Origin of the sequence: Streptomyces tibetensis (genome assembly GCF_007655005.1) — a bacterium.
Lineage (GTDB): Bacteria > Actinomycetota > Actinomycetes > Streptomycetales > Streptomycetaceae > Streptomyces > Streptomyces tibetensis.
In genome coordinates this window covers 168,618-283,960 of sequence record NZ_SZVW01000007.1, presented here as the reverse complement: position 1 = coordinate 283,960, position 115,343 = coordinate 168,618, and the positions used below count along the sequence as shown (strand labels likewise).

Here is a 115,343-nt window from a genome sequence, read left to right as displayed (position 1 = left end):
GACGCCGCCGCCGTGGTGGAGGGACACCCAGGACGCCCCGGAGGCGACGTTCACCATGGCGTTCAGCAGCGGCCAGTCGGCGATCGCGTCGGACCCGTCGAGCATGGCCTCGGTCTCGCGGTAGGGGGACGCCACCGAACCGCAGTCGAGGTGGTCGCGGCCGATGACGACCGGCGCGGCCAGCTCCCCGCTCGCGACCATGTCGTTGAACCGCTCTCCGGCCTTGTCCCGCTCGCCGTAGCCGAGCCAGCAGATGCGCGCGGGCAGGCCCTGGAAGTGGACGCGTTCGCCGGCCATCTTGATCCAGCGGGCGAGGGACTCGTTCTCCGGGAAGAGGTCGAGGACCGCCTTGTCGGTCTTGGCGATGTCGGAGGCCTCGCCGGACAGGGCGGCCCAGCGGAAGGGGCCCTTGCCCTCGCAGAACAGCGGGCGGATGTAGGCGGGGACGAAGCCGGGGAAGGCGAAGGCCCGGTCGTATCCGGCGAGCTGGGCCTCGCCGCGGATGGAGTTGCCGTAGTCGAAGACCTCGGCGCCGGCGTCCATGAAGCCGACCATGGCCTCGACGTGCCGGGCCATGGACTCGCGGGCCCGGGTGGTGAAGCCGGCCGGGTCCTTCGCGGCGGCGTCGGCCATGTCCTCGAAGGCGATGCCGACCGGCAGGTAGGCCAGGGGGTCGTGGGCCGAGGTCTGGTCGGTGACGATGTCGATCGGGGCGCCCTCGGCGAGCATCCGCGGGAGCAGCTCGGCGGCGTTGCCCAGGAGGCCGATGGACAGCGGCTTGCGCTGGTCGCGGGCCTCGGTCGCCAGCTGGAGCGCGTGGGCGAGGCTGTCGGCCTTGACGTCCAGGTACCGGTGCTCGATGCGCCGCTCGATGGCGCGCGGGTCGCAGTCGACGCAGATCGCCACGCCGTCGTTCATCGTGACGGCGAGCGGCTGGGCGCCGCCCATGCCGCCGAGACCGGCGGTGAGGGTGATGGTGCCCGCCAGCGTCCCGCCGAACTTCTTCGCGGCGACGGCGGCGAAGGTCTCGTAGGTGCCCTGGAGGATGCCCTGGGTGCCGATGTAGATCCAGGAGCCGGCGGTCATCTGGCCGTACATGGTCAGGCCGAGCTGTTCGAGGCGGCGGAACTCCTCCCAGTTGGCCCAGTCGCCGACGAGGTTGGAGTTGGCGATGAGGACGCGCGGGGCCCACTCGTGGGTCTGCATGACGCCGACGGGCCTGCCGGACTGGACCAGCATGGTCTCGTCCTGCTTCAGCCCCTGCAGCGTGCGCACCATCGCGTCGAAGGAGCGCCAGTCACGCGCGGCCTTGCCGGTGCCGCCGTAGACGACGAGCTTGTCGGGGTGCTCGGCGACCTCGGGGTCGAGGTTGTTCTGCAGCATCCGCAGGGCGGCTTCCTGCTGCCATCCCAGGGCGCTCGGTACCGTGCCGCGCGGCGCTCGGACGGGGCGGGGTCCTGACATGGTCTGCCTCCTGGTGGGTGCGTGGTGCTCCCGGCGGTTTGTTGCACTGGCTATTCACATCCTGGACGCCTGAATAGGGCTAGTCAATACGTGGGGGTGTCGGCGCGGCGGTGCCCTGGATGTTTGGCTGGATGCATGGGCGCACACATCGAGGCGGAAGAGGCGGGCGGCATCGGGGCCCGGCGGGCGGCGCGGCGGGACGAGGCGGTGCGGGCCGCCGTGGAGCAAGGGCTGCTCGGGCCCGACAGCCCCATCGTGGGGCTGCTGGATGTCGTCGGCATCCGGGAGTCGGCGGCGGAGCTGCGGGCGGCGTTCGAGGCGGTGCTGACGCCCGGCACGCCCGTGCTGCACGCCTTCGCGGTGAAGGCGACCCCGCTGGTGCCGGTGCTGCGGCTGCTGCGCGAGGAGGGCGTCGGGGCGGAGGTCGCGAGCCCGGGTGAGCTGGCCCTGGCGCGGGCTGCGGGCATGCCGTCGCGGATGACGGTGCTCGACTCGCCCGCGAAGACGCCGGCCGAGCTGCGCGAGGCACTGGACCTGGGTGTCGCGCTCAACGCGGACAACCCGCAGGAACTGGACCGCATCGACTCCCTGATGCGGTCGTCCACGAGCCGCTCCCCTCTTGGAATCCGGGTGAATCCGCAGGTGGGCGGTGGCTCCATCGAGGCGTTGTCCACGGCGACGGCCACCTCGAAGTTCGGGGTGGCGCTGCGCGACGAAGGCGCCCGGGAGTGGGTCGTCCGGGCGTATCTGGACCGGCCGTGGCTGACCCGGCTGCACGCGCACACCGGGTCCCAGGGCGTCCCCCTGGCCCTGATGGCACAGGGCGTGGCGCAGACGTACGCGCTGGCGGAGGAGATCAACCGGCGGGCCGGGCGGCGGCAGGTCGACACGCTCGACATCGGCGGCGGTCTGCCGGTGAACTTCGCGTCGGAGGAGACGACCCCGACGTACGCGCAGTACGCGCGACTGCTGGCCGAAGAGGTACCGGGGCTGTTCGACGGACGGTACGGGCTGGTCACCGAGTTCGGGCGGTCACTGCTGGCCAAGCACGGGACGGTGGTGGCACGGGTCGAGTACGCGAAGGCCTCCGGCGGCCGGGCGGTGGCGGTGACGCATGCCGGGGTGCAGGTGGCCGCGCGGACCGTGTACGCGCCGGAAAGCTGGCCGCTGCGGATCCGCGCGTATGACGCGAAGGGGCGGCCGAAGGAGGGGCCGGTGGTGGTGCAGGACGTCGCGGGGCCGGCCTGTTTCGCTGGGGACCTGCTGGCCGAGGGGCGGTCCATGCCGTTGCTGGAGCAGGGGGACTACGCGGCGGCGCTGGACACCGGCGCGTACTACTTCGCGCATCACTACGGCTACAACTCGCTGGTGCGGCCCGGGGTGTACGGGTTCGGGCCGGGCGGGCGCTTCGCGGTGGTGCGGCGGGCGCAGACCGTGGAGGAGATCGTTGCGGAGTCGGGTGGGGCGCAGGTGGATGCGTTGACGCGAGCGGCCTGGGAGGTTCCGTAGGGTTTCGCCTCGGGTGCAGCGACGTGGGAGGTTCCGAGGGTTTCCGGCCTCGGGGGCGTCGCGGCTTGTCGCGCCCACGCGGCGGAGCCGCACATCGATACAGCCCCGCGCCCCGAGGTTGGTGCGCCGCTGCCGGGTGTCGCCGTCGTCGTCGAAGGTTGTGAAGGAGTCGGCCGCCGGTGCGTCGTGGCTTGTCGCGCCCACGCGGCGGAGCCGCACATCGATACAGCCCCGCGCCCCGAGGTTGGTGCGCCGCTGCCGGGTGTCGCCGTCGTCGTCGAAGGTTGTGAAGGAGTCGGCCGCCGGTGCGTCGTGGCTTGTCGCGCCCACGCGGCGGAGCCGCACATCGATACAGCCCCGCGCCCCGAGGTTGGTGCGCCGCTGCCGGGTGTCGCCGTCGTCGTCGAAGGTTGTGAAGGAGTCGGCCGCCGGTGCGTCGTGGCTTGTCGCGCCCACGCGGCGGAGCCGCACATCGATACAGCCCCGCGCCCCAGGGTGGGTCCAGCACTGCCCGATCACACCAGCGCCGGCGATTTCCTTCGCGCTCCTCCGGGAGCCGCGTCTCCCGCCGCGATGCCCGTGGTGCGGTATGCCCTCACCCGCTTGCCGGCCGGGTGGGCCGCTCCCCCGCGCAGCCAGTCGACGCGGACCCACAGCAGCGCCTCGTCGGCCCGCTCCCGGCGGCCCAGCCAGGCCGACTTCAGCCACAGGCCCGCGCCGCAGCCGGCCAGGAGCATGCCCCCGGCCGCCGGGACCGCGAAGGCGCTGCCCAGGGCGGCGAGGAAGGCGAGGAGGAGCCACCAGCGGTGTCCCCGGCGCCAGTTGCGTACCGTGACCGCGCGGTCCTGGAGCACGTCGTGCTTTCCGGCCCGGGACGCCGAGGCGGCCAGGGCCGCGTAGCGCTTGCGGCGGCCGTAGGTCACGGCGGCCGTCGCCAGGACGAAGAGGGCCGCTCCGGCCAGGACGCCGATGCGGCGTCCGGTCAGGCCCGGTGCGAGCAGGCCGATGCCCGCCGCGAGAACACCCAGCCACCACAGCGGGGCCGCCCCCGCCCGTACCACGACGGCCACCCGGGCCAGCCCCTGTCCTCCGCGTGTCACGTCCAGCCTCCGTCCGGTCTCCGAAGCCTTGGGGGGACGTACGGTAGCGCCGCAACGTGAGACGAGTCTGAGAAGACGCCGGGCACGCGTCAGTCGACGAACAGCCCCCGCGCCGCCGCCTTCGTGTCGAACTCCTCCAGGCGGGACTGCGCCTGGGGCAGGTCGTCGCACATGGCCTCCAGCAGGACCCGGCCGAGCAGCATCGGCGCGCAGGCCGTGTCGAAGGCGAGGCCGGTGCCGACGGCGGCGGGCAGCAGCAGGTCGGACACCTTGGCGACGGGGGCGAAGGCGGAGTCGGCGACCGTGACGACGGTCAGCCCGGCCTCCTTGGCGTAGGCGAGGGTGTCGACGACCTCGCGGGGGTGCCGGGGCAGCGCGAAACAGAGCAGTGCGCTCGCGCCGGCCCGGACGGCGGCGTCGATGCGGTCCTGCAGCATCGTGCCGCCCTCACCGAGCAGCCGTACGTCGGGATGGACCTTGGCGGCGAAGTAGGCGAAGCCGTGTGCCTGGGCGGCGGCCGCCCGCAGACCGAGGACGAGGAGGGGGCGGGAGGCCGCCAGGAGGCGTCCCGCGCGCTGCACGGGCGCGGGGTCGGCCAGCGCCTCCGCCAGGTGCCGCAGGTTCTCGATCTCGGCCTCGACGGCCTGCTGGTACTCGTTGAGGGCCCCGGCCTCCTCGGCGGGTTCGGCGGGGGCGACCTCGCGCAGATGGCGGCGCAGGGCGGGATAGCCGTCGAAGCCCAGGGCGACGGCGAAGCGGGTCACCGACGGCTGGCTGACCCCGGCCAGCTCGGCGAGCTCCACGCTCGACAGGAACGGCACGTCGGCGGCGCGCCGCACCATGCTGTGCGCGATGCGCCGCTGGGTCGGCGTCAGCCGGTGGCCCTCGAAGAGCGCCTGCAGCCGCGCGGCAGGGCTGTCGGTCACGCTCATGACGTGCTCCCCCTCGCCTATTCAGTAGCTGAGGATTCTGCATGAGCATATGCAGAGCGGCAAGCCGGACCGGAAGCCGGCGACGGTACGACGACCGGTATCCCCCTGCGGGAACAGGGGGGCTAACCCCAGTGCGGCCGACGGCGGCGCTTTCTACGGTGGACCGCATGACGGGAATGGACGCGCGGGACACCGACCTGAAGAGGGAACTCGACGCCACCCTGCACGCCCGCAGGGATCTGGGCGAGGACTACGAGTCGGTGCTGGTCGACTCCTTCCTGGAGAAGGTCGACCAGCGGATCGACGGCGCGGTGGAGCGCAGGGTGCGGCGGCAGCTCGCCGAGCAGCAGATGCAGACGGCCCGGGACTCCCGGTCGCCGAGGGCCACGGACTCCTGGGGCGAGCGGTTCGGCTTCGGGATCGTCTCCCTGGTCCTCGCGGTGCCGCTGTCCGCGATCGGCGGGGCCCTGGCCCAGTGGCCCGGCATGCTGGTCGCCTGGGCGGGCATCGTCGGCGTCAACGTCGCCCAGGCGGCCCGTACCAACCCGAACCTCTTCGGCCGCCGCCCGAGGTCCTCCCGGGACAGTGACTGGGAGGAGTGAGCGCCCGGCCCCGGCCGGGCTTCAGACCTGCCGCGTCGGCAGCGCGACGATCTGCCGCAGATTGACCCGGCGAGGCCGGCTCGTCACGTAGGCCACCAGGTCGGCCAGCTCCTCCGCGGACAGCGCGCCCACCACATCGAGCATGCCCTCGACCTGCCGGGACAGTTCCGCGTCGGAGATGTGGGTGCGCAGCTCGCTCTCGACGAATCCGGGCTCGATGTTGGTGACCCGGACGTCCCGCGGCCCGAACTCCCCGCGCAGGGCTTCCGACAGGTAGGTGAGGGCCGCCTTGGACGCGCCGTAGACCGCGTAGTTCGGGAAGCTGACGTGCGCGGCGATGGACGAGATGTTCACGATGTCGGCCGTACGGCCGTCCGCTGCGGCGCTCACCAGGTCGCCGGTGAAGGCGCCGATCATCCGCAGCACCCCGGCGACGTTGGTGTCGAGCATCGTCTGCCACTCGTCGGTGCGCCGGGCGTCGAAGGGGTGCGGCAGCATCACCCCGGCGCAGTTCACGACCAGGTCGACGGTCCCGTACTCGGCGTGGACGCGGTCGGCGGCGTCCGCCACGGACGTCTCGTCGGTGACGTCGGCGGCGACGGCCAGGGCCTGCCCGCCGTCGGCCCGGATCTTCCCGGCGATCGCCGTCAGCCGTTCCGCACGCCGGGCCACCAGGGCCACCCGGGCGCCCCGGGCGGCCAGCAGCACGGCGACGGCCTCGCCGATCCCGCTCGCGGCTCCGGTGACGACGGCGGTACGGCCGGCCAGGCTGTCGTACGACATGGGGTTCCTCCTCGGTCCCGGCCGGGGCGTCTCCCCGGCCTCGGACACCACCCTCGGCGGCCGCGCCCGCCTTACCCAGGGCTGCGCTCTTCCTGGGTTTGCCGGTACCAGGTTCGCCGGGCCCGCACGGCCTAGGCTCGGGCCCATGGACGGAGAACTGGGAGACTTCCTGCGCTCGCGCCGGGCCCGGATCCAGCCGGAGGAGGTGGGGCTGCCGTCGTACGGCCGTCGCCGCGTCCCGGGGCTGCGCCGCGAGGAGGTGGCGCAACTGGCCGGGGTGAGCGTCGACTACTACGTCCGCCTCGAGCAGGGCAGGGGGCCCGGGGACCCCTCGCGGACCCGGTCCGGGGGCGTGTCGGACGCGGTGTTGGACGCGATCGCGCGGGTGCTGCGGCTGGACGAGTCGGAGCACGCGTACCTGCGGGCGGTCGCCCGGCCCCGCCGGCAGGACGGGCGCGTGGGCCCGGGCACGCCGGCCGCGTCCCGGGTGCGCCCGGGTGTCCAGCTGCTCCTGGACGGCATGGACCGCAGCCCGGCCTACGTCCTGGACCACCGCATGGAGGTGCTCGCCTGGAACGCCCTCGCCGACGCGGTGCTCGGCTTCGGCGGCCCGGGCGACGACCTCAGCGTGCCGCGGCGTCTCTTCCTCGACCCCGCCTCGCGCGAGCTCTACCCGGACTGGGCCGACGTCACCGCACAGACGGTCGCGCACCTGCGTCTGCAGGCGGGCCACCACCCCGGCGACCCGGTCACGGGGGAACTAGTCGCCGAGCTCACCCGGGCCAGCGAGCGGTTCCGCCACCTGTGGGCCGACCACCTGGTCAAGCCCTGCGACCACGGCGTGAAGCTCCTGCGGCACCCGGTCGCGGGCCTGCTGACCCTCCCCTACGAGACCCTCACGATCCCGGCGGCCCCGGACCAGACGATCGTGGCGTACTCGCCCGAACCGGGCTCGGAGACGGCGGAACGCCTGGCACTGCTGGGGAGCTGGGCGACGAGCCACACGGGCTGACACCGCGCGGGTGAGATGCGCGCAAGATGCGCGCAGACGTCTGGCGGGATGTGCGCGCATGAGACGCCGGGGAATGTGCGCGCATGAGACGCCCGCGCATGAGACGCCGGGGGATGTGCGCGCATGAGACGCCCGCGCATGAGACGCCGGGGGATGTGCGCGGGGACCGCCGCACCCCCGTGAACGGGGGGCGGGACGACGGCGGTCCCCGCGAAGGACGCGGGCCCGACCAGGGCCGGGCTTGCGCGTCCGAGGCGTCCGTGGAGGTCCGGGAGCCGCTCCGGAGGTCCTGTGACGCCGTTCGGCGCCGGCCCGGGCGGGGAGCCGCTCCCGCCCTGCCGACACCCACCAATGTGCAGGACCCGTGTTAAGCGAGTGCTGCGCGAACGTGACACCCGCGTACCGGTTCCACGAAGTCGGCGAAGATCACGGACGCCGCAAATTCACCTGGTTCACGGGCAGTTCACCGGAGGTTGGCCGTCACTTCCCCGTGCGGGCGAGGAAGGACAGCAGGTCCTGCCGGCTGACCACACCGGTCGGCTTGCCCTCGACGAGGACGATCGCCGCGTCCGCCTTGCCCAGCACGGCCATCAGGTCCGCGACCGGCTCGCCGGAGCCGACCTGGGGCAGCGGGCCGGACATGTGCTTCTCCAGCGGGTCCTCCAGGGAGGCACTCTTGCTGAACAGCGCGTCCAGCAGCTCGCGTTCCACGACCGAGCCGACGACCTCGGCCGCCATCACGTCGGGGTGGCCGGCGCCCGGCTTGACGACCGGCATCTGCGAGACGCCGTACTCGCGCAGCACCTCGATGGCCTGACCGACCGTCTCCTCCGGGTGCATGTGGACGAGGGAGGGCATGCGGTCGCCCTCCTTGTCGTTCAGGACGTCGCCGACCCGGGCGCTCGAGCCGGTGTCCTCCAGGAAACCGTAGTCGGCCATCCACTCGTCGTTGAAGATCTTGCTGAGGTAACCGCGGCCGCTGTCCGGCAGCAGCACCACCACGACGTCGTCCGGCCCGAGCCGCTCGGCGACCTCCAGCGCGGCGACGACCGCCATGCCGCAGGAGCCACCGACCAGCAGGCCCTCCTCCTTGGCCAGGCGGCGGGTCATCTGGAAGGAGTCCTTGTCGGAGACGGCGACGATCTCGTCCGCGACGGTCCGGTCGTAGGCGGTCGGCCAGAAGTCCTCACCGACGCCCTCGACGAGGTAGGGCCGGCCGGAGCCGCCGGAGTAGACGGAGCCCTCGGGGTCCGCGCCGACGACCTTCACCGAGCCGTCGCTGATCTCCTTGAGGTAGCGGCCGGTACCGGAGATGGTGCCGCCGGTGCCCACGCCCGCCACGAAGTGGGTGATCTTCCCCTCGGTCTGCTCCCACAGCTCGGGGCCGGTCGAGTGGTAGTGGGAGAGCGGGTTGTTGGGGTTGGAGTACTGGTCCGGCTTCCAGGCCCCGGGCGTCTCACGGACCAGCCGGTCCGAGACGTTGTAGTACGAGTCCGGGTGCTCCGGGTCGACGGCCGTCGGGCAGACGACGACCTCGGCACCGTAGGCGCGCAGCACGTTGATCTTGTCGGTGCTCACCTTGTCGGGGCACACGAAGATGCACTTGTACCCCTTCTGCTGGGCGACGATGGCGAGCCCGACGCCGGTGTTGCCGCTGGTCGGCTCGACGATCGTGCCGCCGGGCTTGAGGGCGCCGCTCTCCTCCGCCGCCTCGATCATGCGCAGGGCGATGCGGTCCTTCACCGAACCGCCGGGGTTGAAGTACTCCACCTTGGCCAGGACGGTCGCCCTGATGCCCTTGGTCACGCTGTTGAGCTTCACCAGCGGGGTGTTGCCGACGAGGCTGATCATCGAGTCGTGGAACTGCACCGTTGTCTCCGGATGCCGCAGAAGTGGTCTGAGTGGTGCCGCCAGCCTATGACCTTGTCGTGGTCCGTGACGGTCGTTCACTCCCCGTTGAGATTGGGCGACGGGCTGTACGGGGCAAGCACTGGGTGACGGGTTCGAGGAGGTGGCAGCGACGCATGACGAGCATGTCGAGGGCGAGGGTGGCCCGGCGGATCGCGGCCGGCGCGGCGTACGGCGGCGGCGGGGTCGGTCTGGCCGGGGCGGCCGCACTGGGGCTGGTGCTGGCGGAGGTGCAGCTGGCGCGGCGCCGGGTGGGCAACGGCACGTCTGCTCATGTGCCGCACTCGGACGGGCTGTACGGCCGTACGTACGCCGGTCCGGCCGGGGTACCGCTGAGGCTGACGATGCTGGGTGACTCCACGGCCGCGGGCCAGGGCGTGCACCGGGGCGGGCAGACACCGGGGGCGCTGCTGGCGTCGGGGCTGGCCGCGCTGGCGGAGCGCCCGGTGGAGCTGCGCACGGTGGCGACGCCGGGGGCCTGCTCGGACGACCTGGACCGCCAGGTGTCCCTGGTGCTGGCCGATCCCGCTCCGGTGCCCGACATCTGCGTGATCATGGTCGGGGCGAACGACGTCACCCACCGCATGCCGGCGACCCGCTCGGTGCGCTGTCTGGCCTCGGCGGTGCGGCGGCTGCGCACGGCCGGTGCGGAGGTCGTGGTCGGCACCTGCCCGGACCTCGGCACGATCGAGCCGGTCCGCCAGCCCCTGCGCTGGCTGGCCCGGCGGGCCTCACGCCAGCTGGCGGCCGCCCAGACGATCGGAGTCGTCGAACAGGGCGGCCGCACCGTGTCGCTGGGCGACCTGCTGGGCCCCGAGTTCGCCGAGAACCCCCGCGAGCTGTTCGGCCCGGACAGCTACCACCCCTCGGCCGAGGGCTACGCGACGGCTGCGATGGCGGTGCTGCCGAGCGTCTGCGCGTCGCTCGGCCTGTGGCCCGCCGAGGAGGAGCGCCCGGACGCCTCCCGTCGCGAGGGCTTCCTGCCGGTGGCACGGGCGGCGGCGGAGGCCGCTTCGGAGGCGGGCACGGAGGTCGCGGCGGCGATGCCGAGCGGCCCGCGCGGCCCGTGGGCCCTGCTGAAGCGCCGGCGGCGCCGGCGGGTACCCGAGCAGGAGCCGGCCCCCGCGACCCCTTCGAGCTGAGGAGGACCGCCTCGAACCGAGAAACACCTCCGCGCCGAGGCGACAGGAAAAGCAAGCGCTTGGAAACTGCGGTCAGGGTCACACCGAGACACCCGTGACCCAGACCATACGTACGGGTAACTTCCCAGTCAGCCCTGCCAGACCACCCGGTACGCCAATGGAGCCGTGATGCCCGAAGCCGTGATCGTCTCAGCCGCCCGCTCCCCCATCGGCCGCGCCTTCAAGGGCTCCCTGAAGGACGTGCGACCGGACGACCTGACCGCCACCATCATCCAGGCCGCCCTGGCCAAGGTCCCCGAGCTGGACCCGAGGGACATCGACGACCTGATGCTCGGCTGCGGCCTGCCCGGCGGCGAGCAGGGCCACAACCTCGGCCGCGTCGTCGCCGTACAGATGGGCATGGACCACCTGCCGGGCTGCACCATCACCCGGTACTGCTCGTCGTCCCTGCAGACCTCCCGGATGGCCCTGCACGCCATCAAGGCCGGTGAGGGCGACGTCTTCATCTCGGCCGGCGTCGAGACGGTCTCCCGTTACGCCAAGGGCAACTCCGACAGCCTCCCGGACACGCACAACCCGCTGTTCGCCGACGCCGAGGCCCGTACCGCCGCGGTCGCCGAGTCCGAGGGCTCGACCTGGCACGACCCGCGCGAGGACGGCCTGCTGCCCGACCCGTACATCGCGATGGGCCAGACCGCCGAGAACCTGGCCCGCACCAAGGGCGTCACCCGCCAGGACATGGACGAGTTCGGCGTCCGCTCGCAGAACCTCGCCGAGGAAGCCATCAAGAACGGCTTCTGGGAGCGCGAGATCACCCCGGTCACCCTCCCCGACGGCACGGTCGTCTCCAAGGACGACGGCCCCCGTGCCGGCGTCACCCTGGAGGGCGTGCAGGGCCTCAAGCCGGTCTTCCGCCCCGACGGCATGGTCACGGCCGCCAACTGCTGTCCGCTGAACGACGGCGCCGCGGCCCTCGTGATCATGTCCGACACCAAGGCCCGCGAGCTCGGCCTCACCCCGCTCGCCCGCATCGTCTCGACCGGCGTCTCCGGCCTCTCCCCCGAGATCATGGGCCTCGGCCCGGTCGAGGCGAGCAACCAGGCACTGAAGCGCGCCGGGCTGGGCATCGGCGACATCGACCTGGTCGAGATCAACGAGGCGTTCGCCGCCCAGGTGATCCCCTCCTATCGCGACCTGGGCATCCCGCTGGAGAAGCTGAACGTCAACGGCGGCGCGATCGCCGTCGGCCACCCCTTCGGCATGACCGGCGCCCGCATCACGACCACGCTGATCAACTCCCTCCAGTTCCACGACAAGCAGTTCGGCCTGGAGACCATGTGCGTCGGCGGCGGCCAGGGCATGGCCATGGTCATCGAGCGCCTCAGCTGAGCGGCAGACCGTAGCCGCCATAGCACTCGCTGTGAGCCCCCGGCCCAGAACCCTGGAAACACCAGGGTTCTGGGCTGTTTTGTGATCCAATCTCCCCCAGGATGTGACCTATCTCCCTCCGTCAGGGGAGAAGCGCAGGTCACAGTAGCCACACCCCCTCCCCCGACACCGAAGCCCTGTCCGTTTCGTGACGTTACGCACTGACAGCTGGTTAGTCCGCCCTTCAAGCTGATGTAGGAAGTCGGGGGTCGACTTTGAACCGGGAGTACGTCAGTGAGCGCCATGCCGATCGCGTTGCTGGTCACCACGGCCGCCACGGGCGCCGTGGGCGTCGCCGTCCTGCGCACCGTCCTGCAGCTGCGCCGACAGGTCGCGGCCCTGCACACGGCGCTGGCCGAGAGCCGCGCCGCCACCACCCGTGCGCTGCTGCCCGCCGCTCGTACCGCCGCCGACACCGATGAGATACGGGCCGCCGTGACGGCGGCACTCGCCGAGGAGAGGGAGCGGGAGCTCGCCGAGGCGCGGGCGTTCTGGGCCGCTCAGGAGGCCCGCGACGCCTCCGACGCACCCCCGCTGCTGGGCCTGCCCGAGCACGATCTGTTCCTGCCCCGCCAGGCCGATTTCGCGGGTCTGGAGCCGGTGTCCGAGCCCGGCGCGGACATCGAGGAGCCGCTCGGCGAGTCCCCGGAGCTGGCCGCGGCCCGCCGTCGCCACCCTTCCCACCCGGACTTCGTGCCGGCCCAGTCGCCGGTGGTGAACGACCACGAGCGCACCGTCGCCACCCTGGAGGAGCTGGCCTCCTCCCGCGTCGAGCTGACGGACGTGCGCCCCGGCCCGCTGGGCACGCTGGACGTCTACGTCTTCGCCGACGGCACGACCCTGTGCATGACCCCGGGCCACCGGGAGACGGCGGAGCAACTCGCCGCGGCCCTCCGCGCAGGCGCCACCCCGGTCCTCCTGGGCGGCTCCGGCATCTCGGGCGCCTACACCCTGACGTTCGAGTGCGGCGAGGAAAACGTCTACATCCTGGCGGACAGGGTCATCGCGTCCCTGTAGGAAAGCGCCCCTTCAGGGGCGCGTTCAGGGGCGCGGGGAACTGCGCGGACGACCACACTCGGCCCGCACCCGCGAACGAAGCTCAGACACCCGCCCGCTTCTGCGCTTCTTCCACCAACCGCACCGCCTCCTCGACGTCGGCGTCCGCGGGAATCACCACGGCCAGGTCATGCCCGGCCACGGTGATCTGATCTGCTGCCGCAAACATCCCGGCGTCCGGCATCTCCCGAGGCTCCACGCCCGGCTCCTCAAGAGCCTGCGCCCTCCGGGCCAACTCCCGGGCCAGCTCCAGAGCCTCGGCGGCAGCACCCCGCTGCAACCTGCTCTGGGGCGCGGCCCTCAATCGATCGGCGAAGTGCTCCACCGCACGGGTCAAAGGCGTCGTATCAACCACGCCGCGAGCGTACGCGCCGCACCGGGACTGTTGCCAACGGGCGAACACTCAGGCACGGTGACCTGAAGGACCGGCTTACATCCCAGCGTCCGGAGGCGCCGATGTCCCAAGTCTTCTCCGAAGAGACCCACCGCAACATGCTCGCCCGCATCCCGCACTGCACCGGTCGTCAGATCTCCGACTGGTTGCGCACCGTCGACGAAGGCCCGGCGCTCTTCCGCTTCGAGGAAAAGGTCAGCTGGCTCCGGCACGAACACAACCTCGCGTACGGCCACGCCAAGGCGATCATCCACGAGTACGACCTGAGGAGGGCCGCGCGCAAACTGCTCTAGGCGCGCACACCGCACCGTCCTCCCGACGACGAAGGGCCCCGGCCGAAGCCGGGGCCCTTCGCGCTACGACTGCCTGAACTAGTCGCTGCTGTTGAGGATCGAGATGAGCCTCAGGAACTCCATGTAGATCCACACCAGCGTCAGCGTGAGGCCGAAGGCCGCGAGCCAGGCCTCCTCGCGCGGGGCGCCGTAGGCGATGCCGTCCTCGACCTGCTTGAAGTCCAGGGCGAGGAAGCAGGCACCGAGGATGATGCCGATGACGCCGAAGACGATGCCGAGGGGACCGCTGCGGAAGCCGAGGCCGTCACCGCCGCCGAACACCGCGAACAGCAGGTTCACGGTCATCAGCAGGATGAAGCCGAGCGCGGCCGCCATCACGAAGCCGTAGAAGCGGCGGTTGACGCGGATCCAGCCGGCCTTGTACGCGATCAGCACACCGGCGAAGACCGCCATGGTGCCGATCACGGCCTGCATGGCCGCACCGTCGGCGATGCGGTTGTCGACGATGTTGGACACGACGCCGAGGAAGACACCCTCGAACGCGGCGTACGTCAGGATCAGCGCGGGTGAGGCCTTGCGCTTGAAGGACTGCACGAACGCCAGGACCATGCCGATCAGCGCGGCGCCGATACCGATGCCGTAGCTACGGCTGATGTTGGCGTCGTCGATCGGCAGCAGGGCCCAGGAGAGCGCCGCGGTGAGGATGAGCACGCCGAGCGTGCTCGCCGTGCGCAGGACGACGTCGTCGATGGTCATCCGGCCGGTGGTGGCCGGGGCCTGCGGCGGCGCGCCGTACTGCAGGTCCTGCTGCTGGGCGTAAGGGTTCTGCGCGTAAGGGTTCTGCGCGTACGGGTTGCCCGTCGGCTGGGCGTACGGGTTGCCCTGCGTGGCGACAGCGGGACCCCCGGCCTGCGGCGCGGTGTTGAAGCCCGCGTAGCCGTTGTCGCGGCTGAACCCCCGTCGCGAGAAGACCGGGTTTCTGCTCCTCATTTCACTCCTCCATGGCCACCAGGCGTGGCCTTGGCTCAAGAGTAATAGGTAGGCAAAGGAATGACCCTACTGCTTGGGGAGGATCTTTCCCTCGTCTTGCTGCGCAACACGCTACGTGGCGTGGTGATTCCCCTCACCGGAGGGGGTGGCCGGCGGACTCACCCGAAGGGGAACCCCGTGTACGCCTCCGCCAGGTCCGTCTCGGCGGCGCGGGAGGAGGCGATCCGCTCCAGCCGGGCGAGCTGGAGCCGGTCCTCGAAGGGCGTCGCGCCGGGCGCGCGGTGCAGCAGGGTCGTCATGTCGTACGAGAACCGCTCCGCCTGCCAGACCCGGCGCAGGCAGGTCGCGGAGTAGGCGTCGAGCAGTTCCGCCGATCCGGTCTCCTGCCGGTGGATCAGGGCCCGGGCGAAGGTCACGACGTCGCCGACGGCGAGGTTCAGGCCCTTGGCCCCGGTCGGAGGGACGATGTGCGCCGCGTCACCGGCGAGGAAGAGGCGGCCGTGGCGCATGGGCTCGTGGACGTAGGAGCGCATGGGCGTGACCGACTTCTGGGTGATCGGGCCGCGCTCCAGGCGCCAGTCGTCGGCGGTCTCGAACCGGCGCTCCAGTTCGTCCCAGATCTCCTCGTCGCCCCACTCTCCGGCGTCGGTGCCGTGGGGCACCTGGAGGTAGAGGCGGGAGACGAAGGATTCAAGGGACGGCGAAGCGACTTCGCCGGAAGGGTGGTGGCTGCTGACGGGCGGGCGCATCGAGAGGAGGGCGAATCCGCGGTCGTGGCGGGCGTAGACGAGCTCGTCGTGCGAGGGCGGCACGTCGGCGAGGATGCCGAGCCACCCGAAGGGGTACGTCCGCTCGAAGACCTGGGACAGTCCGGCGGGGATCGCCTTGCGGGCCACACCCCAGAAGCCGTCGCAGCCGACGACGTAGGCGCACTCCAGGACGTCCTCGCGGCCCTCGTGCCGGAAGCGGATCCGCGGGGCGTCGGTGCCGGCGTCCTCCACGGCCAGCGCCTCCGCCTCGAAGAGCAGGGGGCCGCCTTCCCGGAGCTGCAGGGCGATGAGGTCCTTGCAGACCTCGGTCTGGGCGTAGACCATCACCGACCGGCCGCCGGTGAGGGAGGGGAAGTCGACGCGGTGGCGGCTGCGGTCGAAGCGGAGCTCGATGCCGTCGTGGCGCAGTCCCTCCCGGTCCATGCGCTCCCCGGCGCCGGCCGCGCGCAGGACGTCCGCCGTGCTCTGTTCCAGGATCCCGGCGCGCTGGCGCCGTTCGACGTAGGAGCGGTCGCGGCTCTCCAGGACGACCGCGTCGATGCCGGCGTTGTGGAGCAGCCGGGCCAGGAGGAGGCCGGCGGGACCCGCTCCGATGATGCCGACGGTGGTGCGCATCGGGCGACCTCTTCTCGCGCGTTCGTCAGGTGAAATTCTTTTCACCATGTGACTGCGAGTCTCCGACGACATGTGGCCGCTGTCAACGGGCACGCCGCGACCCCCTCGAATGGCCCTCGGCTCGATCCGCGTCCTCGGCCCGGCCGTCCGCCGCGCGGACAGGCAGCAGAGCCGAGCGACCGCACCAGGACACCCGCCCCCAGAGGCGGGCCGGCGGTTGGTGCCCGGGGTGGGAATCGAACCCACACTCGACCGCGTTTAAGGCGGTTGCGTCTGCCAGTTGCGCGACCCGGGCCGGAACTCACACGGAGACCTGCGGCACAGGCCCCGGGTAACACCGCGTTGTGGAGACGCCCGCGGCCGAGACTACCGAGAGGAGGTGACGGACACTCACATAGGCCTCGGTAAAGCCGGATTGGTCACCACGGTCATGCCTCCCCCACGACATGCGTTCTTCGCTCCCCCGAGCCGCCAGGCCCGACGGTAAGCGCCTCCCCGCCCGTCGAACCGCTGCTCTGATCCAGGAGCGGCTCGCGCTCGTGCTGTCGCGCGATACGGACGGGTGAGCGGAAACCCGGCCTTCTCGCCTGAACCGACGCGATGCGTGCGAAAGTGCCCGGAGCCGGACTTGAACCGGCACGCCCGCGAAGGGGCAGCGAGGTTTAAGCTCGCCGTGTCTGCATTCCACCATCCGGGCAGGCCGTGGGCTCCGCATCGAGGTTTCGAGACTATCCGGGCGGGTCCCCCGAACAGCGGAAGCCTGGATCGATGTTGTCTTATTTTATTGACGTCTGAGGATGCATCAGCACCCGGAACACGCCATCCGCACTTGCCAACAGCCTTGCGTGCGGCGACCGGCCGCGTATGCGGAATGACGGAATTTCACCGCCTGAACGAGGGCACTCCACCTGTTCTCGACACCCGGAAGCACCGGTTACCGACACCGGGGCCCTCAGGGGCGTCCGTCATCCCCAGGTATGACACGGCCCCGCGCGGTCAGACCGCAGGCGGTCCTCGGAACCGGAACAACGGGGGACTACACGGCGGCGGGGGACCCGGACGATGGAACACGTCCTTCCCCATGCACAGCCGCCCGACAGGAGTGCCATCCCGTGACCACCGCTTCCCTCACCGACCGGGCCACCGCAGCGGCCGCGCGCGCCACGGATCTGTCGAAGATCTACGGGCAGGGTGAGACCCAGGTGGTCGCCCTGGACCGCGTCTCCGTCGACTTCCGGCAGGCGGAGTTCACCGCGATCATGGGCCCGTCCGGCTCCGGCAAGTCCACCCTGATGCACTGCGTGGCCGGCCTCGACTCCTTCTCCTCCGGATCGGTGCGCATCGGCGACACCGAGCTCGGCTCACTGAAGGACAAGCAGCTGACCAAGCTGCGCCGGGACAAGATCGGTTTCATCTTCCAGGCGTTCAACCTGCTGCCGACCCTCACGGCCCTGGAGAACATCACCCTTCCGATGGACATCGCGGGGCGCAAGCCGGACAAGGAATGGCTGGACTCCGTGATCCGCATGGTCGGTCTGGCGGACCGGCTCGGCCACCGGCCGTCCCAACTGTCCGGCGGTCAGCAGCAGCGCGTCGCGGTGGCCCGGGCGCTGGCCTCCCGGCCCGAGATCATCTTCGGGGACGAGCCCACCGGAAACCTCGACTCACGCTCGGGCGCCGAGGTGCTGGGCTTCCTGCGCAACTCCGTGCGGGAGCTGGGCCAGACGGTGGTGATGGTGACGCACGACCCGGTGGCCGCCGCCTACGCGGACCGGGTGGTCTTCCTCGCGGACGGCCGGATCGTCGACGAGATGCACGGACCGACGGCCGACTCCGTGCTCGACCGCATGAAGGCGTTCGACACCAAGGGCCGCACCAGCTGATCCCCCGTCAGGACCGACAGGACTGAGAAGAAGAACCCATGTTCCGTACCGCCTTGCGCAATGTGCTCGCGCACAAGGCCCGGCTCCTGATGACCGTGCTCGCCGTGATGCTCGGCGTGGCCTTCGTGTCGGGGACCCTGGTCTTCACCAACACCGTCTCCGACGCCTACCAGAAGAGCTCCGCCAAGGGCTTCGACCATGTCGACGTCTCCATGACCGCGGACTACGAGGACGCCGAGGGCGACCGGGTCGCCAAGCTGCACGAGCTGACCCGGGCCACCCTCGACAAGAGCGAGCGGGTGCCCGGGGCCGCGTCCGCGATCGGGGTCGTGCAGAACTTCACCGCCCTCGCCGACAAGGACGGCAAGCTCATCGGCCAGGGCTTCCAGTCGCAGGGCGGCAACTACTGGGGCGCCAAGGACCCGCGGTACCCGCTCGTCAGCGGACACGCGCCCAAGGGCCCGGGCGAGATCCTCATCGACTCCCAGACGGCCAAGCGCGCGGGCTACAAGGTCGGCGACACCGTGCGGATGTCCGTCGACGGCCCGGTCCTGACCCCGAAGATCACCGGCATCTTCACCACCGACGACGGCAACGTCGCGGCCGGCGGCAGCCTCACCCTGTTCGACACGGCGACCGCCCAGAAGCTGCTCGGCAAGCCGGGCGTGTACGACGAGATCGACGTCAAGGCGAAGCCGGGCGTCACGCAGGCCGCGCTGAAGGCGGAGCTGGACAAGGCGCTGCCCGAGGGCACCGTCTCGACCACCACCGGCAAGCAACTCGCCGATGACCAGGCCGAGATGATCTCCCGGTCGATGAGCGGCATGCAGACGGCCCTGCTGGTCTTCGCCGGCATCGCCCTGTTCGTCGGCACGTTCATCATCGCCAACACCTTCACCATGCTGGTCGCCCAGCGCACCAAGGAGCTGGCGCTGATGCGGGCGGTCGGCGCCTCCCGCCGCCAGGTGACGCGCTCGGTGCTCATCGAGGCGTTCGTGGTCGGCCTGGTCGCCGCCGTGACCGGTCTGGTCGCGGGCATCGGCATCGGGGCCGGACTGCGCTCCCTGATGGGCACGTTCGACGCGACCGTGCCCGACGGTCCGCTGGTCATCACGCCCGGCACGATCGGCGCCGCGCTCGCGGTCGGCGTTCTGGTCACCATGCTGGCGGCGTGGCTGCCCGGTCGCCGGGCCGCGAAGATCCCGCCGGTCGCGGCCATGAGCAGCGTGCACGCCAAGGCCACGACCAAGTCGCTGGTGCTGCGCAACACGCTGGGCGCCCTGGTCTCGGCCGCGGGCATCGCGGTGGTCCTGGTGGCCACGACCATGGACGGCTCGGACGGCCAGATGCCGATGGGCTTCGGGGCGGTGCTGCTGATCATCGGCGTGTTCATCCTGACCCCGCTGCTGTCCCGCCCGCTGATCGCCGCCGCGGCGCCGCTGCTGCGCGCCTTCGGCATCTCGGGCAAGCTGGCCCGGCAGAACTCGGTCCGCAACCCGCGCCGTACGGCGGCCACCGCCTCCGCGCTGATGATCGGCCTGACCCTGATCACCGGCATGACGGTGATGGCGGGCAGTCTGCAGCAGGCCATCGAGAAGATGGCGTCGGCGTCGATCAAGGCCGACTACGTGGTGTCCATGGCGAACGGCAACCCGCTGTCGCCGGACGTCGAGAAGAAGCTGAAGCAGGCCGGCGACGTCACCGCAACCAGCCCGATGCTCAACGCCGAAACCCGCATCGACGGCCAGAGCGAGTACGTGACCGGCGTGAACGGCGCGGCGATCCGCGACCTGGTCGGCCCGGAGGTCGACGAGGGCACCTTCAAGGTCGGCGGTGGCGACGTGGTCGTGGACAGCGAGACCGCCAAGTCCTACCGCTGGAAGGCCGGTTCCGCCTTCACCGTCGCCTACGCGGACGGCAAGAAGCAGAAGCTCACGGTCGCCGGGACCTACGAGAGCAACGACTTCCTGCAGGGCATCCTGCTCGACGAGAAGACTCTCGCCCCGCACGAGTCGGACCCGTACAACATGGAGGTCATGGTGAAGACCTCCGACGGCACGTCCGGCGCGGTGCAGGACAAGCTGGAGAAGGCCCTCGGCACCAACCCGGCGATCAAGGTCCAGTCCAAGGACGACATCTCCAACGAGATCGCGCAGATGTTCACGCTGATGCTGAACATGGTCTACGGCCTGCTCGCGATGGCGGTGATCGTGGCGGTCCTCGGCGTCATCAACACCCTGGCCATGTCGGTGTTCGAGCGCTCGCAGGAGATCGGCATGCTCCGCGCGATCGGCCTGGACCGCAAGGGCATCAAGCGGATGGTCCGCATCGAGTCCCTGGTGATCTCCCTGTTCGGCGCGGTGCTGGGCATCGGCCTGGGCGTGTTCTTCGGCTGGGCGGCCGGTGAGCTGCTGGCCTCGAAGATGGCGACGTACGAGCTGGTCCTGCCGTGGGCGCGGATGGGTGTCTTCCTGCTGCTGGCCGCGACGGTGGGCGTCCTCGCGGCGCTGTGGCCGGCCCGGCGCGCGGCCAAGCTGAACATGCTGGAGGCCATCAAGGCGGAGTAGCCCCCACGCGAAGGGCCTCTCTCCCACGGGTGGGAGAGGGGCCCTTCGGCGTTCTCAGTTCCAGGTGCGGGCGCGCAGCGGCAGGTCCGACGCCCCGGACTCGAGGGCGCGGACGGCCAGGACCTGGTTGACTCCGATGCGGTTGCGTTCGAAGGCCAGGGCGCAGGCGGCCATGTACAGGCGCCAGACGCGGGCCCGGCCGGCACCGGCCAGCTGGACGGACCGCTGCCAGTCGGCCTCCAGGCGGGCGACCCACTGGCGCAGGGTCAGGGCGTAGTGCTCGCGGAGCGCCTCCACGTCGCGCACCTCGAACCCGGCGCCCTCCAGCTGGGTCACGGTGGCGCCGATCGGCTGGAGTTCACCGTCGGGGAAGACGTAGGAGTCGATGAACGCGTCGATGCTGTACGTCGTCTCGTCCCGCTGCGGGCGGCGGGCGATCTGGTGGTTCAGCAGCCGCCCGCCGGGCTTGAGCAGGTCGTACAGGTCGGCGGCGTACTCCAGGTACCGCTCGGCGCCGACGTGTTCGGCCATGCCGATGGAGGAGATGGCGTCGTAGGGACCGTCGCGGACGTCGCGGTAGTCCTGGACGCGGATCTCGACCATGTCGGTGAGGCCCTCGTCGGCGACGCGCTTGCGGGCGTAGGCGGCCTGCTCCTGGGAGAGCGTGACGCCGACGACGCGCACACCGTGCTCGCGGGCGGCGTGGACGGCCATGGAGCCCCAGCCGCAGCCGACGTCCAGCAGCCGCAGACCGGGTCTCAGGCCGAGCTTGCGGCAGACGAGTTCGAGCTTGTCGTGCTGGGCCTGTTCGAGGGTGGCGTCCGGGGTGGGCCAGTAGGCGCAGGAGTACACCATGGACGGGCCGAGGACGATCTCGTAGAAGTCGTTGCCGACGTCGTAGTGGTGGCTGATGGCGCGTCGGTCGGTGTGCTTGGTGTGCAGATGGCGGCGGGGGCTGCGGGCCTCCTCGCGGGGCGGGGCGGGCGGCAGCGGGAGTCCGGCGAGCTTGACCAGTCCGCGGACGGCGGCGCGGACCTCGGGGTCGCGCAGGGCCTGGGCGAGGGTGCGGGCGTCCTCGCCGCGCTCCCAGATGAGACCGGCCAGCAGATCGAGGGTCGTGTAGAGGTCGCCCTCGATGTCGAGGTCCCCCGCCACCCAGGCGCGGGCCAGACCCAGTTCGCCCGGCTTCCACAGCAGGCGGCGCAGGGCGCGGCGGTTGCGTACGACCAGGGTCGGCGCGCCCGGCGGACCGGCCTGCGAACCGTCCCATGCGCGGATGCGCACCGGGAGCGGTGCTCCCAGCAACTGTGTGAAAAGGCCCTGCAGCCGCGGCGCGGCGTCTGCCATGGTGTACACCTCCGATAGGGGTATCCCCTGCTCGAGCGAAGTCGAGAGCTTGGGGAGGGGAATACCGGAATGTCGGACACCACGTAAACACCTGCGGGGCTTCGACGCAGTCCCCGGCACGCGTCATGTCTGGGCAAAACCGCTCAGCCCGCCCGGACGCGGCGCCATGACGGGCCGGCGGACCTGGATGCGCCGGGGGCCCGAACGCGCCGGAGGGCCCGAACGCGCCAAAGGGCCCGGACACGCCGAAGGGCCTCCCGCACCACGGATGGCGGGAGGCCCTTCGTCAGACGGATGACCGACCGGAGGTCAGGAGGCCTTGGCCTTCTCCTCGGTCTTCTCCTTCGGCGCGGCGGCGACCGGGGCCGGCTTGGCGGCCTCGTAGAACTCCTCGCGCGGCGTCTCGATGGCGCCGAGCGAGACGACCTCGCGCTTGAGGAACATGCCGAGGGTCCAGTCGGCGAAGACGCGGATCTTGCGGTTCCAGGTCGGCATGGCCAGGCCGTGGTAGCCACGGTGCATGTACCAGGCGAGACGGCCCTTGAGCTTGATCTTCATCTTGCCCATGACGATCATCGCGACGCCCTTGTGGAGGCCGAGACCGGCCACCGCGCCCTTGTTGGCGTGGCTGTAGTCCTTCTGCGGGAAGCCCCGCATGCCGGACACCACGTTGTCGCCGAGGACCCGGGCCTGGCGCAGCGCGTGCTGGGCGTTCGGCGGGCACCAGGCGTTCTCGTTGCCCGCCTTGCGGCCGACGAGGTCCGGGACCTGGGCGTTGTCGCCGGCGGCCCAGATGTAGTCGGTGCCCTTGACCTGGAGGGTCGGCTCGCAGTCGACGTGACCGCGGGGGCCCAGCGGCAGGCCGTAGCGGGCCAGGGCCGGGTTGGGCTTGACGCCGGCGGTCCAGACGATGGTGTTGGAGTCGACCTCGAGGCCGTTCTTCAGCACCACGTGGCCGTCGACGCAGGAGTCCATGGAGGTGGACAGGTAGACCTCGACGCCGCGGCCCTCGAGGTGCTCCTTGCCGTACTTGCCGAGCTTCGGGCCGACCTCGGGGAGGATCTTGTCGGCGGCGTCGACCAGGATGAAGCGCATGTCCTCACGGGACACGTTCTTGTAGTACTTCGAGGCGTCCCGGGCCATGTCCTCGACCTCGCCGATGGTCTCCGCACCGGCGAAACCGCCGCCCACGAAGACGAAGGTGAGCGCCTTGCGGCGGATCTCCTCGTCGGTGGTGGAGTCGGCCTTGTCGAGCTGCTCGAGGACGTGGTTGCGCAGGCCGATGGCCTCCTCGACGCCCTTCATGCCGATGCCCTGCTCTGCGAGGCCGGGGATCGGGAAGGTGCGGGAGACCGCGCCGAGCGCGATCACCAGGTAGTCGAAGGGCAGCTCGTAGGCCTCGCCGACCAGCGGGGAGACCGTGGCGACCTTGCGGTCCTGGTCGATGGTGGTGACCCGGCCGGTGAGAACCTCCGCCTTGGGCAGCACGCGTCGCAGCGGGACGACGACGTGGCGCGGGGAGATGTTGCCGGCGGCGGCTTCGGGGAGGAAGGGCTGGTAGGTCATGTACGACCGGGGGTCGACGACCGTGACGGTCGCCTCGCCGTAGCGCATCTTCTTCTGGATGCGCCGAGCTGCGTACAGGCCTACGTACCCACCGCCTACTACGAGGATCCTGGGACGCTCCGTGGTGCTCATGCCATCGAGTATCCACCCGTCTCAGGGGGGTGGCTCGTGCGCCCCTTCACAAGCTCTTCCGGGGTGTGTGCTATCCTCCGCGGCCCGCGTGATCCACGTCATGGTGACAATCGGGCTCCTTTATGCACCTCGGAGCGTTGTCAATGCCGCGTGAGCTGCCTCTCTGTGCCCGAGAGGCCTCCGTGAGGCCCTTCCCGAGTGCCGCTCCGGGCGCCTTCCCGGACCTCTCCATACCATGCTTCTGAACATGTTCAAAGGCCTGTTCAGCCCCCGGACGGGTCAACGGGACCCTTCTCATCGCCCGGGAGGGCCGAATTCCTTGTGAAGAACTTCACGAACTTTTCCGGCGGGCGGTCTCCGGGGGCTTCATCCCAGCCCCCGAAGACGCTCATTCGTGATCCATGCCTGCTCAGAAGCGGGCTAGGCGACCGACCACGCGATGCCGTCGAGGATGTCGTGCTCGCTCACCACGACCTCCTGCGCGCCGATCCGCTCCATGATCGACAGGAGGACGAGGGCGCCCGCCCCGATCACGTCGACCCGGCCCGGATGCATGGAGGGCACGGCCGCGCGCTCGGCGTGGGTGGAGCGCAGCAGCCACTCGGTGATCTCACGGACCCGGTCGTAGGAGACGCGGGAATGGTGGATGGCCTCCGAGTCGTACACGGGCAGCTCCTGCGCGATGGCCGACACGGTCGTCACGGAGCCGGCCAGGCCGACCAGCGTGCGCGCCTCACGCAGCGGAACGCTCTGCTCGGCGAGGTCGAGGGCGGCCTCGATGTCGGCCCGCATCGCCGCGATCCGCTCCTCGGAGGGCGGGTCGCTCACCACCCCGTCCCGCACCAGGTGCCGCTCGGTCATGCGGACACAGCCGATGTCCACCGAGCGGGCCGCACGGACATGGTCGTCGCCCACGACGAACTCGGTCGAGCCGCCGCCGATGTCCACGACCAGGTAGGGCTTGGGCAGGTGGTCGCTCCCGGCGAGCTCCTTGGTGGCGCCGGTGAAGGAGAACTCGGCCTCCTGGTCACCGGTGATCACCTCGGGCTCGACGCCCAGGATGTCCAGCACACCGCGCACGAACTCGTCCCGGTTCTCGGCGTCCCGGGAGGCGGACGTCGCCACGAACCGCAGCCGCTCAGCCCCGTGCTCCTTGATGATCGCGGCGTACTCGCGGCACGCCGCGAAGGTCCGCTGGAGCGCCTCGGGGGCGAGCCGGCCGGTGCGGTCGACGCCCTGCCCGAGTCGCACGATCGTCATCCGGCGGTCCAGGTCGACCAACTCACCGGTGCTCGGGTCGGCGTCGGCGACCAGGAGCCGGATGGAGTTCGTACCGCAGTCCACGGCGGCGACACGGGTCATTTCCCGTCCTCCTGCACCGGCTTGGCGGCGAAGTAGCCCGAGTCCGTGCCCTCCACCTGCCATCCGTCACCGCTCGGCGGTCCGGCGGTCGTCACACACGCCCCCTTGCGCCACCACTCCGGCAGCATCGCCAGCGCCTCGTCGCCCAGCGGGTTCACGCCCGGCCCCGCGGCCAGCGAGTGGGCCACCAGGACGTGCAGGCACTTCACCCGGTCCGGCATGCCGCCCGCGCTCGGGAAGTTCTTCAGCTCCTCGATCTCGTCGCGCCGCCGGATGTAGTCCTCGTGCGCCGCCCGGTAGGCCGCCGCCAGCTCCGGGTCCGAGGCCAGCCGCTCGGTCATCTCCTTCATCACGCCGCCTGCCTCCAGCGTGCCGATCGCGGAGTTGGCCTTCGGGCACGTCAGGTAGTACAGCGTGGGGAACGGCGTGCCGTCCGGCAGCCGGGGGGCCGTCTCGACGACGTCGGGCTGACCGCACGGGCAGCGGTGCGCGATCGCGCGCAGGCCGCGCGGGGGCCGGCCGAGCTGCTGCTCGAAGGCCTCGACATCGGCGTCGGTCGGCTCGGTGCGCGGGGTGGTCGGCGGGGGCGTTTCCATGACTGTCTTCAGGCTGTCTTTCTCTGGGGTCAGGTCACTGGCTGGGCTCGGATCACTGGTCGGAGGCGTCGGCCTTGTCGACCCCGTCCCAGACGTTCGAGTACCAGGGGCGGTCGGCCGCCCCCAGGTCGGTGCGCGACTGCTTCGCCGCGTGCGGGTCGACGACGATGAAACCCGTCTCCCCCGGCATCACGTAGTGCAACCGCTGCCGGATCTGCTGCTCGGCGTACGCGTCGTCCTGCCAGCGCGCCTTCAGGTCGCGCAGCCGTTCGACGCGCTCGCGGGCCTGCTGCTGCTCGCGCCGGAGGTCGTCGATCTCCGCGCGCTGCGAGACGTACTCCCGCATCGGGTAGGCCAGGGCCACGATCAGCGAGCACATCACCAGGGCGAGCAGCGCGGCCCGGCCGGTCAGCCGCGAGCGGCGGGCCTGGCGCCTGGTCTGGGAGCGGTAGACCCGGGCCGCGGTCTGCTCGCCGAGCAACCGGATCCTGGTCGCGGTGGAGAACCGGTCCCGGTCCTTCACGGCCATCTGTCCGCCTCCCGCTCCACCGTCATACGCGCGTACGTCCCCGGACACGGTACGGGACCGAGTACGGGGACGTACGTACGACGCTGCTACTTGGGGGCGGGTCAGCCCTTGAAGCGCGGGAACGCGCTGCGGCCGGCGTAGACCGCGGCGTCGTCGAGGATCTCCTCGATGCGCAGCAGCTGGTTGTACTTGGCGACGCGCTCGGAGCGGGCCGGGGCGCCGGTCTTGATCTGGCCGCAGTTGGTGGCGACGGCCAGGTCGGCGATGGTGACGTCCTCGGTCTCGCCGGAGCGGTGGGACATCATGCACTTGAAGCCGTTGCGCTGGGCCAGCTCGACGGCGTCCAGGGTCTCGGTGAGCGAACCGATCTGGTTGACCTTGACCAGGAGCGCGTTGGCCGCGCCCTCCTCGATGCCGCGGGCGAGGCGCTCGGGGTTGGTGACGAACAGGTCGTCGCCGACGAGCTGGACCTTGTCACCGAGCCTGTCGGTGATGGTCTTCCAGCCCTCCCAGTCGTCCTCGAACAGCGGGTCCTCGATGGAGACCAGCGGGTACGCGTCGACGAGCTCCGCGTAGTACTCGGTCATCTCGGCGGCCGAGCGGTCCTTGCCCTCGAAGGTGTAGACGCCGTCCTTGTAGAACTCGGAGGCGGCGACGTCGAGCGCCAGGGCGATCTGCTCGCCGGGGGTGTAACCGGCCTCCTTGATCGCCTCCAGGATGAGGTCGAGGGCCTCGCGGTTGGAGCCGAGGTTCGGGGCGAAGCCGCCCTCGTCACCGAGGCCGGTGGCCAGGCCCTTGCTCTTCAGGACCTTCTTCAGGGTGTGGTAGACCTCGGCGCCCCAGCGCAGGGCCTCGGAGAAGGACTCCGCGCCGATCGGGGCGATCATGAACTCCTGGATGTCCACGTTGGAGTCGGCGTGCGACCCACCGTTCAGGATGTTCATCATCGGCACCGGCAGCAGGTGCGCGTTGGGGCCGCCCAGGTAGCGGAAGAGGGGGAGGTCGCTGGCCTCGGAGGCGGCGTGGGCCACGGCGAGGGAGACGCCGAGGATGGCGTTGGCGCCGAGCGAGCCCTTGTTGTCGGTGGCGTCCAGGTCGAACATGGCCTGGTCGATCAGGCGCTGCTCGGTGGCGTCGTAGCCGACCAGCTCCGGGCCGATCTGCTCGATGACCGCGAGCACGGCCTTCTCCACACCCTTGCCGAGGTAGCGGTTCGAGTCGCCGTCGCGGAGCTCGATGGCCTCGAAGGCGCCCGTGGAGGCGCCGGACGGGACGGCGGCACGACCGGTGCTGCCGTCGTCGAGGCCGACCTCGACCTCGACCGTGGGGTTGCCTCGGGAGTCCAGGATTTCCCGGGCTACGACGACGTCGATGGACGGCACGAGCATCTCCTTCTTCATGTGACGCGGTGACGCGGGTCGCGCGGACCCGGCGAGGTGCGGGCCCGGTGGCTCGCGACATGAGCCTAACCGGCCCGGGGCGATCGGCCACCGGGTCGCCCACCCCATGGACAGAACCGAGCGTAAATTGTTTCCGAACGGAACAAAGCCTGTTGTTGAAAAAACCCCGCCCCGGCGCGTACGGGGGATGACGCACCGGGGCGGGGAGTCCGTGACCCTGGGCGGGTCCGGGTGGGCCGCTGCTTACTTCAGGTGCAGCTGCTGGCCCGGGTAGATGAGGTCGGCGTCCTCGACGATGTCCTTGTTCAGCTCGAAGAGCTTCTCCCAGCCGCCCTTGACCTTCTTGTCCGCGGCGATCGAGCCGAGGGTGTCACCCTTGACGACCTTGTACTCGCCGTCGCCCTTCTTGACCTTCTTGCCGGTCGGGGTGGTGACGGTCTTCTTGGCCGCGGGGCGCTCGTCGGAGCGGGAGGCCGGCTGCTGCTCGGTCTGACGGGTCTCGGTGCTCTGCTGGCTCTGCGAGGAGCTGCCGGAGTCGCTCGAGGAGCCGCCGCCGGTGGAGGCGCCCGACAGGCCCTTGCCGCAGACCGGCCAGGCACCCTTGCCCTGGCTCGCCAGGACCTTCTCGGCGACCTGGATCTGCTGGTCCTTGCTGGCCTGGTCGGCGGTGGAGGCGTACTGGGTGCCGCCGTACGCGGCCCAGGTGGAGGCGGAGAACTGCAGACCGCCGTAGTAGCCGTTGCCGGTGTTGATGGACCAGTTGCCGCCGGACTCGCACTGGGCGACGGTGTCCCACTCGGAGGTGGAGGCGGCGGAGGCGTTGCCGGCCGCCATCAGCGGGGCGGCGACGGCGGCACCGGTGACACCGGCGATGGCGATGGCGCGGCTGGCCTTGGACGGACGACGGTGCGTGCCCTTGCCGGAAAACAGCATGGAGAGATCCCCTCACCGACGCCTGCGAGGTGAGCTGTCGGGTTCGGGCCGGTTGAGTTGCCCGGCCGCGCCCCTCACGGGACACGGCTTCACCCCAAGCCCTTCCGGCACAACCGGCCGGTCGGGCACCTACCTTGGGTCCCCCGCTCCTGCCTACGGCGCTTGACGCGACGACTGTTCCCGTACGGCCGCTGGCAGGATTCGGCGTTGCGGCAGCCGGGGCTCGTGGTGACGAGCGGTCACGACCGTAGACACGTGATCCGGAGAATTTCAAAGACGATCAGGGCTTCTGAGATCTATCTCTCACGGGCCCCAAACGGGACATTAGGCGCGAAACATGACGCGAACTCGCACGGTTTCGGGGCGACTTCGGCCGTCGTTTCCGCACTGCCCGAACAGCTACTTCTCGTCCGCTTCGCCCTCGACCGTGAGCGTCTGACCGGGGAGGATGAGGTTCGGGTCGGTGCCGACCTCCGCCTCGTTGCCCTCGTAGAGCGCGTGCCATCCACCGCTGACCCGAAGGGCGTCGGCGATGGACCAGAGACTGTCGCCGACACCCACGATGTAGGCGCCTTCGGACGACGCGTCGCCGGAACTCTCTTCACTGGGTGCAGAGTGACGCCCCGTGGACTTCTCCGCACGGTCACCGTCGGGCGCGCCGGCTTCGTCGGCGCTGGGGCCGCGATGACGGCCGGAGCCGGTGTCGGCCGGCCGCTGGGAGCCGTCGCCCTGCTGGGCGCTGTCGGCCTTGTCGCTCTTGGAGGTGTCCGACGAGGAGCTGTCGGACTGCCGCTTCTGCGACGAGCCGGTGGATTCGGTCGACTTATCCGTCTTGCCGGTTTCATCCTTCGAGGCCGACGACGCGTCAGGCGACGAAGGAGAGGGGGAAGGGCTGTCCGAGGGGGAAGAGCCGAGCGAGTCGAGCAGGCCGGGCGAGTCGACCTCGCCGGACGAGTCGGACGAATCGGATGACCCGGACGAGTCCGACCCCTTGCCCTGTTCGAGGCCGGAGAGCAGTCCACAGGTGCGCCAGGCGCCGACTCCCTGGTCGGCGAGGATTCTCTCGGCCACGGCTATCTGCTGGGAGCGGCTGGCCAGGTCGGGGCTCGCGGCGTAGTCCAGACCGCCGTGGCTCTCCCAGTCCTCCTGGGACAGCTGCAGGCCGCCGTAATAGCCGTTGCCGCTGTTCTCGCTCCATGCGCCGCCTGTCTCGCAGTCGGCGACCCGATCCCAGGTCGTGCCGTCGGCCGCACTGGCACCGGAGGCCCCGAGGAGCGGGATCGCGATGGCGGAGCCGGTCACTCCGGCCGCGACGAGGAGAGCCGGAGCCTGGCGGGGGCGACGGTGCCGACCGTTCCCGGAGAGCATACGGAGACCTTTCACGCGACAGCAGTGACCGACGCGGCGTGAATCCCTCCGCGTTGATGGGTGAACGTATCGGCAGACGATCACTTGTCACAAGTTCATGCCGCGTAGATCACGTGAAGATCACAGGTCTGATGTTTCGTCACGTTCGGCCGGTACTGCCGGGGACGGTGCTGGCGGTGCTGCCGGGGACGGTGCTGGCGGTGCTGCCGGTGCTGCCGGGGACGGTGCTGCCGGTGCTGCCGGTGCGAACTCCACCGGCAGCGTGCGCAGCCCACGCATGATGAGGCCGCCGCGCCACCGCAGCTCGGCCGGATCCGCGGCGAGCCGGAGGTCCGGGAGGCGGGTGAGCAGGGTGGCGAGGGCCGTCTGGCCCTCCAGGCGGGCGAGCGGGGCGCCGAGGCAGTAGTGGATGCCGTGGCCGTAACCGAGGTGCTGGTTGTCGCGGCGGGAGAGGTCCAGTACGTCCGGGTCGGCGAACCGCTCCGGGTCCCGGTCCGCGGCGGCCAGCACGACGAGGACGGGGTCGCCCGCCTCGATGTGCTGCCCGCCGAGGGTGAGCGACTGCGTGGCGAAACGCCAGGTGGCGAGTTCGACGGGGCCGTCGTAGCGGAGGAGTTCCTCGACGCCGGTCTCCAGGAGGCCTCTCTCCCCCGCGGCGAGGGACGCCTGGAGCCGGGCACGCTGCCCGGGGTGGGTGAGCAGCGCGTAGGTGCCGTTCCCGATCAGGTTGACGGTTGTCTCGAAACCGGCGAACAGCAGGATGAAGGCCATGGCCGCCGCCTCGTTCTCGGTGAGATGCTCGCCGTGGTCGGAGGCGCGGATCAGACCGGAGATGAGGTCCTCGCCGGGGGCGGGTTCGGCGGGCAGCGCCTCGCGCTTGCGGTGGATGAGGTCGGCGAGGTAACCGCGCATCTTCTTCACCGACCGCGCCACACCGCCCCTGGGGCCGCCCTGGTGACGGATCATCATGCCCGCCCAGTCGCGGAAGTCGTCCTGGTCCTCGCGCGGGACGCCGAGCAGGTCGCAGATGGCGTAGATGGGGAGCGGGAAGGCGAACTCGTGGATGAGGTCGGCGGATCCCTTCGCCGCGAAACCGTCGATCAGAGTGTCGGTGAGCTCCTGCACCCGCGGCGCGAACTCGGCGACCCGGCGGGGTGTGAACGCCTTGGACACCAGCCGCCGCAGCCGGGTGTGGTCCGGCGGGTCGATGTTCAGCAGATGCGTCATCAACTCAGCCTTGCGCTCGCCGGGGATGCCCGTCTTTCCCTTGGCGTGCGCCGGTTCGTCGTGATGCGCCGGGTTCTTGGAGAGCCGGTTGTCGGCGAGCGTCTGCTTGGCGTCGGCGTACCGCGTGACCAGCCAGGCCTCCACTCCGCTGGGGAGCCGTGTCTTGTGGACGGGGCTGTGCTCGCGGAGCCAGGCGTAGGCGGGGTAGGGGTCGCTCGCGAACTCCCAGGTGAAGAGGTCGGGAGCGGGCGCGGGTGTGCTGGGCTGGGGCTGGTCGGTCACACCTCGACCGTATCCGGCTTCCGGCAGCGGCCCTCCACCGTCACGGCTCGGCCGGGCGGCTGCCGCAGCCTCCCCCGCCATGTCGGCTGGCTGTGGCCGATGGTGCCCTTTCCTTGGCCGGCACGAACAGCATCAGGCCGGAGGCGAAGATGCCTTGCCGCCCCCGGCCGCTCAGCCCTCGGCCCGCCGGATCGCATCGCGGTACGCGCGGGCCGCCGCTCTGAGGGCCGCCTCCGGGTCCACGCCCTCCGACTCGGCTCGGACGGCCAGGGCCAGCAGCTCGTAGCCGATGCCCTCGACGGGAGGGAGCGGTATCTCCAGGTGTGCTGTGCGGACGCGGGAGGCCAGCTTGGCGGCGAGGGCCAGGCCGGGCTGGCCGAGGGGGATGCCCTCGGTGATCGAGGTGCGCTGCTTCTCGACCGCCTTGGTGCGCAGCCAGTGCTCCTTGACCTCCTCGGGGGTGGTGGCCGTCGCGTCGCCGAAGACATGCGGATGGCGGTGGATCAGCTTGGCGACGATGCCGCCGGCCACGTCGTCGATGGAGAAGGGTTCCGCCCCGTCCTCCGGCCGCCCCTCCTCGGCGATGCGGGCGTGGAAGACGACTTGGAGGAGGACGTCGCCGAGCTCTTCGCGCAGTTCGTCACGGTCGCCCTCCTCGATCGCCTCGACGAGCTCGTACGCCTCCTCGATGCCGTACTTCGCCAGGCCCTCGTGGGTCTGCCGGGAGGACCAGGGGCATTCGACACGGATGCGGTCCATGACCTGGACGAGGTCGAGGAGGCGGGCGCCGGGGAGGTCGTAGGAGGCGGGCAGCAGCTCCAGCTCGGGCATGGCGACACGGCCGGTCCCGGCGAGGCGGGCCAGGCCGTCCGTGAGGGCCGGTTCGCCCTCGCCGGTCGCCACCACGACCACCGTGTGTCCACCGGCGCAGGCGTCGAGCAGCTCCTGCGCTGTCGGGGACGCCTCGGCGACGGTGATCCCCGCCTCGCGCAGATACGGCAACTGCGGATGCGTGCCGTCCGCGCACAGCACCTCGTCGGCCTCGTGCAGGGCCTGCCAGGCCGGCCAGGAGAGCAGGCCGGGGGCGACGCGGTGGCTGGTGGTGAGCAGGACGATGCGGCCGGGGGCGACGGCCGCGTCGGGAGCGGTCCGCTCGGGGCCCGGGGTGGATTCGGGGCTGTTGGCGTTCACGGTTCGAAGCTATCCCACGCCGCCGACCGTGCCCGAAGTCGTCCACAGGCCCGGAGGCGGGTGCCCGCTGGGGGGATATCCACAGGGCCGGAGGCGAATGCCCGCCGGGGGTACCCACAGGGCCGGAGGCGGGTGCCAGCCGAGCGGGGTCCACAGGCCCGGAGGGCGGTGCCCCGGGGCGGGCCGCGCCTGCCTCCCCCCGGGGCCGGCCGTGGCTGCTCTACATCCCCTGCTGCGTCTGCGCCGCCGTGACGTCCCGTACCCACGGCGTCTTGGCGTCGGCAGGCCTGCTCTTCTGGACGTCCCAGGCGCCGTAGCGCGGGTTGAGGTCGACGTTCAGGTCCTTGGAGGCGTCGGAGAGGGCCTTCCAGAACTCGGGACGGTCGGTGTTCGTGCCCAGCTTCTCGGCGAGTTTCTGGGCCTCCAGCTGGAGGCGGAGGTTGTCGTCGAGGCGCTGCGGCGGGATGCCGTACTGCTGGAGCCAGGTCGTCTCCAGCCCCTTGGCGCCGCCGGCCTGCTGCTCCAGACCGGCCCGCATCGCCTGGACCTCCTTGCGGGAGACGGTCACTCCGGCGTCCTCGGCGGCGCGGTGCAGCACCCGGTCCAGGACCATGGTGTGCAGGGTGTCGCGGGTGAGGGTGCCGGTCCTGGCGATGGCCTGCTGGTACTGGGCCTCGTCCTGGACGGCCGCCCGCTGGGCCGCGCGTACCTCGCCGACCCGCTCTTCCAGCTGGGAGACGGTGATCCGCTGGCCGCCCACCACGGCTGCCGCGCCGGGATGCGCGTCGTTCCCGCAGGCGGTGAGCAGGGGCGCCGCGGCGGCGATCGCGGCGGTGAGGAGGAGCGCGGTGCGACGGCGGCGGTGCAAGGAGACCTCCTGAGGAGATTGTGCGACGGTGCACAAGGTCTTGCGGTGATCGATGGTAGGCAGTGACCAGGCTCTGGCCAACCCATTCGACCAACGATTCACCAGGACTTCCGGCACCGCCGCGCCTCACCCCGCGGCGGTCGTCAGCCCCGGACCTGCCCCAGCCACTGCAGCGTCCTGCGGATCTCCGCCCCGAGCGGGTGCCCGGGGCCGTGGGTGCGCTCCACGTCGTGCAGCAGCCGGGCCAGGGTGTCGTGGGCGGCGCCGCGGTCGCCGAGGGCGAGCTGGAGGTGCCCGATCCGGCGGCGGACGTCGTGCGCGAGCTCGGGTCCGCCGGCGGCGACGTACTGGTTCTCGTAGTACGGCAGCACCGCCCGGTACTCGGCGAGCGCCGCGCCCGGGTCGCCCAGCTGTTCGAGACATTGGGCGGCCTCGTAGCGAAAGCGCAGGGCCTGCGGGTCGGCCTGGCCCGCCTCGGCGGCGCGTTCGTCGGCGAGCCGGCGCAGCTCGGGCAGCGCGCGCCGGTACTGGCCGTCGTCCAGGAGCGTCGCGGCGTACTGCTTGCGCAGGGTGCGGACGACCGGGGAGTGCGTGCCGTGCTGTTCGGCTGCGGCGGGCAGGATTCCCCCCAGGATGTCGACGGCCTGGGTGACACGCCCCTCGCCGAGGAGCCGTTTGACCTCGTCGACGGCGCGGGCGATGTCCGTCTGCCCCGGAGCCTCGGTGACCGGTGCGGCGGGCGTCGGCTGGGGCGCCGGGGTGCGCGCACGATCCGGCCAGGGGGCGTGCGGGCGCAGGAAGGGGCGGGTGGGATCCAGGGCCGCTCCGGTGGGTGTGCCGCGCGCCGGCAGGAGCAGCTCCAGGTGCTCGTAGACCTCCTGCGCGGAGGCGGGCCGGTGCTGCGGGTCCTTGGCGAGCAGGCGCAGCACGAGGGCCTCCAGGGCCTCGGGCACTTCGGGGCGGATGCGGCGCACGGGCAGCGGGGGCTCGTACAGGTGCCGGTGCAGGACGCCCAGGACCGTGGAGCCGGAGAACGGCACGTCCCCACTGAGCAGTTCGTGCAGGACCACGCCGAGCGCGTAGAGGTCGGTGTACGGGCCGACCGCGCCGCCCATCGCCTGCTCCGGTGCCATGTACGCCGGCGAGCCGATCGGGGTGCCGGTGTGGGTGAGGCGGGTGGTGTCCGCGTCCATGACGGAGGCGACGCCGAGGTCGAGGACGGTGACGGTGCCGTCCTGCTTCACCATCACGTTGCGCGGCTTGAGGTCGCGGTGGACGATCGGCACGGCGTGCACGGCGCTCAGCACGGCGCACAGCTGCGCGGCGACCGCGACCGCCCACTGCCAGGGGTACGGCGAATGCCCGGCGAGGTGGCCGGCGAGGTCGGCGCCGTCGATGTACTGCATGACGAGGAACAGTTCCTCGCCCTCACTGCCCGCGTCGTGCACGGTGACCAGGCCGGGGTGGTCGACCTGCGCGGTCACCCGGCACTCGCGCACGAAACGGCGGCGCAGTTCCTCCGCCTCCTGGCCGGCGACCTTGTCGGGGCGCAGCAGCTTCACCGCCACACGCCGGTCGAGCCGCTGGTCGTACGCCGTCCAGACCTGGCCCATGCCGCCCTGCCCGAGGACGGTGGCCAGTTCGTACCGGCCGGCGACGACACGTCCTGCCGCCGCCGTCACCTTCCGTCCTCGTGATGGCCGTCCCTGTGGCCCTCGCCCCCGTGCCGGCGCAGGTAGTCGCTGAGCTCGTCGAGTTCGGCGCGGACCTGGTCGATGCGGGCGGGGGCGGGGCGCTGGGGGGACGGGGGCGGCTGCGTCGGGACCGGGGGCGTGTCGTGCGGGGCGGGTGTGTGAGGTGCGGGGGGCTGCGGGACGGGGGTGGACGTCGGGGCGTAGGGCGGCGCGGGATGCGGGTAGCCGTACGGGGTGTGCGCGGCGGTCGGGACGGTCGGGGTGTGGGGCGACGCGTAACCGGCGAACGTCCGCTGCCCGCTGTGGTGGCCGATGTCCACGACCAGGAAGTAGACGGCGGCACCCGCCCCGAGCAGCAGCATCATGGCCAGCGCGATGTCGGTGCGGGCGTCGTCCTCCGGCAGCGAGCCGATCACGGCGAAGCAGGCGATGGACAGCGGCAGGCTCACCCAGGCCAGCACCCAGTCGAGGGCCCGGCCGCGCAGGACGGCCACCCGGAACAGCGGGACGCAGGCCAGCACGCCGCATGTGAGGAAACCGGCTGCGGCGAACAGCACACGCAGGGAGATGACCGTTGCCGCGCTGCGGGGAGGCGGCGCCGCGCCGTGGCCGTACATGACTGCTCCTGGACCGGGGTGGCCGATGGGGACGGACGTGCGAGTGACAGAGACCCTGTTGGGGATTCCGAGCGTATAGCCCGACACGGACAACCGGTCACGGGTTGTACCGAACCGTTGTCATGCTGATCACTTCGTGTGAACAGTCCGCCCCCGAACCGGTCGTGGGCCGTGCGGAAGTACGGCCGTACTGTGCGTCGCGCCCTTCGGCGGATGCCGCCTACAGGGGATGCCGCATCCAGACGTTGGGTTCGACGTACACCGCGTATCCGCGCTCGGTCTCGCAGCGCACCGGTACCAGAGCGCCCGGCACTTCGATGTCGCCGTCGGTGTCGAAGGGCAGGCCCGTCCAGCGGCGCCAGTCCGCGAGCGGGGCGGCCACCGTCATGGATGCCGGTGCCACCGAGTCGATGGTGGCTCCGGCCCGGGCGTGGACGCGCAGCCACGGGTCCTGGGGCAGGCCGTCGGGGCGCACGCGGCGGGCGTACTCCTCCATCGGCGTGTGCGGTTCCAGGTGTTTGGCGTTGGGGCGGACCGGGGCGACGACCTCGCGGAAGCCGCGGGCCCGGGCGTTGTCGCGCATGGCCGAGAGCATCACCGCGGACAGGCCGCGGCCCTGTGCCTGCGGGGCGATGGAGACCGAGATCGCGCTGACGGTGTCCGGCCGGACGGCGCGCCGGAGGTCGGAGAACGCCCACACCAGCACCGCGTCCCAGCCGTTGGCCGGCAGCCGGCCACCGCGGTGCTCGGTGCCGAGGGCGAAGGGCACACTGTAGGCGTTCGCCACGATCTCGCCCTGCTCGTCCTCGGCGAACAGGACGTACTCCGGGAGTTCGGCGGCGATCCGCGGGAAGTGGGCGGCGCCCACCAGGTCCTGGATCACGAACTCCGGCCAGCTGTCCGCCATCCCGACGACCCGCTCCAGCATGTCCGGGCGGTCGGCGAGGCTCGATATCTTCGGTTGCATGTGATCACGGTAGGCAGGGGTGGCGAACACCCGGAACCGAATTACCGGGCGGACAGCGGATCCGCCGCCTGGGAGGACCTGGCTCGCCGAGCGGCCACCACCATCACGGCCACGGACATCAGAACGAGCCCGGCGCCCACGTAGAGCGGCGCGGTGTAACCGAGACCCGCGGAGATGGCCAGGCCACCGAGCCAAGCGCCCAGCGCGTTGCCGACGTTGGACGCGGACACGTTGGCACTCGCCGCCAGTGCGGCCCCGTGGGCGAAGTCGGTGACGCGAGTGATCATGCCGGGCACACTGGCGAATCCGGTCACCCCCATGAGGAAGACCAGGACCACCGAGGCGGTGGCGCTCTCCGCCAGCAACCCGAACAAGGCCAGGGTGAGGCCGAGTCCGAGCAGGGCGAGGACCAGGGCCCGGTCACGGTCGCGGTCCGCCGCGCGCCCTCCCACCAGGTTCCCGGCGACCAGGCCGACCCCGTAGACCATCAGCAGCCAGGCGACATCGGCCGGGGCGAAGCCGCTGACCTCGGTGAACGTGTACGCGATGTAGCTGAACGCGCCGAACATCCCGCCGTAGCCCAGGGCGGTGGCCACCAGCGTCAGCCAGACCTGCCAGGACCGGAAGGCCCGCAGTTGCTGCGCCAGGCCGCTGGGCGGTGTTCGACCCGCCTTCGTCTCGGGCGCCCCCGCCGCAGGCGTCCCTGCCCCGGGCGTCCTCACCTCGGCCTTCCCCACTGCGGTCGGCTCCGCCCCTGCCGCCGGCCGCACCTGGCCCGCCCGGGCGGGGACCAACGCCGCGATGCCCCCCAGCGCCAGCAGACCGATCGCCGTGACCGCCCAGAAGGCCGCTCGCCAGCCCCACCGCTCACCGACCAGTGCGCCGAAGGGCACGCCCAGCACGTTCGCGACCGTGAGTCCGGCGAACATCACCGCCACGGCCTGGGACTTCTTCTCCGGCGCGGCCAGACTGCGCGCGACCAGGGACCCGATCCCGAAGAACGAGCCGTGGCACAACGCCGCCACGATCCGCCCGAACAGCATCACCTGATAGTTCGGCGCGACCGCGGACAGCAGGTTGCCGATGACGAACAGCGCCACCAGGCCGACCAGTATGCGCTTGTGGGGCAGCCGTGCCGTCGCCGCGGTCAGGGCGATCGCGCCGACCGCGACGCTCAGCGCGTACCCCGAGATCAGCCAGCCGGCGGCCGCCTCGGACACCGTGAAACTCGATGCCACCTGCGGCAGCAGCCCGGCGATCAGGAACTCGGTCAGACCGATACCGAAACCGCCGAGCGCCAGCGCGATGAGTCCGCCCGGCATCCGTCATCCTCCGATCGACACCAAAGGGCCGCAGGGCAGGGGCTCACCCCGCGGCCTCCCCCGGCCGACCGGCCACCTGCCGGGGGTCCTACCCTCCGCACTGCTCCAGCATCATCTCCTTGTCGGGCGCCGTCACAGGGAGTTCGTACTTCAGCGACACCTGGGCGAAGCGCACCGAGTAGGAGCAGCGGATCTGCTTGTTCGGGGGCAGCCAGGACGCCGGGCCGGAGTCGCCCTTCGAGCCGTTGGTCGGCCCGTCCACCGGGACGAGGTTGAGCGGGTCGTTGGCGATGGACTCCCGCTTGTCCTCGGTCCAGCGCGAGGCGCCCATCTGCCAGTCGTACGACAGCGGCATGACGTGGTCTATCTGGACTTTGATCGCATGGGACTTGGTCCACTCGATGACCTTCCCGGTGTAGGGGTCGTGCAGCGTCAGTGAGGTGACGACGCAGTCCGATCCCGCCCGGAAGCGCAAATCCTCTCCGTCTCGCTTCAGAAGGTCGTTCCGCGAGTCGCAGCCGTTGTGGGAGAAGGGGACGTCGCGCGGTGCCGAGTCCATCCAGGCGTAGCCGAACTTGTCCCGTTCATAGCCCGTCCTGGGGCCGCGCCCCTTCGTCACCACCTTCTCGATCAGTGCACGCGCCCTTTCCTTGTCCGCGCCGGAAGTGATGGCCGCCAGTCCCGGCTTGGTGCCGTCCGGGTTGTCCAGCGGGTTCACGGCCCGACCGTCTCCGGCGGCTTGGGCCCCGGACCCGGAGGGTCCACCGCCGTCCGTGGTCGGGGCCAAGCCCTCGCAGCCGGCCAGTGCCGAGCCGGTGAACACCATCGCGACAGCCAGTGCCGCCCCGCCCCTCAGACGCCTCACCCTGCGCCCCTCCTCTGTCTGCCTGTTCCGCTCCGGCACGGGCGGCCCGTGCCGGGTCCCACGGTAGCGAGGAAGAGGTTCAGACCACATCGGGCCTCAGTGCGCATTCTTTGCATCTCGGGCGTATCGTCGGTTCTGACTCACCTCCGGAGGGAGCTTTGCATGGGCATCTTCGACAAGTTCAAGAGTCAGGCGCGGCACAAGGGCAAGCAGGGCTCTGACACCGCGGAGCAGCGGATCAACAAGAGGACCGGCGGAAAGTACGAGGACCAGGTCGACTCCGGCCAGCAGCGCGTCGAGGGCTCGCTGGGAATGGACCGCGACCGCGACCGCGATCGGCCCGAACAGCAGTAAGGCCTCCCCTCCGAGGCCGTCCGCGGAGATCCGGACGTATCTCCCGCGGGCGGCTTCTTCTGTCCGAGCACGGCCCGCGTGTGGCTGCCCTTCGACGGTGACACTTGACCTTGACACTGACGTCAGGGTCGGACGATCCCCGCATGACTTCCCCGCATCCGAACCAGCGGCACGACGCCCGGACGGCCGCGCGAACCGTGCTCGTCACCGGCGCCGGTACCGGCATAGGCCGCGCCACCGCGCGAGCCTTCGCCGACGAGGGCGCCCACGTCGTGGCGGTGGGCCGCCGCGAGGCGCCCCTCGTCGAGACCGCCGGCCATGCGCCGGCCCGCATCAGCCCGCTCGTCGCCGACATCACCGCCGCCGACGGCCCCGAAACCGTCGTCCGTACGGCACTCGAACGGCACGGCCGTATCGACGTGCTGGTGAACAACGCCGGGATCATCGACGCCCGGTCACTGCGCACCTACACGCGCGCCACCGCCGAAGCTCTTCTCGCCACGAACCTCCTCGCCCCCGTCCTGCTCACCCAGGCCGCACTCCCGGCACTGGAGGCCGGCCGCGGTGTCATCGTGAACGTGACGACATCGGTCGGACAGCGCGGCTGGCCCGGCAACTCCCTGTACGCCGCCGGGAAGGCGGCCCTGGAGGTGCTCACCCGCAGCTGGGCGGTGGAGCTCGCGCCCCTCGGGATCCGGGTCGCCGCCGTGGCCCCGGGCGCGATCGACACACCCATCGGTGACCACGCCGGGCACACGCCCGAGCAACAGGCCGCGATCCGGGCGTGGCAGCTCGATCACACGCCGCTCGGCCGGGTCGGCCGCCCCGAGGAGGTGGCGTGGGCGATCGCCCGGCTGGCCTCGCCGCAGGCCTCGTTCATCACCGGCGTGATCCTTCCGGTGGACGGCGGCGCGGTCGTCACATGAGACTGACGCTCATGGCAGAACCTCGTACGCGCACGGCGGCGCCTCGTATGCGGATCGGTGAACTCGCCGAGGCGACCGGCACGACACCTCGCGCCCTGCGCCACTACGAGCAGGCGGGTCTCATCGCCTCCGAACGCGCCGCGAACGGCTATCGCCTGTACGACGCCGGTGCGGCCGTGCGCGTGCGCAACATCCGGCAGCTGCTCGACGTGGGGCTGACGCTCGACGACGCACGAGTGTTCCTGCCGTGCCTGGACGGCGACGTCACGGCCGGTCCCGCCTCCGGGAAGGGGGTACGGGTGGCCGCCGACCGTCTCGCGGTGCTGGAGGCCCGCATCGCAGCGCAGATCGCGGTCCGCGACCGGCTTGCGGAGGCCTTGCGCAGGGCGGGTGGCGGCACACCCGTACGACCGGTGGCCTGACGGCGGATCAACGGAGCAGGAGGCGTCGACAACGCTCCCGATCCACCGCGGTCACCGAGGCGGCCCGTGGCCTGACGGCGGATCAGCGAAGCAGGGGGCGTCGGCAACGTTCCCGACCCACCGCGGTCACCGAGGCGGCCCGTGGCCTGACGGCGGATCAGCGGAGCAGGAGGCGTCGGCAACGCTCCTGATCCGCCGCCCGGTCACCGCGGTGTCAGCGCCGCCCCGTCACCACGTGCGCGGCGCTGTCCGCTCCGGCGTCAGGACCCCAGCACCGAGGTGAGGAACTCCCCGACCCACGCCAGCAGTTCCCGCCCGACCAGCGGCTTGCCGCCCACCTTCGCGGTCTTCGGGCGTGGGATCAGCACCTGGTGGACCGTCGGCTTGATGACCGCCCCGGGGTAGAGCCGCTTGAGCCGCAGCTCCTGCGACTCGCGCAACTCCACCGGCGCGAACCGGATGTTGTTGCCCTGGAGCACGATCTCGCCGACCCCGCACGCACGCGCGAACATGCGCAGCCCGGCGACGAGCAGCAGGTTCTCCACGGGCTCGGGCAGCTTGCCGTAGCGGTCGACGAGTTCCTCGCGGACCGCCTTGATGTCCTCCTCCGAGTTGGCGGAGGCGATGGCGCGGTACGCCTGGAGGCGGAGCCGCTCGCCGGGCGCGTAGTCGTGCGGGACGTGCGCGTCGACGGGCAGCTCGATCTTGACCTCGAGCGGCGGCTCCTCCTCGATCTCACCGGTCTCCAGCTGCCGCCGGTAGTCCGCGACGGCCTCGCCGACCATCCGCACGTACAGGTCGAAGCCGACGCCCGCGATGTGACCGGACTGCTCGCCGCCGAGGAGGTTGCCCGCGCCGCGGATCTCCAGGTCCTTCATCGCCACGTACATGCCCGCGCCCATCTCCGTGTGCTGGGCGATGGTCGCGAGCCGCTCGTGCGCGGTCTCGGTCAGCGGCTTCTCGGGCGGGTAGAGGAAGTAGGCGTAGCCGCGCTCACGGCCACGGCCCACCCGGCCACGCAGCTGATGGAGCTGGCTGAGCCCGAAGTTGTCGCCACGCTCCACGATCAGGGTGTTGGCGTTGGAGATGTCGATGCCGGACTCCACGATCGTCGTGGACACCAGCACGTCGAACTTCTTCTCCCAGAAGTCGACGACGACCTGCTCCAGCGCCTGTTCCGACATCTGGCCGTGGGCGGTGGCGATGCGCGCCTCGGGGACGATCTCGCGCAGCCGGGCCGCCGCGCGGTCGATCGACTCGACGCGGTTGTGGATGTAGAAGACCTGGCCCTCGCGCAGCAGCTCACGGCGGATCGCGGCGCCGATCTGCTTCTCCTCGTAGGGCCCGACGAAGGTGAGCACCGGGTGGCGCTCCTCCGGCGGGGTGGTGATCGTCGACATCTCGCGGATGCCGGTGACCGCCATCTCCAGGGTCCGGGGGATGGGCGTCGCGGACATCGTCAGCACGTCGACGTTCGCGCGGAGCTTCTTCAGCTGCTCCTTGTGCTCGACGCCGAAGCGCTGCTCCTCGTCGACGATGACCAGGCCCAGGTCCTTGAACTTCGTCTCGGACGAGAACAGGCGGTGGGTGCCGATGACGATGTCGACCGAGCCCTCGCGCAGGCCCTCCAGGGTCGCCTTGGCCTCGGTGTCGGTCTGGAAGCGGGACAGGGCCTTCACGCTCACCGGGAACTGCGCGTACCGCTCGCTGAACGTCCCGAAGTGCTGCTGCACCAGCAGGGTCGTGGGCACCAGGACGGCCACCTGCTTGCCGTCCTGGACGGCCTTGAAGGCGGCACGGACCGCGATCTCGGTCTTGCCGTAGCCGACGTCGCCGCAGATCAGGCGGTCCATCGGGATCGTCTTCTCCATGTCCTCCTTGACCTCGGCGATGGTGGTGAGCTGGTCGGGCGTCTCCGCGTAGGGGAAGGCGTCCTCCAGTTCGCGCTGCCAGGGGGTGTCCGCGCCGAAGGCGTGCCCGGGGGCGGCCATGCGCGCGCTGTAGAGCTTGATGAGGTCGGCCGCGATCTCCTTGACGGCCTTCTTCGCGCGGGCCTTGGTCTTCGTCCAGTCGGCGCCGCCGAGGCGGTGCAGGGTGGGAGCCTCACCGCCGACGTACTTGGTGATCTGCTCCAGCTGGTCGGTGGGGATGTACAGGCGGTCGCCCGGCTGGCCGCGCTTGGCGGGGGCGTACTCGACGACCAGGTACTCGCGGGTGGCGCCCTGCACGGTGCGCTGCACCATCTCGATGTAGCGGCCCACGCCGTGCTGCTCGTGGACGATGTAGTCGCCCGGCTCCAGGGTGAGCGGGTCGATGGTCTTGCGGCGGCGGGCCGGCATGCGGGCGCCCTCGCGGCCGGACGCCTTCTGACCCGTCAGGTCGGTCTCGGTCAGGACGGCGAGTCCCAGGGCCGCGTCGACGAAGCCGTGGTCGATCGAGCCGCACGCCACGTGCACGACGGACGGGGAGATCTCGGCGAGGTCGGAGTCGAGGCGGGCGGCGATGCCCTCGCCGCCCAGCACCTCGACCGTTCGGGCCGCCGGGCCGTGTCCCTCGGTGACGAACACCGTCCGCCAGCCGTCGGCGAGCCAGCCCTTGGTGTCGGCGAGGGCCTTGGCGGTGTCGCCGCGGTAGGTCTCCGGGGCGTGCATGCCCAGCTTGAGGGTGTCCCCCGCCGTGTCGGCGCCGTAGGTCTCCGTGAGCTCCTCGTCGGCGGCGAACGGCGACACCGACCACCACATCATGTCCAGCTCGCGGGCCCGGTCCCGGACGTCCGCGATGGACCGCAGGGAGGCCGCGCCGACATCGATGGGGGCCTCGCCGCCACCGGCGGTGGCCGCCCAGGAGGCCTGGAGGAACTCCTGCGAGGTGGCCACGAGGTCCGAGGCACGCGTGCGCACCCGCTCCGGGTCGCACACCACGGCCATGGCGCCCTTGGGCAGCACGTCGAGCAGCAGCTCCATGTCGTCGACGAGGACGGGTGCGAGGGACTCCATGCCCTCGACGGCGATGCCCTCGGCGATCTTGCCGAGCAGTTCACCGAGCTCGGGGTGCTGTTCGGCGAGGGCAGCCGCGCGGGTGCGGACGTCCTCGGTGAGCAGCAGCTCGCGGCACGGCGGCGCCCACAGGCCGTGCTCGGCGACTTCGAGGGAGCGCTGGTCGGCGACCTTGAAGTAGCGGATCTCCTCGACGTCGTCGCCCCAGAACTCGACGCGCAGGGGGTGTTCCTCGGTGGGCGGGAACACGTCGAGGATGCCGCCGCGCACGGCGAACTCGCCGCGCTTCTCGACGAGCTCCACGCGCGCGTAGGCGGCGGCCGCGAGGGCTTCGACGATCTCGCCGAGGTCCGCGCTCTGCCCGGTTCGCAGAGAGACCGGCTCCAGGTCGCCGAGGCCCTTGACCTGCGGCTGGAGCACGGACCGGACGGGCGCGACGACGACCGAGACGGGACCGGTCTCGGGGTCGTCGGGGCGGGGGTGGGCCAGTCGGCGCAGCACGGCCAGGCGGCGGCCCACGGTGTCGCTGCGGGGGCTGAGCCGCTCGTGCGGGAGCGTCTCCCAGGACGGGTACTCCACGACCCCCTCGGCCGGGAGGAGGGAGCGCAGGGCCGCGGCCAGGTCCTCCGCCTCACGGCCCGTCGCCGTGACCGCCAGCACCGGGCGGGCCGTCTCGCGGGCCAGGGCGGCGACCGCGAAGGGGCGGGCGGCAGGGGGGCCGACCAGGTCGACGTGCATGCGGTTGCCGTCTGCGGCCGCCCTGATCGCTTCCGCGAGGGCGGCGTCCTTGACTACGGCGTCGAGCAGACCGTGCAGGCTCATTCGGGGCTTTCCGTCCAGGGGGGTGGGCAACACCACGGGCCCGACACGCGCCGCGGGCCGGGGGGTCTCCAGCGTACGACGATGCGCGCCCGCGCGGCGGGCCTGTGGACAACCCCTCCGGTGTGAGGTACTCGGCGTCGGTGTCCTGGCCCCGGGGCCCGCCCCCGAGCCCCGGACCTGTGCCCGCCCCACCGCTCGGAGCAGCCGGGCAGGAGGCCAAGGCCTTGCTGCGCGGCCGGTGTGAGGTACTCGGCGTCGGTGTCCTGGCCCCGGGGCCCGCCCCCGAGCCCCGGACCTGTGCCCGCCCCACCGCTCGGAGCAGCCGGGCAGGAGGCCAAGGCCTTGCTGCGCGGCCGGTGTGAGGTACTCGGCGTCGGTGTCCTGGCCCCGGGGCCCGCCCCCGAGCCCCGGACCTGTGCCCGCCCCACCGCTCGGAGCAGCCGGGCAGGAGGCCAAGGCCTTGCTGCGCGGCCGGTGTGAGGTACTCGGCGTCGGTGTCCTGGCCCCGGGGCCCGCCCCCGAGCCCCGGACCTGTGCCCGCCCCGCCGCTCGGAGCAGCCGGGCTGGAGGCCGAGCCCTTGCTGCGCGCAGCACCCGGCGCCGGGAAGTCCTGGACTTCCCGGCGCCGGGTTCACCGCAACCCCCGTATGCGGTGGTGTGGGTGGGATCGGCGTGCGGCCGCTACTCCGTCGCGATCGCGTTCAGGACGTTCATCCGGCCCGCCCGGAACGCCGGGATCAGTGCCGCGAACAGGCCCACGAACGCCGAGCTGATGAAGACGCCGATGATCGTCGGCCAGGGGATGTCGAGGACCCCCATGCCCTCCAGGGCGAGCAGCTGCTGTGCCGTGGCGCCCCAGCCCATGCCCAGTCCGAGACCCAGCAGGGCACCGAAGAGGGCGATGACCACCGACTCCATACGGATCATGCGGCGCAGCTGGCGGCGCGAGAGACCGATCGCCCGCATCAGGCCGATCTCCCTGGTGCGCTCCACGACCGACAGGGCCAGCGTGTTCACCACACCCAGGATGGCGACGATGATCGCCAGGGCCAGCAGGCCGTAGATCATGTTGAGCAGCTGGCCGATCTGGTCCTTCAGGGCGTCCTTGTAGTCGGTCTGGTCGCGCACGATGTACTGCGGGTAGTCGTGCAGCGCCGACTTCAGGGACGTGTAGGCGGCGTCCTGCCGTCCGTCCTCGGCGCTGGCGAAGACCAGCGAGTCCAGCGGCATCTTGTCGGCCGGGACGTACTTGGCCAGCGTCGCGATGGACGTGTACATCGAGCCCGCGTCGATCACGACGTCGCTGCTGGTGATCGCCCGGACGGTGAGGTCGGCCGCGGAGCCGTCCTTGAAGGCCACCTTGATCTTGGAGCCGAGGCGGATGCCGTGGTCCTTGGCGAACTTCTCGTGGACCGACATCGAGTCGGCCTTGTAGGCGTCGGGGAGCTTGCCGGCGACCGTCTCGGTGCTCAGGTCGGTCGCGTACGTCGGGTCGGCGGCCGTGATCGCCGTGTCCTTGAGCGTCTTGCCGTCAGGGGTGGTGAAGTCGGCCTGGGTCGACTTGTACTCGGTGACGTGCGCCAGGTCCGGCGACGACTTCACGGCCTGGACCGCCTGCGGGGTGATCAGCTGGCTCCGGTCGGACTGGATGATGAAGTCCGTGCCGACGGTCTTGTCGAGCTGGTCGGTGGCGGACGCCACCATGGAGGAGCCGACCACGGACAGGCACGCCACCAGGGCGAGGCCGATCATCAGCGCGGCTCCGGTCGCGCCGGTGCGGCGCGGGTTGCGCAGGGCGTTGCGCTCGGCCATGCGGCCGACGGGGCCGAACATGCGCAGCAGGACGGCGCCGAGGACGCGGACCACGGCGCCGGCCAGCAGCGGGCCGATGACGACGAAGCCGATCAGCGACAGCACGATGCCGAGGCCGAGCCACAGGGAGCCCTCCTTGGCCTTGTCGGCCTCCGACGCGAGGTAGAGGGCGAAGCCGCCCGTCCCGGTGAGGACCGTGCCGATCGCGGCCCGGATCCAGCCGGCCTTGGCGTCGGCGGGGGCTCCCGCGTCGCGCAGGGCGGCCATCGGTGAGATCTTGCCGGCGCGCCGGGCGGGCAGGTAGGCGGCCAGCACGGTGACGATCACGCCGAGGACGAGGCCGACCACCGGGGTCGTCCAGGCCACCGTGAGGTCGTCGGTGGACAGTTCCATGCCCATCTGGCCCATGAGCTTCATCAGGCCGATGGCGAGGCCGACGCCCGCGCCGACGCCGAGCACCGAACCGACGACGCCGAGCAGCAGCGCCTCGACCAGCACGGAACGGTTGACCTGCTTGCGGGAGGAGCCGATGGCCCGCATCAGGCCGATCTCCCGGGTGCGCTGGGCGACCAGCATGGAGAAGGTGTTGATGATCAGGAAGATGCCGACGAGGAAGGCGATCCCGGCGAAGCCGAGCATCGCGTACTTCATGACGTTCATGAAGCCCGCGACGTCCTTCTGGTTGGCGTCGGCGGTCTCCTTCGCCGTCTTCACCTGGAAGGCGCCGCCGAGTTCGGCCGTGACGTTCTTCTTCAGCTGCGCGTCGCTGACGCCGGCGGCCGCGGTGACGTTGACGTTGGTGTAGACGTCGCTCTCGCCGACCAGGGCCTGCTGGGCGGTCTTGGTGTCGAGGTAGAAGATCGCGGCGCCGGGGTTGGTGACGGTGAAGTCGGCGATGCCGGAGATCTTCGCGGTGTGGGTGCCGACCGCGCTGATCACACCGATCTCGTCGCCGAGCTTCAGGTCGTGCTTGTCGGCGGTGTCGGCGTCGACCATGATCTGGTCGGCGTCCTTGGGGGCCGCACCGGAGGTGATCTTCATGGTGCGGGCCTCGTTGGCGTTCCAGCCGCCGACGATGGTCGGGGCGCCGCTGGAGGGCGACAGGTTGTCCTTGCCGGCGTCGACGACGGTCACCGAGGTGGAGAACACCGCGCCCTCGGCGGACTTCACGCCCTGTGCCTTGCGGACCTCGCCCAGCACGGAGGCCGGCATGACCGGCGGCTTGCCGTTGTCCGCGGTCGTCTCACCGCTGTCGGAGGCGCCCTTGGCGCTCACCGTCACGTCGGAGGAGGTGGCCGCGAAGAGCTTGTCGAACGTGGTGGACATGGTGTCCGTGAAGACGAGCGTGCCGCAGACGAAGGCGACCGACAGCAGGACGGCGATCGCGGAGAGCGCCATCCTCCCCTTGTGCGCGAAGAAGTTGCGCATCGAGGTCTTCATGACGGTCATGACGTGCGCCCCCGGGCGTCGAAGTCCTTCATGCGGTCGAGGACGGCCTCCGCGGTCGGCTTGTACATCTCGTCGACGATGCGGCCGTCGGCGAGGTACAGCACCCGGTCCGCGTAACTGGCGGCCACCGGGTCGTGGGTGACCATCACGATGGTCTGGCCCAGCTCGTCGACGGACCGGCGCAGGAAGCCGAGGACCTCGGCGCCGGCGCGGGAGTCGAGGTTGCCGGTCGGCTCGTCCCCGAAGATGATCTCGGGCCGGGCGGCGAGCGCCCGCGCCACGGCGACGCGCTGCTGCTGGCCGCCGGACAGCTGGGTGGGCCGGTGCTTGAGGCGGTCGGCGAGCCCGACGGTCTCCACGACGCGCGTCAGCCACTGCTTGTCCGGCTTGCGGCCCGCGATGTCCATGGGCAGCGTGATGTTCTCGATCGCGTTGAGCGTCGGCAGCAGGTTGAACGCCTGGAAGATGAACCCGATCCGGTCCCGGCGCAGCCGTGTGAGCTTCTTGTCCTTCAGCCCGGTGATCTCGGTCTCGTCGAGATAGATCTGGCCGCCCGTCACGGTGTCGAGGCCGGCGAGGCAGTGCATGAGGGTGGACTTGCCGGACCCCGAGGGGCCCATGATCGCGGTGAACTGGCCGCGTGCGATGTCCACGTCGACGTGGTCGAGGGCGACGACCCGGGTCTCTCCCGATCCGTACGCCTTCACGACCTGTCGCGCCCGTGCGGCAACGGCCGTACGCCCTCCAGTACCCCCGTGCCTGGGAATGGTCACAGCCGAAGTCACGGTATGTCTCCTATATCGGTCAGCAGATGGTGAAGGCGGTCGCCTGGTCGGCAGCCGCTGTGCGCGGTGCCGGATCAGGAATCCGTCCGACGCGTTTCAGTCTCGCGGCGGGGAGGGGTACCGCGCCCTGGTGTTCAGCGCAGTCTTTTGCTGTGGAAAACCCCACCCCCGCCGGTGTCCCGGACCGCCCCCCGGCGGCGTAAAGCCAGGTTAAGGAAGGCCCCCCGGCCCTCTCGTCCTCCGTCGGTACGAACCCTCCCCAGGTCGTAGTACGGAGGTACCCCTAGGGGCACTCCACCGGAGGGTGGAGGCCGTCTCAGGGTTCGCTCCACCCCCCGGCCCACTCAGGCTCCACCCTCCCGCTGCGTCAGGGTCAAGTGGGAAGCTGTCCGCGGCAGGTAGCTGCAAGGGGCAGGCATACGACGGGACCCGTGGCGCGGGCGCGGCCGGGGCGAGGGGGAGGCACCGGGGTGGGCAACACCAGTTCCGCGGCACGAGAGGCCGCACGTCCCGCCGCGACCGGCAGGCGCGGAGCCGTCGTCGCGGCGTTGATGCTCTCGATGGCGCTTCCGGCGCTCGACGCGACCATCGTCTCGACGGCCGTCCCGCAGATCGTCGGGGACCTCGGCGGCTTCTCCGTCTTCTCCTGGCTGTTCTCCGGCTATCTGCTGGCCGTGACCGTCACCCTGCCCGTGTACGGCAAGCTCTCCGACACCTTCGGCCGCAAACCGGTCCTCATAGCCGGCTCGGTGGTCTTCCTGCTCGGGTCCCTGCTGTGCGCGCTGGCCTGGAACATGGGGGCGCTCATCGCCTTCCGCGTCGTGCAGGGCCTGGGCGGCGGCGCGCTGCAGGGCACGGTGCAGACGCTCGCCGCCGACCTGTACCCGCTGAAGGACCGCCCCAGGATCCAGTCGAAGCTCTCCACCGTGTGGGCGGTGTCCGCGGTCGCCGGCCCGGGCCTGGGCGGGGTGCTCGCCGCGTACGCGGACTGGCGGTGGATCTTCCTGATCAACCTGCCCATCGGCGCGGTCGCGTTGTGGCTGATCGTCCGTCACCTCCACGAGCCGGAGCGGGAAACCACCGCGCACGCGCGCGTCGACTGGGCGGGCGCGCTGGCGGTGTTCGCCTGCGGCGGCGTCCTGCTCACGGCACTGGTGCAGGGCGGGGTGGCGTGGCCGTGGCTGTCGGCGCCCTCCCTGGCACTGTTCGGCACGGGACTCGCCCTGGTCGCGGTCGTGGTGCTGGTGGAGCGCCGGGCGGCGGAGCCGATCATCCCGGGCTGGGTGTGGCGGCGCCGCACGATCGCCGCGGTCAATCTGGCCCTGGGCGCGCTGGGTCTGCTGATGGTCGCGCCGTCGGTCTTCCTGCCCACCTACGCCCAGTCGGTGCTGGGCCTGGCACCCGTGGCCGCCGGATTCGTGCTGTCCGTATGGACGTTGAGCTGGCCGGTGTCGGCGGCCCTGAGCCAGCACGTGTACCGCAGGATCGGCTTCCGCAACACGGCGATGCTGGGCATCGGCACGGCCGCGCTGATCCTGTTCGCGTTCCCCTTCCTGCCCTACCCCGGGCAGGCGTGGCAGCCGACGCTGCTGATGCTGCTGCTCGGCGCCGCACTGGGCCTGTTCCAGCTGCCGCTCATCGTCGGGGTGCAGTCGACGGTGGGATGGGCGGAGCGCGGCACGACGACCGCGTCCGTGCTGTTCTGCCGGCAGACCGGCCAGACGATCGGCGCGGCGGTGTTCGGCGCGGTCGCCAACGGGGTGCTGGCCGCGCGGCTCGGCGGCGCGGGCGACCTGGACTCGGTGACGCGGGCGCTCGACTCGGGCAGCGCGCCGGAGGCGACCCGGCGGGCGATCGCCGAGGCGGTGCACGCGGTCTACCTGGGGGCGGCGTGCGCGGCGGCCCTGGCGTTCCTGGTACTGCTGTTCCTCGCGCCCCGGAAATTCCCGGTACTGACGGACTGAGCCTCCGTATCCTCGGCGCCCATGGTGACTTTGGAGCCCCTGCGGGCGGATCACGCGGACGCCCTGCTGGCCTTCGAGCGGGAGAACCGGGCGTACTTCGCCCGCACGGTGCCGGACCGCGGGGACGCCTTCTTCACGGCGGCGGGGTTCGCCGCACGCCTCCGGGCGCTCCTCGACGAGCAGCACGCGCGCGTGTGCCGCTTCCATGTGGTCCTCGGGGAGGAGGGCGAACTGATCGGCCGGGTGAACCTGATGGACCTGGTGGACGGCAGCGCCGAACTCGGTTACCGCATCGGCGAACGGGCCGCCGGCCGGGGCGTGGCGACGGCAGCGGTCGCGCAGGTGTGCCGGCTGGCCGCGACCGACTACGGCCTGACGTCCCTCACCGCGCGCACGACCCTCGACAACCCCGCTTCCATGAGGGTCCTGGCCCGCAGCGGTTTCGTCCGGGTGGAGAACACGACGGTGGGTGGACGGCCGGGGGTCCGTTACGAGCTCCGGCTCCTCGACGCCACCCCCGACGGCCCTGGGGCCGCGACCCCGGCCCCCTTCCGGGGCGGTATCTGAGGTTACGGACGACTCGGAACGCCACTGTCGCCGCAGGTGACGCCAGCGCGATGGTCGGCCTGCCCGCGCTCCACGACTGCGAGAAGACCGGGTTGGCGCGGGTTACACCCGAGGTCGGAAAGGTAAGCGCATACCGACCGATCAGTTTGCCGAAACCCTCGCGCAGGACCCCTACCCCGAAGTAGCGTGCGTGGCTCCCGCCCCCCACCTCCCTGCGGCCCGCCGCACCGGATCCCACCTCGCAAGGAGCACCGGGATGTCCTACGACCCGTCCCCGTCCCACCATTACCGACCACCCGATCCACCCCCGCCCTACGACCCGTACACGTACGACACCTACCCCTGGGCCCCGCAGGAGGCGCCCGAACCGGCCGGACGGCGTCCCCAGCGCCACGCCGCGCTCGGACACCACAGCGACCTGCGGGTCCTGCGCAGCGCCTACCGCTGGCAGCGGCGCGTGGCCACGCTCACGGCGCTCGGCTACTTCACCCTCTTCCTGATCCTGTCGGCGTTCGCGCCGTCGTTCATGACGAGCACCGTCACCGACGGCCTGCCCACCGGACTGCTGCTCGCGCTCATCCAGGTCCCCGTGACGTGGCTGGCGATCGCCCTGTACGAGCAGACGGCCCGCCGCCGCGTCGACCCGATCGCGGACCGGATACGCAAGCTGTCCGAGCTGGACGCGAAGCGGGAGGGGGCCCGATGACCACCGATTTCAGCGGTAACGCCCAGACGATGTCCCTGGTCGGCTTCTCCGCCGTCGCCACCATCACGCTGCTGCTGTGCGTGATGACCGGCCCGGACCGGGACGACCTGGACGAGTTCTACACCGGCTACAGCTCCCTGTCGCCCATGCGCAACGGCCTGGCGATCGCCGGCGACTACATCTCCGCAGCGACCGTCCTCGGCACCGGCGGCGTCATCGCACTGTTCGGCTACGACGGGGTGGTGCTGGCGCTGAGTACGGCCCTGTCGCTGATGCTGCTGATGTTCCTGCTGGCCGAACCGCTGCGCAACGCGGGCCGGTTCACCATGGGCGACGCGCTGACCCGGCGCATGCCCGGACGCGGCGTCCGCATCGCGGCCTGCGCGGTGACCCTGGCGGCGCTGCTGCCGCTCATGCTCGTGCAGTTGGCGGGGACCGGACAGCTGATGGCGTTCATCCTCGGCTTCTCCGGCGAGTCACTGCAGACGGGCTGCATCATCGGCGTGGGTGCGCTGATGATCAGCTACGCGGCGATCGGCGGGATGAAGGGCACCGCCCTCATCCAGATCCTGAAGATCGTGATGCTGCTCGGCTCCGGCCTGGTGGTCGCGGTGCTGATCCTGAACCGGTTCGACTGGGACCCGGGAGCCCTGTTCGCCGCGGCCGCCCAGAACAGCGGCGTGGGCTCGGCGTTCCTCTCCTCGGGCCTGCAGTTCTCCGGCGGCCCCAGCCCCGACCTGGACATGATCACCGCGCAGTTGACGGTCGTCCTCGGCGGTGGCGTCCTGCCGCACGTCACCATGCGCATGTACACGGCCTCCAGTGCCCGGCAGGTGCGGCGCTCGATGTCCTGGGCGGTGTCGGGCGTGGCCCTGTTCGTGCTCGTCATCACGGTCGTCGGCTTCGGCGCGACCGCGCTGGTGGGACGGGAGCTGATCGCGCAGGTCGACCCGCAGGGCAACACGGCGTATCTGCTGGGATCGCAGGCGGCGTTCGGAGCGGATGTGTCGGCGGCGGAGACGTTCCTGTTCACGACCGTCACCACGGCGGTCTTCCTCACGCTGCTCGCCTCCGTCGCCGGCATGATCCTGGCCTGCGCCAACTCCCTCGCGCACGACGTGTTCGCGGCCCGGGTCCAGGAGATGTCGCCGCGGCGCGAGATGACCGTGGCGCGGCTGTCGGCCCTGGCCGTGGGCGTCTCCGCGATCCTCCTGGCCACCCAGGTCCAGCACCGCAGCCTGCAATGGCTGGTGACGCTGTCCTTCTGCCTGGGCGCCTCGGCCATCGCGCCCGCGCTGGTCTACAGCCTGTTCTGGCGCCGCTACACACGAACGGGCCTGCTCAGCACCCTCATCGGCGGCTCCCTGGCCGTCCTGCTGCTGATGCCGGGCACCAACCTGGTCTCCGGCTCACCCGTCTCGGCCTTCCCCGAGGCCGACTTCAACTGGTTCCCGTTCACCACCACCGGCCTGCTCTCCATACCCCTGGGCTTCGCCTGCGGCTGGCTGGGCACGATGGCCTCCGGCCGCCGGCAGTCGGAGGAACAGCGCCACCAGTACGAGGCGGTGGAGGGCTGGATCCTGGCGGGCGCGGCCCGCAGGGACCACTGACACGAACGGCACGGCAGCCGGCGCGGCGTCCGTACGGCGGCGCCGCCTGGACGGGCAGCGGGCGGCGGACACGGCCTGCGGGCCGAGCTGCGGACGCGAGACCGGCGCCGGCTGGTGCCGTCGGCCGTGGGCGTTCGTACGACCGGTGGGAGGGGCGGCGCCGCCGCCCCTCCCACCGGTCGTCGGCATCACTCCGCCACCTGTCCCGCCCAGTGCGTCAGGCTGGCGTGGATGTGGTCGATGTGGGCCCGGGCGTCGTCTCGTTGTCCGGCGTGTTCGTGGAGGAGCCGGTCCGTTTCCTCCTCCACGGTCTCCACGTGCTCGCGAGCCCGGGCCACCAACTCCGCCGCACGGTCCTGGGCTTCGTCGTCCAGGTCCTGGGCGGACGCTTCCGCGTCGGCGTAGGCCTGCTCCGCCTCGCACAACGCGTCGTGAGCGGCCCTCATCTCCTGCTCGTATTCGGTGTCGAGCGCGGTCCCCCTGGCGGCCTCCGCCCGTTCCGTCTCGGCCCACCGCTCGGCGTGCTCCTTGTCCAGCTCGGCCAGCATCCCGGAGGTGCGCTGCTCCATCTCCCGCAACGCGGCCAGCGCCTCGCCCCGCTCCTCCTGCGCCTCACGCCGGGCCGCGCCCCGGATCTCGTCGGCCTCGGCATGCGCGGCGAGCAGCCGCTGCCGGACGCGTTCGTCGGCATCGGCGCGCACGGCGTCGGCGTGCGTCTGGGCGGACTCGTGCACGTCGGCCGCCGAGGCCCGCGCCCCGTCCAGGAGGTGCAGCGCCTCGACGCGCGCCCCCTCCCGCACGGACGCGGCCTCCTGTCCGGCGAGTTCGAAGAGCCGCCGGGCCCCCTCGCCGAGCGTGTCGTAGTGCTGCGGGGGCAGTCGGTCCACGGCCTCGCGCAGTCGCCCCAGTTCCTCGTCCATCTGCCGGGCGAGCACCGTCAGCCGGGCTGCCCTCTCCCAGGCCGCGTCCCGGTCCGCGGAGAGGGCCCCGGCGTACTGGTCGACCTGCTCGGGACGGTAGCCGCGCCCCCGCACGGCCCTGAAGCCGTGCGGTGACCCCGTCGTGCCGCTCATCCGGACCCCTCTCCACCACACCGATGTGACGTCGCGCTAGAAATCGGATGATTTCGCGCACATCTTGGTGGATCAGACGGAAGCGCTCATAACGCGACACTCCGCATGGAGGTCACGGAACCACGACCGGGCCGTAGGCCGCTCAGCCCCAGCTGGTGCCCGCGGGCTCCTGGATGGTCGTGTTGATGCGGTTGAACATGTTGGTGACCGCGACGGTGAGGATCAGCGCGGAGAGTTCCTTCTCGTCGAAGTGGTCGGCCACCTCGTCCCACAGCGCGTCCGGGACCGACTCCCCCGAAAGGTCGGAAAGCCTCGTCATCGCCTCCGTCAGCTTCAGCGCGGCCCGCTCGGCGTCCGAGAAGAAGGGCGCGTGCCGCCAGGCGGCGACGGCCGCGATGCGCTCCTCACTCGCCCCGGCCTTGCGGAGGTTGGCCACGTGACCGTGCACGCAGGCCCCGCAGCCGTTGATCTGACTGGCGCGCAACCCGGCGATCTCCGCCACGTCCTGCGCCAGACCGCCCTCACCGATCGCCTGGAAGAGGGTGCCGATGCCCTTCATCGCACCGGAAAGGACATACGCCGGGTTCGTCATCCGTGCCTGCATGATCTCTGCCTCCTGTGTCGGCGGTGCATCGCTGTCACTGCACTGACGGAACGGCGGAGGGAGGTGTGACAGCCCGGCGCGAGAATTCTTCACCGCGGGCACGAAAGAGCCGGGCCCGGTCGTGCGAGCGACCGAACCCGGCTCCATACGGCACGTCAGCGGCGACGCGTCACAGCAGTCCGTCCCACATCTCCTCCAGCAGGACCGACCACCAGCTCTCCGGCGACCCCAGCGCCGCCGGGTCGAGCGCGGCGAGCTGGGCCTGGAAGTCGACGGTCCAACGGCCCGCCTGCTCCTGGTTCAGCCCGAACCGCAGCCGCCACATCCGCCCCAGCAGCGCAAGGCAGCGCGCGAACTCCGGCAGCCCGGTGTTCACGAACTGCGGCGGCACCGGCGCCCCACCCGGCCCGGCCTCCACCGGCACGGCGACGATGTTCGCCGTGCCGTACTGCACGCAGATCGCCTTGCCGAAGTCGCTGCCCATCACCAGATAGGAACCCGCGTCCGAGGCCGGCTGCACACCGCGCTCGGCCGCCAGCTCCGCCAGCGTCGGAACGGGCCTGCCCGGCTGAGCCTGCGCCCAGAAGAACGGGCCCATGTCCATCGGCAGTCCGGCCGCCACCAGCGTGTGCGCCACGATCGGCGGCACCCCCTGCCGCGACACGGCGGCCTGCTCGAACCGGAACACCCCCGGCCCGAACGCGGCCGCGAGCTCCTGCCCGATGGCCTCCGGCGGAATCGGCGGAGCCGCCTGCACCGGCGGCAGCGGAGCACGCACCGGAGCCGGACGCGCCGGGCCGTCCGCCACTTGGTGCAACTCGCCCTGGTGGGCCAGCAGCTGCTGCATGCCCTGCTGCCGGCTCGCGTGGTCGGTCCCGTACGGCGCGATGCTCGTGATCCGCGCCTGCGGCCACTGCTCCCGGATCATCCGCGCGCAGTACGCCCCCGGCAGCTCGCACGACTCCAGCTCGGTGTGCAGCTCCAGCACCTGGTCCGGGGGCACGTTCATGGCCCGCAGCTCGTGGAAGATCTGCCACTCCGGGTGCGGCGTGCCCGGCGCCGAACGCCGGATCAGCTGCTGCTCGGAACCGTCCTGCGCGCGATAGCGCAGCACGGCCTGGTAGCCGGGGCCGACGGTCGGCTGCCCGGTGGGCTGCTGCGGATAGCCGTACGCCGGCGGCTGCCCGGGCCCGGGCACGCCGGGCGGCGGCATCGCGCCCGGAGGCATGGCACCGGGCGGCATGCCGGGCGGCACCGCACCCGGCATTCCCGGCGGCACCGGCTGCGCACCAGGCGTGCCAGGGGCGCCCGGGGCAGCACCCGGGGCGGCCGGTGGTGCGCCGGGGGCCTGCGGCGGCGGAGGCACACCGGGCCCGCCCGCCGGGGGCGCGGCCAGCATGGTCTCCGCGTGGTGCACGGGCCCCGGCCCGCCGGGCGGTGTGGCACCCGGGGCACCCGGAGGCCGCGGAACGCCGGGCGCACCAGGCGGGTGGGGAGCACCCGGAGGCTGGGGCGCGCCGGGCGCTCCCGGCGGCTGCGGCGCGCCCGGGCCCATCCGGCCGGGGTCGGCGAGCATCGTGGCGGCGTGGTGGACACCGCCGGGCGGCGTACCGCCCGGGGCGCCCGGAGGCTGCGGCGCACCCGGAGGCCCGGGCGGGTTCGGCGTGCCCGGAGGCCCGGGCGGGTTCGGCGTGCCCAAAGGCCCGGGCTGATTCGGCGCGCCGGGAGCGCCGGGAGCACCCGGGCCCGCCTGCGGAACGCCGGGCGCACTCGGGGCGCCAGGGGCCCCGGGCGGCGGCATCGGCACGCCCGTACCCGAAGAGTCCCCGGGCCCACCCGGGCCGTCGGGCCCGAGCGCCGACACCATCTGCGTGGGGACGTACCCGCCCGCGGGAGTGCCGGGCGCCCCGGGCCCGGACGGCACAGGCGTATGGCCCCGCTGAGCACCGGGCGTCCCCGGGGCGCCCGGAGGGGGCGGGGTGGACGGACCCGCACCGCGGCGCCCGGGCGGCGGAGCCGCCTTGCTGGTCGCGGCGTCGGCGATGTCCCCGGCGTTCGCAGCGGCCCCCGGCCCGGCCGGCGGATGCGGCACACCGCCGGGACCAGGACCGACGGGACCAGGAGCAGAACCGGCAGGACCAGGACCAGCGGGACCAGGGCCGCCGGACCCAGCAGGACCGGACCCGGCGGGCCCGGCCGCCCCCGCGGCACCGACGCCGCCCTGCGGGTACCCGTAGGGCGCCCCACCCGGCACGGCGGCCGGCGGTGGCGTACTCCCCTGCGGCGGCGTACTCCCCTGCGGCGGGGTGCTCACCGGCTGCTGCGGATACCCGTACGGCTGTGCACCGGGCGCCGGCGGCGGCGTGCTGCCCTGCGGCACACCACCGGGCGGCGTCCCCGGCGCTCCCGGAGCACCTCCCGGCGCTGCCGGATAGCCGTACCCCGGGCCACCAGGCGCGGACGCCGCCCCCGGGCCCTGGGCGTTCGGGTCGTCGACCGCAGGCGACAGCGCCGTCGGCGGAAGCTGACTGCCACCCGACATCAGAGTCGTCTTGGCCTCGGGCATCGTCGGAGGCGGCGGAACGTCGCCGTCGGCCTCGCCCAGCGGCGGCGCGAAGACCGTCGCCGGCAGCGGCACGGAACGGTCGTCACCCCCGTCCGCCGTGGTGTCCGTACCGGCCCAGGGCGTCGCCCCCTCCGGCACAGACGGCACATCCGACGCACCCGGCGTCGCCGGAGCCCCGTAAGCACCCGCGTCGGCCCCGGGATCCTCGCCCCCGGCCACCGGCCACGACGCACCACTGGCCGGCGCGGCGGGCGCACCCTGCGCAGGAGTCACAGCACCCCCGTCGAACCCCCCGCCGCCGACCGCCGAACCGGAACCGGAACCAGGACCAGGACCGGCAGCAGGACCAGGACCGGCAGCAGAGCCGGAACCCGACTCCCCGGCAGCAGAAGCCGCCTGAGCCCCGGCCCCAGCCCCCGCACCCCGCCGATCCGGAATGCCCAGCTTGTCAGCCGCGTCCTGCAACCACTCCGGCGGAGTCAGCAGGAACGACGTCTGGTTCAGATCCACCCTTGCCGCAGGCGCGGCCGAGGCCGGCTCGTCCACCGCGTCCGGACGGCCGTACTCCTCCTCGTACCGGCGGACCACCTCACCCACCGGCAACCCGGGCCACAACGTCGCCTCGCCACTGTCCCGCGCGATCACCAGCCGCTGCGCACCGCCGTCCGAGCGCGGCCCGTCCGCCCGGTCCTCGGCCCACACCACGAACCCGAGGTCGAACTCCCGCACCCGCACCTCACGATGCTGGTACGACGGCACATCCCCGTTGATCCACTCTTCGGCGCGCTCCTGCGCCTGCGCGAAGGTCACCATCGCCGACCTCACTCCCCCACAGCCGAGGACGACACCGCGCCCACCGGCACCACACGCGCGAACCCGCCGTCCACCATCAGGTTCGCCACCGTCTCCAACTCCGGCGGATTGCCCGCCAGCCGCGACAGGAAGACGTCGAAGTCGTCCCCGCACGGCAGCAACAACCGCTCCACCCGCTCCGCCGGCGGCACCGAGGGATCCACGTCCCGCACGTCGTCGTACGCGCAGAACCACACCGAACCGATCCGCTCGCCCTTCACCTTCACGGCCAGCAGCCCGCCCTGGACGAACGCGATCCCCAGGAAGTCCTTGGTCAGATGGTCACGCAGACACTTGTTGACGTACACGAGGTCATTGACCGCCGCCTCGTCGCGCACCGTGAAGAACGGCTGGTCCACCAGCAGCCCCAGCTCCGCGTCCAGCGCGGCACCCGCCGGCGCGCAGCCACCCGCCGCCTTCAGGAACGACCGGTACGCACCCGGCAACCGGTAGCCGAGGTCCTCCTCGACGCCCTGCACCTGCGACTCCGTCACCGCCACACCCGACTTCGGCAGCCCGAAGTGCGCCGGACGCGTCTCCTGCAACGGCCGCGTGCCCCGCTTGGCATGGTCGACACCCGACGTCGCCACACCCCCGTGATGCCGCAGCAGCGCCTTCACCTCGACCGGGACCAGCTCCAGCCGCCGCGTGCCCACCACGTGGTGCCACGTCCAGCCGTGCGGCGTCGCCACCGCCGGCACCGTGTCCCACAGCTCGTGCCCCGACGCCGACAACGCCGTGTTCGCCGACACGTAGTCCGTCAGCCGCAACTCGTCGACGCCGAAACCCTCCGGCGGCTCCGCGATCTCCGCGGCCGCCCGCGCGTAAGCCGAGAAGTCGGGGTAACCGTGCTCGTCGACCCGTACCCCTCTCGGGTGACGGGCCGCCCGGACCGGATCCGGGAAGTGCACGACCTGCCCGGCGTAGGCCGCGTTCGGCGGCGCGGCTTGCTGCCCGAGCCGACCTGTCGTCATGGCGGTTGCCCCCTGCGGCACTCTGTACGACCCGTATTGACCACCCTCGGTGCACTACGACCCGTATCGACTGTCACGTCTGCTGTTTCGACTTCTCTGCACTTCACCGCACGCGCCGACCTCACGGATCACCCTCCGGATCACTGCATCGAGCCCCGAACGGATCACCGCATCGCCCACGGTGCCGACAGCCTATGCGGTACGACGACACCGGTCACCGGCACCGGTCGGCACCCCCTTCCGCTTCCGTGACCAGCCGTCACCCCACCGTGACGGCACAACCCGCTACGGGCGTGTCGCCGCGCCCCAGCTTCCGCACCAGCCACGGCATTTGGCAGTCTGTGACCCCCGGGGGATGCACGGAGGGGAAGACGATCATGAACGCGACGCAGACGGGACCACACACCGGCAGGTCCGCCGACCCACGAAACGGCGACCCCCGAGGCGGCAGCCGCGACACCGGCCCCCTGGCCGGCGACCCGCGAAACGCCGACCCACGACACGGCGACCCGAGAAACGGCGACCCCCGGAACGGCGACCCGAGAGGAGGCGACCCCCGCATCGGCTGGAGCACCACCGAAACCGCCCACGCCCCCGCCCTCCGGCACCGCCGCGACGGCATCCTCCCCACCGTCGCCGCCGCACTCTCCGTCCGCGGCGCCACCCTCACCGGCACCGCCGCCCGCGCCGACACACCCCCCGCCCTGCACCCCCTCGTCCAGGACTTCCTCGACACCCTCCCCAGCGCCCAACGCGACCGCTACACCGGCCGCTGCGCCGAAACCATCCTCATCTCCCGCCACATCGCCGCCGCCGACGCCGCCCGCAGCAAACGCGCCGCACGCAAACCCATGACCAACGGCGAGGCACGCAAAGCCCTCAAGCAGGCCAAACTCACCGCCCGACGCATCCGCGAGGACGGCGACCCCCTCCACGGCAGCTTCGCCACCCCCTGCCGCGCCTGCACCGCGCTCAGCGCCCACTTCGGCGTCCGCATAGTCGACCCGGCGTCCCAGAACAACTGACGCCCCCCACCCCCACACCGCACAGCCACCACACTCGGCGCGCGCCCGCGCACACCCGCCGCCACCCCATGACCTCGACGAGACGAAGGGCAGATGCACACCGACCGCACCTCCACCACCCGCTTCGCCGTACCCGTCGACGCCGCCCTGCGCGCCGCCGGCTGGCAACCCGGGCGCTGGGACATCAAACAAGCCGAGATCTGGGCCGACGCCCTGCGCGACCACGCCTCCCCCGCGGGCCACCGCCACACCGTCTTCCCCGCCGCCGTCGAAGCCTGGGCCGAATTCGGCGGACTCCACATCACCCCCACCGGCCCCGGCCGCCAGGTCGCCCCCGCCCACCTCCACCTCGACCCACTCCACGGCCTCCACATGGCCCGCACCCTCGGCGACCTCGGCCGCGCCCTCGGCACCGACGTCTGCCCCCTCGGCGCCGAAACCGACAGCCAAGCCCTCCTCGCCATCGACACCGACGGCCGCGTCTACACCCTCGACCACACCGGCGACTGGTACCTCGGCCCCGACATCGACCAGGCCCTCGCCGCCCTCATCGCCGGCACCGCACCCCCACGCCTCACCACAGGCTGACCACGAGCCCCGGCGGGCCACGCACCGCAACACGCCACGCACATCAGCGGGCCAATGCCGCAACACGCCACGCACCGCAGCAGGCCACAGACCGCAGCACGCCACGCACCGCAGCAGGCCACAGACCGCAGCACGCCACGCACCGCAGCGGGCTACGACGCCGGAATAACCGCCGACACCCGAAAACCCCCCGCATCCGTCGGCCCGGACACGAACACCCCGCCCAGCGCCGAGACCCGCTCCCTCATCCCCACCAGCCCGTTCCCCCCGGACGGCAACCCGGCCGACGACGCCGCCTCCTCAGCAGGCTCGTTCTCCACCTGCATCGCGATCTCCGACACCCGATGGGCCAACCGCACATACGTCTTCGCCCCGGCCGCGTGCTTGTGGACGTTCGTCAACGCCTCCTGCACCACCCGATACGCCGTCTGCTCCACCAGCGGCGCATACGACCGCACATCCCCCTCCACCGACAACGCCACCACCATCCCCGCGGCAGCCGACTGCCCCACCAAGTCCTCGATCTCCGCCAGAGACGGACCGTCGTCGTCCGCCGCCCGCGAAGCCGCAGCAGCCGCGGCCACCCCCACCGCCGCCAACGGCACCGCCGCCGCCGTCGGCGACGATGTCGATGCCGATGCCGGTGCCGACAGGCCACGCGGTGGCCCGTCCCCACCACTGCGCAGCACCCCGAGCATCTCCCGCAGCTCCGTCAGCGCCTGCCGCCCCATGTCCCCCACCAACGCGGCGTTCCTGACGGCCTTCTCCGGATCCTTCCGGGCCACCGCCTGGAGCGCCGCGGCATGCACCACCATCAGGCTCACCCGATGCGCGACCACATCGTGCATCTCCCGCGCGATCCGCGTCCGCTCCTCGTTCCGGGCCCACTCGGCCCGCTCCTCAGCCCGCTCCGCCAGCAACTGAAGCTCCCGCTCCAGACTGTCCGCCCGCTCCCGCAGGCTCTCCATCAGCCGCCGCCGCGCCCCCACATACAGGCCCAGCAGCACCGGCGGCGCCGTGAAGCCCAGCGACATCGTGATCGCCGCGAAGGGAACGAACCAGTCCCCTATGTCCAGGTCCCCCCGCGACATGTCCTGCCGCGTCTTCACGAACGTCACGATCAGCGTCCCCACCAGCGACATCCCCGCCAGCGAGCCGATGATCCGCCGGGGCAGCTCCGCCGCGGCCAGCGTGTAGAGGCCGACGACCCCCATCAGGAAGCCCATCTCGGCCGGCGTGATGGCGATGGACACCAGCACCACGGCGACCGGCCACCGCCGCCGCACGAGCAGCACGGAACCGGCCAACAGCCCGAAGACGACCCCCGCCGCCACCGGGATCCCCGCGTCCCGCGCGAACGGGATCCCCTCCAACGCGCACTCCAGCGCGGACACCACGGCCAGGCTCGCATCGAACACGGCGCTACGCCGCCTGGCCCACCACCACGGCCCTCCCCGGGCCGTCACATGGTCTTCCCCCGTCGCGGTCATGCCTCCCAGCCTACGGGCGGCCCCCGCCGGTTTTCCGTCCCATTTCCCGGACTGGCCTACACCACACTCCGTGACCGTTCGGCCGCGATACCACCCGATATCCCTCGAACTGCTGAATCGCACACCGTTCGACCCCGGAGGCCTCCATTCCGCCCGGACGGTATGCGTATGACACATGCACCCGGCAAATACGCCGACTTCGAGGGGTTGCGGGAGAAGGCGGTGGCACTCCGCCGCCAGGGACTCAGCCTTCGCCAGATCCGAGACGAGCTGAAGATCTACAACAACGACATCCTCAACCAACTGGTAAAGGGAGAACCGCCCCCGGCCTGGACGAAGCGCCCGAACGCAAAGGACGACATGAGGGAGAAGGCGAGGGAGCTCCGCCTCCAGGGCTGGACGTACGACCAGATCGAGGCGGAGCTGGGGTGCTCGAGGAGTTCGGTGTCCCTATGGGTGCGGGATCTGCCGAAGCCTGAACCCCGGTACACGCCGGAGGAGCAGTTGGCCCTCATGCAAGCGGGCCTCGCCCGTCTCCGCGCCACTCAGGACGAAGAGCGCGAGCGCGTCAAGGAGGCCGCCTCGCAGGAAGCCGGGCAACTCACGGATCGAGAGCTGTTCCTCACAGGCGTCGCCCTGTACTGGGCCGAAGGCGCCAAGAGCAAGCCGTACGACCGGCGCGAGCGGGCCGTGTTCGTCAACAGTGACCCTGGAGTGATCCAGGTCTACCTCGCCTGGCTCGACCTGCTCGGGGTGGACCGGGAGCGCCTGCGGTTCCGGGTACTCATCCATGAATCAGCGGATGTGGACGCTGCTCACCGATTCTGGGCGAAGGTTGCCGACGTCGACACCTCGGTCTTCGCCAAGCCGACGCTCAAGAAGCACAACCCCAAGACCGTCCGGAAGAACACCGGCGATGATTACCACGGCTGCCTGGCCGTCACCGTGACCCGAAGTGCCGAGTTGTACAACCGCATCGAGGGCTGGTGGGGCGGCATCGTGACCCATGCCGAAGCACGTCTCCGGTAAGGTCTGAGGCGCTGTCCCCCGTGGTGTAACTGGCAGCACACTGGTTTTTGGTACCAGCAGGACAAGGTTCGAATCCTTGCGGGGGAGCCACCGGCGCCGAAGGCCTCAGTTCGGGTCCTGCCCCACAATCTCTGGGTCGGGACCCGCACCCATGCCCCCCACAAAACCCCCCGGTATCCTGCGGATGTCACCCCACCCCATCCACAGCCGAAGGGCATCCCGTGAGCGCCAACCGCCCGGCAGCCGTCGTCGTTCTCGCAGCGGGTGAGGGCACCCGTATGAAGTCGGCCACACCCAAGGTCCTGCACGAGCTCTGCGGTCGCAGTCTCGTGGGTCATGTCCTCGCCTCCGCCGGCGAGCTGCAGCCCGAGCATCTGGTCGTCGTGGTCGGCCACGCCCGTGAGAAGGTCACCGCGCATCTCGGTGAGATCGCCCCTGACGTGCGTACCGCCGTGCAGGCCGAGCAGAACGGCACCGGGCACGCCGTGCGGATGGGTCTGGAGGAGCTGGGCGGGTCCGTCGGCGGGACGGTCGTCGTCGTGTGCGGGGACACTCCCCTGCTGACCGGCGCCACCCTGCGGGCCCTCGCCGAGACGCACTCCGCCGACGGCAACGCGGTCACCGTGCTGACCGCCGAGGTGCCGGACGCGACGGGGTACGGGCGGATCGTGCGGGACGACGCCACCGGGGCCGTGACGGCCATCGTCGAGCACAAGGACGCCTCCGACGCGCAGCGGTCGATCCGTGAGATCAATTCGGGGGTGTTCGCGTTCGACGGGCAGCTGCTGGCGGACGCGCTGAAGAAGGTGCGGACGGACAACAGCCAGGGCGAGGAGTACCTGACCGATGTGCTCGGGATCCTGCGAGAGGCGGGGCACCGGGTGGGGGCGTCGGTGGCCGGTGACCATCGTGAGATCGCGGGGATCAACAACCGTGTGCAGCTGTCGGAGGCGCGGCGGATCCTGAACGACCGTTTGCTGACCGAGGCGATGCTGGCCGGTGTGACCGTGATCGATCCGGCGACGACCTTCATCGACGTGACGGTCACGTTCGAGCAGGACGCCGTCGTGCACCCGGGTACGCAGCTGCACGGCGCGACGCATCTGGCCGCGGGCGCGGAGGTCGGGCCCAACTCGCGGCTGACCGACACCCGGGTGGGTGCGGGTGCGCGGGTGGACAACACCGTGGCGTCGGGTGCCGAGGTCGGCGCGGAGGCGACGGTGGGGCCGTACGCGTATCTGCGTCCGGGGACGCGGCTGGGCGCGAAGGGCAAGATCGGGACGTACGTGGAGACGAAGAACGCGTCGATCGGGGACGGGACGAAGGTGCCGCACCTGTCGTACGTGGGGGACGCGACGATCGGTGAGCAGACCAACATCGGTGCCGCGAGCGTGTTCGTGAACTACGACGGTCAGGAGAAGCACCACACGACCATCGGTTCGCATTGCCGGACGGGCTCGGACAACATGTTTGTGGCGCCTGTCACGGTGGGGGACGGTGCGTACACCGCTGCGGGGTCCGTGATCACGAAGGATGTGCCGGCGGGTTCGTTGGCCGTGGCCCGTGGTCAGCAGCGGAATATCGAGGGTTGGGTGGCTCGTAAGCGTCCGGGGAGCGCGGCCGCGAAGGCGGCGGAGGCGGCTTCCCGGGAGTCGGCCGGTGAGGGCTGACCGGAAACCTATGCCTGAAACACGGCGTACGGTGATAAGTGCACACCCGCACCCCCACCAGCTGAGACGGCCTCCGGCAAGCCGGCTGCGAGGTTTCTCGACCCCTAGCTGCGACACCTCTGAGGAGACAGTGCTGTGACCGGGATCAAGACGACCGGCGAGAAGAAGTTGATGTTCTTCTCCGGCCGCGCCCACCCCGAGCTTGCGGAGGAGGTCGCCCAACAGCTGGGTGTCGGGGTTGTCCCGACGAAGGCCTTCGACTTCGCCAATGGTGAGATTTATGTGCGTTATCAGGAGTCGGCGCGTGGTGCCGACTGCTTCCTGATCCAGAGCCACACGGCTCCGATCAACAAGTGGATCATGGAGCAGTTGATCATGATCGACGCGCTGAAGCGTGCGTCGGCCCGATCCATCACGGTCATCGTGCCGTTCTACGGTTACGCGCGGCAGGACAAGAAGCACCGTGGACGTGAACCGATTTCGGCGCGTCTGATCGCGGACATGATGAAGACCGCGGGTGCGGACCGGATCCTGACGGTGGATCTGCACACGGACCAGATCCAGGGCTTCTTCGACGGTCCGGTGGACCACCTGTTCGCGCTGCCGCTGCTGGCGGACTACGTGGGCCGGAAGGTGGACCGGGAGAAGCTGACGGTCGTGTCGCCGGACGCGGGCCGGGTGCGGGTCGCGGACCGCTGGTGCGACCGGCTGGGTGCGCCGCTGGCGATCGTGCACAAGCGGCGTGACAAGGACGTCGCGAACCAGGTCACCGTCCACGAGGTCGTGGGTGAGGTGAAGGGTCGCGTGTGTGTGCTGGTGGACGACATGATCGACACCGGTGGGACGATCTGTGCCGCGGCGGACGCGCTGTTCGCGCACGGTGCGGAGGACGTGATCGTGACGGCGACGCACGGTGTGCTGTCGGGCCCCGCGAGCGACCGCCTGAAGAATTCGCGGGTGAGTGAGTTCGTGTTCACGAACACGCTGCCGACGCCGGGTGAGCTGAGCAGTGACATGGACAAGATCTCGGTGCTGTCGATCGCGCCGACGATCGCGAGGGCCGTGCGTGAGGTGTTCGAGGACGGTTCGGTGACGAGCCTGTTCGACGAGCAGTAGGCCCCTGCGGGAGCGTTTGTAGATCGTTTTGGGTGCGGCCTCCCTTGCCGAGTAGACTGCTGCAGTTGCTCGGCGAGGGAGGCCGTTCCCGTTGTTTCTACGGGATGCGGTTGTCCGTTATCGACGCGCTCTTCGTAGCAGGCCGTTCGTGGCCGGGTGACCACGTCCGTTTCTGACTTCGAGGAGTGACTATGTCCGAGGTGAAGATCTCCGCCGCGACGCGCACCGAGTTCGGCAAGGGTGCCGCGCGCCGTATCCGTCGTGAAGACAAGGTTCCGGGTGTCCTGTACGGGCACGGTTCGGACCCGGTGCACCTGACCCTGCCGGGGCACGACCTGCTGATGGCGCTGCGTACGCCGAACGTGCTGATCGCGCTGGACATCGACGGCAAGACGAACGAGCTGGCGATTCCGAAGTCGGTGCAGCGTGACCCGCTGAAGGGTTTCCTGGAGCACGTGGACCTGCAGCTGGTCAAGCGCGGCGAGCAGGTCAACGTCGAGATCTACGTCCACACCGAGGGTGAGCTGGCCCCGGGCGGCAACCTGCTGGAGCACGTGCTGAACGCGCTGCCGGTCGAGGCCGAGGCCACGCACATCCCGGAGTCCGTGACCGTCTCCGTCGAGGGTCTGACGGCCGGTGACTCCATCCTCGCCAAGGACATCCCGCTGCCGAAGGGCACGACGCTGGCCGTCGAGGAGGACACCGTCGTCCTGCAGGTCCTGGCCGCGCAGGCCGAGGAGGCCGCCGAGGGCGAAGAGACCGAGGGTGACGAGGCCGCGGAGGCCTGATCCTCTGCGTCGTCGTTTCGTCGGCCGCTGTTCCCGTGCGGGGCAGCGGCCGACGCGTATGAAGGAGACATGGACGTGACGACCGATGCCGCCGCTCCCTGGCTGATCGTGGGGCTGGGCAACCCGGGGCCGGAGTACGCCGGGAACCGGCACAACGTGGGTTTCATGGTGGCCGATCTGCTGGCGGATCGGATCGGGGGAAGGTTCAAGCGAGCCGGCAAGGCTCAGGCACAGGTGATCGAGGGCCGGATCGGGCCGCCGGGGCCGTTGAACCGGCGGGTGGTTCTGGCGAAGCCGATGTCCTACATGAACCTGTCGGGTGGGCCGGTGAACGCGCTGCGGGATTTCTACAAGGTGCCGGTGGATCATGTGGTGGCGGTGCATGACGAGTTGGACATCGACTACGGGGTGCTGCGGCTGAAGCTCGGTGGCGGGGACAACGGCCACAACGGGCTGAAGTCGATGACGAAGGCCTTCGGTGCGGAGTATCACCGGGTGCGGTTCGGGATCGGGCGGCCGCCGGGGCGGATGCAGGTGGCGGATTTCGTGCTGAAGGATTTCTCGTCGACGGAGCGCAAGGAGCTGGACTACTTCGTGGACCGGGCGGCGGATGCGGTGGAGGCTCTGGTGATCGAGGGGCTGGAGCGGGCGCAAAGCACGTACAACTCCTGACTTGTCACCCACCGAGGTTGACGGGCCGTTCAGGCATGGCCAATGATCCCGGCCATGCCTGCCACTGCCCCCTCTCCGTCCCGGGCTTCGGCCGTCGTGCTGCGGTTCGGGCGGTTCGCGGCGATGGGCACGGTCGCGGTGCTGATCCTGATCGCGGGGGTGTGGGCGTCGTGGGGCACCGCGCAGCACGTGATGCTGACGAAGGGCCGGGAGCAGGGCACGGTCGAGGTGGCGCGGTGCGGGCCGGACACGTGCTGGGGCCGGTTCACGCCGTTGTCGGAGGGTTCGCAGCCGCGGGCGCGGGTGGTGCTGGAGAAGTCGGTCGCGGTGGAGCGGGGCCGGACCTACACGGTGGTGGTGAAGCCCGGTGGTGATGACGCGGTGCGTTCGGGTCCGGCGGGGGTTGTGTACGCGTGGGTTCCGCTCGGTGGGGCGTTGTTGCTGGCGTCGGTCGTGGTGGCGGGTGGTCTGCTGCGGACGCGGCTCGCGTGGGTGATGGCGTTGTCGGGGGTGGCGTTGCTGACGGCGGCGTTCGTTGCCGTGTGAGGGGTGGGGGTGTTGTCTCCCGTGTGGCGGGGAGAGTGTTGTGTGTTCGTGATTGACGTGCTGCCGGGCGAGGCTGGAAGCTGAGCCGCCCCCTCCACATCTTCTCGGTCACTTCTCGAAGATGGACTCCCCGTTATGCGAACCCTCTCGCGCCTCGGCGCTGTCTGCGCTGCCGCTTGCGCGGTCCTCCTGCTCGCTCCGGCCGCCCACGCCACTCCGCCCGGCGACAACGGCACGGTGAAGATCCACGATGCCTCGACGGGTGAGGAGCTGCCCCGTAACGAGCCGCATGTGTGCGCCTTCTACCTGGACGCCTTCGGTTTCGACGGTGGTCAGAAGGTGGACTGGCGCATCGACGCGATCCCTCCGAGTGAGAACAAGGGGGAGACGGTGGAGTCCGGTGTGCTGACGCTGGACGCCGAGGGTGGGGGCCGGACCGAGGATCTGTCGCTGGCCGACGGGCATTACAAGTTGTTCTGGAAGTTCGAGGGTGAGAAGGGGTCGGCCAAGCACAAGGTGTTCTGGTCGGACTGCGGGGACGAGCAGGGGCCGGGTGGTTCGACGCCGTCGGCTTCGGCGTCCGCGTCGCCTTCGTCGGGGGCGTCCGGGACGCCGTCGGGTGAGCCGGGTGTGTCGGCGTCGCCGAGCGCGTCGGCCGGTGGGGGTGTGCCGGCGTCGCCGTCGCCGTCCTCGTCGCCTTCGTCGTCGGCGTCGCCGCAGGGTGGTGGCGACGGTGGTCTCGCCGAGACGGGCAACGGGGCGCCGGTGGGTGTGCTGTCCGGTGTGGCGGCGGCGCTGGTGGCGGCTGGTGGGTTCCTGGTGCTGCGGCGCCGGAAGGCCGGCCGCGGCTGATCCGGAAGGCACTGTGCCCCCGAGCCTGTACGGGCTCGGGGGCACGGTCGTGTCCGGGGGTGGTTCAGCCGGTGTTGCGCAGGCCGGCTGCCACGCCGTTGACGGTGAGGAGGAGGGCGCGGGCGAGGAGCGGGTCGGGCTGCTCGGCGGCGCCGGCGGCTTCGCGTTGCCGCTTGAGCAGGGCGACCTGGAGGTAGGAGATGGGGTCGAGGTAGGCGTCGCGGATGGCGAAGGTCTGCTTCAGGACGGGTGCGGCGTCCAGCAGTTCGTCTTCGCCGGTGACGCGCAGGATTTCACGGACGGTGAGTTCGTGCTCGGCCTTGATGGTGTCGAAGACGTGCTTGAGCTCGTCGGGGACGAGGGTGTCGACGTAGTGCTGGGCGATCCGCAGGTCGGTCTTGGCGAGGGTCATCTCGACGTTGGAGATGAAGTTGCGGAAGAAGTGCCACTCCTGGTGCATCTCGTCGAGGACGGTGTCGAGGCCGGCTTCGCGCAGGGCCTTGAGGCCGGAGCCGACGCCGAACCAGCCGGGGACGATCTGCCGGGACTGGGTCCAGCCGAACACCCAGGGGATGGCGCGCAGGCCGTCGAGTGAGACGCCGGAGCCGGGGCGGCGGGAGGGCCGGGAGCCCAGGTGCAGGTCGGCGAGCTGGTCCACCGGCGTCGACGCGAGGAAGTACGTCGGCAGGTCGGGGTCCTCGACGAGGCGGCGGTAGGCGGCGTGGGCGGCGTCGGAGACGACGTCCATCGCGGCGTCCCAGCGGGCGAGGGCCTCATCGGACTGGCGGGGTGCGGTGTGCAGGGCGGAGGCCTGGAGGGTGGCGGCGACGGTGAGTTCGAGGTTCTCGCGGGCCAGGGACGGGATGAGGTACTTGTCGGAGATGACCTCGCCCTGCTCGGTGACCTTGATCTCGCCTTCGAGGGTGCCCCAGGGCTGGGCGAGGATGGCGTCGTGAGTGGGGCCGCCGCCGCGGCCGACGGTGCCGCCGCGGCCGTGGAAGAGGCGCAGGCGTACGCCGTAGCGGTGGGCTACGTCGCGCAGGCGGCGCTGGGCGCGGTGGATCTCCCACTGGCTGGTGGTGATGCCGCCGAACTTGGAGGAGTCGGAGTAGCCGAGCATGACCTCCTGGACGTCGCCCCGCAGCGCGACGAGGCGCCGGTAGGACGGGTCGGAGAGCATGTCCTCGAGGATGGTGTCGGCGGCCTTGAGCTCGTCGGTGGTTTCGAGGAGCGGCACGATGCCGATCTTGGCCCAGCCGGCGTGCAGGTCGATGAGTCCGGCCTCGCGGGCGAGGACGGCGGCGGCGAAGACGTCGTCGGCGCCCTGGCACATGGAGATGATGTAGGACTCGATGACCTCGGGTCCGAAGACTTCGAGGGCGCGCTTGACGGTGCCGAAGACGCCGAGGGTCTTCTCGCCGGGCGCGTCGACGGGGGCCGGGGTGGGGGCGAGCGGCCTGCGGGACCTGAGTTCCTTGGCGAGGAGCTTGGCGCGGTAGTCGCGGGGCATGTCGGCGTAGCGCCAGGATTCCTCGCCGAGCCGGTCGAAGAGCTGGCCGAGGGCGTGGTGGTGGGCGTCGGCGTGTTCGCGGACGTCCATGGTGGCGAGCTGGAGGCCGAAGGCGGCGAGGGTGCGGATGGTGCGGGCGAGGCGGCCGTCGGCGAAGAGTCCGCCACGGTGCTCGCGCAGGGAGCGCTGGATGATGCGCAGGTCGTCGAGGAGTTCGCCGGTGCCGAGGTAGTCGCGGCCGGCCACGTGGGGGGTGCCCTTGGCGAGGCGCTTCTTGGTGTTCTCCAGCTTCTGCCGGATGCAGGTGGCCTTGAGCCGGTAGGGCTCTTCGGCGTTGAGGCGCTTGTAGCGGGGGCTGATCTCGGGGAGGTTTTCCAGGTCGGTCTGGAGGGAGGTCAGCAGTTCCTCGGTGGCGCCGGCGTAGCGGATGGAGTTGGAGAGGAAGCCGCGGAGTTCGTCGATGGTGTCCAGGGCGTCGTTGATGCCGTGCTCGTGCTGGAGGATCAGGACGTCCCAGGTGACCTGGGGGGTGACGTTGGGGTTGCCGTCGCGGTCGCCGCCGATCCAGGTGCCGAAGGTGAGGGGGCGGGTGTCGTCGGGGAGCTTGACCCCGGCGCGCTCCAGTTCGGCGGTGAGGTCCTCCAGGACGTCGCCGACGGCGCCCACGTGCAGCTCGTCGAGGTAGTAGATGGCGTTGCGGGCCTCGTCGGCGGGCTCGGGGCGCACCACGCGCAGTTCGTCGGTCTGCCAGACGAGGTCGATGTTCTCGGCGAGGCGGGTGTCCAGGCGGCGCCGGTCGGACTCGATGACCGGGGTTTCCAGGAGCGCGGCGATGCGGCGGAGCTTGTTGAGGACCGAGCGGCGTGCGGCCTCGGTGGGGTGGGCCGTGAAGACGGGGCGGACGTTGAGGTTGCCGACCGTCTCGCGCAGGTGCTCGGGGTCGGCGTCCTTGAGCCGGTCGGCCGTACGGGCGAGGAGTCCGCCTTCGGCGGCGCGGCGGGCGCGCAGCTCGCGGCCGCGGTGGACCTGCTCGGTGACGTTGGCCAGGTGGAAGTAGGTGGAGAAGGCGCGGACCAGCTTGGCCGCGGTGTCGAGTTCGGTGCCGCGCAGCAGCTCGGCGGCGGCCTCGCCGTCCTCGCGGGTGAGGCGGCGGACCTTTTCGACGAGTTCCAGCAGCTCGGGGCCCTCTTGGCGGACGAGGGTCTCGCCGAGGAGGTCGCCCAGCCGGCGGATGTCGGCTCGCAGCTCGCTGCTCGTCGTCGTGGTCTGGTCGTCGGCACTGCTCACAGGTGCGGCTCCTTGCAGTGTTGAAGCTCGTCTGGGAGGGGAACCCGGACGGCGTCTCGCGCGGCGGGGCGCCGCTTACGGATCGGACATCCGGGAGGAAATCAGAGCGGACCGCGCTGTCCGACCGACTCCAGGATAGGTGTCGGCCGGGACGCGCAGGGTCGCGGGCTCTTGCCGCCGGGCGACGCACTGTCATACTTACGATGCCGTAGGTTACGGAACCGTAGGGAGCACGTCACGGTTCACGTGCCCCGGCTACTCCTACTCCGTCCACTTACCCCCCAGGGGACGCGTATGACCAGTAGTTCCGACGTGATCGACGGCGCTGCGAAGGCGCCCGGTCAAGATTCCGACGCCGCCTTGGCCACGCTGGGTGGCGAGCAGAAGCGGTCCATCGAGCAGATCGCCCTCCTCGTGTTCATCACCGTCCCGTTCCTCGCGCTGCTGGCGGCGGTGCCGCTGGCGTGGGGGTGGGGGGTGAGCTGGCTGGACCTCGGTCTGCTGGTCTTCTTCTACTACCTCGGGTGCCACGGCATCACGATCGGCTTCCACCGTCACTTCACCCATGGTTCCTTCAAGGCGAAGCGGCCGTTGAAGATCGCGTTGGCGATCGCGGGTTCCATGGCGGTCGAGGGTCCGCTGGTGCGCTGGGTGGCCGACCATCGCAAGCATCACAAGTTCTCCGACGCGGAGGGCGACCCGCATTCGCCGTGGCGGTTCGGTGAGACGCTCCCGGCCCTGATGAAGGGCCTGTGGTGGGCGCACATCGGGTGGATGTTCGACGAGGAGCAGACGTCGCAGGAGAAGTACGCGCCGGACCTGATCAAGGACAAGACGCTGCGCGCCATCTCCCGCCAGTTCGTCTGGTGGACGGTGCTGTCGCTGGCGCTGCCGCCGGTGATCGGCGGTCTGGTGACGATGTCCTGGTGGGGCGCGTTCACGGCGTTCTTCTGGGGTTCGCTGGTCCGGGTGGCCCTGCTGCACCACGTGACCTGGTCGATCAACTCGATCTGCCACGCGGTCGGCAAGCGCCCGTTCAAGTCGCGTGACCGCTCGGGCAACGTGTGGTGGCTGGCGGTCCTGTCCTGCGGTGAGTCCTGGCACAACCTGCACCATGCCGACCCGACGTCCGCCCGGCACGGCGTGATGCGCGGCCAGCTCGATTCGAGCGCCCGCCTGATCCGCTGGTTCGAGATGGCGGGCTGGGCGTACGACGTGCGGTGGCCGTCACGCTCCCGTATCGATTCGCGCCGTAACACCGGGGAAGGCGGCTCCCCGCGCGGGAAGGAGCCCGTCGAGGCGGCATGATGGTCGCTGTGGCGACCGACTCGAGCAGCACCCCAGGCAACGACAAGCCGCGGCGAGCGCGTCGCACCCGGATGACCGGTGCCGAGCGCCGTCAGCAACTGCTGGAGATCGGTCGCACGCTCTTTGCGGCGAAGGGCTTCGAGGGCACGTCGGTGGAGGAGATCGCGGCGAAGGCCGGGGTGTCCAAGCCGGTGGTGTACGAGCACTTCGGCGGCAAGGAGGGGCTGTACGCGGTCGTGGTGGACCGTGAGATGCAGTGCCTGCTGGACATGGTGACCAGTTCGCTCACGGCCGGTCACCCTCGCGAACTGTGCGAACAGGCGGCGTTCGCCCTGCTGGACTACATCGAGGAGCACACGGACGGGTTCCGCATCCTGGTCCGTGACTCCCCCATCCCCCAGTCGACGGGTACCTTCGCTTCGCTGATCTCGGACATCGCCACCCAGGTGGAGGACATCCTGGGCCGCGAGTTCAAGAGCCGCGGCTTCGACCCGAAGCTGGCCCCGCTGTACGCCCAGGCCCTGGTCGGCATGGTCGCCCTGACCGGCCAGTGGTGGCTGGACGTGCGCCGGCCGAAGAAGGCCGAGGTGGCCGCGCACCTGGTGAACCTCGCGTGGCACGGCCTGGACGGGATAGAGGCCAAGCCGCACCTGATAGGGCGCCGGAAGGCCTAGGGCCGGCTCGCTTCCAGGAACTCCAGCCGGTTGCCGACCGGGTCCTGTGCGTAGAACCGCTGGTGACCGGGCAGGGCGGAGTCCCACCGGACGGCCACGCCGCTCGCCTCCAGCCGGGCGGCGTAGGCCTCGATGTCCGTCACCCGCAGCCCGGGGTGGGCCTTCGCCGCCGCCCGGAAGTCCTCCTCGATCCCCAGGTGCAGCTGCACCGCCCCGGCCCGGAACCAGCACCCGCCCCGCCGGGCGAGCGCCGGCGGCTTCGGCACCTCGGTCATGCCGAGGACGTCGACGTAGTACGCCCGCAGCCGCTCCTCGCTTCCGGGCGGGGCGGCGAGCTGGACGTGATCGAGGGCGGTGATCATCAGCTCTCCTTCCGTGCGACGGCGAACACCCGGCGGAAGGGGAACGGCGTGCCGTGGGGACCGGCCGGGTAGGCCTCGCGCAGGGCCGCCCGGTATTCGGCGACGAAGGCCTCCCGCGCCTCGGGCTGGTCGGCGAGCGCGGTCAGCACGGGCCGCAGCCCGGTCCCCTTCACCCAGTCCAGCACCGGGTCCTCGCCCTGGAGCAGGTGGATGTAGGTCGTCTCCCACACGTCGGCCGCGCAGCCGAGGGAGGTCAGTCGCTCGAGGTAGGCCTCGGGGGTGTGGACGGCGTCGGCGTGGCGCAGGGTGTCGGCGAGCCGGGCGCGCCAGCGCGGTGAACCGGCGAGTTCCCGCATGAGCCGGTGGCTGGGGGCTTCGAAGTTGCCCGGCACCTGGAAGGCGAGGGTGCCGCCGGGTTCGAGCCCGGCCACCCAGTCGGCGAACCGTTCGACGTGCCCCGGCACCCACTGGAGCGTGGCGTTGCTGATGATCAGGTCGTGGGGTTCGCCGGGCGTCCACGTCCGTACGTCGGCGGGCCCGAAGTCGAGACGGCCGCCCCCGGGCGTGGGCCCTTCGTGCTCGACGTGGGCCTTGTCGAGCATCTCGGGGGAGTTGTCGTAGCCGGTGATCCGGGCGGTGGGCCAGCGGGCGGCGAGCAGCGTGGTGACGTTGCCGGGGCCGCAGCCGAGGTCGGCGATGCGGGCCGGCTCCCTGGGCAGGTCGGGGACGCGGGCGAGGAGGTCGGTGAAGGGGCGGGCGCGGTGATCGGCGTGACGGAGGTACTGGGCCGGGTCCCAGGTGGGGGCGGCTGCGGGCATGGGTCCTCCTGGTGTCCTGGTGGTGGCGGTGCGGGACGCACACCCAGCGTGATCCCCGATGTATCTCGATGTCAAGAAACTAGACGTCAAGAGACTCTACGTCGACACAACCACTACACTGATCGTCATGGAGGACGAGGTCGATCGGCTGGTCGCAGCGTGGCGCCGGGAGCGCCCGGACCTCGACGTGGAACCGCTCGAGGTGCTCAGCCGCGTGAGCAGGCTGGCCCGGCATCTGGACCGGGCGCGGCGGCTGGCGTTCTCGGAGCACAACCTGGAGCCGTGGGAGTTCGACGTCCTGACGGCCCTGCGCCGGGCGGGCACCCCGTACCAGCTCTCGCCGGGACAGCTCCTCACCCAGACCCTGGTCACCTCGGGCACGATGACGAACCGCATCGACCGCCTGGCGAAGAAGGGCCTGGTGGAGCGGCTCCCCGACCCCAGTGACCGCCGCGGCGTCCTGGTCCGGCTGACGGACGAGGGCCGGGACCGCGCGGACCAGGCCCTGGCGGGTCTGCTGGACCAGGAGCGCGCGATCCTCGCGGAGCTCTCCCGAGCCCAGCGCGGCGAGCTGGCGGCGCTGCTACGCCAGCTGACCGCCCCGTTCGACAACATCCCCGGCTAGGTCCACGGGCCCGACCCCGGCCCGCCGCGCCAGGGCGACGGCGGCGAGGGTGGAATGCACGCCGAGCTTGCCGAGGACGTTCTGCATGTGGGTCCGCACGGTGTGCGGCGACAGGAACAGGCGCTCGGCGACGGCCTTGCGCCCCAGCCCCGCGACCATGCACCGCAGCACTTCCCGCTCACGCGGTGTGAGCGACTCGACGAGGCGCTCGCTCTCGGTGCGGTGCTTGCGGGCGGCGGTGAGCTCCCGCAGGACGCCGGTCAGCAGGGCGGGCGGCAGATGCGTCTCGTCGCGCAGCACCCCGCGGATGACGTTGAGCAGCCGGGACAGGGAACAGTCCTTGGCGACCCAGCCGGACGCCCCGGCCTGCAGGGCGAGCGCCGCCCGGCGCGGATCGTCCTTCTCGGCGAGCACGACGATCCGTACGTTCGGCTGCGCGGAGCGCACTCCCGTGACGAGGGAGATTCCGTCGACGAGCCCGTCCTCGTTGCCCTCCTGCACGGGTACGGCCGGGCGGGCGCCCGGTACCTTGCCGCCCAGGTCGGCGTCCACGAGCAGCACGTCGAACCGCCGCCCCTCGGCGACCGCCCGCTCCAGGCTGCGCAGCGCGGCCGGACCGCTGCCGGCCGCGGAGACGTCGACATCGGGCTCGGCGGCCAGGGCCGCCGCGAGTGACTCGGCGAAGATGCGATGGTCGTCGACGACCAGGACTCGGATGCGAACCACGTAACCCCCTTCCCCAGTGCTCCCGAAGAGCAGGGGATACCCCAACCGCGGAGAATGACACCGCGCGGGTACGACGCCGGGGTGTCCGGGTCCGCCGCGTCCGACCGTCCGTCGGTGCCGCAGCAGCCTGTCCGGGTCGCCGCAGCCGCACGGCCGCCGCCGTGCAGTACCGCCACCCCCACCCCGGGCGTCGTACCCGGCTGTCTCGCCCCCTGATCGGCACCGGCCCCCACCGGTGCTGTTCATCAGGGTACGGACGGGGGCCCGGAGCGGAAGGTTATTTGCAGAACTGACCGTCCGACGCGTTTATGGTGTGCCGCATGTTCCGTCTTGAGACAGAAGTCGACAAGGCCCGACGTGATCTGCTCCGCACACGCCTGCGGGACACGAACACCGCCGCCTCTCCGATCCTGCGCGCCCTGCGCGGGACACCCGGCGAGCGGGACGTCCCGTTGCACGTGTGGGCTGTGAACGACACCGACGATCTCGCCGGCGGACTGGTCGGCTACACCTGGGCGACCTGGCTGCATGTGACATACCTGTGGGTCGACGAACGCCACCGCGGCAGGGGCCTGGGCGCACGGCTCCTCGCACAGGCGGAGCACATCGCGACGACGTCCCGCGGCTGCAGCGCGGCCCGCCTGGAGACGTGGGACTTCCAGGCACCGCAGTTCTATGTGAAGCAGGGGTACGAGGTGGTGTGCGCGGTGCCGGATTATCCGCCGGGGGTCACGGAGTACATGCTGACGAAGAGGCTGGGCTGAGGGACTGGGCCGAGTTGCGGCAGCGAAACCCTCGATCACGCCCCGCTCTCCCTCACCGATAGCGTTGGTTCGCTTGAGTTATCCCCCCACATGATCAACGGGAGACACAGTGAACCGCCCCGCTCGGCTCGTGACAGCCGCGCTCACCGCATCCGCGGCCCTGCTGCTGACCGCCTGTGGCTCGGGGGGAGGTGACGGTTCGTCGTCTTCCGACAAGATCGCCGGTGCGGATTCGGGCGACAAGGCCTCGGCTTCCCCCTCCGCTTCCGCGACGGAGGACGGCATCGACCGGCCGGAGATCAAGCTGCCCGGGGACATGAAGCTGGTCTTCGAGGGACGGCAGACGGGTGACGCGGTCAAGGACGCGATCCTGGCGGACAACGAACGAACCGTCAGCACGGTCTGGCAGGCCATGGCGTACGGCGATCTGAAGAAGTCGGGCATGGGCTTCTACTACACGGACAACGCACTGGTCGGCGTCTACCAGTATGCGAAGGGCGCCATCGACAAGAAGACCAGCTGGGCAGGCACGCTTCGGTACTTCGACCGCAAGGTGACGGTGTTCGACAAGAAGTCGGCGGCCTTGACGTACTGCGTCGACGAGAGCAAGGCCGACCTCAAGGATCGCGAGACGAACAAGCTGCAGGGCACCAAAACCACGCCCAACAGTTACGTCTTCTACAACCTCGGCTTGAAGAAGAACAAGGATGGCGTCTGGCAGACCTGGGATCTCACCGAGGACCGGGGGTCGCAGAAGTGCCAGCCCTGACGCGTTGCCTGGGACTGACGGCGCTGACCATCGCGTTGACCGGACTCGGGGCGTTTCCGGCTACGGCTGGAGGGTTCGATCCTGTCGGCTCCCAGCAGAGCAAGACATCCGGCGACTCCTCCGGCCCGGCCCTGGAGTCTCGCGTCAGCATCACGGTCAAGGGCACCAAGGCGAAGGGCAGCGGTCCGGTCACCTCCACTGCCGCGGACTGGGAGCCGCCGGCCTGTTGGTACGAGCCGTACTGGAAGGCCAAGGACTTCAAGACCTTCAACGAGGCCAAGTGGTCGATGTACGAGTCCGCCGGTGGCGAGCCGGAGGGCATCGCGGACGTCCAAGCGCGCTATAAGAAGGGCCACCCGTACAAGGACTTCAACGTCGCCAAGAACGACGAGGGCATGTGGTGGGTGGCGGTGAAGAACCCGGAGATGAAGGACGACCCGGCGGCCAAGGCCTGCACGCGCGACCCCTTCTGGGTCGACAACGGCAAGAATCCCGGCGTCCCTCAAGCCATCGACACCGAGACCCTCGCCGGGCTCGCGCACCAGCGGACCGTCGTGCCGCCGACGAAGATCTCCCTCGCACCGGACGCCAGGTCGACGGTGAACGCGCCCACCTGGGTCTGGCTGGACAGGGGCGCCTTCAAGCCCGTGTCCGTCACGGCGAGTCTGCCCGGCACGGGACTGTGGGCGACCACCACGGCCAAGCCGGTGAGCCTGCACCTCGACCCCGGAACCGCGGACGCGGAAACCCTCCCGGCGTCCGGTGAATGCCTGATCAACGACGACGGCTCCATCGGCGAACCGTACGCCCGGGGCAAGGCGGAGCTGACGCCTCCGTGCGGGGTGCGGTACCTGCGCTCGTCGGGAGACGACACGTACGGCCTGGAGGCGACCCTCACCTGGGAGATCACCTGGGAGGGCGCGGGCGGCACGGGCGGCGATCTGCCCAACGGCACGTTCGCCACCACCACCGAGGTGCCGGTCCAGGAGATCCAGTCCGTCAACCGCTGACAGAAACGACGAAAGCGGCGCCCCCGTGCGGATGAGGGTGCCGCTTTCGTCCGGTCGGTCAGTGGAGGCGGCGGGCGCCCGGGGACGGGACCGCTTCGAAGACGCGGGGCGTCGTGAAGCCCGCCGACGCGAAGGCCTCTGTCACCGTCTTGGTGATGGCGTCCACGTCCTGCTCCTCCGCGAGGACGATCGCCGAGCCGCCGAAGCCGCCGCCGGTCATGCGGGCGCCGAGGGCGCCGGAGGCCAGGGCCGTGTCGACGACCAGGTCCAACTCCGGGCAGGAGATGCGGAAGTCGTCGCGGAGGGAGGCGTGGCCCTCGATCAGGACCGGGCCGATCGCGCGGGTCTCGCCGGATTCGAGGAGGGAGACGACCCGTTCGACGCGTGCGTTCTCCGTGACGATGTGGCGGACCAGCCGGCGAACCTCCTCCTCGTCGCCCAGGCGGGCCAGGGCCGCGTCCAGGTCGGCGTAGGGGATGTCCCGGAGCGCGTCGACGCCCAGCAGGGCCGCGCCCTTCTCGCAGCCGGCGCGGCGCTTGCCGTACTCGCCCTCGCTGTGGGAGTGCTTGACCTGCGTGTCCACGACCAGCAGGCGCATGCCCTCGGCCGCCAGGTCGAAGGGGATCTGCTTCTGGGAGAGGTCACGCGTGTCGAGGAACAGGGCGTGGCCGGTCTCGCAGCAGGCCGACGCCGTCTGGTCCATGATGCCGACGGGGGCGCCGACGTAGACGTTCTCCGCGCGCTGGCACAGGCGGGCCAGTTGCCAGCCGCGCAGGCCGAGGGAGAACAGGTCGTTCAGGGCCAGGGCGACGACGACTTCCAGCGCCGCCGACGACGACAGGCCCGCGCCCGACGGGACCGTGGAGGACAGGTGGATGTCCGCGCCCGTGATCGCGTGGCCGGCCTCGCGCAGGGCCCAGACCACGCCCGCCGGGTACGCGGTCCAGGTCTTGTCCGACTCGGGGGACAGGGCGTCCAGGCGGAGTTCGGTCACGCCTGACTCGACGTCCGCCGAGTGGAGGCGGAGGATGCCGTCGTCGCGGCGCGCCACCGCCGCCACCGCCGTGTGCGGCAGGGCGAACGGCATGACGAAGCCGTCGTTGTAGTCCGTGTGCTCGCCGATGAGGTTGACGCGTCCCGGCGCCGCCCACACGCCGTGCGGCTCGGCTCCGTACAGCTCGCTGAACCGTGAGGCGACCGTCTGCGCCACAGCCTCGCTCATGCCTGACCCCTGACTCTTTCCGTACGTACTAGTTGCCGCGCCGCTGCGCGAAGTCCCACGCGTCCGCGACGATTCCCGCGAGGTCCGCGCGGGACGGGTTCCAGCCCAGTTTCTCGCGGGCGGTGGCGGCCGAGGCCACCAGGACCGCCGGGTCGCCGCCCCGGCGGGGGGCCACGACCTCGGGGATCGGGTGGCCCGTGACCCGGCGGACGGTCTCGATGACCTCGCGGACCGAGAAGCCGTTGCCGTTGCCGAGGTTGCAGATCAGGTGCTCGCCGGGGGCTGCGGCCTTCAGGGCCAGCAGGTGGGCCTCGGCCAGGTCCGCGACGTGGATGTAGTCGCGGACGCAGGTGCCGTCCGGCGTCGCGTAGTCGTCGCCGAACACCGAGATCGCCTCGCGCCTGCCCTGCGCCACCTGGAGGACCAGCGGGATCAGGTGCGACTCGGGGTCGTGGCGCTCGCCGTACTCGCCGTAGGCGCCCGCCACGTTGAAGTAGCGCAGGGAGACCGCGCCCAGGCCGTGCGCCGCCGCCTCACCCGTGATCATGTGGTCGACCGCGAGCTTCGAGGCGCCGTACGGGTTCGTGGGGGACGTGGGCGCCGACTCGACGATCGGGACCTGCTCCGGCTCGCCGTACGTCGCCGCCGTCGAGGAGAAGACCAGCTTGGACACGCCCGCCTCGCGCATCGCGGCCAGCAGCGCCATGGTGCCGCCGACGTTGTTGTCCCAGTACTTCTCCGGCTTCACGACCGACTCGCCGACCTGCGAGAACGCGGCGAAGTGCAACACACCGTCGAAGGAGGAGTCCAGCCATTTGGCGGCATCGCGGATGTCGCCCTCGACGAACGACGCGTCCGCCGGGACGCCCTCGCGAAAGCCCGTGGAGAGGTTGTCGAGGACGACGACCTCGTGACCGGCCTCCAGCAGGTGCTGTGCGACCACGCTGCCGACGTATCCCGCACCGCCTGTCACCAGGTACTTCCCGCTCATGAACTCGCTACCTCTCGCAGTCGCTCGGCCGCGCGCTCCGGCGGCACGTCGTTGATGAACACGTTCATGCCGGACTCGGAACCCGCGAGGAACTTCAGCTTGCCGGAAGTGCGGCGGATGGTGAAAAGCTCGAGGTGGAGCGCGAAGTCCTCGCGCACGACCCCGTCGAACTCCTCCAGCGCGCCGAACGGGGCCTGGTGCCAGGCCGCGATGTACGGCGTCGGGGGCTCACTCTCACCGAAGATCCGGTCGAAGCGCCTCAAGAGTTCCAGGTAGACCTGGGGGAATTCTGTGCGCGCGCCCTCGTCCAGGCCGAGCAGGTCGGGCACGCGGCGCTTGGGGTACAGGTGGACCTCGTACGGCCAGTGCGCCGCGTACGGCACGAAGGCCACCCAGTGTTCACCCTCCAGGACGACCCGCTCGCCGGCGAGTTCACGCTCCAGGACGGCGTCGAAGAGGTTCTCCCCGCCGGTCATCTCCTTGTGGGTGGCGGCCGAGCGGAGCATCAGCGCGGTGCGGGGGGTGGTGAAGGGGTAGGCGTAGATCTGACCGTGCGGGTGGCCGAGGGTCACGCCGATCTCGGCGCCCCGGTTCTCGAAGCAGAACACCTGCTCGACGGCGGGGAGGTGGGACAGCTCCGACGTGCGGTCCGTCCAGGCCTCCAGCACCAGGCCCGCCTGCTCCTCGGTGAGCTCGGCGAAGGCGGCGTTGTGGTCGGAGGTGAAGCAGACGACCTCGCAGCGGCCCGAGTCGCCGGCCAGCGAGGGGAACCGGTTCTCGAAGACGACGACGTCGTACGAGGAGTCCGGGATCTCGCTCAGGCGATCGCCCGCCGACGGGCACAGCGGGCACTCGTCGGCCGGCGGATGGTAGGTGCGGCCCTGGCGGTGCGAGGCGATGGCGACGGAGTCGCCGAGGAGGGGGTCGCGGCGGATCTCGGACGTGGTGACGGTGCGGTCCAGCGGCCGGCGGTCGGTCGCGTCCCGCACGCTGTCGTCACGCAGGTCGTAGTAGATGAGCTCGCGACCGTCGGCCAGCCGGGTCGAGGTCTTCTTCACGCCGGACTCCTTGTCCTTCAAACAGAACCCAACATATAAAAACACCCTCCTCCCCAATCGTCAACATCACAATCCAACAAAGTGCATCAGAAGACGGGTTCAACTGCTGAACGCGGAGAAGAAGATCCCGCGAGGTATCGGTTCGCGCAACGAAGCGAGGGCTCATGCAAACCCCCACATATCTGTCGGCCGAGCTGCGACTCCCCACGAACTGGCTCGACTACACCATCCTCGGCATCTACTTCCTCGTCGTCCTCGGCATCGGCTTCGCCGCCCGGCGCTCGGTGAAGACCAGTCTCGACTTCTTCCTCTCCGGCCGCTCCCTGCCCGCCTGGGTCACCGGTCTCGCGTTCATCGCGGCCAACCTGGGCGCCACCGAAATCCTGGGCATGGCCGCCAACAGCGCCCAGTACGGCGTCTACACCACGCACTGGTACTGGATCGGCGCCATCCCGGCCATGGTCTTCCTCGGCCTGGTGATGATGCCCTTCTACTACGGCTCCAAGGTCCGATCGGTCCCGGAGTTCCTGCTGATGCGCTTCGACCGGGCGGCGCACCTGCTCAGTTCCGTCCTCTTCGCCTTCGCCGCCATCCTCATCGCCGGCGTCAACCTCTACGCGCTGGCCATCGTCGTCGAGGCGCTGCTGGGCTGGCCGGAGTGGGTGGCGATCGTCGTCGCCGGGTTCTTCGTGCTCGCCTACATCACGCTCGGCGGCCTGTCCTCGGCGATCTACAACGAGGTCCTGCAGTTCTTCGTCATCCTCGCCGCGCTCATCCCGATCACGGTGCTGGGCCTGAAGAAGGTCGGCGGCTGGGACGGCCTGTCCGACTCCCTCACCAAGAGCCACGGCGCCGACTTCATGACGTCCTGGGGCGGTACGGGCATCGGCAGCGACAACCCGCTCGGCGCGAACTGGCTGACGATCGTCCTGGGCCTCGGCTTCGTCCTCTCCTTCGGCTACTGGACGACGAACTTCGCCGAGGTGCAGCGCGCGCTGTCCGCGAAGAACCTCTCGGCGGCCCAGCGCACCCCGCTGATCGCCGCGTTCCCGAAGATCTTCATCGTCTTCCTGGTGATGATCCCCGGCCTGGTCGCCGCGGTGCTGGTGCCGAAGATCGGCACGTCCGGCTCGGACCTCCAGTACAACGACGCGATCCCCTACCTGATGTCCCAGCTGCTGCCCAACGGCGTGCTGGGCATCGCCGTCACCGGCCTGCTCGCGGCGTTCATGGCGGGCATGGCGGCCAACGTGTCGTCCTTCAACACCGTGTTCACCACGGACATCTGGGCGAAGTACGTCGTGAAGGGCCGCGAGGACGAGTACTACGTGCGCTTCGGCCGGCTCATCACCGCGGTCGGTGTCCTGGCCTCCATCGGCACGGCGTTCCTCGCCCGCTCCTTCTCCAACATCATGGCCTACCTGCAGACCCTCTTCTCCTTCTTCAACGTGCCGATGTTCGTCGTCTTCATCATCGGCATGTTCTGGAAGCGGGCGTCCATGAAGTCCGGATTCTGGGGACTGCTCGCGGGCACCACCGCCGCGATGGTCAACTACTTCGTCCTCTACAAGCAGGACATCATCGACATCCCCTCCGACCAGGGGGCCAACTTCGTCTCGGCGATCGCGGGCTTCGTCGCGGGCGCGGTCGTCATGGTGGCGGTGTCGCTGTTCACCGCGCCCAAGCCCACTCAGGAGCTGCAGGGGCTGGTCTACGGCACCCGCTCGCCCGGCATGACGGAGCCGCCCGCCCCCGGGGACGAGGCCTGGTACCGCAAGCCGGCACTGCTGGGCTGGGGCGCGGTCGTCCTGGCCGCGGCCTGCTACATCCCGTTCTCGTTCTGACCGAACCCCGACCGAGGAGTGTGATCGCACATGTCCGAGTTCTACTCCGAGAAGGACCTGCAACGGGAAGTCACCGAACTGCAGGGCAAGTCGGCGACCGCCGCGCGGCTGTTCGACATCCGGCGGATCATCGGCGGGCTGTTCGTGATCTACGGCGTCATCGTCACGATCGCGGGGTTCACGGCGTCCGACGCGGACATCGACAAGGCCGCCGGTGTGAACATCAACCTGTGGACCGGGCTGGGGATGCTGCTGCTGGGCTTGTTCTTCCTGGCGTGGCTGAAGCTGAGGCCTGCGGCGCCGGCCCCGCCCGGGGTTGAGCCGGAGGGTGACGACCTGGCGGAGTAGCCCGGGGGTTGTCCGGTGCGCGGCGCTGGTGCTGAGGCCGGGTGGGTGCGCGACTCGGCGCGACGAGGTGCCGCTACCGCCCACCCGTGCCGCCCCTAGCGGCACGATTGCCCGCAGCTGGGTGAGCCGCGACGCACCCGCACCCGCCGTCGGACGCAAGGGGACGGGTCGGGAGGTGTCCGCCCGCAGCGGTTGGCGCGTCCACGCCAGTCAGTCGGTACGCAAGTCGATCGCGCCGTTCCGAGGACGGACACCCCCCGGCGCGGCCCCGACCCTAGGCGCGGCCCCACCCCCCACCCGGCGGCAGGCGCAGCCACCCGCACTCCGAACCCCGCGGCGGGCGCAGCCACCCGCTCCCAAACCCCGTGGCAGGCGCAGCCCCCCGCACCCCCACCGCCGGTCGGACAGCTCACGGCTCCCGCCGCACCGGCCCCGCCCGGTCCAGCAAGCCCGTCCGTGCCGCCAGCGCCGCCGCCTCCAAACGCGACCCCACGCCCAGTTTCATCAGCACCCGCTGGACATGCGTACGCGCCGTCGACGGTGCGATGCCCATGCCCGCCGCGATCAGGCGGGTGTCCTCGCCGTCCGCGACGCGGACCAGGACCTCGACCTCCCTCGGCGTGAGCATGGACAGCAACCGCTGGCCCTCGTCGTCCGGTTGGGCCGCCGGGTTGAGCAACTCACCGAACGCCCCCTGCAACAGTTGCGGCGCGACCGCCGCCTCCCCCGCCCGCGCCTTCATGATCGCCCGCTCGACACCCTCTATGCGCTCGTCGTGCCGGACGTACCCCGACGCCCCCGCCGCGAACGCCGCAGCGATGCCCCTGGGGCTCGGCACCGGCCCCAGCACCAGCACCGCCACCTGCGGCCGCTCCCGCTTGATCCGCACCACCGGGTCGAAGATCCCCGGCTCGGCCGGCGCCGCCGTCCCCAGCAGGCACACCTCAGGCGCCCGCGTGATCACCAGCTCCGCCGCACCCGCGGCCGGCGCCGCCGCGGCCAGCACCCGGTGCCCCCGCAGCTTCAGCGCCGAAGCCAGCGCCTCGGCCAGCAATCGGTGGTCGTCGACCACCATGAGCCGCACTCCCATCGAGCAACCCCCCAGTCACCCCAGCCCCCCACGGGAGCCCCCCGGCTCCCCCGCCTTCATGCCCCCGGAAGCTACACGCTTGTTCGACGTTGCGCTCCCCCTACCGGCGAGAATCGCCCCGGATCGCCGATATTCCTCTCCTTCCGGGTTGACCGCGCCGAACAGCTGCGGCCCCGCCCCTGAACAGGGACGGGGCCGCATCAGCCACCAGTCGATCAAGAACCGGTCAGTACCCGGTCAGAGCCCGGTCGAAGCGGTCAGCCCGTACCGAAGCCGACCGCGAGATACTCCTTCTCCCGCACCGTCGACCGCTTGCTCGCGTACACCTTGGACATGTAAAGGTGCCCCTCGGCGTACAGGAACTCGGAGTACTCCGGCGACATGCTGGTCTCCACGTCCCGGACCGAGTCCGTCGCGGGATTCTGCAGCAGCGTCGTCTGCTTGAAGCTGCCCCCGGCGATGCTCACCACCTGTCCGCCCTTGTCGTAGGGGGGACGCTTGTACGCGATCAGGTTGCCGCCGTCCATGCGCAGCGGCGAGATCGTGTAGCCGTCGCCCGCGTCGGCCCGCTGGCCCGTCTGCTTGCCGGTGGCGAGGTCGAAGGCGACGATCTCGTTGGTCTGGCTGTACTTGCCGGTGCCGTCGTGCTCCTCGGTCGGCAGGTACAGCCGGTCGTTGCCGACGGCCAGCAGGTTGCAGGCCTCGACGCGGGTGATGCCCTCGCAGCGGGCCGCGAACTGCTCGCCCGGCGCGGAGATGCGCGTGCGCAGCTTGCCGGTCTTGGCGTCGATGGAGAAGAAGTCGGAGATGCCGCTGCCGTCGCCCGCGGAGTCGCCGACGTCGGCGGCCACGACCAGCGGGTTGGTCGACACGATGCTGGCGTACTCGATGCCCTCGGTCATCTTGTACTCCGAGATCACCTTCCCGGACTTCGGGTCGATGGTCTGGATGTGCAGCTGCCGCTGGTCGTAGGAGCCGCACTTGCGCACCGCGACCAGCTTCTCGCCGCCGCCGTAACCGGCGTCGTAGCAGGAGTCGGCCGGCTTCGGGCTCCACAGGAGCTTGCCGGAGACGTCGAAGGCGGCGCCGCCGCTGGTGCTGCCGACGGCGACGGTCTTCCCGCTGAGGGTGATGTTGTCGAAGTTCATCACCTGGTCACCGGACTTGACCGTCTTGGTCCACAGCCGCTTGCCGGCGTCGAGGTCGATGAGGGCGATCTGGCTGCACCCGTGCGAGGGGTCGGCCTTGGTGGGCATCGCCGGCTGGTAGAGAACCGCCGTCAGGTTGTCGTCGGTGACGTGGCGGCTGGCCTGGCAGACCGGGCCGTCCAGGGGGATCTTCCACAGCTCGCCGCCCTTGTCGCGGTCGTAGCCGACGATCTGCGCGATGCCGCTCTTGACGTACGCCTTGTCGGTGAGCCACGAGCCGGAGACGACGACCGTGCTGTCGTTCTTCACCTCGGGCGCCGGGACCTGGAAGAGGACCTTGGCGCTGGGGTCGGACGGTGCCTTCTCCTTGCCGGAGGCGGTGCCGCCGTTGCCGTCGTCCGTGCCGCCGGTGCCGCCGCTCTGGCCGGCGGTGTCGTTCTCCCTGCCCTCGTCCTTGCCGGACGAGGCGTACCAGACGCCGCCGCCGATGATCAGCGCGATCGCCACGACCGCGGCGACGATGATCAGCATCTGCGTGGTGAGCTTCTTGCCGCCGCCCGGCTGTCCGGCCTGCGGCTGGTGCGGCATGGACTGCTGCGGATAGCCGTAACCGGGCTGCCCGTAGCCGGGCTGCCCGTAAGGCGCCTGCTGCTGCCCGTAGGGCGCCTGCTGGGGCTGCCCGTACGGTCCCGGCTGCTGGCCGGGGTAGCCGTAGCCGGGCGGGGGCTGCGGAGGCTGGGGTGCCGGGGCGCCCTGCGGATAGCCGTAACCCTGCGGCGGCTGGGGCGGCGTCTGCGGGGCGGCCGGCGGAGGCGTCTGCGGGGTCTGCGGCGCCTGGGGGTAGCCGTACCCCGGCTCCGGGGCCTTGCCGAGGTTCGGCCCGGCCGCGGGCGGCGGGGTCTGCGGCGGCTGGTCCTGGGGCGGCCCGAAGCCGCCCCCCTGCGGGGGCTGCTGGGGCGGCGGGGGCGGCGGCTGGGTCATGGCGTGGGTACCTCGGGGAAGGGGACGGACGACGAGGGGAGTTGGGAAGGAGGAGGAGTCACTTGCCGTAGGCGAGCATCAACTTCTCCTTCGTCTCGTCGTTCCCGCTCAGCCGGGTCGTCGAGATGTAGAAGCGCCCGTCGACCCAGTCGATCTCCTTGGAGAAGAAGCTGTTCTCGATGTCCGCGGCACCCTCGGGGTTCTGCAGCAGCTTGGACGGCTTGTGGCTGCCGCCGCCGGTCGGGATGGACACGATCTGCCCGCCCGCGTCGTACGACGGCTCCACGTAGGCGATGAGCTTGCCGCCCTCGGTCTTCACCGGCAGCATCGACTCGTCGCCGGGTGACTTCACGCGCCACTTCTCCTTGCCGTTCGCGAGGTCGACCGCGACGATCTCGTTGGCGCCGGTGGTGGCCTTGGTCGGCAGGTAGAGCGTGGAGTCGTCGGCGGCGACGCCCTGGCAGCCCGTGAGGTCGCGCTCCAGGATCGCCCAGCCGCACTCGGGGGCGAAGTCCTCGTCGAAGCCGACCTGCGAGCGGAACTTGCCGCCGGAGGTGAAGGTGGAGATGTTCCAGGCCTTCTTGTCCTCGTTGGTGCTGTAGACGACCAGCGGGCTGACCGAGTAGGTGCGCGCGACCCGCCAGCCCTTGTCGAACGGCTGGGTCCACTTGGCCTTGCCGGTCTTCGGGTCGAGCTCCTGGACCTCGTCGTGCTCCTTGTCGCTGCCGGCGCCGCAGGAGGAGACGGCGATCAGCTTCTCGCCCCCGGCGAACGCGGCGGGGAAGCAGGCGTTGCCGTACTTCTTCTTGTCGAAGAGCTTGTCGCCGTTGGTGACGTCGTACGCCGTGCCGGACTGGGAGCGGCCCACCATCAGCGTCTTGCCGGTGATGGACAGCTCGACGGAGAGCGTGGAGTCGAACAGGGCGCCGTCGGCGACCTGTTCCTTCCAGCCCTTCTCGCCGGTGAGCAGGTCGATCTCCTGCAGCTGGTTGCACTTGGCGCGGTCGCTCGCGCCGCTCATGTACGCGACGACGATCTTGTCGTCGGACGTCTTCTGCGGGGTCGTCGCGCAGATCTTCTGTGGGAAGGTGATGGCGTCCCAGGACGGTTTGCCGTCACCGACGTTGTAGGCGAAGAGCTGCTTGTAGGCGGCCTTCACGGCGGTCTTGCCGGTGATCCACATGCCGTCGGCGTCGGCGCCGGAGCCGGGGGCGTCGGGCGCCTGCTTGTACCAGAGGACCTTGGCCTCGCCGGCCTGCCGGCCCGCGTTGAGGTCCTCCGGGTCCTCGCCGCCGTCGCCGCTGCCGTCACCGGGGTTGACCGGGGCGGAGGAGCCGGCCTTGGGGTCGTCGGTCTTCTGGGCGACGGGCTTCTTCTTGCCGTTGCCGTCGTCGTCGCCGGTGACGGCCCACACGGTGCCGCCGACCACGAGCAGCGCGGCGACGGCCGCGCCGATGATCAGGGCGGGCTTGCCCTTGAAGGGATTGTTCGAGCCGCCCCCGGGCGGGGTGCCGGGCGCGCCGGGGTACTGCGGCTGCTGCGGGTACCCGTAGCCGGGCTGGCCGTACGGGCCGGGCTGCTGCGGCTGGCCGTAGGGGCCCGGCTGCTGCGGCTGGCCGTAGGGGCCGGGGTTGTACGGGCCCGGCTGTCCCGGCTGCCCGTACGGACCGGGCTGCTGCGGGTAGCCGTATCCGGGCTGCGGCGGGCCCTGCGGGGGCGGCGGCGTCTGGGGCGGGCCCTGGGGCGGTGGCGGGGTCTGCGGTGTCCCGTAACCACCGCCCTGCGGCGGCTGGTTCTGCGGTGCTCCGAAGCCACCGTGCGGTGGCTGACTGGGCGGCTGAGTCATCAGCGGCTCCCCCGTTCGATCACTGATTTTTAGCCACACCCTGAGATACGACATGGGCTCAGAGTCGCTTCATAAAGTTCTAAGACGACTCTTTGTATCACCAGGTTCCGGCAGTGGAGCGGGCCGTCTCACCCCCTGTTCCCAAGGGAGAACCGGCCCGTGATGCCGCCGTTATGCGTCTTCACGCACCCTTCACGCGTCCTCGGCGAGTTCCAGCCAGCGCATCTCCAGCTCCTCGCGCTGACCGGCCAACTCCCGCAGCTCGGCATCCAGTTCGGCCACCTTCGCGAAGTCCGTGGCGTTTTCGGCGATCTGGGCGTGGAGCTTGGTCTCCTTCTCGGAGACCTTGTCGAGCTGCCGCTCGATCTTCTGCAGTTCCTTCTTGGCGGCGCGCTGGCCGGCGGCGCTCTTCTCCGGGGCGGCGGACTGCTGCTGCGCGGCGGCGGGTGCCGAGGAGGCCGCGGCCTCCTCCATGCGCTGCCGTCGCTCCAGGTACTCGTCGATGCCGCGCGGCAGCATGCGCAGGGCGCCGTCGCCGAGCAGCGCGAAGACGCGGTCGGTGGTGCGCTCGATGAAGAACCGGTCGTGGGAGATGACGATCATCGAGCCGGGCCAGCCGTCGAGGACGTCCTCCAGCTGCGTCAGCGTCTCGATGTCGAGGTCGTTGGTGGGCTCGTCGAGGAAGAGGACGTTGGGCTCGTCCATGAGCAGGCGCAGCAGCTGGAGCCGGCGGCGCTCACCACCGGACAGGTCGCCGACGGGCGTCCACTGCTTCTCCTTGCCGAAGCCGAACGTCTCGCACAGCTGCCCGGCGGTCATCTCGCGCCCCTTGCCGAGGTCGACGCGCTCGCGCACCTGCTGCACGGCCTCCAGTACGCGTGTGCTCGGGTCGAGTTCGGCGACCTCCTGGGAGAGATAGGCCAGCTTGACGGTCTTGCCGACCTTGACCTGGCCGCCCACGGGCTGCGTCTCCCCGTCGGTCCGGGACGCCTCGGCCATGGCCCGCAGCAGCGACGTCTTGCCGGCGCCGTTGACGCCGACGAGGCCGATGCGGTCGCCCGGACCGAGCTGCCAGGTGACGTGCTTGAGGAGGACCTTGGGGCCGGCCTGGACGGTGATGTCCTCCAGGTCGAACACCGTCTTGCCCAGCCGGGTCGAGGCGAACTTCATCAGCTCGCTGCTGTCCCGGGGCGGCGGTACGTCCGCGATGAGCTCGTTGGCGGCCTCGACGCGGAAGCGCGGCTTGGACGTACGGGCGGGCGCCCCGCGGCGCAGCCAGGCCAGCTCCTTGCGGACGAGGTTCTGCCGCTTGACCTCCTCCGTGGCGGCGATGCGCTCGCGCTCGGCCCGGGCGAAGACGTAGTCGGAGTAGCCGCCCTCGTACTCGTAGACCGCACCGCGCTGGACGTCCCACATGCGGGTGCACACCTGGTCGAGGAACCACCGGTCGTGGGTGACGCAGACGAGGGCCGACCTGCGCTTTTGCAGATGGCGGGCCAGCCAGGCGATGCCCTCGACGTCGAGGTGGTTGGTTGGCTCGTCCAGGACGAGCAGGTCCTGCTCCTCGATGAGCAGCTTGGCCAGGGCGATCCGGCGCCGCTCACCGCCGGAGAGCGGGCCGATGACGGTGTCCAGGCCCTTGGGGAACCCGGGCAGGTCGAGCCCGCCGAACAGGCCGGTGAGGACGTCCCTGACCTTGGCGTCGCCGGCCCACTCGTGGTCGGCCATGTCGCCGATCACCTCGTGGCGGACGGTGGCCTCGGGGTCGAGGGAGTCGTGCTGGGTGAGCACGCCGAGCCGCAGCCCGCCCGAGTGGGTGACGCGCCCGGTGTCGGCGTCCTCCTGCTTGGCGAGCATGCGGATGAGCGTGGTCTTGCCGTCGCCGTTGCGGCCCACGACACCGACGCGGTCCCCTTCGGAGACGCCGAGGGAGACGCCGTCGAGCAGGGCACGGGTGCCGTACACCTTGCTGACGTTCTCGACATTGACCAGGTTGACGGCCATTACTCTCCTGCCAAGGGGGATGGATCGACCCTCCAGGGTAGTCGCGCGCAGGGGTGCTCCGGCCGGGGCGGTCAGCCGCCGTCCGCTTCCTCCCGGCGGCGCCGGTAGCGCCACACGTCGTGCAGCCGCTCGTCGTCGCGCAGTTCCTCGGCCACGGGGCCGATGCGGTGCCCGGCCTCCAGGCAGCGCGGGTCGTCGCGCACGGCCAGGCCGGATACGGCGCCGATGCGGATCACCTGCTGTTCGTCATGGGTGAGCGAGACCAGCGCGTCCCCCACCTCGGGCTCGGGCCCCCGGTGGTGGGCGAGCCAGTGGCACACGGCCTCGCGTACGCCAGGGTCCTCGTCATGGGCCAGGGCGAGCACGGTGGTGAGGCTCTCGGGGCGGTGCACGGTCTCCGGCACCAGTGCGCGCACCCTCGGGTCCGGGTGGGTGAGGCACGACAGCCCGACGGCCTCGATCTCCGGGGCGCTGTCGTGGGTCATCGCGTGCAGGAGAACCGCCAGGACCTGCGGGTCCTCCTCCTGTTCGGCCCAGGGCACGAGTTCCCGCCCCCGTTCCCAGAACGGCTGGCCGCCCTTGACGACGTCTCCGAGGATCAGGGACAGCAGGAGGTCGGCGGCGAGCAGGCGGTGCGTCCGGTCGGGGTGGTCGAGCAGGTCCCGGCTGCGCTGCCAGGTCTCCTCGTCGATCCGCCGGCCGAGCGTGAACACGACGTCGCACCACACGACGTGGCTCCGGTCGGGGTGGGCGAGGGCACGGGCGGCCAGTTCGCCGAAGGGGGTGCGGATGCCGTACAGGGCCTCCATGGACGTCAGGATGGCCCGGTGCTCGTCGCGCACGGTCGCGGGGCCGAGCGTGAGCTGCTCGCACCACCAGCCGATCTCACCGTCCTCGACGCGGATCCGCTCGATGGGGCCGGTGAGGCCGGTGATGCGGCGCAGCTCGGTCTCCGCGCCCGCGTCGGCCCACCGTCGGGCCCGGGCCAGCATCTCCGCGCGCGCCGGTGCCGTGAGCGGTTTCCTGCCGGTGGCGAGCGCATGGGTCAGCAGGTGCGAGCCGCCGTCCACCGCGCGCGTCAGCGGGGTGCTGCCGTCGGGCAGCGGGCGCAGGGGGTCGGCACCGGCTTGCAGCAGCGCGTCGGCGACGTCCGTGTCGTACGCGGCCACGGCCAGGCAGAGGACCGGCAGGCCCTCGGCGAGGGTGTCGGGGTCGGCCCCTGACTCCAGCAGCGACGTGACCGCCTCCGCGTCCCCGCGCCGTACGGCCGCGACCAGTTCTCGCACGCTCGTGTCTCCCCCTGTCGAATCGACTGGGGGAGCCTAGGCGCCCGGCAGGGGCCGGGGCACGCGATTAACCGGCGGCTGCGACCGTCGCCCCGGGCGCCGGGCCCGACGCCGTACGCACCGTCCGGCACGTGCCGGACGCCAGCAGGGCCTGCGCCACCGCGGCGGCCGACTCCGGGTCGCGGACCAGGAAGGCCGTGGTCGGGCCGGAGCCGGAGACGAGCGCGGTCAGGGCACCCGCCGCCCGGCCGGCGGCCAGGGTGCCGGCGAGCTCCGGGAAGAGGGAGAGGGCGGCGGGCTGGAGGTCGTTGGAGACGGCGGCGGCGAGCGCGTCCGGGTCGCCCTTGGCCAGGGCGGCGAGGAGTTCCTGGGAGGCGACGGGCTCGGGGATGTCCGTGCCCTCGCCGAGCCGGTCGAACTCTCTGAAGACCGCCGGGGTGGACAGGCCCCGTCCGGCCATCGCGAACACCCAGTGGAAGGTGCCGCCGACCTCCAGGGGCGTCAGCTGCTCGCCCCGGCCGATACCGAGGGCCGCCCCGCCGACCAGGCTGAACGGCACGTCGCTGCCCAGCTCGGCGCAGATGTCGAGGAGTTCGTCCCGGGAGGCGCCGGTCTGCCACAGCGCGTCGCAGGCCACCAGGGCGCCGGCGCCGTCGGCGCTGCCCCCGGCCATGCCGCCCGCGACGGGGATGTCCTTGGCGATGTGGATGTGGACGCCAGGGCTGCGGCCGTACCGCCCGGCGAGCGCCTCGGCGGCCCGCGCGGCCAGGTTCGTGCGGTCCAGGGGGACCTGGTCGGCGTCCGGGCCGTCGCAGGTGACGCGGAGCTCGTCGGCCGGGGTGACGGTGATCTCGTCGTAGAGGCCGACCGCGAGGAAGACGTTGGCCAGGTCGTGGAAGCCGTCGGGGCGGGCGGCGCCGACCGCCAGCTGGACGTTGACCTTGGCCGGGACGCGGACCGTGACGCTCACGCGGTCTCCTTCTCCTGGTACCGGTTCGCCTTGTGCTCGGCGATACGCGCGAACTCTTCCACGGTGAGCGACTCGCCCCGGGCCTGCGGCGAGACCCCGGCGGCGACCAGGGCCTCCTCGGCCGCGGCGGCGGATCCGGCCCAGCCGGAGAGCGCGGCCCGCAGCGTCTTGCGGCGCTGGGCGAACGCCGCGTCGACGACGGCGAACACCTCGCGTTTGGCGGCCGTCGTCTTCAGCGGCTCGGTCCGGCGGACCAGGGAGACCAGGCCGCTGTCGACGTTGGGCGCGGGCCAGAACACGTTCCGCCCGATGGCACCGGCGCGTTTGACCTCGGCGTACCAGTTGGCCTTGACCGAGGGGACGCCGTAGACCTTGGAGCCGGGCGGGGCGGCGAGCCGGTCGGCGACCTCGGCCTGGACCATGACGAGGGTGCGTTCGATGGTCGGGAAGGTGTCGAGCATGTGCAGCAGGACCGGGACGGCCACGTTGTAGGGGAGGTTGGCGACCAGCGCGGTCGGGGCGGGCCCTGGCAGCTCGGTGACGTGCATGGCGTCCGAGTGGACCAGCGTGAACCGGTCGGCGCGTTCGGGCATGCGGGCCGTGACGGTCGCGGGCAGCGCCCCGGCGAGCACGTCGTCGATCTCCACGGCCGTGACCCGGTCGGCGGCCTCCAGCAGCGCGAGGGTGAGCGACCCGAGCCCCGGGCCGACCTCGACGACCACGTCGTCGGGGCGGACCTGTGCGGTGCGGACGATCCGGCGGACGGTGTTCGCGTCGATCACGAAGTTCTGTCCGCGTTGCTTGGTCGGGCGCACGCCGAGGGCTGCCGCGAGCTCGCGGATGTCGGCGGGGCCCAGGAGGGCGTCGGGGGTGGGGCTGCTGGTCACGGGACAAGGGTACGGGGGGTTGTGTCCTCGCCTATCCGTGCAGCCGTCCACCGCAGTGCGGCCACGGACTGGCGCCTCGCCGCACATAGAGCTTCTTCGCCCGGTACGTCTGTTCCGCCGCCGGGGCGTCCTGGGGGCGACCGGTGCCGCCCAGGGCCTGCCAGGTCCGGGTGTCGAACTGGTAGAGGCCGCCGTAGGTGCCCGAGGAGTCGACCGCGTCGGGCCGGCCGCCGGACTCGCAGGCGGCGAGGCCCTGCCAGTCGAGGTGGTCGGCGCCCTGCACGGACGCCGGACGCTGCTTGGTTCCGACCTTGACCAGCTGCGGGCTCGGCTCGCGCACCACCTCGGACCCGATCCGGCGCGGCTTCTGCGGGACTCCGTTGACCGTGCGCAGGGCGAAGGTGACCCGGCGCAGCCCCGGCTCGCCCGCCCGCTCCACGACCTCCGTGCCCCGGAACAGGGTCGGGTCCTCCGTCCGCCGCACCTGGAAGGGGATCGGCTCCTCGCGGACCTCCCTGCCGCCGGTGATCCGCAGCACCGTCACGGTCTGCCCGTCGCGCGGGAAGCCGCCCTGCGGTACCGAGGTGGTGTCCTGGCCGTTCAGGGTGATCCCGGCCTGCTCGACGACCTCCCGAACGGTCGCCGCGTTGGTGCGCACCGTGCGGGCGCGGCCGTCCGCCATGATCGTGACCGTGCGCTCGGTCCGCACGTCCAGGGCGAGGCCCCCGCGCCCGATGCGCCGGGAGCGCGACGTGGACACGTACGCGCCCTCCTGCCGCACACCGAGCTGCCGCAGCGCCCCCTCCACCGTGTGGGCGGTCGTCCACACCTCGCGCCGGTGTCCGTCGAGGGTGAGCCGCACGGGACGGGCGAAGTGCACGGCGACCTCGTCGCCGCTGCTGATCCGCGCGCCGGGTCCGGGCGCCACCACGTCGTGGGCGCCGACCTCGACGCCCTCGTCCGCCAGCAGCTCGGTGACGTCGTCGGCGAAGGTGTGCAGCGTGCGGGCCTTGCCGTCGACGTTCAGCTCGATCGCCTTGTCCTTGGCGACGAACGCCGTGGTGCCGCCCGCCAGGAAGGCGACGACGAGGGCCTGCGGGAGCAGCCGCCGCATGGGGCTGTCCGGACGCTCGGCGTAGCGCGTCCTGCGCCGGCGCGTGGCCCTGCGGTGCGAGCCGGTGCGCGCCGCGGCACGCGATCCGACGCGTGCTCCCGGGGCCGGATCGGGGCGCCCGGCGGGCCCGGGCGCGGGCTCGTCGTCGTCCGGAGCGCCCTGGCGGGGCAGCGCGGGGAGGGTCGGCGCCTCGTAGGCGGGCCGGTAGGTGTCCGCGTGGGCGCCGGGTGGCGCCGGTGTCCCGTAGGTGAGGGTCTCGGCGCTGTGCAGATCGGCCGGCGACACGTCGGACCCGCCGTACACCGGGCCGGCGTAGGCGGGGCCGTACATCTCGTACGCCGCGTGTGACTCGTAGGCCGCATGCGTCTCGTACGCCTTATATGTCTCGTATGCCTTATACGCCTCGCGCGACTCGTACGTTCCGTACGTCTCGTGCCGGGAGTTGCTCACGCCGACGCGCTCCAGGGGCCGGAGGGGGTCCAGAGGGGTCCGGATCGGGCCCCCAGAACCTAGCGGAGCGGCCGTCACTCTCCAAAGCGACGCGACTACGCACAGTCGTACGGTGAGGTGAGCGGCGGGGTCAGTAGCCGAACGCGCGTGCCGTGTTCGCGCCGAGGGCCGTGGCCAGCGCGTCCTCGTCGATGCCGCGCACCTCGGCCATGGCCCGCACGGTGATCGGTACGAGATAGGGGGCGTTGGGCCGCCCGCGGTAGGGCGCGGGGGTGAGGAAGGGCGCGTCGGTCTCCACGAGGAGGAGCTCCAGCGGGGCCACCGCCACCGCGTCCCGCAGGTTCTGGGCGTTCTTGAAGGTGACGTTGCCTGCGAACGACATGAAGTAGCCCGCGCTCGCGCAGATCTCGGCCATCTCGGCGTCGCCGGAGTAGCAGTGGAAGACGGTCCGCTCGGGAGCGCCCTCCTCCTTCAGTACGCGCAGGACGTCGGCGTGGGCCTCGCGGTCGTGGATGACCAGGGCCTTGCCGTGCCTCTTGGCGATCTCGATGTGGGCGCGGAAGGACCTCTCCTGCGCCTCCTTGCCCTCGGGCCCGGTGCGGAAGTAGTCGAGGCCGGTCTCGCCGACGCCTTTGACCTGCTCCAGCGCGGCCAGCCGGTCGATCTCGGCGAGGGCGTCGTCCAGGGCGGCCTGACCGCCGGGTTCGCGGGCGCCCTGCCGTGACCACCCGTCGGGGTCGCCGTGCACGATCCGGGGCGCCTCGTTGGGGTGCAGGGCGACCGTGGCGTGGACTGCGTCGTGGGCCGCCGCCGTCTCGGCCGCCCAGCGGGAGCCCTTGAGGTCGCAGCCGACCTGCACGACCGTCGTCACTCCCACCGACGCCGCCTTCGCCAGCGCCTCCTCGACCGTGCCGGACTGCATGTCCAGGTGGGTGTGGGAGTCGGCGACCGGCACCCGGAGAGGCTCCGGAAGGGGCGGGGCCGCGTTCTTGTCCGGGCGGCCGGAGGTGTTCGAAGGCATGCCCCGATCCTACGAAAGGGGCACGCCCTCCCCGGTGGGGGAGGACCGGGGAGGGCGTCGACAAGGGAAGCCGGACGGGTCAGCTCGCCTTGCGCTGGAAGGGGTGCAGCAGGTCGGACAGGTGCCAGTGGTGGTGCTCGCGCTGTTCCTCGCCGGCCACCGTCCCGGTCTCGGCGTCCGCGGTGGGCCCCTCCACGGGCCCGGCGGGCGGCGGCACGCGGTGGGGCCGGTGCGCCGCGTCACGCGCCGACGCGACCCGCCCGGGCCGCATGATCCGCACGACGTGGCTGTCGCAGTTGTGGCACTCGGGCTTGCTCAACGGGGAGGGAACCACCTTGCCGTCGGCCACGTAGAGGACGAACTCGTGACCCGCGGCGTCCGTGTGGTGCTCTATCTCGTACGACTGCTCCCAGCCGTGCCCGCACCGCATGCAGGCGAAGGAGTAGGACTCGTTGACGACTGCGGTCGCACCGGCGCGGAGCCCGGTCTGCCCTGCGATCTCACTCATGCCAGCTCCTGTTGGTCCGCTGTGGCGTGAGGACGATGCCGTCCCCGCAACCCAGTGGACTCCTCGGCCGGACCGATGGCAGCAGACCTGTCGACTGTTGGCCCCGATTTGGGCGTCCCTTGCCCCTGCGCCCCTTGTGCTTTGCCCCCGCATGGGGCGCACGCTCAAACGACATGCGCCCTGCTCAGAGGGGTTTCAGCGCCCTCGTGGGGAGCGCCCGGCAGGGGCACGGGGAACTGCGCGATCAACCCCCACAACCCGCGCCCCGCAAAGCATCCGAAGCCCCACCCCGAACCCGGTCACCCCGCCGCGTTCTTCGCGGCGACCACCGCATCGAACACAACCCTCTTCGGCACCCCGGCCTCCACCGCCACCGCGGCGATCGCCTCCTTGCGCCGCTCCCCCGCTTCCTCCCGCACCCGCACCCGCCGCACCAGCTCCTCCGGCCCGACCTCCTCGGGCCCCTTCTCCGGCGCGCCCTCCACGACGACGGTGATCTCCCCGCGCACGCCCTCCGCGGCCCACGCGGCCAGCTCCCCCAGCCCGCCCCGCCGGACCTCCTCGTACGTCTTGGTCAGCTCCCGGCACACCGCGGCCCGCCGCTCGGCCCCGAACACCTCGGCCATGGCCGACAGCGTGTCGTCGAGCCGGTGGGGAGCCTCGAAGTAGACGAGCGTCCGCCGCTCCTCGGCGACCTCCCGCAGCCGACCCAGCCGCTCCCCCGCCTTGCGCGGCAGGAACCCCTCGAAGCAGAACCGGTCGACGGGCAGCCCGGACAACGCGAGCGCGGTGAGCACCGCGGACGGCCCGGGCACGGCGGTGACCCGCACGTCCCTGTCGACGGCGGCGGCCACCAGCCGGTACCCCGGGTCGGACACCGACGGCATCCCCGCGTCCGTGACGAGCAGCACCCGCGCCCCACCCACCAGTTCCTCGACGAGTTCCGGCGTCCGGGCGGACTCGTTGCCCTCGAAGTACGACACCACCCGGCCCTTGGGGGTGACGCCGAGCGCCTGGGTCAGCCGGCGCAGCCGCCGCGTGTCCTCGGCGGCGACGACGTCGGCTCCGGCCAGTTCCTCGGCGAGCCGGGGCGGGGCGTCCGCGATGTCGCCGATGGGGGTGCCTGCGAGTACGAGGGTTCCGATCACGCTCCCATCCTCCCAGGGGCGGCGGGTGGGGACTCCTCCCAGGGGGCGGAGGATGCGGACGCATACGGCCATGCACGGGACTCACACAGAACGGTTCCCTACGATGGCGCGGTGACCAGTACCGCGTCCTCCACGGACACCCGTCAGGGCCAGGCGCCGCTCGACCAGCGGCCGTCCTGGCAGCAGCGGCTGCGCCGCTTCGGCTACCAGGGGCAGCCCGGAAGCGACGCCCGCGACGTCCGTGACCGCCTGGTGCCGCCGTACACCGAGCCCTCCCCGCGGCTGTGGGCGGCGCTCGGCGTCCCGCACACGCTCGCGGGGCGGCTGGTGCGCTGGTCGGGCTGGATCGGCCCGCTGCTCGTCACGCTGCTGGCGGGGGTGCTGCGGTTCTGGAACCTGGGCAGCCCGCGGGCGGTGATATTCGACGAGACGTACTACGCCAAGGACGCGTGGGCGCTGGTCCACCGCGGGTTCGAGCTCAACTGGGACAAGAACGCCAACGACCTGGTCCTGTCGACGGGCGGCCACGTCACGCTCCCGGCGGACGCGGCGTACGTCGTGCACCCGCCGGTGGGCAAGTACGTCATCGGGCTCGGCGAGCTGATGTTCGGCTTCGACCCCTTCGGCTGGCGGTTCATGACCGCGCTGCTCGGCACGCTGTCCGTGCTGCTGCTGTGCCGGATCGGCCGCCGCCTGTTCCGCTCCACCTTCCTGGGGTGTCTCGCGGGCGCCCTGATGGCGGTGGACGGCCTGCACTTCGTGATGAGCCGCACGGCACTGCTCGACGGCGTGCTGATGTTCTTCGTGCTGGCGGCGTTCGGCTGCCTGCTCGTCGACCGGGACAGGGCCCGTGCGAAACTCGCCGCCGCGCTGCCGCCGGACGAGGACGGCCGGGCCCGACCCGACCGGCACACGGCCGAGACGGCCCGCCTGGGGTGGCGCCCCTGGCGCTGGGCCGCGGGCCTGATGCTGGGCCTGGCCATCGGCACGAAATGGAACGGCCTCTACACCCTGGCCGCGTTCTGTCTGATGGCGGTGTTGTGGGACGTCGGCTCGCGGCGGGTCGCCGGCGCCCGTCACCCGTACGCGACGGTCCTCAAGCGCGACACGGGCCTCGCGTTCCTCGCCACGGTCCCGGTCGCCCTGGTCACCTACCTGGTGTCCTGGACCGGCTGGATCCTCTCCGCCACGAACGGCTCCGGCGGCTACTTCCGCAACTGGGCCGCGACCAGCGGCAAGGGCGGCAACTGGACCTTCCTGCCCGACTGGCTGCGCAGCCTGTGGCACTACGAGCACCAGGTCTACGAATTCCACGTCGGCCTGTCGTCGCCGCACACGTACCAGTCCAACCCGTGGAGCTGGCTCGTCCTCGGCCGCCCGGTGTCGTACTTCTACGAGTCCCCGGCCCCCGGCAAGGACGGCTGCCCCGCCGACGCGGGTGAGAAGTGCGCCCGCGAGGTGCTCGCGCTCGGCACGCCGCTGCTGTGGTGGGTCGCGTGCTTCGCCGTCCTGTACGTCCTGTGGCGCTGGTTCTTCCGCCGCGACTGGCGCGCGGGCGCCATCGCCTGCGGCATCGCGGCGGGCTACCTGCCCTGGTTCATGTACCAGGAGCGCACGATCTTCTTCTTCTACGCCGTCGTCTTTCTGCCGTTCCTGTGCCTGGCGGTGGCGATGCTGCTCGGCGCGATCATCGGCCCACCCCGCTCCTCCGACACCCGCCGCGTCGCGGGCGCCACGGCAGCGGGCGTCCTGGTCCTCCTGATCACCTGGAACTTCATCTACTTCTGGCCCCTGTACACCGGCCAGGCCGTCCCGATCGACGACTGGCGGTCGCGGATGTGGCTGGATACGTGGGTCTGATCTACGTTCGGTCAAAAATCGAAACGCCTGTCCCGTTAGTAACCGCTTACACATAGAGTGCTCCCGGGATTCGAGCTTTCTGAACGCGTTCAACGGGACGCGGAAGGCTCAACGGGGAGGGGACCACCCTATGAGCAAGGGGGTCAAAGCCGCCGTCATAGGCGGGGTGTTCGCGGTGATGGTGGGTGGGGCCGGGTACGGCGCCTACAACATCGTGAGCGCCTTGAGCGGTGACGGGGGCGGCGCGGGCGGGGTCGCCGCGCAGAAGCGGACGGGGCCACCCGGCAAGGACGAGGTCAAGCAGACCACGGCCGCGTTCTTCAAGGCCTGGCAGTCGGGAGCGTCCGCGAAGGCCGCGTCGTACACCAACAACGACGCGGCCGCCGAGCAACTGCTCAGCGCCTTCGCCGACGACGCGCACATCACCGACGTGAAGATCACGCCGGGCGCGGCCCGGGGCACCACCGTGCCGTACACGGTGAAGGCGAAGGTGGCCTACGACGGGAAGTCCGAGCCGCTGAGCTACCGGAGCGAGCTCAAGGTCGTGCGGGGGCTCACCACCGGGCGCGCGCTCGTCGACTGGCAGCCGTCGGTCGTGCACCCCGAGCTGAAGAAGGACGACACCCTCGTCACCGGGAAGTCGGCCACCCCGCCCATCGAGGCGGTCGGCCGCGACGGCTCCGAGCTGACCAAGCAGAAGTACCCCTCGCTCGGCCCGATCCTGGACGCCCTGCGCGACAAGTACGGCGAGCAGGCCGGCGGCACCCCCGGCATCGAGCTGGTCGTCCGGCACAACGGCGACGGCGCGCCCGACACCCCGCTGCTCACCCTCGCCAAGGGCAAGCCGGGCAAGCTCGCCACCACGATCAGCCCGAGCGCGCAGGCGGCCGCCGAGAAGGCGGTCAAGCGGTTCGCCCAGTCCTCGGTGGTCGCCGTCAAGCCCAGCACCGGCGAGGTGCTGGCCGTGGCCAACAACCGCACGGACGGCTTCAACGCGGCCTTCGAGGGCCAGTCGGCACCCGGCTCGACCATGAAGATCATCACCGCCGCGATGCTCATCGACAACGGCGTGACCTCGATGAACGGCCCGGCGCCCTGCCCCGACACCGCCGTGTGGCAGAGCCAGACGTTCAAGAACCTGACCGGTATGAAGCCCGATGAGAACGCCACCCTGGCCAACAGCTTCATGCGGTCCTGCAACACCGCCTTCATCAAGCTCATCGACGAGAAGCCGCTCACGGACGCCTCGCTGACCCGGGAGGCCGAGGACCACTTCGGGCTGGGACAGGACAACTGGAAGACCGGCATCGTCTCCTTCGACGGCAGTGTGCCCGCGGTGGACGGGCCGGACCGGGCGGCGGGCGCCATCGGGCAGGGGCAGGTCCAGATGAGCCCGCTCAACATGGCGTCGGTCACCGCGACGGCCATCACCGGGGCCTTCCGCCAGCCCTACCTGGTCTCACCGAAGCTGGACGGCCGGGAACTGGCACGGGCCGAGGGCCTGCGGTCGAGCACCGCCACCCAGCTCAAGCAGATGATGCGGCTCACGGCCACGCAGGGCACCGCTGTCCGGGCCATGGCCGGGCTCGGCGGCGACATCGGCGCCAAGACCGGTTCCGCCGAGGTCGACGGCAACGCCAAGTTCAACAGCTGGTTCACCGGGTTCCGGAACGACATCGCGGCGGCGGCCATGACCGAGCGGGGCGGCCACGGCGGCGACGCGGCCGGGCCGATTGTCGCAGCCGTGCTACGAACAGGTGGCTGATCTCACCTTCGAGGGACGGGACTCTAGGGTGGTGGCCGTCGTTGGGACTTGGGACAGCTGAGGGCGACGGGGACCCTGGGGATTCGCGGAGGAAAGAACAGCAGTGGGCAACAGAAGGCGCGTCGCCGAGCGGCGCAAGACGAGACCCGCTGTGATCGGCGGGATGATCGCCGTGGTCGTCGGCGGTGCCGGGTTCGGCGCCTACGCCCTGTACGGCGGCGGTGCCGCCGCCGACGACGGGTCGCGGGCGTCGGACCAGAAGGCCAAGGTCAAGACCGGCCCGCTGTCGCCGAACGAGGTCACCACCACCGCCACCGCCTTCCTCACCGCCTGGCAGTCCGGGAAGATCACGCAGGCCTCCGCCACCACCGACGACCCCTCCGCGGCCCGGCCGCTGCTCACCGGCTACACCAAGGACGCCCACATCAAGGACGTCACCCTCACCCCGGGCAAGCCCGCCGGCGACAAGGTGCCGTTCTCCGTCAAGGGCACGGTGTCCTACAAGGGCACCGACAAGCCCCTGACGTACGACAGCACCCTGACCGTGATGCGCCGCACCTCCGACGGAAAGCCCCTGGTCGACTGGCACTCCGCGGTCGTCCACCCGGACCTGAAGGACGGCGACACCCTGGTGACCGGTGAGGCGGGCACGCCCCCGGTCAAGGCCCTGGACCGGGACGGCGGGGAGCTGACCACGAAGAAGTACGCCTCCCTCGGCCCCGTCCTGGACGGACTGCGCGAGAAGTACGGCAAGGAGGCCGGCGGCAAGGCCGGTATCGAGCTGCGGGTCGTGCGCGGCAAGGCCGCCAAGGCGAAGGACCTCTCCGACAAGACCCTGCTGGAGCTGAGCGAGGGCACGCCGGGCACGGTGAAGACCACGCTGGACCCGGCCCTGCAGGCGGCGGCCGAGCAGAAGGTCGCAAAGAAGGCCAGGTCGTCGGTGGTCCTGCTGCGGGTGTCGACCGGCGAGATCCTGGCCGCGGCCAATGCCTCCCCCGGCTTCAACACCGCCTTCCAGGGCTCCCTGGCCCCCGGCTCCACGATGAAGGTCATCACCTCGTCGCTGCTGCTGGAGAAGGGCCTGGCCTCGGCGGACAAGAAGCACCCGTGCCCGAAGTACTTCACGTACGGCCACTGGAAGTTCCAGAACGACGACAAGTTCGAGATCAAGAACGGCACCTTCAAGGCGAGCTTCGCCCGGTCCTGCAACACGGCCTTCATCAGCCAGGCCCCGAAGCTGAAGAACGACGACCTGACCAAGGAGGCCCAGCAGGTCTTCGGCCTGGGGCTGAACAACTGGGCCATCGGTGTGCCGTCCTTCGACGGCGCGGTGCCGGTGCAGTCGGCGGCCCAGATGGGCGCCTCGCTGATCGGGCAGGGCGGGGTCCGCATGAACCCGCTGAACATGGCGTCGGTCTCGGCGACGGTCAAGTCCGGCACCTTCCACCAGCCCTACCTGGTCTCCCCGGACGTGGACGGACGCAAGCTGGCGAAGGCCTCCCGCACCCTGCCGGCGGGCGCCCTGTCCCAGCTGCGGGAGCTGATGTCGTACACGGCCGCGTACGGCACGGCAGCGGAGGCGATGGCCGGGGTCGGCGGCGACGTCGGCGCGAAGACCGGGTCCGCCGAGGTCGACGGGCAGAAGAAGCCGAACGGCTGGTTCACGGCCTACCGGGGCGACCTGGCCGCCGCTGGCGTGGTCCAGCAGGGCGGGCACGGCGGCTCGACGGCGGGTCCGATCGTGGCGGCCCTGCTGAAGATGGGCGGCTGAGACAGGCCGCCGAGACCGGTGGCCCGGTAGCACGGACCGGTGGCCGGGGCCTGGGCTCAATGGGTGACGGGTTCCGCGGCGGCCATGTACGTCCGCCGCAGGAACCGCAGCAGCGCCTGCCGCTCGAACTGCACCACCGACACCCCTTGCGCGGTGTGGAACTCCACGACGACCTGCACCCGTCCGCAGGGCCACACCCGCACCTCGCCGCTTCCGGCGGGGGCCCGCAGCCCCTCCTCCAGCAGCTCGCGGCCGACGGTCCACTCCCCTCCACCGGCCCCGGGCAGCGCCATGCGCACCTTCCGGGGGTCGTGGTCGGGGTCGTACCGCAGCCTGACCGGAACCGCCTCCAGCTCGTCGACCAGCGGGACGGCCGCGTCCGAGACGATGTGGGCTCGCGCGTACTGCTCGACTACGGACATCGGACGGCCCCTTCACCGTGCGCAATCCGAGTGGAAACCGTGCGTCCACTCCTCCTCCAATGTCGCATATTTTCCGGATTGCGCCCGTGGAGACGGATATATCACGGGTGGGATAAAACAAGCTTCACGCTCTTGCAAACCGTTCGCATCAAGCCACATCATCGGACGGTGCATGTACCTGACGGATTCATCAACGCGCCCACCTCCGCCGCCACCGGTGTGATCGCCGCGGGCGCCGTCGCCGTGAGCCTGCGCGGCGCACGCCGCGAACTCGACGAGCGCACGGCGCCGCTGGCCGGACTCGTCGCGGCGTTCATCTTCGCCGTGCAGATGCTGAACTTCCCCGTCGCGGCGGGCACCAGCGGCCATCTGCTCGGCGGTGCGCTGGCGGCGATACTCGTCGGCCCCTACACGGGGGTCCTGTGCGTCTCCGTCGTCCTGCTGATGCAGGGCATCCTCTTCGCGGACGGCGGTCTGACCGCGCTCGGCGTGAACATCACCAACATGGCGATCGTCACGACGGTCGTCGCCTACGCCCTCTTCCGCGGCCTGGTGAAGGTGCTGCCCCGCACCCGCAGGTCGGTCACCGCGGCCGCCTTCGTCGCCGCCCTGGTCTCCGTCCCGGCCGCCGCGCTGGCCTTCACGCTGATGTACGCGATCGGCGGCACCACCGACGTCTCCCTCGGCAAGGTCGCCACCGCCATGGTCGGCGTGCACGTCCTGATCGGCATCGGCGAGGCCGTGATCACCGCACTGACCGTCGGCGCGGTCATCGCCGTACGCCCGGACCTGGTGTACGGGGCACGCGGTCTGACCCAGAGGCTCAAGCTGCGGGTGAACGGCGAACTGGTCGACGCGCCCGACGCGCGGCCCGAGCCCGCTCCCGTGGCCGCCCGGACCTCGCACCGCAAGGTGTGGGCCGCGGGTCTGGTCACCTCCCTCGTACTGGCCGGCTTCGTCAGCTTCTACGCCTCGGCGAACCCCGACGGCCTGGAGAAGGTCGCCACCGACCACGGCATCGACAAGAAGGCCGAGGAGCACTCCACGGCCGACTCCCCGCTCGCCGACTACGGCGTGAAGGACGTCGACGACGCCCGCCTGTCCGGAGGGCTGGCGGGTGTCATCGGCGTGGGGGTCACGGTCGTCGCGGGCACCGGCGTGTTCTGGGTGGTGCGCCGCCGCCGGACGGGTGACGCCTCGCCGTCGGACACCACGAGCATGACGAGCGTCTGAGGTGGGAGCCGGGCACGCGCACAAGCTGTACCGGCACGGGCACTCGCCCGTGCACGGCCTGCCGCCGCACACCAAGCTCGCGGCCGTGTTCGCCTTCGTGGTGGTCGTGGTGTCGACGCCGCGGGAGGCGATGTGGGCGTTCGGGCTGTACGCCGTGCTGCTCGGGGCCGTCGCGTACGTCGCGCGCGTGCCCGCCGCCTTCCTGCTCCGGCGGCTGCTGATCGAGGTGCCGTTCGTCGCGTTCGCGGTGCTCATGCCGTTCGTGGCGGAGGGCGAGCGGGTCGACGTCCTCGGCCTGTCCCTGAGCGTCAACGGCCTGTGGGGCGCCTGGAACGTGCTCGCCAAGGGCACGCTCGGTGTCGCGGCCTCGGTCCTGCTGGCCGCCACGACCGAACTGCGCGAACTGCTGCTGGGCCTGCAGCGCCTCAAGCTCCCGCCGCTCCTGGTGCAGATCGCGTCCTTCATGATCCGCTACGGCGACGTCATCACCGACGAGATGCGGCGCATGCGGATCGCCCGGGAGTCGCGCGGCTTCGAGGCGAAGGGCGTCAAGCACTGGGGCGTGCTCGCCAAGTCGGCCGGCGCGCTGTTCATCCGCTCCTACGAGCGCGGTGAGCGGGTGCACCTGGCCATGGTCAGCCGCGGCTACGCCGGCTCCATGCCCGTCATCGACGAGGTGACCGCGTCCCCGGCGCAGTGGTCGTACGCCCTCACCCTCCCCTGTGCCGCTCTGCTCGTCTGTCTGCTGGGATGGTCCCTGTGACTGCTTCTCTGGAGGTCTCCGGCCTCGCCTTCGCCTACCCCGACGGGCACCAGGCCCTCTTCGGCGTCGACTTCTCGGTCGCGCGCGGTGAGCGGGTCGCGCTGCTCGGGCCGAACGGCGCCGGCAAGACGACCCTCGTGCTGCACCTCAACGGCATCCTGACCGGCGGCGCCGGCACGGTGAAGGTCGCCGGGCTGCCCGTGGACAAGCGGAACATGGCCGAGGTCCGGCGCCGGGTCGGCATCGTGTTCCAGGACCCGGACGACCAGCTGTTCATGCCGACGGTCCGGGAGGACGTGGCGTTCGGGCCCGCGGCGGCCGGGCTGAAGGGGCCCGAGCTGGAGGCGCGTGTCGAGCGTGCGCTGGAGCGGGTCGGCATGGCGGAGTTCAGGGACCGCCCGCCGCACCACCTGTCCTTCGGGCAGCGCCGCCGGGTGGCCGTCGCGACCGTGCTGGCGATGGAGCCGGAGATCCTCGTCCTGGACGAGCCGTCCTCCAACCTCGACCCCGCCTCCCGCCGCGAACTGGCGGACATCCTGCGGTCCCTGGACGTGACGGTGCTGATGGTCACGCACGACCTGCCCTACGCGCTGGAGCTGTGCCCGCGCTCCCTGATCCTCAGCGACGGGGTGATCGCCGCCGACGGGCCGACCGGCGAGCTGCTCTCGGACGAGGAGCTGATGCGGGCCCACCGCCTGGAGCTGCCGTTCGGCTTCGATCCGCGTTCCGTCCCGGTGGCGCCGGCCCGTCCGTGACAATGGGCGCGTGACGAACGAGGAGAGCGACGGATCGCCGCTGCTGGACGAGCAGCTGTGCTTCGCGCTGTACGCCGCGCAGCGGGCGGTGACGGCGGCGTACCGCCCGCTCCTCGACGAGCTGGGCCTCACCTACCCCCAGTACCTGGTGCTGCTGGTCCTCTGGGAGCGCGGCGAGACCACCGTCAAGGACTTGGCCGCGGCTCTGCGCCTCGACTACGGCACGGTCTCGCCGCTGCTGAAGCGGCTGGAGGCGGCCGGCCTGGTACGGCGTGAGCGGTCGGCGCGGGACGAGCGGTCGGTGCTGGTGGCCGTGACGGGGCGCGGGCAGGAGCTCCGCGAGCGGGCCGGCCGGGTGCCCGGTGCGCTGCTCACGGCGACCGGGCTCGACGCGGCGGAGGCCGGGCGGCTGCGTGCGGAGCTGTGGCGGCTGGCCGAGCGTGCGGAGTCTGCGGCGGACCGGTCCCGCTGAGGGTTACCCCCGGTTGCCCACCCCCTGGTCATGACAGGGGAGTTACCGGCCAGTACCTTGTGCACGATGCACTTGTGCGCACTTGGTTCCGGGGGAGGACAGCATGACTGACGGCCCCGCCGTCGACACCCGCCCGACGAAGATCATGTACGTGGCGGAGGCCACCGCCCACGGCGGCCGCGAGGGCTATGTGACCAGCCAGGACGGTCAGCTCGAGCTCAGGGTCGCGATGCCCCCGCAGCTCGGCGGCGACGGCAACGGCACCAACCCGGAACAGCTCTTCGCGGCCGGCTACAGCGCCTGCTTCCACAACGCCCTGATCCTCGTCGGCAACCGCGAGGGCTACGACCTGACCGGCTCCACGGTCGCCGCGAAGGTCGGCATCGGCCCCAACCTGCAACGCGGTTACGGCCTCGCGGTCGCCCTCAGCGTCTCGCTGCCGGTCGTCGACCCGGATCTCGCGACCAGGCTGGTGGACGCGGCCCACGAGATCTGCCCCTACTCGAACGCGACCCGCGGGAACATCGACGTGACCATCCTGCTTGGCTAGGGGGGAGCAGCCCGCAAGACGAGGAGTACCGACGTGGACGTGAACGGCACAGTCGCCGAGGGCTTCGAGCCGGTCAGGAACGCGTTCGCACGGAACTTCGACACGCTCGGGGACCGGGGCGCCGCGGTCGCCGTCTACCGGGACGGGCACAAGGTCGTCGACCTGTGGGGCGGCACGAAGGACGTCGACGGCACGGCCCCCTGGGAGCGCGGCACGGCCCAGGTCGTGCGCTCGGCGACCAAGGGTGTCGCCGCCGCCGCTCTCCTGCTGCTGCACCAGCGCGGGCAGCTGGACCTGGACGCGCCGGTGGGGCACTACTGGCCGGAGTTCAAGGCGCAGGGCAAGGAGCGGGTGCTGGTCCGGCACGTGCTGAACCACCGTGCCGGGCTGCCGGTCCTCGACCGGCCGCTCACCCCGCAGGAGGCGCTCGACCCGCTGCGGGGCCCGGAGGCGCTCGCCGGGCAGGCCCTGGCCTGGGAGCCCGGCACCGACCACGGCTACCACGCGCTCACCTACGGCTGGCTGGTCGACGAACTGGTGCGGCGCGTGACCGGGCAGGGCACCGGGCAGTGGCTGGCGTCGCAGATCACCGGCCCGCTGGGGCTGGACCTCTGGCTCGGTCTGCCGGAGTCGGAGGCCTACCGGGTCGGGCGGGTGGGCCGCGTCGAGGGAGCCGAGCCGACCGGCGGCCTGCGGGCCCGCCCCAAGCGCTCGGTCACCGAGGCCTACGAGGATCCGGCCTCCCTCACACGCCGGGCGTTCGCCGCGATCTCCCCGTTCCCGGACCAGAACGACCCCGCCTACCGGGCGACCGCCCTCCCGGCGACCAACGCCATGGCGACGGCGGACGGACTGGCCCGCTTCTACGCGACCCTGATCGGCGACACGGCCGGCGCAGGGGGCCTCTTCACCCGCCTGTTCACCCCGGAGACGGTGGAACTGGCCCGGGCCGAGGAGTCGGCGGGCCCCGACCGGGTCCTGGTGGTCGGCACCCGCTTCGGCCTCGGCTACATGCTGCACGGCAGCGCCTCGCCGCTCCTGACCCCGGGTTCCTTCGGCCACCCCGGCCGTGGCGGCGCCCTCGGGTTCGCCGACCCGGAGACGGGGATCGCCTTCGGCTACGTCACCAACGGCTTCCGCAAGACGGTGACGGCGGACCCGCGGGCGCAGGGGCTGGTGCGGGCGGTGCGGGGAGTGCTGGACCTGTAGTCGGGGGGCCTTCGTCGGCCGCTAGACGTGGATGGGGTGGGAGGTCCGCCCGGACGCCTGGTCGATCTCCTCGTGGGCTTTGGTCAGCAACCGCATGGCGAGTTCGTTCAGCGCCCGGGCCCCGGCGATCTCCTCCCCGACCCTCGGCTGATTGGCGTCGGTCCGGTGCCGGCTCGCGTGCCCGTGCGCCCGTACCTCACTGCCGTCGGGCAGGCGGACCATCGCGGCCGCGCGCGTGCGCTGGTCGTCCTCCGTGAACTCCATCTCGACGTGCCACCCCACGGTGGTGTGCATCATGACGATCACCTCCGGAACGCTTAGTTCCAGGGTGCTCCTCGCACCGGCCGGACGCACCCGCCTGACAGGCCCCTACCCGGCGTGCACCCCGCCCGACGGGCCTCCATCCGGCGCCCCGCCTGACAGGCCTACCCGGCGTGCAGCATCAGCCCGATCCCGACGACCAGCAGCCCGGCCGCCGCGATCCTGGGCGCCCCGAACCGCTCCTTGAAGAACACGGCCCCGATCGCCGCGCCCACGATGATCGACGACTCGCGCAGGGCAGCGATGGGGGCGAGTTCGGCCCTGGTCTGGGCCCACAGCACGAGGGCGTAGGCGGTGACGGACAGTGCGGCACCGATCAGCCCGACCCCGGCGAAGGGCCGCAGCAGGGCGACGGTCTCGCCGCGCAAGCGCCACACGACGTACGCCGGGATGACCACCCCCTGGACCGCCATCAGCCACGCGATGTACCCGAGGGAGGATCCGGAGGCCCGCACGCCCAGCCCGTCGACGACGGTGTAGACCGCTATGGTCAGCCCGGTCGCCAGGGCCGCCCCGATCGCCGCCCGGTCGGGCCGCCGCCCGCGCAGTCCCCACAGGGCGACGCCGGTCAGCCCCGCGCAGGACAATGCGATCCCGGCGGCGGCCCACCCGTCGGGCACCTCGTGCGCGAAGGGAGCGGCGAGCAGGGTCACGACGAGCGGCGCGGTACCCCGGGCGATGGGATAGGCCTGCCCGAAGTCGCCCAGCCGGAAGGACTTCATCAGCAGGGCGTAGTAGGCGATGTGGACGGCTGCGGAGGCGAGCAGATAGGGCCATGCCCCGGCCGCCGGGAACGCCACGAAGGATGCCATGGCGAGCCCGATGACCATCCCGCCGCCCGAGATCAGCGCGAAGCCGACGAGCTTGTCGGTGATCTTGTGGGCGATGGCGTTCCAGCTGGCGTGGGTGACCGCGGCGAGCAGGACGGCGGCGGTGACCAGAGGGGTCACGGGGTGGGCTCGCGCACGTCCACCAGGGTGCCGTCGGCGTATGTCACGAGGTCCTCGGGGGCCATGGGGAACACGGTGTACGGCGTTCCGGCCGCGGCCCAGACGACGTCGTGCTCCAGCAGGGACCGGTCGGCGAGCACCCGGGTCCTGGTCCGGTGCCCGAAGGGCGGCACACCGCCGATGGCGTACCCGGTGGTCTCCCGCACGACGTCCACCTTGGCCCGGGTGACCTTGTCGGCGCCGAGCTCCTTGCGGACGAGTTCGAGGTCGACCCGGGAGGCGCCGTCCATGAGCACGAGCACCGGAACCGAGTCCGCGGCGAAGATCAGCGACTTGCAGATCTGGTTCAGCTCGCACCCGATCGCGGCGGCGGCCTCGGCGGCGGTACGGGTGGCGTCGGGGAAGCGGCGGACCTGGCTCACGAGGTCCCCGAGCCCGAGCTCCCGCAGGGCTTCGGCGAATCGGGGATGGGCTCCGGAATCACCGGCGTCAGTGGCGGCTGTCGTCGTCATGGGGAGCACGGTAGTGGTCCGTGTAGAGCGCACGCGAGTGGGTTCGGAGCGTGCGGCTCGCCGCAGGCCGGGGTGGACTACTCGGTGGGTACGCCGAGGGCCGGGAGGACCACGGCGTCGATGTACGAGGTCAGGAAGGCCGCCGTCGGGGGCCGGTCGTCGACGATCGCGCGGGTGACGAAGGCGCCCAGCATCATGTGCACCACGAACTCCAGCGCGGGGCAGTCCGCGCGGACCTCGCCCCGGTCGACGGCGCGCTGGAGCACGCGGCGCGAATCCGCGATCTCCGGCTCGATGATCTGGCTCCGGAACTCGCTGTGGAGGTCGGGGTTGGCGTGCATCGCCGTGGCCAGGCCGCGCATCAGTGCGCCGTTCTGCTCCATCTCGGCGTCGTCGGCGCGCGCCAGGAGCGCGTGGAAGTCGCCGCGCAGGGAACCGGTGTCGACCTCGTCGAGGTTCTTCACCGGCTTGTTGTGACGGAGCGCCTTGACGACCAGCTGGGCCTTGCCGCCCCACTGGCGGTAGAGGGTGGCCTTGCTGGACCGGGTGCGCGCGGCCACGGCGTCCATGGTGAGGGCGTCGTAGCCGACCTCGCGGAGCAGGTCGAGCACGGCCGTGTAGAGCTCGGCCTCACGCTCGGGGGTGATCCGGCTGCGACGCGCGGCGGCGACCTCGGCCATCCCTCGCCCTCCTGCTCCGAACGACACGGTTTCGTACGTCACGAATGTAGCGCACTTCTCATGGAAACGAAACGGTTTCGTACACGTAATGGGCACAACCGACCTTCTGCCCTGAGTTGCCCGGGTACGCCCCCCGGCAAAGCATGAGGACGTGACCTATCTGCGTCTGCCGCACCTCCATGACGACCTGCTGTGCTTCGTGGCCGAGGACGACCTCTGGCTCGCCCCGCTCGACTCCCCCGGCCGGGCCTGGCGGCTCACCGTCGACCGCACCAAGGCGGGTCACCCGCGCTTCTCGCCCGACGGCCGCCACCTGGCGTACACGAGCTGGCGCAGCCTGGTGCCCGAGGTCCACGTCGTCCCGGTGGACGGCGGGCCGGGCCGCCAGGTGAGCCACTGGGGCAGCGCCGACACCCGGGTCTGCGGCTGGACCCCGGACGGCGAGATCCTGGCCGTGGCCTCGCACGGCGAGCCCTTCTCCTACTTCACCTGGGCCTACAAGGTCACGCCGGGCGGCGACCCGGGCCGCAAACTGCCCTGGGGGCCGGTCTCCGACATCCAGGTCGCCGACGTGGACGGGGAGCGCAAGTCCCTCCTCCTCACCGGCACCCCACCGCACGAACCAGCCTCCTGGAAGCGCTACCGCGGCGGGGCGACGGGCCGGCTCTGGCTGCACGGCGAACGGCTGCTCGAAGGCATCGGGGGCCACCTGCACTCCCCCATGTTCGTCGGCGGCCGCATCGCGTTCCTCTCCGACCACGAGGGCGTCGCCAACCTCTACTCCTGCGCCTACGACGGCTCCGGGCTGCGCCGGCACACCGACCACGACGCCTTCTACGCCCGGCACGCCGCCAGCGACGGCACCCGGGTGGTGTACCAGTGCGGGGGCGACCTGTGGCTGGTCGACGACCTGTCCCCGGACTCCGAGCCGCGCCGGCTGGACGTACGGCTGAGCGGGCCGCGGGCCGGGCGGCGGCCCTACCAGGTGGCGGCGTCCCGGCATCTGGACGGCCTCTCCGTCGACGAGACCGGGCGGGCCAGTGCCGTCGTCGTGCGCGGCAGCCTGTACTGGCTGACCCACCGGGACGGCCCGGCCCGCACCCTCACCGACACCCCCGGCGTCCGGGTACGGCTGCCGGAGATGCTCGGCGGCAGCGGGCGGGTGGCGTACGTGACGGACGCCGAGGGCGAGGACGCGATCGAGATCGCCTCCCTGCCCCGAGCCAGCGGCGACCGGGCGCCCCGGCGGATGGCCCAGGGCCGCCTGGGCCGCGTGCACGAAGTGGTCTCGGACCCGGAGGGCGAGCGGCTGGCGGTCGCCTCGCACGACGGCCGGCTCCTCCTCGTGGACGTCACGGAGGACAGCGGCGGCGAGGTCACCGAGCTGATCCGGTCGGTCAACGGACCCGTGCGCGACCTCGCGTTCTCCCCCGACGGAGCGTGGCTCACCTGGTCGCACCCGGGCATCGGGCGGAGTCTGCGGCAGATCAAGATGGCCCGACTCGCCGACCGGCTCGTCGTCGACGTCACGGGCGGCCGCTTCGAGGACGAGAACCCGGTCTTCACCAGCGACGGCCGGTACCTGGCCTTCCTGTCCTGGCGCGGCTTCGACCCCGTCTACGACGTGCACACCGGCGACCTGTCCTTCCCGCTGGGCTGCCGCCCGTACCTGGTGCCGCTGTCCTCCGCGACGCCCTCCCCGTTCGCCGTGAACCCCGAGGGCCGCCCGGCCGCCGGCGGCCTGGACCCGGTCGAGGACGACGACGGGGGCCACGGGGCCGCCGTGACCGTCGAGGTCGAGGGGCTGGAGAGCCGCGTCACGCCGTTCCCGGTGGCCGCCTCCAAGTACTCGGCGCTGCGCCCGGTCGCGGGCGGCGGGCTGGTGTGGCTGCGCTGGCCGATCTCCGGCGCCCTCGGCGAGACGTTCGCCAACCCTGACGACACCAGCGGCCGGCCGACCCTGGAGCACTTCGGCATCACCAAGGCCAGGAGGTCCGAACTCGCCCAGCACCTCGACTGGTTCACGGTCAGCGGCGACGGCAGCCGGCTGGTGATCGTCGACGAGGGCGAGCTGCGCGCGGTCCCGGCCGGCGAGCAGGGCGACAGCGACTCCACCGTGTGGATCGACGCCCGCCGCATCCTGCACACGGTCGACCCGGCGGCGGAGTGGCGGCAGTCCTACGAGGAGGCCGGCCGGCTGATCCGGGCCTACTTCTGGGACCCTGGCATGTGCGGCATCGACTGGGACGGGGTGCTGGACCAGTACCGCCCGCTGGTCGAACGGGTCGCGTCCCCCGACGAGTTCGCCGACCTGCTGCGCGAGGCCCTCGGCGAACTGGGCACGTCCCACGCCTACGTCACCGCCGCCCGGCGCAACGAGGGCCCGCCCCACTACCAGCGCCGGCAGGGCCTGCTGGGCGCCAACTTCGTACGCAGGGACCGCGGCTGGACGGTCAAGCGGATCCTGCTCGGCGACTCCTCCGACTCCAAGGCCCGCTCCCCACTGGCCGGCACGGGCATCCGGGAGGGCGCGGTCCTCACCCACGTGGACGGCCGCCCGGTGGACCCGGACACGGGCCCGTATCCGCTGCTGGCCGGCGCGGGCGGTACGACGGTGGAGCTGACCTTCGACCCGGCGGAGAACTCGGCGGGGGTCACGGCGGCGGACTCAGCCGGGGACCCGGCGGCGGACCTGGCGGGGGTCACGGCGGCGGACTCGGCCGGGGACCCGGCGGCGGACCTGGCGGGGGTCACGGCGGCGGACTCGGCCGGGGACCCGGCGGCGGACCTGGCGGGGGTCACGGCGGCGGACCTGGCGGGCGTCACGGCGGCGGACTCGGCCGGGGACTCGACGGCGGTTTCGGCGGCGGGCTCGGCCGATGACCCGGCGGCGGACCTGGCGGCGGTTTCTGCGGCGGGCTCGGCCGATCACCCGGCGGCGGACCCGGCGGCGGTTTCTGCCGATGTCCCGGCGGCGGGCTCGGCGCAGACCGGAGGCGCACCCCGGCGGGTGGCCGTCGTCCCGCTGGTCGACGAGCGCCCGCTGCGCTACCAGGACTGGGTGGCCAAACGCCGGGCGGTGGTGCGCGAGTTGAGCGGCGGGCGCTGCGGCTATCTGCACATCCCCGACATGGGCGGTTCGGGCTGGGCCCAGTTCAACCGCGACCTGCGCATGGAGGTGTCCCGCCCCGCGCTGATCGTGGACGTGCGCGGCAACGCGGGCGGCCACATCAGCGAACTCGTCATCGAGACGCTGAGCCGGACGATCCTGGGCTGGGACCTGACCCGCGACGCCCAGCCGGTCTCGTACACCTCGAACGCGCCGCGGGGCCCGGTGGT

Annotated in this window: 98 protein-coding genes, 3 tRNA genes and 1 riboswitch (2 of these 102 cut by a window edge); of the genes, 44 read left to right on the top strand and 57 right to left on the bottom strand. The window is 71.3% G+C overall.

Annotated features, from left to right (window positions below):
* Positions 1-1,464: the 5' portion of a urocanate hydratase gene (hutU, locus tag FDO69_RS14710; RefSeq protein ID WP_104780240.1), read on the bottom strand. 201 nt of this gene lie to the left of the window's left edge; 1,464 of the gene's 1,665 nt are visible here — the first part of the coding sequence; the start codon lies at positions 1,462-1,464; the stop codon falls past the left edge of the window.
* A gap of 135 nt (positions 1,465-1,599) precedes the next feature.
* On the opposite strand from hutU, the gene FDO69_RS14705 reads away from it, so the two are divergent.
* Positions 1,600-2,973 (top strand): type III PLP-dependent enzyme domain-containing protein, encoded by a 1,374-nt coding sequence (locus tag FDO69_RS14705; RefSeq protein WP_104780239.1) that lies wholly within the window; start codon positions 1,600-1,602, stop codon positions 2,971-2,973.
* A gap of 515 nt (positions 2,974-3,488) precedes the next feature.
* Here FDO69_RS14705 and FDO69_RS14700 read toward each other — a convergent pair.
* Positions 3,489-4,073, bottom strand: coding sequence for a hypothetical protein (locus FDO69_RS14700; RefSeq protein WP_104780238.1), 585 nt, complete (start codon positions 4,071-4,073; stop codon positions 3,489-3,491).
* 89 nt (positions 4,074-4,162) lie between these two features.
* Positions 4,163-5,005 (bottom strand): MurR/RpiR family transcriptional regulator, encoded by an 843-nt coding sequence (locus tag FDO69_RS14695; RefSeq protein ID WP_104780237.1) that lies wholly within the window; start codon positions 5,003-5,005, stop codon positions 4,163-4,165.
* A gap of 176 nt (positions 5,006-5,181) precedes the next feature.
* On the opposite strand from FDO69_RS14695, the gene FDO69_RS14690 reads away from it, so the two are divergent.
* Positions 5,182-5,607: a hypothetical protein gene (locus FDO69_RS14690; protein ID WP_167526594.1), complete on the top strand. Its 426-nt coding sequence runs from the start codon at positions 5,182-5,184 to the stop codon at positions 5,605-5,607.
* A 21-nt stretch (positions 5,608-5,628) separates the two neighbouring features.
* Here FDO69_RS14690 and FDO69_RS14685 read toward each other — a convergent pair whose 3' ends face one another.
* Positions 5,629-6,390: an SDR family oxidoreductase gene (locus FDO69_RS14685; RefSeq protein ID WP_104780235.1), complete on the bottom strand. Its 762-nt coding sequence runs from the start codon at positions 6,388-6,390 to the stop codon at positions 5,629-5,631.
* 145 nt (positions 6,391-6,535) lie between these two features.
* On the opposite strand from FDO69_RS14685, the gene FDO69_RS14680 reads away from it, so the two are divergent.
* On the top strand, positions 6,536-7,402 hold the full coding sequence (locus FDO69_RS14680) for a helix-turn-helix transcriptional regulator (protein WP_104780234.1): 867 nt from the start codon (positions 6,536-6,538) through the stop codon (positions 7,400-7,402).
* Between the two features lie 480 nt (positions 7,403-7,882).
* On the opposite strand, the gene FDO69_RS14675 is transcribed toward FDO69_RS14680, so the two are convergent.
* Positions 7,883-9,271, bottom strand: a complete 1,389-nt coding sequence (locus tag FDO69_RS14675) for a cystathionine beta-synthase (RefSeq protein WP_104780233.1) — start codon at positions 9,269-9,271, stop codon at positions 7,883-7,885.
* Between the two features lie 155 nt (positions 9,272-9,426).
* Between FDO69_RS14675 and FDO69_RS14670 the strand changes: the two genes are divergently transcribed.
* From FDO69_RS14670 to FDO69_RS14660, 3 genes are all read left to right on the top strand, one after another.
* Positions 9,427-10,452 (top strand): SGNH/GDSL hydrolase family protein, encoded by a 1,026-nt coding sequence (locus FDO69_RS14670; protein WP_104780232.1) that lies wholly within the window; start codon positions 9,427-9,429, stop codon positions 10,450-10,452.
* A gap of 168 nt (positions 10,453-10,620) precedes the next feature.
* Positions 10,621-11,841, top strand: coding sequence for an acetyl-CoA C-acetyltransferase (locus FDO69_RS14665; protein WP_104780231.1), 1,221 nt, complete (start codon positions 10,621-10,623; stop codon positions 11,839-11,841).
* A gap of 273 nt (positions 11,842-12,114) precedes the next feature.
* On the top strand, positions 12,115-12,897 hold the full coding sequence (locus FDO69_RS14660; RefSeq protein ID WP_104780230.1) for a hypothetical protein: 783 nt from the start codon (positions 12,115-12,117) through the stop codon (positions 12,895-12,897).
* Positions 12,898-12,979: 82 nt separating this feature from the next.
* On the opposite strand, the gene FDO69_RS14655 is transcribed toward FDO69_RS14660, so the two are convergent.
* A complete protein-coding gene (locus FDO69_RS14655) occupies positions 12,980-13,291 on the bottom strand; it encodes a hypothetical protein (protein ID WP_170320881.1) in 312 nt (103 codons plus the stop codon).
* A 101-nt stretch (positions 13,292-13,392) separates the two neighbouring features.
* Here FDO69_RS14655 and FDO69_RS14650 point away from each other — a divergent pair, with 101 nt between their 5' ends.
* On the top strand, positions 13,393-13,623 hold the full coding sequence (locus FDO69_RS14650) for a DUF4287 domain-containing protein (RefSeq protein ID WP_104780228.1): 231 nt from the start codon (positions 13,393-13,395) through the stop codon (positions 13,621-13,623).
* Between the two features lie 78 nt (positions 13,624-13,701).
* Here the strand turns inward: FDO69_RS14650 and FDO69_RS14645 are convergent, their stop codons facing one another.
* From FDO69_RS14645 to FDO69_RS14630, 4 genes are all read right to left on the bottom strand, one after another.
* The gene (locus FDO69_RS14645; protein ID WP_104780227.1) at positions 13,702-14,613 is read right to left on the bottom strand and encodes a Bax inhibitor-1/YccA family protein; all 912 of its coding nucleotides are present in this window, start codon (positions 14,611-14,613) and stop codon (positions 13,702-13,704) included.
* Positions 14,614-14,771: 158 nt separating this feature from the next.
* Complete coding sequence (locus tag FDO69_RS14640) at positions 14,772-15,998, bottom strand: 4-hydroxybenzoate 3-monooxygenase (RefSeq protein WP_104780226.1); 1,227 nt, start codon at positions 15,996-15,998, stop codon at positions 14,772-14,774.
* Between the two features lie 218 nt (positions 15,999-16,216).
* A tRNA-Leu gene (locus FDO69_RS14635) sits at positions 16,217-16,293 on the bottom strand.
* A gap of 318 nt (positions 16,294-16,611) precedes the next feature.
* Positions 16,612-16,695 (bottom strand) — tRNA-Leu (locus FDO69_RS14630).
* Between the two features lie 415 nt (positions 16,696-17,110).
* Here FDO69_RS14630 and FDO69_RS14620 point away from each other — a divergent pair.
* Together FDO69_RS14620 and FDO69_RS14615 are read left to right on the top strand one after the other, a co-directional pair.
* The gene (locus FDO69_RS14620; protein WP_104780225.1) at positions 17,111-17,881 is read left to right on the top strand and encodes an ABC transporter ATP-binding protein; all 771 of its coding nucleotides are present in this window, start codon (positions 17,111-17,113) and stop codon (positions 17,879-17,881) included.
* A 38-nt stretch (positions 17,882-17,919) separates the two neighbouring features.
* A complete protein-coding gene (locus FDO69_RS14615) occupies positions 17,920-20,448 on the top strand; it encodes an ABC transporter permease (RefSeq protein ID WP_104780224.1) in 2,529 nt (842 codons plus the stop codon).
* A gap of 54 nt (positions 20,449-20,502) precedes the next feature.
* Here FDO69_RS14615 and FDO69_RS14610 read toward each other — a convergent pair whose 3' ends face one another.
* The 16 genes from FDO69_RS14610 to FDO69_RS14535 form a co-directional block, all read right to left on the bottom strand.
* Entirely contained in the window at positions 20,503-21,795 is a 1,293-nt protein-coding gene (locus FDO69_RS14610; RefSeq protein WP_104780309.1) for a class I SAM-dependent methyltransferase, read from the bottom strand.
* A 309-nt stretch (positions 21,796-22,104) separates the two neighbouring features.
* Positions 22,105-23,493 (bottom strand): NAD(P)/FAD-dependent oxidoreductase, encoded by a 1,389-nt coding sequence (locus FDO69_RS14605; RefSeq protein ID WP_104780223.1) that lies wholly within the window; start codon positions 23,491-23,493, stop codon positions 22,105-22,107.
* Between the two features lie 420 nt (positions 23,494-23,913).
* On the bottom strand, positions 23,914-24,855 hold the full coding sequence (locus tag FDO69_RS14600) for a Ppx/GppA phosphatase family protein (RefSeq protein ID WP_104780222.1): 942 nt from the start codon (positions 24,853-24,855) through the stop codon (positions 23,914-23,916).
* Complete coding sequence (locus FDO69_RS14595; RefSeq protein ID WP_104780221.1) at positions 24,852-25,451, bottom strand: DUF501 domain-containing protein; 600 nt, start codon at positions 25,449-25,451, stop codon at positions 24,852-24,854. The genes FDO69_RS14600 and FDO69_RS14595 overlap by 4 nt, the downstream gene beginning before the upstream one ends.
* Positions 25,452-25,503: 52 nt before the next feature.
* Positions 25,504-25,980, bottom strand: coding sequence for an FtsB family cell division protein (locus FDO69_RS14590; RefSeq protein ID WP_104780220.1), 477 nt, complete (start codon positions 25,978-25,980; stop codon positions 25,504-25,506).
* Positions 25,981-26,081: 101 nt separating this feature from the next.
* Positions 26,082-27,362 carry a phosphopyruvate hydratase gene (gene eno, locus FDO69_RS14585; protein WP_104780308.1) on the bottom strand — a complete coding sequence of 427 codons (1,281 nt, stop codon included), beginning with the start codon at positions 27,360-27,362 and terminating at the stop codon, positions 26,082-26,084.
* A 261-nt stretch (positions 27,363-27,623) separates the two neighbouring features.
* On the bottom strand, positions 27,624-28,313 hold the full coding sequence (locus FDO69_RS14580) for a LysM peptidoglycan-binding domain-containing protein (protein WP_104780219.1): 690 nt from the start codon (positions 28,311-28,313) through the stop codon (positions 27,624-27,626).
* A 4-nt stretch (positions 28,314-28,317) separates the two neighbouring features.
* Positions 28,318-28,484: riboswitch (cyclic di-AMP (ydaO/yuaA leader) on the bottom strand.
* Positions 28,485-28,712: 228 nt separating this feature from the next.
* Positions 28,713-29,681 carry a LysM peptidoglycan-binding domain-containing protein gene (locus tag FDO69_RS14575; protein ID WP_104780218.1) on the bottom strand — a complete coding sequence of 323 codons (969 nt, stop codon included), beginning with the start codon at positions 29,679-29,681 and terminating at the stop codon, positions 28,713-28,715.
* 120 nt (positions 29,682-29,801) lie between these two features.
* Complete coding sequence (locus FDO69_RS14570) at positions 29,802-31,190, bottom strand: cytochrome P450 family protein (protein WP_104780217.1); 1,389 nt, start codon at positions 31,188-31,190, stop codon at positions 29,802-29,804.
* Positions 31,191-31,361: 171 nt separating this feature from the next.
* Positions 31,362-32,381, bottom strand: a complete 1,020-nt coding sequence (locus FDO69_RS14565; protein ID WP_104780216.1) for a nucleoside triphosphate pyrophosphohydrolase — start codon at positions 32,379-32,381, stop codon at positions 31,362-31,364.
* A 220-nt stretch (positions 32,382-32,601) separates the two neighbouring features.
* Positions 32,602-33,249 (bottom strand): SurA N-terminal domain-containing protein, encoded by a 648-nt coding sequence (locus FDO69_RS14560; protein ID WP_104780215.1) that lies wholly within the window; start codon positions 33,247-33,249, stop codon positions 32,602-32,604.
* Positions 33,250-33,392: 143 nt separating this feature from the next.
* Positions 33,393-34,889, bottom strand: a complete 1,497-nt coding sequence (locus FDO69_RS14555) for a serine/threonine-protein kinase (RefSeq protein ID WP_267896241.1) — start codon at positions 34,887-34,889, stop codon at positions 33,393-33,395.
* A 38-nt stretch (positions 34,890-34,927) separates the two neighbouring features.
* Positions 34,928-35,560 (bottom strand): hypothetical protein, encoded by a 633-nt coding sequence (locus FDO69_RS14550; protein ID WP_104780213.1) that lies wholly within the window; start codon positions 35,558-35,560, stop codon positions 34,928-34,930.
* A 220-nt stretch (positions 35,561-35,780) separates the two neighbouring features.
* Positions 35,781-36,527 (bottom strand): GNAT family N-acetyltransferase, encoded by a 747-nt coding sequence (locus FDO69_RS14545; protein ID WP_104780307.1) that lies wholly within the window; start codon positions 36,525-36,527, stop codon positions 35,781-35,783.
* Positions 36,528-36,568: 41 nt separating this feature from the next.
* Positions 36,569-37,849 carry an MFS transporter gene (locus FDO69_RS14540; protein WP_104780212.1) on the bottom strand — a complete coding sequence of 427 codons (1,281 nt, stop codon included), beginning with the start codon at positions 37,847-37,849 and terminating at the stop codon, positions 36,569-36,571.
* Between the two features lie 88 nt (positions 37,850-37,937).
* Positions 37,938-38,714 (bottom strand): HNH endonuclease family protein, encoded by a 777-nt coding sequence (locus FDO69_RS14535; protein WP_104780211.1) that lies wholly within the window; start codon positions 38,712-38,714, stop codon positions 37,938-37,940.
* A 162-nt stretch (positions 38,715-38,876) separates the two neighbouring features.
* Between FDO69_RS14535 and FDO69_RS14530 the strand changes: the two genes are divergently transcribed.
* From FDO69_RS14530 to FDO69_RS14520, 3 genes are all read left to right on the top strand, one after another.
* On the top strand, positions 38,877-39,068 hold the full coding sequence (locus FDO69_RS14530; RefSeq protein ID WP_104780210.1) for an antitoxin: 192 nt from the start codon (positions 38,877-38,879) through the stop codon (positions 39,066-39,068).
* A gap of 143 nt (positions 39,069-39,211) precedes the next feature.
* Complete coding sequence (locus FDO69_RS14525) at positions 39,212-39,994, top strand: SDR family NAD(P)-dependent oxidoreductase (RefSeq protein ID WP_104780209.1); 783 nt, start codon at positions 39,212-39,214, stop codon at positions 39,992-39,994.
* Positions 39,995-40,041: 47 nt separating this feature from the next.
* Entirely contained in the window at positions 40,042-40,416 is a 375-nt protein-coding gene (locus FDO69_RS14520; protein ID WP_104780208.1) for a MerR family transcriptional regulator, read from the top strand.
* A gap of 260 nt (positions 40,417-40,676) precedes the next feature.
* Here the strand turns inward: FDO69_RS14520 and mfd are convergent, their stop codons facing one another.
* The 3 genes from mfd to FDO69_RS14505 form a co-directional block, all read right to left on the bottom strand.
* Positions 40,677-44,234, bottom strand: coding sequence for a transcription-repair coupling factor (mfd, locus tag FDO69_RS14515; protein ID WP_104780207.1), 3,558 nt, complete (start codon positions 44,232-44,234; stop codon positions 40,677-40,679).
* Positions 44,235-44,915: 681 nt separating this feature from the next.
* Positions 44,916-47,495 (bottom strand): ABC transporter permease, encoded by a 2,580-nt coding sequence (locus FDO69_RS14510; RefSeq protein ID WP_104780206.1) that lies wholly within the window; start codon positions 47,493-47,495, stop codon positions 44,916-44,918.
* Positions 47,492-48,280, bottom strand: coding sequence for an ABC transporter ATP-binding protein (locus tag FDO69_RS14505; protein WP_104780205.1), 789 nt, complete (start codon positions 48,278-48,280; stop codon positions 47,492-47,494). The genes FDO69_RS14510 and FDO69_RS14505 overlap by 4 nt, the downstream gene beginning before the upstream one ends.
* 470 nt (positions 48,281-48,750) lie before the next feature.
* Between FDO69_RS14505 and FDO69_RS14500 the strand changes: the two genes are divergently transcribed.
* From FDO69_RS14500 to FDO69_RS14485, 4 genes are all read left to right on the top strand, one after another.
* Positions 48,751-50,244: an MFS transporter gene (locus FDO69_RS14500; protein WP_104780204.1), complete on the top strand. Its 1,494-nt coding sequence runs from the start codon at positions 48,751-48,753 to the stop codon at positions 50,242-50,244.
* A gap of 21 nt (positions 50,245-50,265) precedes the next feature.
* Positions 50,266-50,811, top strand: a complete 546-nt coding sequence (locus tag FDO69_RS14495) for a GNAT family N-acetyltransferase (RefSeq protein WP_104780203.1) — start codon at positions 50,266-50,268, stop codon at positions 50,809-50,811.
* 256 nt (positions 50,812-51,067) lie between these two features.
* Positions 51,068-51,517: a DUF485 domain-containing protein gene (locus FDO69_RS14490; protein WP_104780202.1), complete on the top strand. Its 450-nt coding sequence runs from the start codon at positions 51,068-51,070 to the stop codon at positions 51,515-51,517.
* Positions 51,514-53,127, top strand: coding sequence for a sodium/solute symporter (locus FDO69_RS14485; RefSeq protein ID WP_104780201.1), 1,614 nt, complete (start codon positions 51,514-51,516; stop codon positions 53,125-53,127). Before FDO69_RS14490 ends, FDO69_RS14485 begins: the two co-directional genes overlap by 4 nt.
* A gap of 188 nt (positions 53,128-53,315) precedes the next feature.
* Here the strand turns inward: FDO69_RS14485 and FDO69_RS14480 are convergent, their stop codons facing one another.
* The 4 genes from FDO69_RS14480 to FDO69_RS14465 all read right to left on the bottom strand — a co-directional run bounded on the left by FDO69_RS14480 (position 53,316) and on the right by FDO69_RS14465 (position 59,196).
* Positions 53,316-54,200 carry a cellulose-binding protein gene (locus FDO69_RS14480; protein ID WP_104780200.1) on the bottom strand — a complete coding sequence of 295 codons (885 nt, stop codon included), beginning with the start codon at positions 54,198-54,200 and terminating at the stop codon, positions 53,316-53,318.
* Positions 54,201-54,342: 142 nt separating this feature from the next.
* Positions 54,343-54,804 carry a carboxymuconolactone decarboxylase family protein gene (locus tag FDO69_RS14475; RefSeq protein WP_104780199.1) on the bottom strand — a complete coding sequence of 154 codons (462 nt, stop codon included), beginning with the start codon at positions 54,802-54,804 and terminating at the stop codon, positions 54,343-54,345.
* A gap of 169 nt (positions 54,805-54,973) precedes the next feature.
* Positions 54,974-58,183: an SUKH-4 family immunity protein gene (locus FDO69_RS14470; RefSeq protein ID WP_104780198.1), complete on the bottom strand. Its 3,210-nt coding sequence runs from the start codon at positions 58,181-58,183 to the stop codon at positions 54,974-54,976.
* 8 nt (positions 58,184-58,191) lie between these two features.
* Entirely contained in the window at positions 58,192-59,196 is a 1,005-nt protein-coding gene (locus FDO69_RS14465; RefSeq protein ID WP_104780197.1) for an SMI1/KNR4 family protein, read from the bottom strand.
* A 377-nt stretch (positions 59,197-59,573) separates the two neighbouring features.
* Between FDO69_RS14465 and FDO69_RS14460 the strand changes: the two genes are divergently transcribed.
* Positions 59,574-60,221 carry a YwqJ-related putative deaminase gene (locus FDO69_RS14460; RefSeq protein ID WP_170320879.1) on the top strand — a complete coding sequence of 216 codons (648 nt, stop codon included), beginning with the start codon at positions 59,574-59,576 and terminating at the stop codon, positions 60,219-60,221.
* A 93-nt stretch (positions 60,222-60,314) separates the two neighbouring features.
* The gene (locus tag FDO69_RS14455; RefSeq protein ID WP_104780196.1) at positions 60,315-60,809 is read left to right on the top strand and encodes an SUKH-3 domain-containing protein; all 495 of its coding nucleotides are present in this window, start codon (positions 60,315-60,317) and stop codon (positions 60,807-60,809) included.
* Between the two features lie 152 nt (positions 60,810-60,961).
* On the opposite strand, the gene FDO69_RS14450 is transcribed toward FDO69_RS14455, so the two are convergent.
* Complete coding sequence (locus tag FDO69_RS14450; RefSeq protein ID WP_104780195.1) at positions 60,962-62,299, bottom strand: sensor histidine kinase; 1,338 nt, start codon at positions 62,297-62,299, stop codon at positions 60,962-60,964.
* A 168-nt stretch (positions 62,300-62,467) separates the two neighbouring features.
* On the opposite strand from FDO69_RS14450, the gene FDO69_RS14445 reads away from it, so the two are divergent.
* From FDO69_RS14445 to FDO69_RS14410, 8 genes are all read left to right on the top strand, one after another.
* The gene (locus FDO69_RS14445) at positions 62,468-63,328 is read left to right on the top strand and encodes a terminase gpP N-terminus-related DNA-binding protein (RefSeq protein WP_104780194.1); all 861 of its coding nucleotides are present in this window, start codon (positions 62,468-62,470) and stop codon (positions 63,326-63,328) included.
* A gap of 14 nt (positions 63,329-63,342) precedes the next feature.
* Positions 63,343-63,418 (top strand) — tRNA-Gln (locus FDO69_RS14440).
* A gap of 131 nt (positions 63,419-63,549) precedes the next feature.
* A complete protein-coding gene (gene glmU / locus FDO69_RS14435) occupies positions 63,550-64,998 on the top strand; it encodes a bifunctional UDP-N-acetylglucosamine diphosphorylase/glucosamine-1-phosphate N-acetyltransferase GlmU (RefSeq protein ID WP_104780193.1) in 1,449 nt (482 codons plus the stop codon).
* Positions 64,999-65,133: 135 nt separating this feature from the next.
* Positions 65,134-66,114, top strand: a complete 981-nt coding sequence (locus FDO69_RS14430) for a ribose-phosphate diphosphokinase (protein WP_030844871.1) — start codon at positions 65,134-65,136, stop codon at positions 66,112-66,114.
* 191 nt (positions 66,115-66,305) lie between these two features.
* On the top strand, positions 66,306-66,902 hold the full coding sequence (locus tag FDO69_RS14425; RefSeq protein ID WP_104780192.1) for a 50S ribosomal protein L25/general stress protein Ctc: 597 nt from the start codon (positions 66,306-66,308) through the stop codon (positions 66,900-66,902).
* A 69-nt stretch (positions 66,903-66,971) separates the two neighbouring features.
* Positions 66,972-67,574, top strand: coding sequence for an aminoacyl-tRNA hydrolase (gene pth, locus FDO69_RS14420; RefSeq protein ID WP_104780191.1), 603 nt, complete (start codon positions 66,972-66,974; stop codon positions 67,572-67,574).
* Between the two features lie 42 nt (positions 67,575-67,616).
* Positions 67,617-68,120 (top strand): hypothetical protein, encoded by a 504-nt coding sequence (locus FDO69_RS14415; protein WP_104780190.1) that lies wholly within the window; start codon positions 67,617-67,619, stop codon positions 68,118-68,120.
* A 135-nt stretch (positions 68,121-68,255) separates the two neighbouring features.
* Positions 68,256-68,972, top strand: a complete 717-nt coding sequence (locus FDO69_RS14410) for an LPXTG cell wall anchor domain-containing protein (RefSeq protein WP_104780189.1) — start codon at positions 68,256-68,258, stop codon at positions 68,970-68,972.
* 64 nt (positions 68,973-69,036) lie between these two features.
* On the opposite strand, the gene ppc is transcribed toward FDO69_RS14410, so the two are convergent.
* Positions 69,037-71,769 carry a phosphoenolpyruvate carboxylase gene (ppc, locus tag FDO69_RS14405; protein WP_104780188.1) on the bottom strand — a complete coding sequence of 911 codons (2,733 nt, stop codon included), beginning with the start codon at positions 71,767-71,769 and terminating at the stop codon, positions 69,037-69,039.
* A gap of 294 nt (positions 71,770-72,063) precedes the next feature.
* Between ppc and FDO69_RS14400 the strand changes: the two genes are divergently transcribed.
* Together FDO69_RS14400 and FDO69_RS14395 are read left to right on the top strand one after the other, a co-directional pair.
* On the top strand, positions 72,064-73,077 hold the full coding sequence (locus FDO69_RS14400) for an acyl-CoA desaturase (RefSeq protein ID WP_104780187.1): 1,014 nt from the start codon (positions 72,064-72,066) through the stop codon (positions 73,075-73,077).
* Positions 73,074-73,751 carry a TetR/AcrR family transcriptional regulator gene (locus FDO69_RS14395; RefSeq protein ID WP_104780186.1) on the top strand — a complete coding sequence of 226 codons (678 nt, stop codon included), beginning with the start codon at positions 73,074-73,076 and terminating at the stop codon, positions 73,749-73,751. The genes FDO69_RS14400 and FDO69_RS14395 overlap by 4 nt, the downstream gene beginning before the upstream one ends.
* Here FDO69_RS14395 and FDO69_RS14390 read toward each other — a convergent pair.
* On the bottom strand, positions 73,748-74,113 hold the full coding sequence (locus tag FDO69_RS14390) for a VOC family protein (protein ID WP_104780185.1): 366 nt from the start codon (positions 74,111-74,113) through the stop codon (positions 73,748-73,750). The genes FDO69_RS14395 and FDO69_RS14390 overlap by 4 nt on opposite strands.
* The gene (locus FDO69_RS14385) at positions 74,113-74,931 is read right to left on the bottom strand and encodes a trans-aconitate 2-methyltransferase (protein WP_104780184.1); all 819 of its coding nucleotides are present in this window, start codon (positions 74,929-74,931) and stop codon (positions 74,113-74,115) included. The genes FDO69_RS14390 and FDO69_RS14385 overlap by 1 nt, the downstream gene beginning before the upstream one ends.
* Positions 74,932-75,058: 127 nt before the next feature.
* On the opposite strand from FDO69_RS14385, the gene tamR reads away from it, so the two are divergent.
* Positions 75,059-75,556, top strand: a complete 498-nt coding sequence (gene tamR, locus FDO69_RS14380) for a MarR family transcriptional regulator TamR (protein ID WP_104780304.1) — start codon at positions 75,059-75,061, stop codon at positions 75,554-75,556.
* Here the strand turns inward: tamR and FDO69_RS14375 are convergent.
* Positions 75,515-76,282, bottom strand: coding sequence for a LuxR C-terminal-related transcriptional regulator (locus FDO69_RS14375; RefSeq protein WP_104780183.1), 768 nt, complete (start codon positions 76,280-76,282; stop codon positions 75,515-75,517). The genes tamR and FDO69_RS14375 overlap by 42 nt on opposite strands.
* A 308-nt stretch (positions 76,283-76,590) precedes the next feature.
* On the opposite strand from FDO69_RS14375, the gene FDO69_RS14370 reads away from it, so the two are divergent.
* The 3 genes from FDO69_RS14370 (at position 76,591) to FDO69_RS14360 (ending at position 78,825) form a co-directional block, all read left to right on the top strand.
* The gene (locus FDO69_RS14370) at positions 76,591-77,046 is read left to right on the top strand and encodes a GNAT family N-acetyltransferase (protein WP_170320878.1); all 456 of its coding nucleotides are present in this window, start codon (positions 76,591-76,593) and stop codon (positions 77,044-77,046) included.
* A gap of 109 nt (positions 77,047-77,155) precedes the next feature.
* The gene (locus FDO69_RS14365; RefSeq protein WP_234387934.1) at positions 77,156-77,815 is read left to right on the top strand and encodes a hypothetical protein; all 660 of its coding nucleotides are present in this window, start codon (positions 77,156-77,158) and stop codon (positions 77,813-77,815) included.
* Positions 77,803-78,825, top strand: a complete 1,023-nt coding sequence (locus FDO69_RS14360; protein ID WP_104780182.1) for a hypothetical protein — start codon at positions 77,803-77,805, stop codon at positions 78,823-78,825. Before FDO69_RS14365 ends, FDO69_RS14360 begins: the two co-directional genes overlap by 13 nt.
* A gap of 58 nt (positions 78,826-78,883) precedes the next feature.
* On the opposite strand, the gene galK is transcribed toward FDO69_RS14360, so the two are convergent.
* From galK to galT, 3 genes are read right to left on the bottom strand one after another with little or no spacing between them, the layout of a single operon-like run.
* A complete protein-coding gene (galK, locus tag FDO69_RS14355) occupies positions 78,884-80,047 on the bottom strand; it encodes a galactokinase (protein ID WP_104780181.1) in 1,164 nt (387 codons plus the stop codon).
* 28 nt (positions 80,048-80,075) lie between these two features.
* Positions 80,076-81,038, bottom strand: a complete 963-nt coding sequence (gene galE, locus FDO69_RS14350) for a UDP-glucose 4-epimerase GalE (RefSeq protein WP_104780180.1) — start codon at positions 81,036-81,038, stop codon at positions 80,076-80,078.
* Complete coding sequence (galT, locus tag FDO69_RS14345) at positions 81,035-82,096, bottom strand: galactose-1-phosphate uridylyltransferase (RefSeq protein ID WP_104780302.1); 1,062 nt, start codon at positions 82,094-82,096, stop codon at positions 81,035-81,037. Before galT ends, galE begins: the two co-directional genes overlap by 4 nt.
* 164 nt (positions 82,097-82,260) lie before the next feature.
* Here galT and FDO69_RS14340 point away from each other — a divergent pair, with 164 nt between their 5' ends.
* Together FDO69_RS14340 and FDO69_RS14335 are read left to right on the top strand one after the other, a co-directional pair.
* Positions 82,261-83,940: a sodium:solute symporter family protein gene (locus tag FDO69_RS14340; protein WP_104780179.1), complete on the top strand. Its 1,680-nt coding sequence runs from the start codon at positions 82,261-82,263 to the stop codon at positions 83,938-83,940.
* A gap of 30 nt (positions 83,941-83,970) precedes the next feature.
* Positions 83,971-84,288, top strand: a complete 318-nt coding sequence (locus tag FDO69_RS14335) for a hypothetical protein (RefSeq protein ID WP_104780178.1) — start codon at positions 83,971-83,973, stop codon at positions 84,286-84,288.
* A 409-nt stretch (positions 84,289-84,697) separates the two neighbouring features.
* Here the strand turns inward: FDO69_RS14335 and FDO69_RS14330 are convergent, their stop codons facing one another.
* The 11 genes from FDO69_RS14330 to rsmI all read right to left on the bottom strand — a co-directional run bounded on the left by FDO69_RS14330 (position 84,698) and on the right by rsmI (position 98,741).
* The gene (locus FDO69_RS14330; RefSeq protein WP_104780177.1) at positions 84,698-85,378 is read right to left on the bottom strand and encodes a helix-turn-helix transcriptional regulator; all 681 of its coding nucleotides are present in this window, start codon (positions 85,376-85,378) and stop codon (positions 84,698-84,700) included.
* 257 nt (positions 85,379-85,635) lie between these two features.
* Positions 85,636-87,507, bottom strand: a complete 1,872-nt coding sequence (locus FDO69_RS14325; RefSeq protein ID WP_104780176.1) for an outer membrane protein assembly factor BamB family protein — start codon at positions 87,505-87,507, stop codon at positions 85,636-85,638.
* A 58-nt stretch (positions 87,508-87,565) separates the two neighbouring features.
* Positions 87,566-89,353 carry an outer membrane protein assembly factor BamB family protein gene (locus FDO69_RS14320; protein ID WP_104780175.1) on the bottom strand — a complete coding sequence of 596 codons (1,788 nt, stop codon included), beginning with the start codon at positions 89,351-89,353 and terminating at the stop codon, positions 87,566-87,568.
* A 192-nt stretch (positions 89,354-89,545) separates the two neighbouring features.
* The gene (locus tag FDO69_RS14315) at positions 89,546-91,357 is read right to left on the bottom strand and encodes an ABC-F family ATP-binding cassette domain-containing protein (RefSeq protein WP_104780174.1); all 1,812 of its coding nucleotides are present in this window, start codon (positions 91,355-91,357) and stop codon (positions 89,546-89,548) included.
* 71 nt (positions 91,358-91,428) lie between these two features.
* Positions 91,429-92,643, bottom strand: coding sequence for a HEAT repeat domain-containing protein (locus FDO69_RS14310; RefSeq protein WP_104780173.1), 1,215 nt, complete (start codon positions 92,641-92,643; stop codon positions 91,429-91,431).
* 67 nt (positions 92,644-92,710) lie between these two features.
* Entirely contained in the window at positions 92,711-93,613 is a 903-nt protein-coding gene (locus FDO69_RS14305; RefSeq protein WP_104780172.1) for a 4-(cytidine 5'-diphospho)-2-C-methyl-D-erythritol kinase, read from the bottom strand.
* Positions 93,610-94,500 carry a 16S rRNA (adenine(1518)-N(6)/adenine(1519)-N(6))-dimethyltransferase RsmA gene (gene rsmA / locus FDO69_RS14300; RefSeq protein ID WP_104780171.1) on the bottom strand — a complete coding sequence of 297 codons (891 nt, stop codon included), beginning with the start codon at positions 94,498-94,500 and terminating at the stop codon, positions 93,610-93,612. Before rsmA ends, FDO69_RS14305 begins: the two co-directional genes overlap by 4 nt.
* A 31-nt stretch (positions 94,501-94,531) precedes the next feature.
* Positions 94,532-95,944, bottom strand: coding sequence for a resuscitation-promoting factor (locus FDO69_RS14295; protein ID WP_104780301.1), 1,413 nt, complete (start codon positions 95,942-95,944; stop codon positions 94,532-94,534).
* A 250-nt stretch (positions 95,945-96,194) separates the two neighbouring features.
* Positions 96,195-97,085 carry a TatD family hydrolase gene (locus FDO69_RS14290; RefSeq protein WP_104780170.1) on the bottom strand — a complete coding sequence of 297 codons (891 nt, stop codon included), beginning with the start codon at positions 97,083-97,085 and terminating at the stop codon, positions 96,195-96,197.
* Positions 97,086-97,164: 79 nt separating this feature from the next.
* A complete protein-coding gene (locus FDO69_RS14285; protein WP_104780169.1) occupies positions 97,165-97,593 on the bottom strand; it encodes a hypothetical protein in 429 nt (142 codons plus the stop codon).
* 299 nt (positions 97,594-97,892) lie between these two features.
* Positions 97,893-98,741, bottom strand: a complete 849-nt coding sequence (gene rsmI, locus FDO69_RS14280; protein WP_104780168.1) for a 16S rRNA (cytidine(1402)-2'-O)-methyltransferase — start codon at positions 98,739-98,741, stop codon at positions 97,893-97,895.
* A gap of 111 nt (positions 98,742-98,852) precedes the next feature.
* On the opposite strand from rsmI, the gene FDO69_RS14275 reads away from it, so the two are divergent.
* From FDO69_RS14275 to FDO69_RS14265, 3 genes are all read left to right on the top strand, one after another.
* A complete protein-coding gene (locus tag FDO69_RS14275) occupies positions 98,853-100,601 on the top strand; it encodes a dolichyl-phosphate-mannose--protein mannosyltransferase (RefSeq protein WP_104780167.1) in 1,749 nt (582 codons plus the stop codon).
* A 130-nt stretch (positions 100,602-100,731) separates the two neighbouring features.
* Positions 100,732-102,366 carry a penicillin-binding transpeptidase domain-containing protein gene (locus tag FDO69_RS14270; RefSeq protein WP_104780166.1) on the top strand — a complete coding sequence of 545 codons (1,635 nt, stop codon included), beginning with the start codon at positions 100,732-100,734 and terminating at the stop codon, positions 102,364-102,366.
* Positions 102,367-102,469: 103 nt separating this feature from the next.
* Entirely contained in the window at positions 102,470-104,137 is a 1,668-nt protein-coding gene (locus tag FDO69_RS14265) for a penicillin-binding transpeptidase domain-containing protein (RefSeq protein WP_104780165.1), read from the top strand.
* A 56-nt stretch (positions 104,138-104,193) separates the two neighbouring features.
* On the opposite strand, the gene FDO69_RS14260 is transcribed toward FDO69_RS14265, so the two are convergent.
* Positions 104,194-104,559: an SsgA family sporulation/cell division regulator gene (locus FDO69_RS14260; protein WP_104780164.1), complete on the bottom strand. Its 366-nt coding sequence runs from the start codon at positions 104,557-104,559 to the stop codon at positions 104,194-104,196.
* A 168-nt stretch (positions 104,560-104,727) separates the two neighbouring features.
* Between FDO69_RS14260 and FDO69_RS14255 the strand changes: the two genes are divergently transcribed.
* The 6 genes from FDO69_RS14255 to FDO69_RS14230 all read left to right on the top strand — a co-directional run bounded on the left by FDO69_RS14255 (position 104,728) and on the right by FDO69_RS14230 (position 109,541).
* Positions 104,728-105,792 carry an energy-coupling factor ABC transporter permease gene (locus tag FDO69_RS14255; protein WP_104780163.1) on the top strand — a complete coding sequence of 355 codons (1,065 nt, stop codon included), beginning with the start codon at positions 104,728-104,730 and terminating at the stop codon, positions 105,790-105,792.
* Between the two features lies 1 nt (position 105,793).
* The gene (cbiQ, locus tag FDO69_RS14250; protein WP_104780162.1) at positions 105,794-106,555 is read left to right on the top strand and encodes a cobalt ECF transporter T component CbiQ; all 762 of its coding nucleotides are present in this window, start codon (positions 105,794-105,796) and stop codon (positions 106,553-106,555) included.
* Positions 106,543-107,310: an energy-coupling factor ABC transporter ATP-binding protein gene (locus FDO69_RS14245; RefSeq protein WP_104780161.1), complete on the top strand. Its 768-nt coding sequence runs from the start codon at positions 106,543-106,545 to the stop codon at positions 107,308-107,310. The genes cbiQ and FDO69_RS14245 overlap by 13 nt, the downstream gene beginning before the upstream one ends.
* Before the next feature lie 10 nt (positions 107,311-107,320).
* Positions 107,321-107,782 (top strand): MarR family winged helix-turn-helix transcriptional regulator, encoded by a 462-nt coding sequence (locus FDO69_RS14240; RefSeq protein ID WP_104780160.1) that lies wholly within the window; start codon positions 107,321-107,323, stop codon positions 107,780-107,782.
* Between the two features lie 103 nt (positions 107,783-107,885).
* On the top strand, positions 107,886-108,332 hold the full coding sequence (locus FDO69_RS14235; RefSeq protein ID WP_104780159.1) for an organic hydroperoxide resistance protein: 447 nt from the start codon (positions 107,886-107,888) through the stop codon (positions 108,330-108,332).
* Positions 108,333-108,365: 33 nt separating this feature from the next.
* Positions 108,366-109,541 carry a serine hydrolase domain-containing protein gene (locus FDO69_RS14230; protein WP_104780158.1) on the top strand — a complete coding sequence of 392 codons (1,176 nt, stop codon included), beginning with the start codon at positions 108,366-108,368 and terminating at the stop codon, positions 109,539-109,541.
* A gap of 21 nt (positions 109,542-109,562) precedes the next feature.
* Here the strand turns inward: FDO69_RS14230 and FDO69_RS14225 are convergent, their stop codons facing one another.
* The 4 genes from FDO69_RS14225 to FDO69_RS14210 form a co-directional block, all read right to left on the bottom strand.
* The gene (locus tag FDO69_RS14225; RefSeq protein ID WP_104780300.1) at positions 109,563-109,838 is read right to left on the bottom strand and encodes a DUF1876 domain-containing protein; all 276 of its coding nucleotides are present in this window, start codon (positions 109,836-109,838) and stop codon (positions 109,563-109,565) included.
* 128 nt (positions 109,839-109,966) lie between these two features.
* On the bottom strand, positions 109,967-110,812 hold the full coding sequence (locus tag FDO69_RS14220) for a DMT family transporter (RefSeq protein ID WP_104780157.1): 846 nt from the start codon (positions 110,810-110,812) through the stop codon (positions 109,967-109,969).
* Positions 110,809-111,324, bottom strand: coding sequence for a YbaK/EbsC family protein (locus FDO69_RS14215; protein ID WP_104780156.1), 516 nt, complete (start codon positions 111,322-111,324; stop codon positions 110,809-110,811). Before FDO69_RS14215 ends, FDO69_RS14220 begins: the two co-directional genes overlap by 4 nt.
* A gap of 77 nt (positions 111,325-111,401) precedes the next feature.
* Positions 111,402-112,004, bottom strand: a complete 603-nt coding sequence (locus FDO69_RS14210; protein ID WP_104780155.1) for a TetR/AcrR family transcriptional regulator — start codon at positions 112,002-112,004, stop codon at positions 111,402-111,404.
* A gap of 151 nt (positions 112,005-112,155) precedes the next feature.
* On the opposite strand from FDO69_RS14210, the gene FDO69_RS14205 reads away from it, so the two are divergent.
* Positions 112,156-115,343, top strand: partial view of a S41 family peptidase gene (locus FDO69_RS14205; RefSeq protein ID WP_234387933.1) — the 5' portion only. The gene runs 391 nt beyond the window's last position; 3,188 of the gene's 3,579 nt are visible here — the first part of the coding sequence; it begins with the start codon at positions 112,156-112,158; its stop codon lies beyond the right edge, outside the window.

Coding starts and splice junctions, on each gene's coding strand:
- FDO69_RS14480 (WP_104780200.1), bottom strand. CDS start 54,200: ATGAGCGGCACGACGGGGTCACCGCACGGCTTCAGGGCCGTGCGGGGG.
- FDO69_RS14285 (WP_104780169.1), bottom strand. CDS start 97,593: ATGAGTGAGATCGCAGGGCAGACCGGGCTCCGCGCCGGTGCGACCGCA.
- FDO69_RS14510 (WP_104780206.1), bottom strand. CDS start 47,495: ATGACCGTCATGAAGACCTCGATGCGCAACTTCTTCGCGCACAAGGGG.
- galK (WP_104780181.1), bottom strand. CDS start 80,047: ATGAGCGAGGCTGTGGCGCAGACGGTCGCCTCACGGTTCAGCGAGCTG.
- FDO69_RS14260 (WP_104780164.1), bottom strand. CDS start 104,559: ATGTCCGTAGTCGAGCAGTACGCGCGAGCCCACATCGTCTCGGACGCG.
- mfd (WP_104780207.1), bottom strand. CDS start 44,234: ATGAGCCTGCACGGTCTGCTCGACGCCGTAGTCAAGGACGCCGCCCTC.
- FDO69_RS14225 (WP_104780300.1), bottom strand. CDS start 109,838: ATGATGCACACCACCGTGGGGTGGCACGTCGAGATGGAGTTCACGGAG.
- FDO69_RS14330 (WP_104780177.1), bottom strand. CDS start 85,378: ATGGGAGTGCGGCTCATGGTGGTCGACGACCACCGATTGCTGGCCGAG.
- FDO69_RS14590 (WP_104780220.1), bottom strand. CDS start 25,980: ATGGCCGTGAAGGACCGGGACCGGTTCTCCACCGCGACCAGGATCCGG.
- FDO69_RS14210 (WP_104780155.1), bottom strand. CDS start 112,004: ATGGCCGAGGTCGCCGCCGCGCGTCGCAGCCGGATCACCCCCGAGCGT.
- FDO69_RS14415 (WP_104780190.1), top strand. CDS start 67,617: ATGATCCCGGCCATGCCTGCCACTGCCCCCTCTCCGTCCCGGGCTTCG.
- FDO69_RS14705 (WP_104780239.1), top strand. CDS start 1,600: ATGGGCGCACACATCGAGGCGGAAGAGGCGGGCGGCATCGGGGCCCGG.
- FDO69_RS14270 (WP_104780166.1), top strand. CDS start 100,732: ATGAGCAAGGGGGTCAAAGCCGCCGTCATAGGCGGGGTGTTCGCGGTG.
- FDO69_RS14550 (WP_104780213.1), bottom strand. CDS start 35,560: ATGTACGGCCACGGCGCGGCGCCGCCTCCCCGCAGCGCGGCAACGGTC.
- FDO69_RS14665 (WP_104780231.1), top strand. CDS start 10,621: ATGCCCGAAGCCGTGATCGTCTCAGCCGCCCGCTCCCCCATCGGCCGC.
- FDO69_RS14640 (WP_104780226.1), bottom strand. CDS start 15,998: ATGCGCACCACCGTCGGCATCATCGGAGCGGGTCCCGCCGGCCTCCTC.
- FDO69_RS14370 (WP_170320878.1), top strand. CDS start 76,591: ATGGTGTGCCGCATGTTCCGTCTTGAGACAGAAGTCGACAAGGCCCGA.
- pth (WP_104780191.1), top strand. CDS start 66,972: ATGGACGTGACGACCGATGCCGCCGCTCCCTGGCTGATCGTGGGGCTG.
- FDO69_RS14615 (WP_104780224.1), top strand. CDS start 17,920: ATGTTCCGTACCGCCTTGCGCAATGTGCTCGCGCACAAGGCCCGGCTC.
- FDO69_RS14450 (WP_104780195.1), bottom strand. CDS start 62,299: ATGACCGCGACGGGGGAAGACCATGTGACGGCCCGGGGAGGGCCGTGG.
- FDO69_RS14495 (WP_104780203.1), top strand. CDS start 50,266: ATGGTGACTTTGGAGCCCCTGCGGGCGGATCACGCGGACGCCCTGCTG.
- FDO69_RS14465 (WP_104780197.1), bottom strand. CDS start 59,196: ATGACGACAGGTCGGCTCGGGCAGCAAGCCGCGCCGCCGAACGCGGCC.
- tamR (WP_104780304.1), top strand. CDS start 75,059: ATGGAGGACGAGGTCGATCGGCTGGTCGCAGCGTGGCGCCGGGAGCGC.
- FDO69_RS14400 (WP_104780187.1), top strand. CDS start 72,064: ATGACCAGTAGTTCCGACGTGATCGACGGCGCTGCGAAGGCGCCCGGT.
- FDO69_RS14235 (WP_104780159.1), top strand. CDS start 107,886: ATGACTGACGGCCCCGCCGTCGACACCCGCCCGACGAAGATCATGTAC.
- FDO69_RS14410 (WP_104780189.1), top strand. CDS start 68,256: ATGCGAACCCTCTCGCGCCTCGGCGCTGTCTGCGCTGCCGCTTGCGCG.
- FDO69_RS14340 (WP_104780179.1), top strand. CDS start 82,261: ATGCAAACCCCCACATATCTGTCGGCCGAGCTGCGACTCCCCACGAAC.
- FDO69_RS14520 (WP_104780208.1), top strand. CDS start 40,042: ATGCGGATCGGTGAACTCGCCGAGGCGACCGGCACGACACCTCGCGCC.
- FDO69_RS14645 (WP_104780227.1), bottom strand. CDS start 14,613: ATGAGGAGCAGAAACCCGGTCTTCTCGCGACGGGGGTTCAGCCGCGAC.
- FDO69_RS14610 (WP_104780309.1), bottom strand. CDS start 21,795: ATGGCAGACGCCGCGCCGCGGCTGCAGGGCCTTTTCACACAGTTGCTG.
- FDO69_RS14390 (WP_104780185.1), bottom strand. CDS start 74,113: ATGATCACCGCCCTCGATCACGTCCAGCTCGCCGCCCCGCCCGGAAGC.
- FDO69_RS14215 (WP_104780156.1), bottom strand. CDS start 111,324: ATGACGACGACAGCCGCCACTGACGCCGGTGATTCCGGAGCCCATCCC.
- FDO69_RS14475 (WP_104780199.1), bottom strand. CDS start 54,804: ATGCAGGCACGGATGACGAACCCGGCGTATGTCCTTTCCGGTGCGATG.
- FDO69_RS14295 (WP_104780301.1), bottom strand. CDS start 95,944: ATGTACGGCCCCGCCTACGCCGGCCCGGTGTACGGCGGGTCCGACGTG.
- FDO69_RS14425 (WP_104780192.1), top strand. CDS start 66,306: ATGTCCGAGGTGAAGATCTCCGCCGCGACGCGCACCGAGTTCGGCAAG.
- FDO69_RS14685 (WP_104780235.1), bottom strand. CDS start 6,390: ATGTCGTACGACAGCCTGGCCGGCCGTACCGCCGTCGTCACCGGAGCC.
- FDO69_RS14600 (WP_104780222.1), bottom strand. CDS start 24,855: ATGACCCGTGTCGCCGCCGTGGACTGCGGTACGAACTCCATCCGGCTC.
- FDO69_RS14455 (WP_104780196.1), top strand. CDS start 60,315: ATGCACACCGACCGCACCTCCACCACCCGCTTCGCCGTACCCGTCGAC.
- FDO69_RS14290 (WP_104780170.1), bottom strand. CDS start 97,085: ATGCCTTCGAACACCTCCGGCCGCCCGGACAAGAACGCGGCCCCGCCC.
- FDO69_RS14485 (WP_104780201.1), top strand. CDS start 51,514: ATGACCACCGATTTCAGCGGTAACGCCCAGACGATGTCCCTGGTCGGC.
- FDO69_RS14580 (WP_104780219.1), bottom strand. CDS start 28,313: ATGCTGTTTTCCGGCAAGGGCACGCACCGTCGTCCGTCCAAGGCCAGC.
- FDO69_RS14525 (WP_104780209.1), top strand. CDS start 39,212: ATGACTTCCCCGCATCCGAACCAGCGGCACGACGCCCGGACGGCCGCG.
- FDO69_RS14315 (WP_104780174.1), bottom strand. CDS start 91,357: ATGGCCGTCAACCTGGTCAATGTCGAGAACGTCAGCAAGGTGTACGGC.
- FDO69_RS14490 (WP_104780202.1), top strand. CDS start 51,068: ATGTCCTACGACCCGTCCCCGTCCCACCATTACCGACCACCCGATCCA.
- FDO69_RS14385 (WP_104780184.1), bottom strand. CDS start 74,931: ATGCCCGCAGCCGCCCCCACCTGGGACCCGGCCCAGTACCTCCGTCAC.
- FDO69_RS14335 (WP_104780178.1), top strand. CDS start 83,971: ATGTCCGAGTTCTACTCCGAGAAGGACCTGCAACGGGAAGTCACCGAA.
- FDO69_RS14680 (WP_104780234.1), top strand. CDS start 6,536: ATGGACGGAGAACTGGGAGACTTCCTGCGCTCGCGCCGGGCCCGGATC.
- FDO69_RS14470 (WP_104780198.1), bottom strand. CDS start 58,183: ATGGTGACCTTCGCGCAGGCGCAGGAGCGCGCCGAAGAGTGGATCAAC.
- FDO69_RS14690 (WP_167526594.1), top strand. CDS start 5,182: ATGGACGCGCGGGACACCGACCTGAAGAGGGAACTCGACGCCACCCTG.
- FDO69_RS14325 (WP_104780176.1), bottom strand. CDS start 87,507: ATGACCCAGCCGCCGCCCCCGCCGCCCCAGCAGCCCCCGCAGGGGGGC.
- FDO69_RS14530 (WP_104780210.1), top strand. CDS start 38,877: ATGGGCATCTTCGACAAGTTCAAGAGTCAGGCGCGGCACAAGGGCAAG.
- FDO69_RS14595 (WP_104780221.1), bottom strand. CDS start 25,451: ATGGAAACGCCCCCGCCGACCACCCCGCGCACCGAGCCGACCGACGCC.
- FDO69_RS14320 (WP_104780175.1), bottom strand. CDS start 89,353: ATGACTCAGCCGCCCAGTCAGCCACCGCACGGTGGCTTCGGAGCACCG.
- FDO69_RS14605 (WP_104780223.1), bottom strand. CDS start 23,493: ATGAGCACCACGGAGCGTCCCAGGATCCTCGTAGTAGGCGGTGGGTAC.
- FDO69_RS14245 (WP_104780161.1), top strand. CDS start 106,543: ATGGTCCCTGTGACTGCTTCTCTGGAGGTCTCCGGCCTCGCCTTCGCC.
- FDO69_RS14545 (WP_104780307.1), bottom strand. CDS start 36,527: ATGCAACCGAAGATATCGAGCCTCGCCGACCGCCCGGACATGCTGGAG.
- FDO69_RS14695 (WP_104780237.1), bottom strand. CDS start 5,005: ATGAGCGTGACCGACAGCCCTGCCGCGCGGCTGCAGGCGCTCTTCGAG.
- FDO69_RS14540 (WP_104780212.1), bottom strand. CDS start 37,849: ATGCCGGGCGGACTCATCGCGCTGGCGCTCGGCGGTTTCGGTATCGGT.
- FDO69_RS14670 (WP_104780232.1), top strand. CDS start 9,427: ATGACGAGCATGTCGAGGGCGAGGGTGGCCCGGCGGATCGCGGCCGGC.
- FDO69_RS14395 (WP_104780186.1), top strand. CDS start 73,074: ATGATGGTCGCTGTGGCGACCGACTCGAGCAGCACCCCAGGCAACGAC.
- FDO69_RS14575 (WP_104780218.1), bottom strand. CDS start 29,681: ATGCTCTCCGGGAACGGTCGGCACCGTCGCCCCCGCCAGGCTCCGGCT.
- FDO69_RS14650 (WP_104780228.1), top strand. CDS start 13,393: ATGTCCCAAGTCTTCTCCGAAGAGACCCACCGCAACATGCTCGCCCGC.
- FDO69_RS14445 (WP_104780194.1), top strand. CDS start 62,468: ATGACACATGCACCCGGCAAATACGCCGACTTCGAGGGGTTGCGGGAG.
- galE (WP_104780180.1), bottom strand. CDS start 81,038: ATGAGCGGGAAGTACCTGGTGACAGGCGGTGCGGGATACGTCGGCAGC.
- FDO69_RS14460 (WP_170320879.1), top strand. CDS start 59,574: ATGAACGCGACGCAGACGGGACCACACACCGGCAGGTCCGCCGACCCA.